The sequence below is a fragment of the Hyphobacterium lacteum genome (assembly GCF_036330345.1).
Taxonomy (GTDB): Bacteria; Pseudomonadota; Alphaproteobacteria; order Caulobacterales; family Maricaulaceae; genus Hyphobacterium; species Hyphobacterium lacteum.
Genome location: NZ_JAZDRP010000002.1, coordinates 281,676 through 397,018 on the forward strand (window position 1 = coordinate 281,676; position 115,343 = coordinate 397,018).

Below are 115,343 nucleotides of genomic sequence, written 5' to 3' on the forward strand. Positions count from 1 at the left end.
GGCCAAGGACGGCGGAATTCAGGATTCGGGCGCGGCGCATTCAAAGCCTCAATAACAGTGTGGTCTCTCTGATATAGGTCTCGCACAAAGCGGACGGAAGACCCACCCTCGCTGAAAGCGGTAAAGTACAGGAAATGAACACGAATTTCGGACGAAAAATTGATGCGCACCTCATTGCCAGCCTCAATCAGAGTGTCGACTGACGGTCTGTCGGGATCCGCAGCGGCAAAGCGCACCACCCATTCCGCCAGTTGGGGCGCGTCCTGCACACGCACACATCCTGACGAAAGGGCTCGCGGCATCTCGGCAAACCGGTGCCGCCCGGGCGTGTCGTGCAGGAAAGTGCTGTGCGGGTTGGGGAAGATGAACTTCACAACGCCCAGCGCATTCAGCGGACCCGGCCGCTGGCGCAACCGGTAGGGAAAGTTCCGCGCGCTGACCTCGGACCAGTTGATGGTCGAGGGATCCACCTCATTGCCTGACCGGTCGAGGATCTGGAAACCCAGCCGGTCAACGGCCCCCGGGTCGCGCCGGAACAGTGGCAGCTCGTCCCGCACGGCCAGTGATGGCGGGGTTTCCCACCAGGGATTGACGATCATGTAGGCCATGCGGGCGGTCAGCACCGGCGACGGACGGGATTCCCGCCCAACGATCACATTATGCCGCTGCACGATATGACCATTCTCGACCACCTGCAGGGTAAAATCGGGAACATTGACCGCGATATGCACCGGGCCGAGATCATCCGGCATCCAGCGCAGGCGTTCAAGATTGACCCGGAGCGTATCGATGCGGTCCGATGGTGTGCGGTTCAGCCAGGCCAGCGTCGCGGGACCGATCAGCCCGTCTGGCGTGAGGCGCGCAGAAGTCTGCATCCGCCGGATGGCGTCTTCCATATCCCTATCAAAGTCCGGCTCGGCCTCGAGACCTTCGAAGCTGGCCGGGGTTTCCGCTAATGGCACGACAGGACTGTCTGACGCCAGCCACCCCAGCCGCACCAGACGCGCCCGGACAGCCTGAACGACCGGGCCATTGTCTCCGGCTTCCAGCGGATCACCCTCATGCAATATGGGGAGCCAGTCACGATCATCCTGATGCCGCCACCGCGCCAGTTCCAGGCGAAGCATCAAATAGTCCGGCGAACGCGGGGCCAGCATTTCAAGAATGATATCACTCTCGCCGGTCTCCAGCGCCCACTCGACCAGACGGTCCATGTCCACGGCTTGCGGCGGGAAAGGCCAATGCTCGTCCAGCAGCAGGGGATCTAGCCGGCCATTCAGCAAATCTTCGCCGAAGGCCCGGAAGACCTGTTCGGCAAAAGCATCACTGGCCGGATCCGGAATCTCGGGATCAATGGCTTCCAGCTGGTCTACAAAATAATCCGCACTGTGGAGGCCATGACTTTCCGCCGCCTGCACTTCGGCCAGAAGGGATTCCAGCGCCCCGGACCGGTCAGGGCCCGTCCATGACGCAGATTGCGCGTGCACCAATGGCAAGGGCACCGATAACATCAGGAATATCAGCAGGAATCTGAACATGCCGGCAGACTAGCCCAGAATTGCACGAACTGCCTCGCGCAAATTGACGCTGCCGGAATTCAGCCCGTGGCGGATCTCAGAAACAGCGCGTGGGCATCCAGCGCTTCGATCAGGTCGAGATCACCGTTCTGATCGACCAGTATGTCGCGCCAATAGGCGGCAATGCGAGCCTGGGTCTCCAACCAGTCCCGCACCGCAATATTGGCGGCATTGGCAGCACTGTCGGTGGGTACACCCCCGATCCGGATTTCACGCGCCACGGTCTCCTCCTTGATCAAATATATTGCGATTAGTTCTTAATTGCAGAAAAGAGTCAACCGGTTTACCTGCCCTCCGGCCTGCTTCATATGTGAGGGCCGTTCCGTCCGGAGAGCCGATCATGAACCCGTCCACGCCACTGGCTTTCTGCCTCTCCCCGCTCGACCGGGCCGAGGATATCCGACGCAATGCGGATAGGCTGGCGGAACTGCAAACGGCAGAAGGAGCCACGGCCATCCCGTTCCGCCGGGCGGACCCCGTGATTGGCGATAATGGCCGGTTGGCTCGCTGGCCCATGGGCAAAGCCCTGACATTGAAGCAGGTCGATACGCCGATCCTGCTGGGGCTGGAAAATGGTGAACCGCTTTATGCTGTGGACGTTGACCCTGACGCCGAGGCCGAGGGCGCGGACTTCACCGACACACGGACCGCGGCCATGCAGCTGCCGATCGAGGAGACCGGCATTCTGGCGCAGGCCCGGTCGCTGATCGAATGGCGGCGGAAAAATCGCTTCTGTTCGAATTGCGGAACCCTGACCACCGAACTGGAAGCCGGCCGCAAACGGCTTTGCATGTCATGCGGAACCGAGCATTTCCCGCGCGTCGACCCGGTCGCCATCATGCTGGTGGTCAAGGATGACTGGTGCCTTCTGGGCCGCCAGTCGAGCTGGCCGCCGCGCATGTGGTCGGCGCTCGCGGGCTTCATGGAGCCGGGTGAAACCATTGCCCAGGCCGCCGCCCGTGAAGTCTGGGAAGAGGCTGGACTGCAATGCGATCCCGCATCCGCGGAACTGATCGCCGATCAACCCTGGCCCTTTGCGTCCTCCCTGATGCTCGCCGTGATCATTGAGGCCATTACGGTCGATATCAAGGTCGATACCCATGAGATCGAATCGGCCCGCTGGTTCTCCCGCGAAGAGATTCACGACATGTTGTCGGGTCAGCACCCGGAGGCGGACGTGCCACCCAGTATCGCCATTGCCCGCCGTCTGCTGGAAGTCTGGGTGTCCCGCTAAAGCAAATGGCCGCGCTGTGACAGCGCGGCCATCGGGCAAGCAGATCGGGTTCCGCTTTAGCGCGTCGCCCCAAATCGGCGGACATAGGAAATACCGAATACATCGGCATCCGCATCGTCCAGCTCATGACGGGTATAGTCGATGCGGACACCATTGCGTCCGTCAAAGAAGAACTCCCCGCCAACGCCATAGGCAAAACCGTCAGCATCATCCGTCAGGCCAAAGCCCGGCACAGACGCTTCGATATTGGCCGTCGTATAGCCAATGCGGGCAAATAGATTCGCATTTTCGGAAATCGGGGCGCGCGCTACGCCGAACAGGCTGGCTGCCATGTTCACATCGACATCGACCGGTGTGTTGTTGAACATCACCGTGTCGCCATCAACGCCGATGTCGAGCTGACCTTCAAAACCGAGAAAACGCGTGAATTCATAGCCGCCGCGGAGCGTGACGGCACTGACATCCACATCAAAACCGCCTTCTGAAACGCCGATCGTGGAGAGGCCGGCGCCGAGCGTGAAATCGCCATCATCGGCGAAGGATGCAGCGCTCGCCGCTGCTGCAAGAACAGTAGAAAGAACAAGTGTGCGCATCATTTTGGACCTTTCGTTGGGGGGACAAAGGTTATGGGACAGGCAGCGATCCGGCTGCCGGGACTGCGGGAAAGCACGAACAGGCAAGGCCAGACGCCGGTTTTCCCGGGTCCGAGATTTTTTCGGCAGCGATGAATGCTGGCTGAACAGGCCGGTGAATCGGCCTTTCATTGCCGCAATGTAACCCGCGACGATGCGCCACTTTACGACGCGGCATGTGATCGGTAAGTGACTGACAACATCAATGAGTTGCTTGGCGCGCGCCTGCGTGTCAAACACCGCTCAATTCAGACTCTCGGGGACAAGCATGGGCGATCTCTTCTGGAACAAGATTGGTGCCGTCATTATCGGTCTGGTGCTGATGGTCATGGTCATCGGCGTGGTCGGTGACATCGTCTTCTCGGAAGGCGGACATGACGACGAGCACGCATCCCTGTCCTATCCGATCGATGTCGAATCTGTTCTGGGCGGCAATGCCGGCTCCGACCCCGTCGAGGAAGTCAGGGTCGACCTCGGCACGCTGCTGGCAGCCGCCGATGCCGGTGCCGGCGAGCGGATCTTCCGCCGCTGCGTCTCCTGCCACAATGCCGAGCCCGGCGGCGCAAACCTGCAGGGACCGAATCTCTGGAATGTGGTTGGCCGTGCTGTCGCTTCCTATGACGGCTTTAACTATTCCGGCGCCATGAGCGACCATGGCGGCAACTGGACCTATGAAGAGCTCGACCATTTCATCGCCAATCCGCGCAGCTATATCAGCGGCACGGCCATGGCCTTCGCCGGTATCCGCGGCGATGAGGACCGCGCCAATTTGTTGGCCTATATGCAGACCCTGTCCGACAGCCCGGTGCCTTTTCCGGCCCCCGTTGTTGCGGAAACCGCCGACGCGGCTGACGGCATGGTTGAGGACGCGATGATGGACGCCGCAGGCGAAGTTGACGCTGCCACAACCGAAGCAGCCGAGAACCTGTCGGATCAGATGGATGCGATCGAGGATGCTGCCCAGGGTGGCGGCGCCGAGGACACTCCCGCTGAAGAAGGCGGCAACTAGGCCGCTACTCTCACGACCGATGTAACAGGCGAGCCGCTCTCAACGGCTCGCCTTTCTGTTTCTGCCACCGGTTCGATCACGGTTTCCATGAAGGTCGCATTGGCATGCACGATGTGATCGGCATCCGTCATGATGCCGACATGACCCGCCCAGAAGACGACATCCCCGCGCCGGCGAGCCGCAGTGTTCGGGATCACCGGATAGCGCGCGCCCAGATCGGCTTCCTGCATCCACGCATCCCGCAGCACGGGAATGCCGGCCGCCTCCAGCGCACATTGCAGCAGGCCGGAACAATCCAGACCCAGGCTTTCCTTGCCACCCCAGAAATAGGGCGAACCCACGAACCGCTCCGCCACGCTGACGAAATCCGGCTCGGCATGACCCAGCGGCACGACATGACCTTCAAAAATCCAGCCCCGTCCGCCTACATCGATGAACCGGCCTTCCTGTTGACCAGCTGCAATCTTTGCATTCATCGAAACCAGACAATTCGGAGCTGATTTCAGATCCGGTTCGGAGAAAAGATAGGTGCGCAACGCGCTGACCCGGTGCGTAGCCGGGCTTACCGGTTGCGACAGCGCCGTCATGTCGACCCAGCCGACATATCCGTCATATCGCGAAAAGCCCCAGGCCCAGCCATCACGTTCCTCCAACACGGCAAACACTTCACCGAACAGGGCCTGGGTATCCATGGCGCCGTCATCGCGCGGTTCACGCCGTATGGCTGTGCAGCCCGCCGTAACCTGCATCTCGACAGGCTCCACGAAGCGCTCGGCCTCAACCCGGCCCTTCAGATGTGCGGCAGCCAGGTCGGGTCGCGCCGGCAGCAGACGGGGGTGGTTGTCCAGATCAGCCATAGAGAACCTTCAGCGCTTCCCAGGCCGCACGGGACCCCAGCATTTCGCCCCCCATAGGCCGGCCCGGCCGGTCCTTCGGATTCCAGGCGAAGATATCGAAATGGCACCAGCGCCGGCCACCAGTGAAACGCCGCAGGAACAGCGCCGCCGTGACCGAGCCGGCAAAACCGCCATCACCGGTATTCTTCAGATCGGAAATCGTGCCTTCTAGCTGTTTGTCATAGCCGTCCCAGAGCGGCATCCGCCAGACCGGGTCACCCACCTTGGCCGCACCCTCGGCCAGCGCGTCGCCAAAGGCCTGGTCATCGGTGTAATAGGGCGCCAGATCCGGACCCAGCGCCACCCGGGCCGCCCCCGTCAGCGTCGCAAAATCGAGGATCAGCTCGGCATCATCCTCGACCGCTTTGGCCAGGGCATCGCCCAGAACCAGCCGGCCTTCGGCATCCGTATTGTCGATTTCCACCGTCAGGCCGAGCCGCGACGTCAGCACATCCCCGGGGCGGAACGCATTTCCATCGATCGCATTCTCGGCCGCCGCGATCAGCAAATGCAGCCGCACCGGCAGTTTTGCATCCATGATCAGCCGGGCCAGCGCCAGCGCATTGGCGGATCCACCCATATCCTTTTTCATCAGGCGCATGCCGGCCGCCGGCTTGATGTCGAGGCCACCGCTGTCAAACGTGATCCCCTTGCCGACAATGGCCAGGCGCGGATGCTTCGGATCACCCCACTCCAGCTCGATCAGGCGTGGCGGGCAGTGCGCCGCCCGGCCGACCGCGTGGATCATACCGTAGCGCTCCTTGACCAGATCATCGCCGATCGTGGCCTTTACCTTGGCACCGAATTCCTTGCCGACCGTCTCGACGGCCTTCTGCAGCGCAGCCGGGTCCATATCGCCGGCTGGAGTATTGACCAGATCCCGCGTCAGCCAGATCGACCGCACCACCCGCGTGGCCTCTTCCACATCTGCCCCGTCGACGGGCGCCAGCCGCGCCGGCTTGCGGGCCGGTTTCTTGTAGCGCGTGAACTGATAGGCCCCGGCTCCGAAAGCCACCATTGCCATGGTCGGGTCGATCTCGCCCAGATCACCTTCGAGCTGCCAATCGCCTTCAGGGAGAACTTTAGCCGCATCGCCTAACGCAAATGGATCCGTGGCATTGCCCAGCCCGACCAGCGCATCCGCCCCGCTGCCTTCCGGTAATAGAACAATCTGTCCTGCATCGCCGCCAAAGGAATTCGCCTTCGCCACTGCTCGCCCGGTATCCGTCAGCGTCTCGGGCAAGGTCTCGGCCAGGCTTGCCGGCACCGCCAGGATCAGACGGTTCTTGTCGGAAGGAGCGGCGAAAATATCGGTCACGTGGCGAGTCTCCGGAAAATATCGAATGTCCAAACAAACCGGGCGAAGAGATTAACGCATTCTTGACCGGCACAGCGAAGAGTAATGCGGGAATACTACCGGTAAAGGACCTGACCCATGCGTGTCGTGTCGAAACTCACCCTGATGGCCGCCGCCTTCGCGTTGACAGCGTGCGCAACCTCGCGGACGCCACAGGAACAGGCGTTGGCGGAAGACCTGACCCAGCGCGCCTCCATCGTCCCCGCCAGCCAGGCCGAGCGCCAGGCCATCCGAAGCCAGGACTTGCTCACCCAGGCTGCCTTCTGGGCAGAGGCCCACGAACTCAATCCGGCCGATCGCGAGGCCGCCGTTGAGCTGTCGCGCGTTTTACGCCGGATCGGCCAGACCCAGCGCGCGGCGACCGTCGCCCGCCAGGCGATGGCGCTTTACCCGGAAGATATCGATTTGCAGCTGGCCTATGGCGCAGCCCTGACCGAAGCCGGCCGCGGCGCCGTCGCGATCGAGCCGCTGGCCCGCGTGGCCGCCGCCCGCCCGACTGACTGGCAGGTTCTGAATATTCTCGGTGTGGCCTATGAGCAGGCCGGCCTGCGCGAACAATCGCGCGAGAAATACCGCGAGGCACTGGCCCTTTCGCCCGGCGAGGCCTCCATCTTGTCCAATCTCGCCCTGTCCTATGCCTTTGACGGCGACGCACCGCAGGCCGAACGCCTGTTGCGCGAAGCCATGGCACGCCCGAACGCCGACGCCACGGTCCGCCAGAATCTGGCGCTCGTGATTGCCCTCCAGGGGCGGTTCGATGAGGCAGAAGCCATGGCCCGGGTCGATGTCAGTCCACAAACAGCAGAAGCCAACATGGCCTATATCCGTGCCATGCTGACGACCGGCCGCCGCTGGGATGCCATTCGCGACGACAGCGGTGCCCGCTGATCAGGCCTCGGAAGATCCCATTCCGGCCGGAAAAGGCGGTGGCGGAATATCGTCCGCCTTTTGCTCGACCCGCTTGAGGGGAAAAAGCGCTTTCAGCGCCGGGTCAACCAGCGTCGTATCAAAACGGAAATCCTCGGCATGATCGCGCAGTGCAGCCGGCGCGCGCCCGTCCTTTGAATGTTCGATCGCGCGATAGAGCGCGAACAGGCGCAAATAGCCCTTGTCATCCTGAGTGAGGCCGGTGTCGTCGAGCCTCTGGAAGACTTTGATAAGAGTGTTGATGCCGTTCTTCCGCTTGCCGGCGGCCAAATCTGTCAGTGCATTGACCAGCGCTACTTTCCAGCCTGATTCCGCAAACTCGACGCGCCGCGGCACGACACTCAGCTCATCTCGTGCACGGGCAAAATCTTCACGCCCCAATGCGGCCAGTGCGGCCTCGGAGGCACGGCTGGCAATCGCGTTGGTCTCTTCACGCGTAACGCTGCGGCGGCGAGTAAGCATGCAGGGGTTTTAACCGGGCAATCCGCGCATGGCGAGAATAATCGCCAGAAAAGCGAGGACTTACATCGCCTGGTAGCGCATGATCGCCGGGCCCAGGATCACCACGAACAGCACCGGCAGGAAGAAGACGATCATCGGCACGGTCAGCTTTGCAGGCAGGGCTGCGGCTTTCTTTTCGGCATTGGCAAGACGCATATCGCGGTTTTCCTTGGCCATGACGCGCAATGCCTGACCCAGCGGCGTACCATAACGTTCCGCCTGGATAAGCGCGGTTGCCACGGCTTTCACCCCGGGGTGATTGGTCCGTTTGGCCAGGTTTTCATACGCCGAGCGCCGATCCTGCAGATAGGACAATTCGGCCGTCGTCAGCGACAATTCCTCGGCCAGCTCGATGGATTGGGCACCCACCTCACCTGAGACTTTCTGGAAGGCGGCCTCGATCGACATGCCGGCCTCGACGCAGATCAGCAACAGATCCAGCCCGTCCGGGAAGGCCTGCATGATCGATTGCTGGCGCTTGGCCGCCGCATTTTGCAGATAGAGGTTTGGCGCATAATAGCCGAGCATTCCGATGCCGGCCGCCGCACACCAGCGGGTAATGGTCGGCAGGCCGAAATCATTGATGAAGAAGACATAGAAGGCAGCGCCGCCGAACAGCAGAATGGGCGCTGTCAGCCGGAAGAAATAGAAGGTCATCACCGGACCATTGCCGCGGAAACCGGCCTGGGTCAGCTTGTCCTTCAGGCCCGGATCCTCGAACAGTTTCTGGAGGTTCAGGCTTTCAACCACCGTCTTGGCGAGGCCCTTGGTCTCCTTGCCGCGCAGGCTGCCCGAATGGGCCTCCTCCAGGGCTTCGCGGGATTTGCGGCGCAATTCTTCCTTGCGGTTCTGGACACCCTTGATGCGTTTATCCAGCTTGTTCTGACCCATCATCGGAGAGGTCAGGGTGACCACGGTCGCAAACACGGCAATGGCCGCGATGACAGACCAGATCACCTGCGGATTGGTGACGAGTTCGGCGATGTCCTGGAAGCTCATCCCCGTCCCCTAATGCTTGAAGTTGATCATGCCGCGCATCATCAGGATGCCGATACCCATCCATATGGCGCCACCCAGAAGCATCAGCTGGCCCTTGGGCTCCACGAACATGGCGGTCATGTAGGACGGCGTGGTGACATAGACGATAGCGAGAACGCCGGGCGGCAGCGCGCCAATGATCATCGCGGAGGCCTTGGCTTCCGAGGACAGCGCGCCGATCTTCTCACGCATCATCTTGCGGGCGCGCAGGACCGCCGACAGATTTCCCAGCGCCTCGGCGAGATTACCACCGGTTTTGGCCTGGATGGTCAGCACGGTCGAAAAGAAGTTCAGTTCCGGCAGGGGCATCCGCTCGACCATTTTCTTTGTGCCCTCTTCCAGGGACACGCCGACGGCCTGTGCCTCGACCAGCTTGGCAAATTCGGGACCGACCGGATCCGGGGATTCGCGGGCAATCACCTTGATACATTCATTCAGCGGCAGGCCCGACTTGATACCGCGAACGATAATATCAAGCGCATTGGCGAACTCTTCGGTAAACTTCTTCTGCCGTCCCGTGCGGCGCATGCCGAGGAACCAGCGTGGCAGGCCGAGACCAGCCGCCAGGGACAGCCCTGCCGAAACCAGGAGACTTTGACCGGTCAGCAGCGCCACTGCAAAGCCGGTAACGGCCATAACGCCAGAGGCGATCCAGAATGTCTTGACCGAGAAATTGAAGCCTGCCTGCTCGATCTGCGATTTCAGCGTCAGCGATTTCTTCTTGGCGCTCTTCTGCTTGTCTTCGATCTCTTTGAGCGAGTCTGCCACCTGTTTGCGGCGCTGTTGATTGGGATCAGCCTCGCGTGACCGTGGCTTGCGCGGCCGGGATGATGCGACGACGGCCTTGCGGCGAGCCGCTTTCTGTCCATCGCTCAGAGCGCCGGAAACCACCCAGCCGACACCGCCAACCGCAATAAAAGCGGCCACGGCGGCAAACAGGAGAGGCAATTGTCCATTCATCGCCTAGCCCTCCGCAGCATCGAGTGCGGCCGCGAGCTCGCGTTCCAGACCATAATAGCGCGCCCGGTCCCAGAAGCGCGGCCGGGCAATCCCGGTGGACTTGTGAGCGCCCTTGATACGGCCGGTCTCGTCTTCGCCGTCCATTTCATAAAGGAAAAGGTCCTGGGTAATGATGACATCACCTTCCATGCCCATCACTTCGGTGATGTGCGTGATCTTCCGTGAACCATCCCGCATGCGGGCGGCCTGAACGACGATGTCGATCGAGCCGGAAATCATTTCGCGAATGGTCTTCGAGGGCAGGTTATAGCCCCCCATCGTGATCATCGACTCAATCCGCGACAGGGCTTCACGCGGGCTGTTGGCGTGCAGCGTACCCATCGAACCGTCATGGCCGGTATTCATGGCCTGCAGGAGGTCGAAGGCTTCCGGGCCGCGAACCTCACCCACGATGATCCGCTCGGGACGCATCCGCAGGCAGTTCTTGACCAGATCACGCATGGTGACCTCGCCGGACCCTTCCAGGTTTTTCGGACGTGTTTCCAGACGGACCACATGTGGCTGCTGGAGCTGCAGTTCGGCCGCGTCTTCGCAGGTGATGACGCGCTCTTCCTCGCTGATGAAGCCGGTCATACAGTTGAGCAGCGTGGTCTTACCCGAACCGGTACCGCCGGAAATCAACACGTTACAGCGCGAAGCTCCGATGATTTCCAGAACCTTGGCGCCTTCCGGCGAGATCGACTCAAAGTCGACCAGGTTCTGCATACGCAGCTTGTCTTTCTTGAACTTCCGGATGGTCAGTGTCGGCCCGTCGAGCGCCAATGGCGGCGCGATCACATTGACACGGGATCCGTCGGCGAGACGCGCGTCACAGATCGGGCTGGCCTCATCAACCCGGCGGCCGACCTGGCTCACAATCCTCTGACAGATATTCATCAGCTGACCATTGTCGCGGAAACGGATATTGGTCTTTTCAACCCGCCCGCCGACTTCGATGAACACATCGCCAGCGCCATTGACCATGATGTCGGCAATATCGTCTCGTGCCAGCAGCGGCTCCAGCGGGCCATATCCCAGAACGTCGTTACAGATGTCCTGAAGCAGGCGCTCCTGCTCGGCAATCGACATGGCGACATTCTTGATCGAGATAATCTCGGTGACGATGTCGCGGATTTCCTCGGCCGCTGTCTCATTGTCGAGCTGGGCCAGCGCGCCCAGATCAATCGTGTCAATCAGCGCGTTGAAAATCGTCGTCTTGATGGCGTAGTAGGCGTCAGTGTGCTGGGTGTCGGCAGTCGAAACCACCGGCTTAACTTTCGGCGCAGGCTTGGGGCCCGGTGCGGCAGCCGGCTTGGCGGCCGTTTTCTCCGGTGGCCGGGGCGCCGGCTTCGGCTTGGCCGCAGGCGCAGCGGAAGCCGGCGCAGGGGCCGGCTTCGGATCAGGTCGTGTCGCGGTGGCGTCTCGCTTACCGAACATGGATCAGATCACTTTCCAAACAGGCCTCCGAAAAGACCTTTCTTGACCGGAACGGAAGTCCGTCCCGAAATCATCGAAGCCAGGTGGGCAAAGCCTTCAGCCGCTTTGGACTTGGGGTCGATCTCGGCAATCATCTGACCGTCATTGGCGGCCTTGCCGAACAATTGCGGCTCGAAAGGCAGAACCAGGGCCGGCTGAACGCCGAGTGCCTCGGCGAAATCCTTGACCGGAATCTCCGGGCGCTTGGCCACGCCGGCCATATTGATCACCACCTTGGGCGGTTCGTCATTAGGGCGCGAGGCGTGCACCAGGTCGAACAGGTTCTTGGCATTGCGCAGCGAAGCCAGTTCCGGCGTCACCGTCACGACAACCTGATCGGCGCTGAGAATTGTGTGCTTCACCCAGGGCGACCAGGTGTGCGGCAGATCCAGCGTGATGAAAGGTGCCTGGCGTTTGACCTGATCAAGGACGGTCTCATAGGCCTCCGGACCGAAATCCCAGTCCTTGTCCAGCGTAGCCGGAGCGGAAAACAGCGACAGTCGCTCGGTGCAGCGCACCAGAAGCCGGTCCAGCAAGGCCTCGTCGAGGCGTTCAGGGTCCGCCAGCGCATCGCCCAGCGTTTGGGCCGGGTCCTGATTGAAATCGAGGCCCGCCGTGCCGAACGACAGATCCATATCGACCAGCACGCAATCGGCTTGGGCATTTTCAGAAATACACCAGGCCGTATTGTGCGCGACCGTCGAGGCACCGACACCGCCCTTGGCGCCGATAAAGGCGACCGTCTTGCCGGCAAAGGGGGCTTCCGGGTCCAGATAAAGACCGGAGATCGTGCGGATCAGATGCAGCGGCGACATCGGCGGAACGAGATACTCGCTGACCCCGCGCTTCATCAGCTCGCGATAGAGCGAAATGTCGTTGGCCGCGCCGATAATGATAACCTTGGTATCCGGGTCACAAACGCCGGCCAGCTCTTCCAGCTGATCAAACAGGCCCTGGCCGCGCATACCGGTCTCGATGATCAGAAGGTCTGGCGTGGACTGCGTGATAAAGCGTTCCACAGCCGCTGACAGACCACCCAGCTCGACGTCCACATGTGCCTTGGCCAGCCGCCGGTCATTGGCAGCATTGTGGATCAGCGCACCACTTTCCGGGCGCTCACAGAAAGCATGAATGGTGATGCGCGGGATTGGCTGATCCGGGATATCATCATCAATCTCGCCGGCCATCGGGTCGACGAGATCAACCGAGAAACTGTCCAGATCAATGTCCGAGAAATCATCGGCAATGTGGTCTGGCTCTTCGGCGCTTTCCGGCTCGTCCTGTGCCGGTGCCGTGGCGCCCCGCGACCCGAAGGGACGCGGCTCGTCCTCCTCCGTGCTGGTAAACTCGCCAAAACCGTCGTCCTCGCCGAATTCCTCGAAGCCCTCGCCCGAATCGTCGAGCAAGCGGCGCTCCACCTCTGCCGGATCGAGGAGATCATCCTCGTCCAGGAATTCATCGTCATATGCCTGGGGTTCAGCCATTGTTTTCCAGCCTTAATCCACCGCGGTTGAAACTGCGCCGCTTTCGTCATCACGTCTTTGCGTGCTGGTCGGCTCGCCCTGGCGATAGGTGTCGAGCACAGTCTGACGGCGTTCGGAGTCGGGAGCATCGTGATCGGTCGGGCCGGCCAGATGGTAGGGATCGCCAATCATGGCCGCGCGGTTCTGCGCCATGAAACAGCCAAATCCCTCATAGCCATCATTCATCCGCTCGATCCGCAGATCGTCCCAGCGGCGATTGGTACATTCTGCCGGCATCTCGGTCTCGTAATGCATGTAGCTGACGATTACCGGCGCATTGCCCATGCCGCGCGCATCGTAGGGACCTTCCTCGGTGAAGCGGGCACCCACGCCCTGCGAATCGAGAAAGGCGCGCAGCTCGGACATGGCGCCCTGGGCAGCATCGTCTTCAGCGCTGCCATCAGGCCAGGAAAGAATGATGGGGCCGTGACCGTTCGACTTGTAGTGATCAACGAAGGCGTGGAATGCCCCCATCTGCGACCACAACAGGCCATTGGCATCGGTATCGACCACCAGATCCATGCGGGCCGTCGCTTGTACCGGACGGGCTTCGGGGAAGCCGATCGCATTGACGGTTCCGTTCGAGGTTGCACAGGCCGAAATCAGGAGAGCCGGCACAAAAACGAGGGCAAGTCTTGCAAGTCTCATCACGTCCTCTCCCTTAATCCAGCAGGAACCCGACCGGGCCGTTCCAGCTACGCCCGTCGGTACGGGCGCCCGGCACGGCATAGGCGCGGTTGATGTTGCCGAGGAACAGGGTTTCCAGCTCACTGGCGGGCTGGAAACCGTCGGCCGGCGTGGCCGCCTCGTTCTGGTTGATCGGGTCCACCAGGTAAGGCGTCACCAGAACCACCAGCTCGGTCTCCTGGTTTTCGAAATCACGGCTGCGGAACAGCGCACCCAGCACGGGCAGGTTCTGGACACCCGGAATGCCGTCCAGATTCTGGCGGGTCTCTTCCTGGATCAGGCCAGCCAGCACCAGGCTGCCACCCGAGGGTAGCTCCACAGTGGTCTCGGCCCGGTTCACATTCAGGCCCGGGATCTGGAGGCCGGGAACGGTTCCGATCACATTGCCCTGGTCATCCGTGACATCCTGGGAGCCCAGCTGCAGCGAGCCCTGATTGGTCAGCTCGGAAATCTCGGTCGAGATCCGCAGCGAGATGCGGCCTTCCGACAGCACGATCGGGGTAAAGCCAAGACCGACACCGAACTGCTTGTATTCAACAATGATATTGCCATCACGGTCGCGGCCCACAGGGACCGGGAATTCACCACCGGCGAGAAAATTCGCTGCCTCACCGGAAATCGCGGTGAGATTGGGCTCGGCAAGCGTACGGACCAGGCCGACGCGCTCCAATGCCTGGATCAGGGCTCCGGCGGTACTGATGTCGCCACCGCCCTGCGCCGTGTAGTTCAGGCTGGTGTTCAGGCCACTTAGCGCACGGCCAACCAGCGAGAATTCCTGCTCGGTTGCCACGTTGAAAGCGACATCGTCGATCTGGCCGGCCGCCGAGAGATTGATTCCCAGCTGACGCACGATTGTCCGCTGCATCTCGACGATGCGCACTGACAGCATCACCTGTTCGCGGCCTTCAATGGCCAGCATGGACAGGACGTTATCGGGATCATCCGTCCAGCGCTGCGCCAGGCGCAGGGCTGTGTCGGCCTCGGCGGCGCTGCGCACGGATCCGGACAGGACGATATGATCATTCATGGCTTCGGCGCTGACCCGGCGGTCCGGCAGGAAACGATCCAGCGCTTCCTGCAGGGCGCGCATATCGCGCTCGACGCGGATATCGAGATCAAGGATCAGATTGCCCTCGGCATCGAAGAAGAAGGCATTTGTCTGGCCGATCGCCTGCCCCAGCAGATAAGCGCGGGTAGGCGTGCGGATCACCGCATCGGCCACCTCCGGATTGGTCACCAGCACATCGGCGGCATCGACCGGAAGATGGATGATCGCCGCCTTGCTCAGCGGCAGGTCCAGCACCTCCGAAACCGGGCCATCACCGGTGCGGGTGATATAGACCTGCATCGTGGTATTGCCCGATGAGGTCTGCGCGAGGGCAGTGCCGGCCGGAAGGGCCAGCATCAGGGCAAGGAAAAGAGCGCGGATCATTTCAGGCCCTCCTAATCGTCCACCGAGACGACACGGCCCTGGCCATAACGGTAGACCACGACCTGTCCGTCATCATTGCGGAAGGGCATTACGGGTTCCTGATCATCGCGTGCCACGCGCGGATCGGATTGAGCCGAGACCAGGCGGGGACCGCCTTCCGTGTCGGCAAGGCTGCGCAGCGACAGCGAGATCTGGCCCCGCTCGGTCGCCAGCGCCAGCGCGCGGGCCTGTTCGGGCGTCACCTCCAGCGTCGCTGTCTCGCCGACCACCACGCTCTCGGAATCTTCCTCGCCACCGAAAACCTGGTCGATGGCCAGCACTCGGGCATTCTCCACCACGGTCTCGGAGACGTAATAGCGGCGGCGGTTATTGCCTTCTTCCTCGGCCTCATAGGCGACAATCACGTCAACGCGGTCACCCGGCAGGATAAAGCCACCGGCACCGGTCTCGGCCGTGATCGGCACAGCATGACCGCGCATGCCCGGGCCCAGCACGGCCGACATGAAACCGGCCTCGCCGACCTGCAGAAGGAAACGCGGCGAAATAGGCTCGCCCTCGGAAATCTCGTTACGGACTACAGAACCGGCAAATTCCTCGGCCGCATCAGGGCGGCGGTCACGGACAATCTGGGAGGGGCTGACGGCATCTTCCGGCCAGGCCTGCCAGTAGAGGTCGCTGGCCTGGATACGGGATCCGACCGGCAGATCGCGTCGCGCGGCCAGCACATCAACCGTCGCGGCCTGAACGACCTGCGGTTCGACAATCACCGGCTCCGGTGTGTTCGATGACGACCGGTAGACAAAGAAAGCCGCAGCGGCGGCTGCCAGTCCGGCGGCAAGCAGAACAATGATTCTGGCGGCATTCATGGGCGCGAATCCCCTCGGTTTACACGCCCATCTGACCCCCAATTTCCAAAAGGGGCGTTAAGATTCAAATGCGATTGCAACCGATTGGGAAGATTTCTTCACAAATCGGAAAATTATAACGCAGCGAGCAGGAAGATCTGGCTGTCCGGCAAGGTCCACAAGGCGCCTGCCGCAAGGGCAATTCCGTAAGGCGCCGGACCGCCTTCCGCCAGCAATGTCCCCGTCAGCCAGCTGCGCGGCAGACCGGTTGCGGGCGCCGCCCGGCGCAACATCATCAGGCCAACGGCCAGAAGACCGCCCATCAGCGCCGCCTTGGCCAGGAACATGGCCGCATCCGGCCAGCCAAACCACAGCGCCGCAGCGGCAAACAGTTTCGCATCGCCGCCACCGATCCAGCCCGGCGCAAACAGCGCAATACCGATCATGAGGGCAATGAGGCCCGTCAGGGCGTGCAGACCGAAATCCATCCAGCTCATGCCCAGAAACAGGGCGGCCATCGGAAAGGCCAGGGCCAGTACGCCACTCAGCCAGTTGGGAATGGTATAGCTCATGGCGTCCTTGGCGGCCGCCAGGACCATGAGAAAAGCAAAGACCAGAAGAAGAAGCTGACCCGCCATGACACCACTCCGCTTATCGTTGGAAATGTATCTAGCCGAACAGGCTTAATAATCGGTTGGCTTGAAGAGTATGGGCGAAAAGCAAAAGGGGCCGCCCTTTCGGGCAGCCCCTTGATAGCGTTTGCAAACTGCTGCGCGAATTAGATCGCGTCGGCAACCGTCTGCATGTTGTCACGAACGCCGGTGCCCAGAGCGGTCACAGCGCCGATAATGACAACGGCGATCAGAGCAGCGATCAGGCCATATTCAATAGCCGTAGCGCCAGATTCGTCTTTGAAGAAACGAGAAACAAATTGCATGGGTCTACTCCCGTGTTTGCTAGCCACACATCCACTTCAAGGAGGCTTTTTGTCCCGACCTCTCTTGTCGTGTGCCAGCATAAAAGCACAGGAGACTTTCGAATTGGTGAATACTCATACTTAATTATGTATGAATAAAAATTCCTGTGGATTATAGTTAACAGCGGTTAAACAAAAAAAGTGTAACTCAATCCTGATCTTCAACCCTGTCTGTTTAGAAAGTCTTCACGCGCCCGCGCTTGTATAAGAGCAATTGTGAGCTCGCGGAGTCCGCCATGCGTAAATCCCTGATCGCCCTCGCCGCCCTCGCCGCCCTGGCCGCTGTGCCGGCTGTGGCTGTCGCCGACCAGATGCTGGAAGTCGAGCACGCGGATGTCGTCCGCCTGCCCTCTTCCGCCTATACCGTTATTGTCGGCAATCCGGCGATCGCCGATGCCGTGATTCATGACCGGCGGACTCTGATCGTTACCGGCCGTCTGTTCGGCCGCACGAATATCATTGCGCTCGATCGGGCCGGGCGCGTTATCTATGCCGAGGACTTTGTCGTCGGCCCGTCCTCCGACGGCCAGCTTGTCTATCAGCGCGGCACCTCACGGGTCACCATGACCTGTACGCCAAATTGCGGTCCGTCGCCGACGGTCGGCGATGATCCTGAGACCTTCGATGCCCTGACCGGTCAGCAAAGCACACGCATCGGCATTGCCGGTGAAGCCGCGGCCATCAGCGAAGGCTCCCAGTCGGCCCGCAATCTGGAAGGCGGCCGCCAGTAGGCTTGCATTAACCCTGTTCCTTCACCCGGTTTTAAAGCGCTCGCGTGTATAGAGGCTTGTGAAAACGGGGTGTCCCATGCGCAAGCCGGGCTTTTTCAGATCTTTCCGCAAGAACCGCGATGGCGCGACCGCCGTCGAGTTTGCGCTTGTGGCCGGGCCTTTCTTGTTTTTTCTGATGGCGCTGATCGAGATCGCCGCCATGTTTTTCGCCGAGACCGTGATCGACAATGCCGTGCTGGAAAGCGCGCGCCTGATCCGTACCGGCCAGCTGCAAAACGGCGGCGGCGGTGCGACCGCCTTCCGCGAGGAAGTTTGCGACCGCATCGTGGTGATTGCCGATTGCGACCGCATGGCCTTCGAAGTCGCCGTGTTCCAGGACTTTGACACCGTCGCGCCGACCGATCCGCTCAATCAGGATGGTACGATGAATGAGGCCAATATGGGGTTTGATCCGGGGCGTTCGGGCGACATCGTCCTGGTCCGCGTCTATTACCGCTGGCAGGTGTTGATGCCGCAATTGTTCGGGGGACGCATGGGCAATATGGCCGACGGCCAGCGTCTGATCGTCTCCTCCACCGTCTTCCGCAATGAGCCCTATGATGATTAGAGCCCTGCGAAATATCCTGTGCCGCCTTGGCCGCGACAAATCCGGCGTTTCCGCCGTCGAGTTCGCGCTGATCGCGCCGGTCATGGTGGTGCTCTATCTGGGCATGGTCGAGATCTCTCTGGCCCTGTCAGCCGACCGCAAGGTCACTAATGCCGCCAGCGCTCTGGCCGATCTGATCGCGCAGGATGATGTCATAACAGATGCCGAGATGACGGACATTCTCAATGCCGGCGTGGCCATCATTCAGCCCTTTAGCGCCGATCAGTTCTCGGTCCGCATTTCCAGCGTCTCGATGAGCCTTCTGGGCGAGGTCGAGGTCGACTGGAGCGATGGCCGCGGCATGCTTCCGCGTGCGCCCGGCTCGCAGCCGACCGTGCCGGCGGGCGTACTGGCACCTGGGCGCTCTGTCGTCTGGGTGGAAGTGGCCTATGCCTATCAGGCTCCGTTCCGGGAGATCACCGGCGATTTCGACATCAATGAGGAATTCTTCCTGCGTCCGCGTCAGTCACTGAGCGTTTCCCGCCAGTAATTACAGCGCCGCGGCCAACAGGTCTTCCAGCACATCATGAGACACTGGCAGGACGCGGCCATCGATGGCCGCTACCGGTGTAACGCCCATGACGGCATTGCTGACAAAGGCGCATTCCGCACTCGCCAAGGCATCCGGATTGAACGCGGACTCCTTGACTTCAACGCCAGCCGCCTGCGCCCAATGCATGACACTCTGGCGCATCACACCATTGCGGATCGCGCACTGTGTGGATGGCGTGAACATTTCCCCGTCCCTGATCCAGAACAGATTGGCGCTGTCGCCCCCGGATACAAATCCGGCCTCGGTCAGCATCAGGGCCATGTCCGCGCCCTGTGCCACAGCCTCGCGTCTCGCCGCCAGATTATCGGCATAGCTCATCGTCTTGTAACGCGCGGCGAGGCTGGTGGTTGAGCGGCGGATGGACGAGATCGCCAGCCGCACCGAATCTGGTGCTTCCGGCAGCGGCGAAAATTGCAGATAAAGCGCTTCCTGCTGATCGCTCAGCGGCGCCAGCCCGCGCCCGCCCGGCCCGCGCGTGACCTGAAGTTTTCCGACACCGGAGCCGGGCATCAATTTCCGCACGCCGCTTTCAACGATCCGCCAGTCCTGCGGTGCCAGCGCCATGGCGTCGCAGGCCGCCTCCAGACTGGCGCGGTGCAACTGGCCATGGCGGATCGCACCATTATCGATGCGAAACGTCTCGAAAACGCCATCGCCAAGCTGGAAAGCCCGATCGCCCAGCGTGGTCGCTGTCGGTTCGGCCTCCACCCACTTTTGCTTGTCGCGCCAGTACATGCCTATCCCTCCAGCGCTGCGCGCAAAGCGCTCAGCTTGTGCAGGGTTTCATCATATTCTTCTGCCGGATCGGAATCGATGGTGATCGCCCCGCCCGAACGGGCCTTCACCTGCCAATCCGTATCCGTGCGGATCAGATCGAGCGTTCGGATCATGACGTTCAGATCCATCGACTGACCGCTGTAACCGATCCAGCCCAGCGCGCCGCAATAGGCCCCCCTTGCCTCGCCCTCGGCCTCACGGATCAATTCCATGGCGCGTATCTTCGGCGCACCGGTAATCGAACCCGCCGGAAAGCTGGCGAGGATCAGATCCAGCGCGTCGCGGCCTTCGGCCAGCTGCCCGGTCACCGTCGAAACCAGATGATGGACATTGGCATAGCTCTCGACCGTATTGAGTTGCGGCACCTTCACGCTGCCAGGCCGGCAGACGCGCGAAATGTCATTGCGAACGAGATCAACAATCATCAGGTTTTCCGCGCGATCCTTTTCGCTGGCGGCCAGCGCTTCGGCTTCCGCCCTGTCGGCGGCCGGGTCGGATTTTCGCGGGCGCGTCCCCTTGATGGGCCGGCTTTCGACAAATCCGCCTTTCAGCCGCAGGAAACGTTCGGGCGAATTGGTCATCACCACATGATCATCTGATGCGCGAAGCCAGGCCGCATGCGGCGCATCGCTGCGTTCCAGAAGGCGCAGGAAAACCGACCAGGGATCGCCGGTCAGATGTCCGGAAAAGCCCTGGCTGAGATTGGCCTGATAGATATCGCCCGCCCGAATGTGTTCGATCATGGTCCGGCAGGCTGCAAGATACGCCTCGCGCGACCAGCCCGGCTCCAGATCACCACGGGCCGGCTGCGGTAGAGGTTGGCCCTCTTCCAGACAGGCTCTCAGCCGTCTTCGTCCGTCATCAACGCCTTGCAGCGTGAGCGTGCGGCTCACCGGATCGAACACGGCCCAGGCGGGATACACGCCAAGCTGGACCAGTGGCCGGCCGGGAGGGGGCAGTCCGGTACGAGGCTCCAGTACATGTCCGAATTCATATGAAAACAGCCCGGCCAGCTGATGCCCGTCAGCCAGTGCACCCCGCGCTTTTTGAAGTAAGACGGACAAATCATCGCCCTGCCGGAAGGTCAGCGTGTCGACGGGAAGGGCATAAAGCCGTGAGGCTGACCGCTGGCCACCATGCAATAGCAGAGCGCCATCCTGTGTACGAAACGGTGCAAAGGCACGTTCCGGTTCGATCCAGTCGACTGTTTCGCTGAAAGCCTCGTTCACCGCGCGATCAAATTCTCTCGAACCGCGGCGATTTCGGCATCGCTCAGCCCGAGAACGCCGGAGACATAGGCTTCCGCCGAACCGATCTCGTCGAAGGCTTCGTGCAGATAATCCCCCTCGACGCCGAGGAATGTGCGCAAGGCCGGTTCCGGAATCATCCGGTCATAGGTCTCGTGCAGGCGTTTTTGCACAACCGGCACCAGCGCATCATAGTCGACCGCCTGGTTGGTCATCACATAGTCATCGACAATGACGTCAAACGGCACACCCGCCAGTGATAATGTGAGCGCGCAGAACAGGCCGGTCCTGTCCTTGCCGGCCGCACAATGCACGACAAAGCCCTCGTCCGCGCCATGCGTGGCGAGTTCACGCAGCCCGGCAGCGAAGACTTCCTGATTGCCCTGCTCATTGGGAAGGCGGCGATACGTCGAGCGCATCCAGCCTTGCACACCATCGAGACTGACATCACCCTCGCGGATGAAACGCAGATGCGGCGGCTCCTTGTGGCCGGCGATATCCGATTGCAGGACACGCAGCCCCTCGCCCCAGTTCGACGGTTCATTGTCGCGTTCGCGCGGACGGCGCAGATCGGCAACGACCGAAATGTTGAGCGCTTTCAGCTTCTGCTGATCGGCCGGCGTGGCGTTGTGAAAATGGCCGGAGCGGTAAAGCCCGGACCGGACTTTCGCGCCGTCACGGGCATCATATTCGCCGAAGTGACGAAAATTGCGAATACCCTCGAATTCCAGAACCCGGCTCATGCGGACCTGCTAGCGGACAGGGTCTGAAAGGGCAAGGCCTCAGGGCAAACAAACCCCTGAAAGAATGAATCATTCCCCTACCGGAAGGGCGGTTCATCGAAACTGCGCAGCTTGCGCGAATGCAGGGCTGTGGCCTCGTTGCGGCGAAGGATTTCCACCGTCTCGATCCCCGCCATCAAGTGCTCGGAGACCGATTTCTGATAGAAAAGATTGGCAGCCCCCGGCAGTTTCAGCTCGCCATGCAGCGGCTTGTCCGACACGCAGAGCAAGGTTCCATACGGCACCCGCAGCCGGAAGCCGTTCGCCGCGATCGTTGCAGATTCCATGTCCACGGCGATCGCCCGCGACTGGTTGATGCGGCGCGCCTCGGCATGATAGCGCAGCTCCCAGTTCCGGTCGGCATAAGTAGCGACCGTGCCGGTCCGCAGCCGGCGCTTGATATCCTCGCGGCTGTCACCGGACACCGTCTTCACGGCATCGGCCAGCGCAATCTGGATTTCCGCAATCGGCGGCACCGGGATTTCCAGCGGAAGATCGCGGTCCAGCACCCGGTCATAGCGCAGATAGGCGTGAGCCAGCACATAATCACCGAGCCGTTGGGAATGGCGCAGCCCGCCGCAATGACCGATCATCAGCCAGCATTGCGGGCGCAGAACCGCCAGATGGTCGGTGATGGTCTTCGCATTCGACGGGCCGACACCGATATTCACGAGGGTAATGCCCCGCCCGCCCGGCGCCTTCAGATGATAGGCCGGCATCTGGAAGCGCCGCCAGGGCGCGGCCTCCACAGCCGCGCGGGCATTCGGTGTTTTCGCATCCACCTCGACAAAGCCCGCCGCAGAGAAGCTCTCATATTCATTGTCTTCCTTCAGCTGACCGATCGCCCAGGCCACGAAGGCATCCACATAGCGGTGATAGTTGGTGAACAGAATAAACTGCTGGCAGTCTTCATAAGGACTGCCCGTGTAATGCTTCAGGCGCGACAGCGAGTAATCCACGCGAGGCGCATCGAACAGGGTCAGCGGTCGTGCCTCGCCAGGTTGCGGGCTGCGTTCGCCATTGGGCAGGGCATCGTCAATGCCGGCCAGATCCGCATACGGGAAATTCCGGACCAGATCGGCGACGGACGCCGCATCAAGATCCAGATCCTCGGCCCCGTCCAGCACGGTGGAGAAGGCGATCTCGGTCTCCGAAAGACCGGTCTCGATCGTGATGTCGTAATCGTCCTGTAGAAGGCTCAGCTGCTCGACCAGATAATCCCTGAACAGTTCCGGGTGGGTTATGGACTGGGCGTAAAGGCCGGGCTCGGAAAACTTGCCGAAGGCCCGGCTGATCGGGGGTGGGGACCCGTCAGGCTCGTACCGCACCCGGAGCTCGGGATAGGCAAAGGCCCCGGCCTTGCGCGCCTCGGCGTCTGGCATGATGCCGTCATCGAGATAGGCACGCAGCGCTTCTCTGAGGTTTTCAACTGACTTCCGGTGAAGTCCCACTAGCCGGTCAACAGCGATATCCGGCGTTTCAGCAATTTCAAATGTCTTCATGGCTGGCTAATGCCGGAAAGGATGGCCGGCGGCAAGTCCGAAATTACGCAATATCCAAGCCTATCCCGCTTTGATGAAAGCCGCACTGGCGATCCGTTTCAGCTCGTCCCGATAGGCTTCTACGGTCCAGCCGCAATCCATCACCCAGTGTTCGTAATTCCTGACCGACATCAACGTCCACAGGCTGTCGACGGCAGCGCGATTCGATAGCCCGGCCACCAGATGACCGTCTTTTTCCAGCGCATCAATCGCCGCCTGACAGCCATGACGCTGTGCCGCCATACGATCAGTCCAGGCGGCACCCGCCGAGGCATCCGTCTCCTTCATCGCGAGCAAGGCACGGGCCACGGGATATATTTGCGGCACCAGCTGTGCCCAGGCGTCGAGGTAGGCAAGAAGGCGTGAGACGCCGTCCGGCGCCCCACGGCTGGCCGACAGCAATTCATCGACATTCGCAGCCATATCAGCGTGCCGCGCCGTTGCGACCAGCAATTCGGCGCGGTTGGCGAAATGCAGATAGACCGCTTGCCGGCTGACCCCAGCGGCTTTCGCAATCTCGCCCATGCCAACGTCGGCACCTTGCTCTTCCAGCTTTCGCCGGCAGGCCTCGAGGATTTTCTCCCTGGTACCCCGAGCAACGCTTCCGGCCATCTGATTCTTCCTTTCCCGCAAAATCTGAAAATCACTTGACATGATGTCAAGGTAACGATACTTGACGCGCTGTAAAGTTTACACGCTGTCAAGAAAGAGGTTCGTCATGTCAAAACGTGTCTTCATCTGGGTGGGGCATCCCAATAAAAAATCCCTGTGTTCCGGATTGGCGGACGCCTATCAGGCCGGCGCCGAGAGCATCGGCGCAGAGGTGATCCGCATGGATCTGGCGGATATGAATTTGAAGCCGCTGGAGGATGATCCCTCGGGGGCGGATACCGGCACGCTTGAACCGGACATCGTGCAATGGCGGGCCAATCTGGCCTGGGCGGATCACGTGCTTTTCATTCACCCCTACTGGTGGGCGGGCATGCCGGCGAAGGCCAAGGCCGTACTCGATCGCGGACTTGCCTCGGGCTTTGCCTACAAATATCGCGGCCGCGGCGCGAGCTGGGACAAGCTGCTGGCGGGCCGCACGGCGGATGCCTTCATCACGTCCGACACGCCCCCGCTGATTGATCGCTTCATATATGGCCGCCCGGGACGTCGCGTGATCAAGAACCAGGTTCTGGAATTCTGCGGAATCAAGACCCGGAAAGTGATCCAGTTCGGTTCGGTGAAGCTCTCATCGGACGAAAAGAAACTCGGCTGGATCGCCCGGGCCGAGCAGCTCGGCGCCTCGTTGGCGGCCTGAACGGAAAGGAGAATCCCATGAAACGCATTCTGGCGACCATGTTCCTTGTCCTCTCAGGCGGAATTGCCGCGCTGGTTGGCACCTGGCTGATGCTCGACCCTAACGGATTTCTCGCACTGAGCGGTATTTCCGGCACCAGCGATGTGAACCGGCTTTCCGAAGCGCGGGCACCGGGCGGATTTCTGCTGGTAACAGCCGCGGTCATCCTGTTTACCGCCCTGCGGCCCGGCCGGCATCATATTGGCTATACGCTCAGCGCCCTCCTCTATCTGGGCTATGCGATGGGACGGATGACCGGACTGCTGATGGATGGCTGGCCGGATACCAGCCTGATCGGCGCACTCGGCCTCGAGCTGGTCTTCGGCCTGTCGGCTCTCGCCGCTCTGATGAACCGGCGTCGCTGCGCATGAAAAAGCCCCGGTGCCAAAGCGCCGGGGCTCTATCAATTCCGGTGGGACGAAAGTTATTCCGCCGGCAACTCATTGGCTGATTTCTGGCCCTGCAATTTGTCGAAATTCGACCAGACACCGTCATCGCCATGCCATTCGCCCTTCGTGGCGCCCTTGGAATATTCCGTCGCGCGGGCCTCGAAGAAATTGGCGTGCTCGACCCCGTTGAGGATCTCCGTCAGCCAGGGCAGCGGGTGCTTCTCGATACCGAAGACCGGCTCCAGCTTCAGTTGGCGCAGCCGCCAGTCGGCAATGTAGCGGATGTAGTTCTTGATATCCTGAGGAGTCATGCCTTCGACATCGCCCATCTCGAAAGCAAGGTCGATGAACTTGTCTTCCAGGCTGACGACATGCTTGCAGTTCTCGATGATGTCCGCCTTCACCTGATCCGTCAGCGCGCCCGTCTCCTCGGCGAACTCGTGGAACATGCGGATCATGCCCTCGCAATGCAGGGACTCATCGCGCACCGACCATGACACGATCTGGCCCATCCCCTTCATCTTGTTGAAGCGCGGGAAGTTCATCAGCATGGCGAAAGAGGCAAACAGCTGCAGGCCCTCGGTAAACGCCCCGAACATGGCCAGCGTGCGCAGAATATCCTCATTCGTTTCGACGCCGAATTCCTGCATGTAGTCATGCTTGTCCTTCATGGCCTCGTATTCCATGAAAGCCGAGAATTCCGTGTCCGGCATGCCGATGGTTTCCAACAGCAGCGCATAGGCTGCGATATGGATCGTCTCCATGTTGGAGAACGCCGACAGCATCATCTTCACCTCGGTGGGTTTGAAGACACGCGCATAGCGTTCCATGTAGTTGTCGTTCACTTCCACGTCCGACTGCGTGAAGAAACGGAAAATCTGGGTCAGCAAATTGCGTTCCTGGTCCGACAGCTTGGTCGCCCAGTCCTTGCAGTCTTCGCCCAGAGGCACCTCTTCCGGCATCCAGTGAACCTGCTGCTGTTTCTTCCAGAAATCATACGCCCACGGATATCGGAAAGGCTTGTAGGAGTGACTGGAGGTCAGAAGGCCTGGAACGGACATGGTATCGGACATGGATTTCCCCGGAATCTCTGCTGGAACGACTCGCCGCATTACGAGCCATTCATCACTACATATTGAGGTTAAAGTCGGCTGAACGTCCAGACCTTGTGGTTCACAATTCACAACGCTCCGCAGTCTTTTTCACCCCGGCAGCAGAAATAAACCGAGGAATGGGTCCCGGCACCATGCCCGCTCGGGAGATTGCTGGGGAAAAGAACGGTGCCAGAGGCTGGCGGGCACCCGTCAGCGTGTCCTGTTAATACCTCGGCGGTAATGGGAATTACTACCAGCGGCGGCTGAGCGAGAAGGCCGCGAAATCATCGGCGGCATCGTAATCATCAATCCCGATACGGGCATTCCGTTCGCGCCGGACATAGGCAAAGGACAGATCATTATCGCCGAGCCGCATCGCGATACCGGCCTGCGCATCACCGACAACCGCATAGGATTCCAGCGACATCGCCCCACGCATATTCCAGCCTTCGGCCGGATCGTACAGCAGGGCCCGCCGCTCGGCTCCGGCAAAGAAATACCAGCTTGGTCGCGCTGCATCTTCCTGCAGATACCGGCCAACCCGCACTTCAGCCCCCGCTCCCGCACCGGAACCCTCCGGACCGAAGCTGAAACCGGCCCGCGGCTCGATGGTCAGATCCAGCCCCTCCGCGCCACCGTGCGATTCAAAACGGGTGACATAGTCCACCGCCACCGAAGACCGGTAATCTCGATCGGGATGCACAATGGCGGAATCGATATCCGATTCCGGATCGAACATGCGGTCTGACCGGGTCAGAAGGGTTGGCTGGAAAATGCGGAGCTCGATCCACGACGAATCGTCGAAGGCATTGATAGCGGTCGACTCGCCGGAAAACGCGGCCAGCGAGGAATTGTCGTCACCGGTTTCTGCCAGCACGCTGGCAGCGACAAAACGGGCGCTGTGATCGGCTTCGATCTGGCGCGATTCTTCCGACGTCAGGAACGGCGCCAGAATGATCTGGTCCACGTCCAGAACAGCGGGAGTGTTCTCATAATCGTAGGATTGCGCCCAAGCGGACCCGCAAGCGGACAGGCCCGCTGCAAACAGAACCGACAATATCCGGTCGATACGCGTCACACGCGACTCCCGTGGCGAACTGAAACCCAAGTTATCATGTCCGCAAATTCTGTGGACCGAAAAACACCGGTTTCGGGCCTTCCATTGGCCTTATGGTTAAGAAAAACCGGCCTCTGTGACTCGAAACGCACATGATGCAGCGCAACAAAACAAGGGCGGCTCAATGGCCCCCCCCGTGTCTATCGATTCTGTTTTTATTACTGGCAGGCGAGGCATTCCTCGTAATCGGTCTTGGCGGCCGCGACCATGGAGGCCTCGGCATCACTCTTTGATTCCGAACCGGCATAGGAAGCCCGCTGCACCGACTTCGAGCGGCAGTAATAGAGCGACTTCACACCCTTCTCCCACGCCGTCCAGTGCAGCATGTGGAGATCCCACTTATCGACATCGCCCGGCAAGAAGATGTTCAGCGATTGGGACTGGCAGACATAGGGCGTGCGGTCTGCCGCATGCTCGATCACCCAGCGCTGATCAATCTCGAAGGCGGTCTTGAACAGATCCTTCTCATTCTGATCGAGGCAGTCGAGATGCTGGACCGAACCCTCATGCTCGAGAATGGAGGCCCAGACCTCGTCCGTGTCGGCGCCTTTTTCTTCCAGCACCTTCTTCAGTTGCGGGTTTTTCACCGAGAAGGAACCTGACAGCGTCTTGTGGACGTAGAAATTGGCCGGGATCGGCTCGATGCCTGCCGAGGTGCCGCCGCAGATGATCGAGATCGATGCGGTCGGCGCGATCGCCAGCTTGTGTGAGAAGCGGGCCTTCACACCGGCTTCCTCGGCATCCGGGCAGGCCCCGCGCTCTTCCGCCAGCCGGACCGACGCCTTGTCGGCTTCCTGGCGGATATGCTTGAACATTTTCATGTTCCAGGATTTTGCCATCGGCGATTCAAACGGTGCATTCATCTTCTGCAGGAAGGAATGGAAGCCCATCAGGCCGAGTCCGACGGACCGCTCGCGCTTGGCGGAGTAGACGGCGCGGGCCATCTCTTCAGGCGCACGGTCGATGAAATCCTCCAGAACATTGTCGAGGAAACGGTAGATATCCTCGATGAATTGCGGATCGTCTTTCCACTCCAGGAATTTCTCGGCATTGAGCGAAGACAGACAGCATACCGCCGTGCGGTCACGGCCATGCTTGTCGACGCCGGTAGGCAGCATGATCTCGGCGCACAGATTGGACTGGCGGACCTTGAGGCCCTGTTTCTTCTGATGCGCCGGCAGCGCATCATTCACCGTGTCGGAAAAGACGATATACGGCTCGCCGGTCTGCAGGCGCAGATCGAGAATTTTCTGCCAGATCTTGCGGGCAGACACAGAGCGGACAACCTCGCCGGAGCGTGGTGATTTCAGCTCGTACTCGCCGTCCGTCTTTACCGCTTCCATAAAGGCATCTGTGACATTGAGGCCGTGGTGAAGGTTGAGGCTCTTGCGGTTGAAGTCACCGGACGGCTTGCGGATTTCGAGAAACTCCTCGATTTCCGGGTGGTGGACATCCAGGTATACGGCCGCCGACCCGCGGCGCAGCGAGCCTTGAGAAATGGCAAGTGTCAGCGAATCCATGACACGGATGAAGGGAATGATGCCCGAGGTCTGGCCATTCTGGCCGACTTTCTCGCCGATCGAGCGGACTTCACCCCAATAGGTGCCGATGCCACCGCCATTGGAGGCCAGCCAGACATTCTCATTCCAGGTGTTGACGATGTCATTCAGGGAATCGCCGACCGTGTTCAGGAAGCAGGAAATCGGCAGTCCGCGCGAGGCGCCGCCATTCGACAGGACGGGCGTCGCCGGCATGAACCACAGATTCGACATGTAGTTATAGAGACGCTGAGCGTGCTCGGTATCATCGGCATAGGCCGTCGAAACGCGGGCAAACATGTCCTGATAGGACTCGCCCGGCAGCAGATAGCGATCGACCAGCGTCTTCTTGCCGAAATCTGTCAGCAGCGCGTCGCGGGACGGATCCGTCTCGACCTTTTTGACCAGCTTCAGGTCCGGCTTTGGCGCCCGCGGCTTACCGGGTCGCAGCTTTTCCTGGCTCGCGTCATCCCCGGCTTTCTTGGACATTGCGGCAGCGTCGTAAGGCGTCATTTTAAACTCGTCTCCCCCCGGAAATCAGAGCATAGCTGTGCTGTTGCGCGGAACGTACGCGTTCGCGCCGCTTCTCTGAAAATCCCATGATGGTGTGTCTGCGTTTCCAGCCGACCCAACATATAGTGCTTAAACACCGGGCCATGGTCAACGGGGGAAATGGTCCGAAAACGGATTTTTTGGTTAACGATCCGCTAATGCCGCATCGCCATTGGCAAATTCCGGTAATGCTTTTTGCAGTGGGGTTTTATCACCCCACGAAAGGTCAAAGACTTAGCAGTTCCGGATCGCCGCCCTGCGCCGAAATGTTAACGGTCACCGTGCGCTCCGTCGCAAACCTGGCGAGATAGTGAGGACCACCCGCCTTCGGTCCGGTGCCCGACAGACCTTCCCCGCCAAACGGCTGAACGCCGACTACCGCGCCCGTGATATTCCGGTTCACATAGACATTGCCGGCAGGCACTTCCGCCATGATTTCCTCATGGAATCGCGACAGGCGCGAGTGAATTCCCAGCGTCAGACCATAGCCCTTGGCCGCCAGCTCCCGCGCAATCTTGCCGACATCCTTCCGCTTGTAACGCAACACGTGAAGAATCGGCCCGAACACCTCGCGTTCCATCAGGTCCAGCGAGGGGATCTCGATCAGCGCCGGCGCAAAGAAGAAGCCATTGTCGGCCAGCGGACCGGGATCGGCCTGCTTGAGCACTTTCGCATTCACACGCATCCGGGTCATGTGCTGGTCGAGAATGCCCTTGGCTTCCTCGTCGATCACAGGGCCGACATCGGTGAAGGCCTCGGCCGGATCGCCAAGCGCCAGTGCATCCATGGCACCGATCAGCCCTTCAATGAAACCATCTGCAGTATCTTCCGGCAGGAAGAGGATACGCAGCGCCGAACACCGCTGACCGGCCGAACCGAAAGCCGACAATATGGCATCATCGATCACCTGCTCTTTCAGGGCGGAGGTATCGACGAACATGCCATTCAGCCCGCCGGTCTCGGCGATGAAGGGCACGATCGGACCGTCTTTTTCCGACAGCGCCTTGTTGATGATTCGCGCCACTTCGGTGGAGCCGGTGAAACACACACCGCCCGTGCGCAGATCATTGACCAGAGCGGCCCCGGCACGGCCATCTCCGGTGATGAGATGCAGCACGTCTTTGGGAAGCCCCGCCTCCTGGAACAATTTGACCGCTTCACAGGCGATCAGCGGGGTCTGCTCGGCGGGTTTGGCCAGCACGGTATTCCCGGCCGCCAGAGCCGCAGCCAGCTGACCGGTGAAGATGGCCAGCGGGAAATTCCACGGGCTGATGCAGACAAACACACCGCGGCCCCGCAATTCGAGATGATTGGTCTCTCCAGCCGGTCCGGGAAGACGGACCGGTCCGGCAAACTTGCGCTCGGCCTCGGCCGCGTAATAGCGGCAGAAATCCACCGCCTCACGGACTTCCGCAACGCCGTCGGGAAGATTCTTGCCGCCTTCGCGCGTCATGATCGCAATCAACCGGTCGGTTTCAGCTTCCAGCGCATCGCCCATGGCACGGAGAATCTCCGCACGCCGGGCTCCGCCCAGCTCGTCCCAGCCGCGCTGGGCCGCCCGGGCGGCCTCGAAGGCATCGTCGATATGATCATCCGTCGCATTGGAGATCAGCGAAACGACATTGTGCTGATTGACCGGGCTGGCATGCTTGTAAGGGTCTGACACCTGCATCTTGCCTCGCACGACCGGACCGGCCGGCAGTGGCAATTGGGCATCGAGCTTCGCCTGTTCCGCTGCCAGGCGTTCGCGAACGGACACCTGGCTCAGATCAACACCGGCAGAATTGGTGCGGCTGTCGCCGTAAAGGCGCAGCGGTGCGGCGATGAAGGGGTGCCGGTCAATCGTGCCCGCCACGTCGAACGGACCACTGGCGACATCGGCTGCCGGCACCGACTTGTCGAGGAAGGAGTGAACGAAAGACGTGTTCGCCCCGTTTTCCAGCAAGCGCCGCACGAGATAGGGCAACAGATCCTCGTGTTCGCCGACCGGGGCATAGATCCGGACCGGATGACCGCCAAAAGCGTCCTGTGCGGCTTTGTAGAGCGGCTCGCCCATGCCGTGCAGACGCTGGAATTCATACGATTCGACACCCGCCGCCTGCGCCAGGTGGCGCACAGCACACAGGGTGAAGGCGTTATGGGTGGCAAACTGGGAATAGACCGCATCCGGCGCCGTCAGCATCAGTCGCGCGCAGGCCAGATAATTGAGATCGGTTGCCGGCTTGGTCGACCAGACCGGGAAATCCGGCCATCCCATCTGCTGGGCAAATTTGATCTCGGTGTCCCAGTACGCGCCCTTCACCAGTCGGACGAGGAAGCGCCGCCCGGTTTCCCGGCCCAGCGCAATCAGGTTTTCTATCACCGCCTCACAGCGCTTCTGGTAGGCCTGGATCGCCAGCCCCAGACCATTCCATCCGGCCAGCGAGGGCTCCCGCGCGAGGCGCTCGAAAATCCTCAGCGAAATGACCAGCCGGTCGCTTTCCTCGGCATCCAGGCACAGTCCGATATTCGCCGCCTTGGCGGCTTCGGCCTGTTCCAGCACGAGAGGGTAGAGCTCTTCAAAAACGCTGGCTTCCTTCACCGCATGATAGCGCGGATGCAAGGCCGACAGTTTTACGGAAATCCCGTCAACTGTCTCGATCGCACCCTCGCCGCGATGAGATCCGACGGTAGCAATCGCTTCCAGATAGCGCTTGTGATAGCGCGCCGCATCAGCATGCGTACGGGCACCCTCGCCCAGCATGTCGAAGGAATGCAGCCGGCCTTCCGTCTTATGGCCGCGTTTGATCGCCGCCTTGATCGAGCGGCCCAGAACGAATTGCTCGCCGAGGATCTTCATGGCCTGCATGGTGGCGGCCCGGATCACCGGCTCGCCCATGCGATGGGTCAGGCGGCGCATATAGGTGCCGGGGTTCTTTTTGGCCTCGCGATCGACCTCGACCAGCGAGCCGGTCAGCATCAGACCCAGCGTCGAGGCATTGACCAGCCAGTGCTCGGATTTGCCGACATGGCCGCTCCACTCGCCCGAGCCGATCCGCTCGGCGATCAGCTTGTCGACCGTCTCCGCATCCGGCACCCGCAAAAGCGCCTCGGCCAGGCACATCAGGGCGAGACCTTCCTTGTTGGACAGGCCGAACTCCTGGAGGAAGCTTTCCATCAAGCCCGCGGTTTTGGTCGATTTACGGGCTCGCTCGACCAGATCGATGGCACCCTTGCGCACCGTATCGATATCGTCACCGCTAAAACCGATCCTGCGGGAGAGCGCGCGGGCGGCCTCCGTTTCATCGGCAAATTTGAGGGTGTCGATCTTGTCCCAGTCGATCCCGACAGTTGCAGTATCCGGCATGGCGCTCACTCTGCTAAAGCCAAATCCTATCATGGCGCTTTGATCATGCCCAAAACCGGCTGGCAAGAGCATGAAACGCCTCTTCGCCATGTGCGAATTATGGTTTATGGAGACGCGCATGATGGACAACCAAACCGATACGAACGACATCGAGGACGATGAGGATGATGATTTCGGCGGCAAGCCGAAGCGCATCATGCTGGTCACCGATGCCTGGGAGCCGCAGGTCAATGGCGTGGTTCGCACGCTGACCCGCACGGTCGAGGAATGCCGCGCCATGGGTCACGAGGTGGAGGTGATCCACCCCGGCCTCGGCTACAAGACCATGCCGCTGCCGACCTACCCGGAAATCCAGCTGGCCATGGGCGCGCGCAAGGATATCGAGCAGCGTTTCAAGGATTTCGAGCCGGAAGCCATCCACATTTCAACCGAGGGCCCGCTGGGCATGGCGGCACGCGCGGTCTGCCTGAAGTGGAAACTGCCTTTTACGACCAGCTATCACACCAAATTCCCGGAATATGTGAACGCCCGCTTCCCCTTCATTCCGTTGTCGGCAGGCTATTCCTTCATGCGCTGGTTCCACAATGCCGGTGGCCGCCTGATGGTGGCGACGCCGTCCATGCGCGATGATCTGGCCGCTCGCGGCTTCAAGAACATCACGCCCTGGGCGCGCGGTGTCGACACCGTCCTCTTCAACCCTGATAAAAGAGGCATTGATGGCGGCGTCTACCCGGATCTGGAAGGCCCGATCTGGGTCTATGTCGGCCGCGTTGCCGTGGAAAAGAATATCGAGGCCTTCCTCGATTGCGATCTGCCCGGCACCAAGGTGGTCATCGGCCCCGGCCCGCAGCTCGACGAATTGCGCAAGGAATATCCGGATATCCAGTTCCTCGGCCCCAAATATGGCGACGAGCTGGCGCAGTATTTCGCCGACGCCGATGTCTTCGTCTTCCCCAGCCTGACCGACACATTCGGTCTGGTGATCCTGGAATCCATGGCCTGCGGCACGCCGGTCGCGGCCTTCCCGGCGCCGGGCCCGAAGGATCTGATCCCGGGAACGGGCGCAGGCGCGGTGTCCGAGGATCTGCGCGAAGCCTGCCTGGAAGCACTGAAGATGAAGCGCGAGCGCTGCCGCGAATATGCGGAAGGCTTCTCGTGGAAGTCCTGCGCGGAAGAGTTCGTGAAGAACCTCAAGCCGCAACCCAAGCCGGAGGGCCGCAAGTTCTGGCGCCGCCTTCGCCGTCTGGGCCGGAAAGAGCGCAAGCCGCTGTTCTAGCCCTGAGGCCGCCCGCCGCATTGCCAATGCCGGCGCAGGCGTATCAACTGCACTCATGTCCCCGGCCCGCGCCTTTTCCCAACGCAGCATCGCGATTGCTCAGGCCTATCCCCTTTTCGTGGTGACCTGCGCTGGTTTGTCCGGGCTGATCGGCGTTTTTACCGGGAGCCTCGGGGTCGATGTTGCAGCCGCCCTGACCTATCTGTTGTCAACCGCGATTGCGGGCATCGCGATTTTCGTACCGGTGCTTTTGCTGATGAAGGGCCGTACGCGGCGCTTTTCGCTGATCTTCGGCCTGGCCGGGTTTCTCGCCGGCTTCCTGCCGACCTTCCTGATTTTCCTGATCCTTGCGGCAGCGGCATCGGACCCGGTCGGCGCCGTCCTCAACAGCGGTTTCTGGCTCGGCATGGTCAACGGTATACTGGGTGTCATTAGCGGTCTTCTGACCCGCTACTGGATCCGCAAGCGCCTGCGCCGGAACCTCGTAGATACGGACGATCTGGTCGAGATCTACGCATGAAAAAAAACGGCCGGGCACAAGCTCGGCCGTTCCCATTTCTCTGGTCCCGCCGGCGCGGGAATATCCGGACCTAATGACCTTCCGGGGCCTCGGTCATGGTGTCCATGTCGGCGACCCGTTGCGACATTTCCATGCGCATGGCTTCCGGCAGCGGGATCAGGCCGCGATCGGTCAGGTAACCGAAATCACCCCAGGCATCGTCCGAGGAGAACTCCTCAAGATATTCCTGGATGCCCGGCACCACGCCCACATGCTGGACCTTGGCATAGACGAACATGGAGCGCGAAATCGGGTATTCACCCGATGCAATCGCATCGAATTCCGGGGCCACACCGTCAACGCGGGCACCCTGGATACGGTCGCCATTCTGCGACAGGAAGGAATAGCCGAACACGCCATAGGCGGTCGGCGTGTTGACCAGCGTCTGAACGATCGCATTGTCATTCTCGCCGCTGTCGATCCAGGCACCATCCTCACGAATGCGGGCCATCGCCATATCAGGGATCTCACAGCCGGTCTCGGCGGCGATCTCCTCGGCACCGGCCTCCATCGCCAGTTCAACGAAGGCATCGCGGGTGCCCGAGGTCGGCGGCGGGCCGAACACTTCGATCCGCAGATCCGGCAGCGAGGAGTCAATTTCCGACCAGCGCGTATAGGGATTGTCGACCATGGTGCAGTCTTCCGCCGGCACCTGGGCCGCGAGAGCCTGCCAGATCTGGCCGCGGGAAATATCCAGTTCCGGACCCGTCGAAACATTCGAAATGACAATACCGTCAAAGCCGATCGGCAATTCCACGATCTCGCGAACGCCATTGGACTGGCAAAGCTCGTATTCGCTCGGCGTCATCCGGCGCGAAGCACCGGTGAGGTCCGGCGTGTCAACACCGACACCGCCGCAGAAGAGGCGCATGCCACCACCCGTACCGGTCGATTCGACAACCGGGGTCGGGAAGGAGGTGCGGGCACCAAAGCTTTCGGCCACTGCCGTGGAGAACGGGAAGACCGTCGAGGACCCGACGATGCGGATCACATTGCGCGTACCCGATTGCGCCGCGGTGGCAGCAGACGCGCTGCCGGTGGCCGCTGTCGTCGTCGCCGTGTTCGAGCTGGTTGCATCGGAGCAAGCCACGATGGCCAGGGCTCCGGCGCCCAGAATGGTCGAGAAAAACATCTTGTTCATGATTGGACCTGTTTGTTTGAGTTTGAGCTGGAAGTTACCAGTCGATCTGGGCGCGAGCCTGAACGGCGTTGAAGTCGCCTTCGCCCAGACGGGCACCGGTGCCTTCAACATCGCCGACCACGACGTTCAGCATGAATCGCACATAGGCTTCAGGATACCAGTTCACGCCGGCCGTGTAAGTCGTCAGCGAGCCGCCGCTGTCGGTATCGAGGTAATCGTAGCGGCCAGCCAGTTCCCAGGCACCGCCGCCACCACCGCTGACCGGTGCAGACGGAGAGGTGCGGCGGAAAGCACCGGAGGACGCGCGATAGGCGCGCTGCTCACCGGTCAGGAACCAGCCGAGATTGACGAAATAGCCCTGGAAGTCGTCGGCCGAGCCATCGGCATCTTCCGACATGTATTCGGCATGGGCGTGGAAAGGACCTGAAATCCAGGCCGCTTCGAGACCGAACAGGGTGGACTGGTCGGCACCGGTATTCACGTCAACCAGGCGCTCGGCCAAGTGAACATTCGGACGCGACCGCACGCGCACCGCCGTACCTGAATTGTCACCACGGTCATAATAGCGGCCGCTGACGCCCAGGTGCAGCACATTGTTGTCGGTGTTGATCGGTGTGAAGGTCAGGCGCGCTGCAACGGCCATCGATTCCGACATGGACGAGCCGGAATTGTCTTCATTGACGCTGCCACCGAAGAGACCGGCGCGGAAGGAATAGTTGTCACCGCCCGTGGCGATGGCGATGCCCAGCCGGCGGTCGAGGCGGAACGCGTCCGTAATCTGGCCCCGCTCCATAAAGGTGATGTAACGGCTTGAGGTCTGCTCTTCGAGCGAGTTCGGCGTTTTCTGGTGACCAATGATCACCGAAAAATCGCCGCCATCCCATTCGATGTAGACGTCCTTGGCATCAACCGAATTGTCGGCGAAGTCGAATTCCGCCTTGTACTCGAAATTGTACCAGCTGCCCTCGACGCCGAGGCGGCCGGTGCGCATTTCCGAAGCGGAATAGCTCTCATTACGACCGGTCGTGTCGACATTGCCGAAAGCAACGTCGAAATAGAGACGTCCGCGCAATTTGAAGGAATTGCCGGTTTCCGGGTCTTCCCATTCCGGTGCCGCATGGAATACGGGACCGTCTGCGAAGGCGCCGCATGCAAAAGCCAATGCGGCAACACCGCCTGCCAGAATGCTTTTCATCTTGATTGTCCTGTCTACGTGATTTCCAAGACCTGATTCCCCTCAGGTTGGCGGCACGCTTAAAGGCATCCGGCGACGGTTTCGTAACGCAAGAGAGACACTTCCGTTACGCTCGGAAAACCTTTTTTTGACAGGTCGAAGACGTATTCGTGACAGGCGTTTCCGTATACGGATTACATCAGGCGCTTGCGCAGGACTTGCGACAGCATGTCCACCAGCGTCACCGCAATGATGATGATTCCGATGATGACCGCAGTCTTCCCGTACTCGAACGAACGGATGTTCTCGATCAGCACCTGACCGATACCGCCCGCCCCGATCAGGCCGAGAATGGTAGCCGAACGGGTGTTGGATTCGAACCGGTAGAGCGCATAGGACGCCCATAGCGGGATGACCTGCGGAACCACAGCCCAGGTGACCTCGTTCATCGGGCCGGCCCCGGTGGCGCGCACGCCCTCGACCGGACCTTCATCGATGGATTCGACGGCCTCGGAGAACAGCTTGCCCAGCACGCCGGCCGTATGGAAGGCCAGCGCCAGAACACCGGCGAACGGGCCCAGGCCGACCGCGGCCACAAAAACCGCAGCCACGACCAGCTCGTTGATGGCGCGAAGCCCGTCCATGACGATCCGTACAGGCCGGCGGATCCAGAACGGCGCGATGTTCGAAGCCCCCAGAAGACCCAGCGGGATGGCCAGCACCACAGCAAAGAAAGTGCCCCAGAGCGCGATCTGGATAGTGACGATGATCTGCTCGAGATAATTCGACCATTCCGAGAAGTCCGGACGGGTAAAGCCTGCCAGATACTCGCCCATCCTGTCAGCATTGGCGCCCAGCAGCGGGAATTTGAACACTTCGGCCGACCAGAAACTCCAGATCAGCAGTCCGAAGAAACCGCCCCAGATCACCCCGTCGATCAGACGGTCGGACAACAGTCGCGCCGGCGCATGCTTTGGCGGCTGACTGACAAACATGATCAGGCCAAACACGCCCAGACCGACAATCAGCCCGACCAAAGCGCGGAACAGGGTGGGATCACCCTCATCCGCGCGGCCATGGGCAGCCTGCACGGTCTGTGGCGGCGGTGTGCCCTGGTCCTGCAGGAAGGTCTCGACCAGATCGGAGACCGCATCCCGGTTGGTGTCCGGATCCGCCAGCATGTTGGCGCGCGCGGCCTCGATCTGCAGCGAGACCTGCTGGGTCGCAATCGCGCGTTCCTGCTGGCCCACCTCGGCCAGCTCGGCATCAACAGCCGCCAATTCCTCGCGCAGATCGGCCAATTGCTCGTCGCGCAGCACATCGTTCAGTTCCGGATCGGCCTGCACGGTCGCGATCTGCGAACGCAGCCCGGCCTGGCGGTCGATGAGTTCCAGCCGGCGGATCGGCAGGAAGTGATCATTTGTGGCCGGCAGGAAGCCGCCCATTTCCAGCTCGCGCAGAATGCCTTGCTCATGGGCGCGCTGCTCCGCATCGCCGCGCCACCCATAGGTCAGGAAAAACTCCTGGATACGGGCACGGACATCTGCCGGCAGATCGGTCCGCCACATGATCGGATCGGTCTGGATCAGGGGCGAACGCCAGATAATTCGAACGTCTTCCAGCACATCCGGCCGGGTCCGTTCGAGCCGTTCGATATTCGTTGTGTTGTTGGTCGCCGCATCCAATTGCTCATTGGCCACCGTCAGAAGATTGGCTTCATGGCTGGCGCGTGTGACCTGGTTGAAACAGGTCTGCGGATCGATGCCGCGCGGCGAGAAGATATAGGCATTCGGCACCAGTGTACCGGAGGTCGACAACGGATCACCGAAGCCGAAATTGACGCTGCCATCGCAGACCAGCAGATCGTCCAGTGTCTGCAACGGGCTGTCCGCCGGGACAATGATGATCGAGCGATAGCCCAGCTGTCCGTCGGGATAGATAAATTTGGCGAAGACTTCCGCATTGGCCCGGCGCGCGGCTTCGAGGCCGGACCGGTTGGTCAGCCAGGCCAGCTGCACCTGATCGGCGCGCATCGCCTCGACGACGCCGGTGTAGTCCCCGGCAGACCGCAGGACGACTTCAAACCCGGTATCGCGGGCCATGTCCTCAACGAAGGGTTCCCACAGGGCCAGCACATTTTCCGATTGCTCTGTCGCGACAACACCGAAGACGATCGTGGTGTCCTCGGCTTCCTGCGCTTGCGCCACGGACGCCAGCCCCAAAAGGGCCAGGAGAGAGATCAGAAGGCGGGCCATCATGCCGGTTCCCCTTCCTCGTCCAGGACGCCGATATATTCGTCGCCATAGATCTCGATCAGCTTGTCGCGGGTCAGGCCACTGGTCGGACCGTCATAGATGATCTCACCGGCTTTCAGCGCCACAGCACGGCGGCAGTATTTCAACGCGTAATCCACCTGGTGGAGTGTCACCACGACCGTAATCCCGTCCTGTTCGTTGAGTTCGGCCAGAAGCCGCATCACATTCCGCGCAGAGACCGGGTCGAGCGAAGCGATCGGCTCGTCGGCGAAAATCGCCTGCGCACCCTGCACCATGGCGCGGGCAATGGCACCGCGCTGTTGCTGGCCGCCGGAAAGATTGGCGGCGCGGTTACCGGCATATTCGGCGATGCCGACACGTTCCAGCGAATCCATCGCCTTCTTGCGGTCCTCGGGAGAAAACCGGCCCATCACACCCTGCCAGCCGGGCATCCGTCCCAGCGCACCGATCAGGACATTCGAATACAGGCTGATCCGCTTGACCAGATTGAACTGCTGGAAAATGAAGCCGACCTTGGCCCGCGCCCGGCGCACACCCGGCGACAGCTTGCCTTTTTCCTGTACCCGGTCGCCGAAAATCCGTGACGCGCCCGATGTCGAATCCGCCAGTTGCAGGCCCGCAGAGACCCGCAGAAGGGTGGACTTGCCCGATCCGGAAGGGCCGATCAGGGCCACCATCTCGCCCTTGTCCACGCGCAGCGTCACATTCTTCAGCGCCTGTGTCGTGCCGAATGTCACATTGATGTTTTCGGCCAGTAGGGCCGGCTGGGTCTCGGTCATAAAGGCTGGGCCCCCGATAACTTCGCTCAACGCTCACTTGCCCGCCTTGCGTGACGGTTTTGTGAAACCTTCAGTTTTGGCGGCAGTTCAAATGCGCAGATGTTGAAAAAACACGGTGAACCACTAGGGTTTAAAGGGCAATCCGGCGATGAGCGATTTTTCGCTTTACAGCTTTTTCGTTTGGGCATACATCGCAAATCCCGGCGGAGGTAACGATGCCGGATTGGGTTAATAGCTGTCAGGGGGTTTCGTGCGTTGGACACGTTCAATACGCCCCTGGACCTGGTCCGAAATCGGCCCGTCGAGATTCCGAACGTTTGTACCCGGAAAGATCGGCTGACCGTCGCGGTTCACTGGTTCCAGGAACATTTCAGTGGCGAAGTGCTCTATGCCGTGAAGGCGAACCCTTCGCCGTGGGTGATCGACGGACTCTATGCTGCCGGCCATCGCTGGTTTGATGTCGCTTCTCTCAATGAGGTGAAGCTGATCGACGAGCGCTGCCCGGGCGCCACCATGGCTTTCCTGCATCCGGTCAAGAGCCGCCACGCCATCCGCACCGCCTACCATGAGTATGGCGTGCGCATCTTCGCGCTCGATTGCGAGGACGAGCTGAAGAAGATCATCGAGGAAACTGGCAACGCCAGTGACCTGACCCTGATTATCCGCCTCGGCGTGTCCAATGCCGGGTCTGTCTTGCCGCTGGCCGGCAAGTTCGGTGCCAGCACATTTGACGCTCCGGCGCTGATCGAGAAAGCGCGCCGGATCGCCGACGAGCTGGGCATCAGCTTCCATGTCGGCAGCCAGTGTATGGATCCGATGGCCTATCGTCAGGCCATGCTGGAAGCCAGCCGCCTGATCGCCCGTGCCGGCGTTACCGTCGATATCGTCGATGTCGGTGGCGGATTCCCGTCCATCTATCCGGGCCTGACGCCGCCGCCGCTGCAGCAGTATTTCGACGTGATCGAAGAGACGTTCGAGGAGATGATGGTTCTGGAGAACGCCGATCTCTGGTGCGAGCCGGGCCGTGCCCTGGTCGCCGAGGCCGCGTCCGTTCTCACCCGCGTGGAGCTGCGCAAGGGCGATGCGCTCTATCTGAACGATGGCTCGTACGGCATGCTGTTCGATGCCACACACGCCAAATGGCCTTTCCCGATGCGCGTCTTCCGCGAGACGGGAGAGCTGACCGGCGAGATGTCGCCCTTCCGCCTGTTCGGCCCGACCTGCGATTCAATCGACTCCATGCCGGGACCGTATGATCTGCCAGCCGATATCCGCGAAGGCGATGTCATCGAGATCGGCATGCTGGGCGCCTATGGTGAAGCCATGGCGACGCGTTTCAACGGTTTCGGCGAATACGAATTGGCCGCCATGCGTGATTTTCCCTGGCAGAGCCTGTATGTCTCCAATCCTCAGGAGCAGGAAACCGGCGGTGCGGAAATCGTCGCCTTCCCGCGCACCAAACGCCGCCGCGAGCGCATGCGCCGCCGATAGAATTCTAGCAAGAGTTTGAAATGACTGATATAACGAACAAGAAGGCGGAGCTTCTGTCTTCGCCGATCGAACATATCGACATCACGCAATTCGACGCCCGCCCGGTGATCGACGCCTGGGAGAAGATGTCCTTCACCTCGCGCGACGCCGCCCGCGCCGCGCGTATCCTGAACTCGGCCGTGTCCGACCCGGATTGCTCGGTGATCCTCACCCTGGCCGGCTCCACCTCGGCCGGCGGCTGCATGCATGTCTGGCGCGACATGGTCCGCAACAACATGGTCGATGCCATCGTCGCCACCGGTGCCTCCATCGTCGACATGGATTTCTTCGAGGCTCTCGGCTTCAAGCACTATCAGGCCAAGGACATTCCGGACGACCGCATCCTGCGTGATCTCTATATCGACCGGATCTACGATACCTATATCGACGAGGAAGAGCTGCAGGCCTGCGATCACACGATCGGCGAGATTGCCGATTCACTGCCCGCCAAGCCGATCTCCTCGCGCGCTTTCATCCACGCCATGGGCAAGTGGCTGGCCGAGGGCGGCGCCAAGAAGCAAGGCTCGCTGATCCAGGAATGCTATGAGCATGGCGTACCGATCTTCGTGCCAGCCTTTGCCGACTGCTCGGCCGGTTTCGGCCTGGTGAAGCACCAGGTCGAGCGCATGAAGGCGGGCGAAGCCTATCTGTCGATCGACGCGGTTGCCGACTTCCGAGAGTTGACCGACATCAAGATCAAGGCAGGTACGACCGGCCTGTTCATGATCGGTGGCGGTGTGCCGAAGAACTTCGCCCAGGACACTGTCGTTTGCGCGGAAATCCTCGGCCATGAAGTGCCGATGCATGCCTATGCCGTGCAGATCACCGTGGCCGATGTGCGCGACGGTGCCTGCTCGTCCTCGACGCTGAAAGAGGCCTGCTCCTGGGGCAAGGTCGATGTGGCGCTGGAACAGATGGTCTATGCCGAAGCCACCACTGTGGCCCCGATGATCGTCTCCGACGTCTATCACCGCGAAGCCTGGAAAAGCCGCAAGAAGCGCCGCTTCGCCGACATGTTCGAAGACTAGGCGGACGAATACCTACGCATTGGAAAAGGCGCTTCACGGTGACGGCGGAGCGCCTTTTTCTTTGCGGGTTACATGACCGCTTAAAGCTCGAAATCCGGCAGGCCGGCAATGGCTTCCTTGATGCCTTCCGCCCAGGCCGTCGACAGGGTCTGGAAATAGGCATCGTCGGCGGCGATCCGCCGCGTCTTGTCGACGCTGAAACTGCCCTCGGGATAGACCAGCAGATCGAACGGCATGCCAACTGACAGATTGGCCTTGAGCGTCGATTCAAACGATAGCAGCAGCAGTTTGGCGGCGTCGGCAAAGCTCATCGCCGGATCATAGCCGCGCAACAGGATCGGCCGGCCATACTTGGCCTCGCCAATCTGGAAGAACGGGTTCTCGTCCGAGGATTCGATGAAATTGCCTTCCGGATACACCAGGAAGAGCCGCGGATCCGAACCCGCAATCTGGCCGCCGACAATGATCGTCGCACCAAAGGTGGAATCCGCATCCGGACCCTGATCGGATTGCGACTGCACCACTTCTTTCAGCGTGTTGCCGACCAGTCGCGCGACCTGAAACATGGTCGGCGCTTCGAGGATGGACGGGTTGCGATCACCCGGCGCTTTCATGCGCTCGTTCAGCAGACTGACCACGGCTTGTGTCGTGGCCAGGTTTCCAGCCGTCTGCAACACGATGGCGCGCTCTCCGGGCAACGACCAGGTAAATAACTTGCGGAAGGTGAAGACATTGTCGACGCCGGCATTGGTCCGCGTGTCGGACATGAAGACCAGCCCCTTGTCGAGGCGCATGCCAACGCAATAGGTCATTTACCAGAGAATCCTTCGAGCCCGATGCCCGGGCTCTCCATTATTGCTGAACCTGCAGCGTGACAATCATTGATTCCTTGCCGCCGCCAAAGACAAAACCGCTGATCGGCGCGGCCTCACGATAGTCCAGCCCGCTGGCAATCCGGACATAGCGCTCATCCGGCGAAATACGGTTCGATACGTCAAACCCGACCCAGCCCAGTCCCTCGACATAAACTTCCGCCCAGGCATGGCTCGCATCCTGGTGGGTCCGGTCATCCATCATCAGATAGCCGCTGACATATCGCGCCGGCAGACCCATCGCACGGGCCATGCCGATCAGGATATGGGTATGGTCCTGGCAGACCCCCGTTCCGGCCAGGGCGGCGCTTTCTGCCGTGGTTTCCGAATGTGACGTATCGGTCTCATAAGCAATGGAATCGCCAATATGCGTGATGAGGCTGTGGAGCTTCGCGACGGGGTCATCCCCCGGCGGCCGCCACGCCTTCAGCAACTTCCCGACCGCCGGGCCCGGCCGGGTCAGATCGGTCTGCCGCTCGAAATACCAAAGCGGCGCTGCCCCATTATGCGCACCGATGACACCGGCCGTATCATGCGTGTCGACCTCGCCATGGCTGATAATCTCGACCACCCGCGTACCTTCACCGATGCTGACCAAACGCACCTCGTTGCCGATATGGTCGCGGAAAGCCGCCTGCTGCTCGGCCAGACCCAGATCGAGTGACCAGTTAACAACCGTCTGGGCCGGACCGGACACAGGAATCAGACGCAATTGCTGGAGGCCGTAAGGAACGTCCTGCCGGTATTCATATCGCGTCGTGTGGGTGATTTTCAGCCGCATGATATCAGGCCACGAATCTGTAATCGGCTTCGATCTGACTGGCGAGCGCATTGTTCGCCCGCAGGAATTCGGTCAGGAATTCATGCAGCCCGATCTCGAAAACCCGGTCAATGTCCTGATCATTCAGCTTCGAAAGCGTAGCGCGCGCCAAGTCTGCCGAGGGCTGTTTTTCGCCATAAACTGCGGCAAGGTCGTCCAGCGCCCGGACATTGTCGGAATAGCAGAAGATCAGCGAGCGCGGCATCTGCCGGTTGAACATCAGGAATTCCGCTATCTTTGCCGGCGTGGTCTCGCCACCATTCAACCAGTTGAAGGCCCGCGCCGCGGACGCTGAACGAAGGATCGATTCCCATTGTACATTGTCCAGTGAGGAGCCGATCGAGGCCGAGCTGGGCAACAGGACATAGTATTTCACATCGAGGATGCGCGCCGTGTTGTCTGCCCGTTCGATCCGTGTCCCGAGCCGGGCAAAACTGTAAATGTCATTGCGAAGCGCCGTGCCGTGCCAGGCCCCGCGGACCATGGCGCTACGCTGTCGGATGAAGTCCAGAAGATTGGGCAAATCGGCCTGACGGACAGGTTTGGCCAGCTTGTCGTTTAGCAACAGCCAGCTTTCATTTGTACTTTCCCAGACCTCTCTCGTCAGCGCGGTCCGGACCATTCGTGCATTGTTACGGGCCTGCCGGAACACGGAATACACGCTCGACGGATTATCGGGATCGCGCAGGAGAAAGTCGATCACGCGATCCGCCTCATAGGCGTCGTGCGCATCGCGATAACTGTCATCACAGCCGGCCGTTCGGACGATTGAAGCCCATTCGCCCTGCCCGGAGGCCTGGCGGGTCAGTGCCATCCGGAATCCGGCATCGATCAACCGCGCCGTGTTCTCGCTGCGCTCAAGCTGGCGGAACATCCAGTAAAGGCCACTGGCGGTTTTTCCCAACATAGCGGCTAGTCCTCCAATACCCAGGTATCTTTGGTTCCACCGCCCTGGCTGGAATTCACCACGAGGGAGCCTGCCTTCATCGCTACCCGGGTCAGGCCGCCCGGCGTGATATTGATGCCATCCGGCGAGACCAGCACGAAGGGGCGCAAATCCACATGCCTGGGTGCAAGTCCGGATCGCGATAGAATGGGCACGGTCGACAGCGCCAGTGTCGGCTGGGCGATATAGCCGCCGGGCTTGGCTTCAAGCTTCCTCCGGAAAGCGGCGATCTCCTTCTTGCTGGCCGCCGGCCCGACCAGCATTCCGTATCCGCCGGAGCCGTGGACTTCCTTGACCACCAGCTCGTCGAGATGGTCGAGAACATATGCCAGCGACTCAGGTTCCGAACATCGCCAGGTCGGCACATTCTCGAGAATTGAGGACGTGCCTGTATAGAATTCGACGATATCCGGCATATAGGAATAGAGCGCCTTGTCGTCCGAAATACCGGTGCCCGGGGCATTGGCAATCGTAATGCCGCCCGCCCGGTAGATGTCGAAAATGCCTGGCACGCCGAGCACAGATTCCGGATTGAAATTGAGCGGATCCAGAAAGTCATCATCGACGCGGCGGTAAAGCACATCAATGGTCTTGTAGCCTTGTGTGGTGCGCATGGCGACGCGTCCGTCGACCACCCTGAGATCATGGCCCTCCACCAGTTCGGCCCCCATCTGCTCGGCCAGGAAAGCATGTTCATAGTAGGCGGAATTGTGCAGACCCGGGGTTAGCACCGCAATCACCGGCCGGTCGGTACAGGCGGCCGGCGCGCATTTCTCTAGCGACCGGCGAAGGTCCAGAGGGTATTCGCTGACGGGTGCGACCGGGATTTTCGAGAACAGCTCGGGATACATGTGCAACATCGTTTCCCGGTTCTCCAGCATGTAGGAGACGCCGGAAGGAGTCCGCGCATTATCCTCGAGGACATAAAATTCATCCTTGCCGGTCCGGACAAGATCGACTCCGACAATGTGAGTATAGACCCCGCCCGGCGGGCTCATTCCCATCATTTGCGGCAGCAGCGCCTCATTGTCCGCGATCAGACTTTTGGGCAAACGTCCGGCTTTGATGATCTCCTGATCATGATAGATGTCGTGGAGGAATGCGTTGAGCGCCCGTACCCGCTGTTCTATTCCTTTCGACAGGCGGGCCCATTCCCGGGCCGATATGATCCGGGGAATCTGGTCGAACGGAATCAGCCGCTCATCCGCTTCGGCCTGGCTGTAGACATTGAATGTTATTCCCGTACGGCGGAAAAATGCGTCCGCCTCCTTGGCCTTGCGGCGAAGAAGTGCCGCATCATTGCCTTTCAGCCAGTCGCAATAGGCATCGTATGGCTCACGCGGCGTTCCCGCCTCGTCCTGCATTTCGTTAAAAAACAAACTATCCCCGTCTTCGTTCAGCGATCGCTTTCAATGGCGCTCCAATGCCGAACGGCACCGGAACCAACCCATGTTGCAATGCAGCGAAGCCTAACGGAGAAGGGGCGGCGTTGGCTAGGCCCCCCGAAATCTAGTCACGCTTGCGAGCCTCGAACGCCGCCATCTGTTCCGGCGTTGCCGGGGTCTGGAAGTTCGCCTTCCAGTCCTCATACGCCATGCCGTAGATCCGCTCGCGCGCCTCGGCGTCGGAGATATTCAGCCCCCGCTCCTCGGCAGCCGCGCGATACCATTTCGACAGACAGTTACGGCAGAAATCCGCCAGGATCATCAGATCGATATTCTGCACGTCCTTGCGGTCATCCAGATGCGCCAGCAGCCGGCGGAACGCCGCCGCGTCGAGTGCATTCTGATCCTGGCGGCTCAGATCGTCATGTTTCATGGCTTATCCTCAATGTCGTTTCTGGCCGGGTTGGAAATGGCTTGCCGCGAATGAGTTTACGCGCATAGTCGGCGCATGGGGAGCCATTACAACCGGTCCGGTCCCACCGACCCGATCCGGCCACTGGAGCAAGCGCGTGCACTCGACCCGTCCTTCTATCTGGGACGGGCCGCGCATGAGTTCGACCAGAATAACATCCTGGCCACAAACTGGCAGATTGTGGCGCCTGCCGCCCTGGTGGAAAATTCCGGTGACCATGTCGTGCGCGAGATTGGCGGCAAACCGATCCTGATCGTGCGCAATGCTCAGGGCCGCCTCAACGGTTTCTACAATGTCTGCCGGCACCGCGCCGGGCCGATTGCCCTGTGCGATGGCAAGGGCGCGAAACGCCTGCGTTGTGCCTATCATGGCTGGATCTATGATCTCGACGGTCAGCTGAAGATCACCCCGCAAATGGACGGGGCCGAGGGCTTCGACATTGCCGGCATCCGCCTCGCCCCGATCGAGGTGGCGGAATGGTGCGGCATGGTCTTCGCCCGCGCCGGAACAGCCGGTCCGTCCTTTGACGATTTCATCGCCGATATCGCGCCCTTCTGCGCGCCCGATCACATCAGACAAATGCGCTATTCGCATTCGCGCACCTATCCGGTCGCCGCGAACTGGAAGGTTTATGCCGACAATTATCTGGAGGGCTATCACGTCCCTGTCGTGCATGACGGCCTCAACGCACTGATTGATTATTCGAATTACACGATCGAATTGTCGCAATGGGCGTCGGTCCAGCGTTCGCCGATGAATGACGCGAAGATCTACGGTATGGGCGAGGCGCTCTACGTGCTGGCCTATCCCAATACCATGTTGAACATTTTGCCCGGGCGGATGCAGACCAACCGGATTATCGCCACCGGGCCGGACAGCTGCGAGGTCGAGTTCTCGTATTATTACCTGCCGGGCGAAGACGCCCGCGCGGATGAAGACGATGCCTTTTCCAGCGAAGTCCAGGACGAGGATGCGATGATTTGCGAGCGCGTCCAGAAGGGCCTCGCCTCCGGCGCCTATACGCCCGGCCGCCTGTCACCGGCGCAGGAATCCGCGCTCTGGCATTTCCACAATCTCCTCCGCAGCGCCTATGGCGCAGACAGGGAACCTCATGACCGCTGAAACCGAAGCCGGCCTGCCGCCGGTGCCCAATCCCGCCATGAAGCCACTCGGCTTCTGGGGCTGCTGGTCGCTCACCGTCGGGGTGATGATCGGTTCGGGGATCTTTCTCCTGCCCACCGTGCTCGCTCCCTACGGTCTGATGAGCTTTGGCGGCTGGCTGCTGACCGGAGGATCATCCATCCTGCTCGCCCTCGTGCTGGCGCGGCTGGCCGGGCGCACCACCCGCACCGGCGGACCTTATGCCTATGCCCATGATGCCTTCGGCGATCTGCCGGGCTTTCTGATCGCCTGGGGGTATTGGGCCTCGGTCTGGATCGCCACGCCCACCGTCGCCCTCGCCTTTGTCGGCTATCTCGGCGTCTTCTTCCCGGCGCTGAACGACAACCCCATGACCCAGCTGGCCATCGCGCTCGCCTTGCTCTGGGGGCTGACCCTGGTCTCGATCCGCGGCGTGCGCGAGGCGGGTTTTGTCCAGCTCTTGATGACCTTCCTGAAGCTGATACCGCTCATTCTCATCATCTTCGCCGGCCTGGCCTTCGGATCGGCGGAGAATTTGCCCGCTTTCAATCCGAGTGAAGGCAGCTTCATTTCCGTGCTCGCCACCACGGCGCTGCTCACCATGTGGGCCTTTGCCGGCATGGAGGCGGGTGTCATCCCGGCCGGCGAGGTCGAGAACCCGCAAAAGACCATGCCGCGCGCCATCATCACCGGTGTGATCACCGTGACCATTGTCTATATCGCCTCGACCGCCGCTGTGATGATGCTGGTCCCCGCCGATCAGCTGGCCGCATCCACCTCGCCCTTCTCCCAGGCTGCGCGCGTTTTGGGCACATGGGGACCGCCGCTGGTCGCCATTGGCGCGCTGATCTCGACGGCCGGTTCACTGAACGGGAACATCTTCACTTCCGGTCAGATGCCGCTGGCGGTGGCGCTCGACCGGCTGGCGCCGAAATTCCTCGCCATCCGCAACAAGGGCCATGCACCCTATTGGTCACTGATCCTGGCCTCGTCCTTTTCCAGCGTGCTTCTGCTGGCGAATTTCTCGCGCGGCCTCGTCGGGGCCTTCACCTTCCTGTTGATGATGAGCACGCTCACCACCCTCATTCCGATGCTGGTCAGCGCCATGGCCGAGTTCAAGCATTCCTGGCGTTCAGCGCGCGGATGGGCCGCCATTGCCGTGCTGGGCGCGCTTTATTCCATCTTCGCCATCCTCGGCTCGGGCCTTGTCGTCCTCGCCTGGGGCGCGGTGCTTCTGGCTGTCGGCGTGGTGGTGTTTTACGTGGGACGGCAGCGGGGGTGAGGGCGGTTTAGTCGAGCCGGACAGTCATGGTTGCCTGCTCACTGTGATAATTGCCATCCGCCGTATCGGGCAGATCAATCCAGACTGCGGACATCAGGATATCGCCGCTAGCCTCTCCAACCACCTCGAATACACCTTCTGAATCCGTCAGCGCCACGAAAGCTTCGCCATCACCCGTGTGGATCGTGACCTGGTGACCGGCCAGGCGTTCACCATCGTGCGCAAGCGCAAACTGCCTGTCCGCTGCGGACAGCATGACAAATTCCAGGGGCAACCCAACGGGTGTGGCGGCGGCGAGGGCGATATCCTCACACGTGGCGACACAGAAGATGATCTTCGTGTGCTTGGCATAGCTCCGCATCAAGGCCGGCTCGCCTTCAAGCACCCGGAACGCCGCTCGGACAGGCTCGTCGGCATTGATCTCGTCGAAATACAACTCGACGCTCGCGGGTGGAATCTCACCGGAGCGCGGATAGGTGCTCACCGCCAGCACGCCCAGGCCTGTTGCATCGGTTTCTAGGCGGATGTTCAGGGCGGTCTCTGTCTCGGTAAAACCGATATCCGAGACCTGCCGGCCGCCGATGGCCGCGGAAAGGAAGGCAATCCGGTCTTGTGCCAGACCCGTCTCGAGGTCGGGAAACTCCAGCGCGCTTGTCAGGGCGAATTCCGGTGCAGAGCCCTCGGCCCAGACAGCATATTCTGCACTCAGAAAGGTCTTGTGAGCGGCCGCTGACGAACTCAGCAACAGCATGGCCATCGCGCCGAACACGCCGGTCAGGACAGGATGATTCCGGCTGGTGAGATCGATCATGGAAGCACCTTTTTGCTCGCTTTGTCGGACAGTTGTGAGCCCGGCGACTATATCCGCGTTCTGCGCAGCCGCAACGAGTTGAGCACGACGGATATAGACGAGGCACTCATCGCGAACGCGGCGAACATCGGGCTGATGAGCATGCCGAAGACAGGGAACAATATCCCGGCCGCAATCGGCACACCAACAGCGTTGTAGACCAGGGCAAAGAACAGGTTCTCGCGAATATTCCGCATTGTCGCGCGAGCCAGCCGCCGGGCGCGGGCAATCCCGTCGAGATTGCCCTTGACCAGTGTGATCCCGGCGCTTTCGATCGCCACATCAGCGCCCGTACCCATGGCAATGCCGACATCGGCCTGCGCCAGAGCCGGTGCATCGTTGACGCCGTCACCGGCCATCGCCACGCGGCGTCCTTCTGCCTGAAGCTCGCGGACAATCGCGGCCTTGTCGGCCGGCAGGACATCGGCGCGGATCTCGTCAATGCCGAGGCGCGACCCGATAGCGCGCGCCGTGCGTTCATTGTCGCCGGTCGCCATGATGATCCGGAAGCCCAGCGCATGAAGGGCGTCCAGAGCAGCCGGTGTGGTTTCCTTGACCGGGTCGGCCACGCTGACCAGGCCCGCGATAGCCCCGTCCACAACCACGAACATCACGGTCTCGCCATTGTCGCGTCGTTCGTTTGCCTCGGATGCAAGCCGCTCGCTCTGCAGGCCCAGATCCGACAATAGCCGTGCATTGCCCAGAGCGATGTCACGGTTATCGACCCGCCCCGTTACCCCTTTGCCGGTGATGGCCTCGAAGGCTTCGCTGGTCGCCAGGGCCAGGCTGCGTTCTTCTGCTCCACGAACAATCGCTTCGGCCAAAGGGTGTTCAGATCCCCGCTCCAGCGAGGCCGCCAGGCGCAGTACACTGTCTTCATCGTGACCGGCCTCGGGCAGAACGGCGACCAGACGCGGCTTGCCCTCGGTCAACGTACCGGTCTTGTCGACAATCAGTGTATCAACGGTCTCGAACCGCTCCAGCGCCTCTGCATTGCGGATCAGAACACCGGCCTGCGCGCCTCTGCCGGTAGCGGTCATGATCGACATCGGCGTTGCCAGCCCCAGCGCACAGGGACAGGCGATGATCAGCACGGATACCGCAGATATCAGCGCATAGGACAAGGCGGGCTGCGGCCCCCAGACCGCCCAGGCCACAAACGACATGACCGCAATAGCAATAACGGCAGGCACGAAGAAACCGGAAACCTTGTCGGCATATTTCTGGATCGGCGCGCGCGATCTTTGCGCGCTCGCCACCATGTCGACAATCTGCGCCAACACGGTATCAGCGCCCACACGCGCCGCTTCCATTACCAGGCTGCCTGTGCCGTTGATTGTCGCCCCCGTGACCGGATCGCCTTGCGTTTTCTCCACCGGAACCGGCTCGCCCGTAATCATGCTTTCATCTATGGAAGAGCGGCCCTCGACGACAAATCCGTCAACCGGGACCTTGTCGCCGGGACGCACCCGCAGCCGGTCACCGGGCTGGACATGCTCCAGCGGAATCTCTTCTTCCGTGCCGTCAGGGCGCAGGATGCGGGCGGTTTTCGCTGACAGGTCCAACAGGGCACGGATGGCCTCGCCGGTCCCCTCGCGCGCCCGCAATTCCATGACCTGCCCAAGGAGAACCAGAACAACGATAACGGCCGCCGCCTCAAAATAGACCGCGACATGGCCGTGCGCGCCCCGGAACCCGTCTGGAAAGATGCCGGGCGCCAGCACCGCCACGACGCTGAACGTCCAGGCGGCCGTTACGCCCATGGCGATCAGCGAGAACATGTTGAGATTCAGGGTCCGGAAGGAGTGCCAGCCGCGCTCGAGAAACGGCCAGCCGGACCAGAAAACGACCGGCGTGGCCAGTGCGAGTTCGGCCCATAGGGACCCCCGCTCTCCAAACAGAGAACGCACGCCAGGCAGGCCGATCATCGGCCCCATGGCCAGGACAAGCAGGGGCAGTGTCAGAACAGCACCCAGCCAGAAACGCCGGGTGAAATCGATCAGTTCCGGATTGGGCCCGGCATCAGTGTGCCCGGCCGATTCCAGCTCCAGTCCCATGCCACAGATCGGGCAGGCTCCCGGCCCAGGCTTGCGAACCTCGGGATGCATCGGACAGGTATAGACGGGTCCGTCATAACCGGCAGGAACCCTGTCATAATTCTTGCCGTCATCAGCCGATTTCGCCGCGCATCCGGCATGATCGTGCGATCCATGGACATCGTGAGGGTGATGGGCCGCATCGCCATGGCCGTGACCGTGGCAGGGCTTGGCGGGAGTTTTCGGGTCGTTTTCCATTGTCTTGCGCTCCTGAACAGGTGATTGCACCACCTGTTCTCTTCAACCGATGAAGCGATCCTGCGCCTTCCAGCAACTGGAAGGTCAAGCGGTCTTCTGCAAGCCGCGGGATGGGCGCGTGCGATGTGTCACGCCTCGCCGGACAGGCTGTCCATGATCGGACAGTCCGGGCGATGGTCGCCCTCACAGGCCTCGACCAGTCCTGACAATACCTTGCGGATCTCCTTCAGCTCGCCCAGCTTGCGGTCAACATCCGCGATATGCTGGACCGCCAGCGCCCTGACATCGCGGCTACTGCGGTCGGCATCATCATAGAGCGACAGCAGCTGGCGACAGTCCTCGATCGAGAAACCCAGCGAGCGCGAACGCGCCAGGAATGTCAGCTTGTGCAGGTCGTTTTCCGAAAAGTGCCGGTAACCATTGGCCTGGCGTGCTGGCGAGACCAGTCCGATATCCTCATAGTATCGAATGGTCTTGGCAGGCAGGCCGGTCGCCCGCGATGCGCCCTGAACATTCATGGCAAGGCCTCCGTGCAGCGCAGCTATGACTTCAGCATCCATCCAATCGCCGACGTGGGCAAGGTCACCCGCAAACCGCCTATGCAAAAGCGGGTATCGCCAAGCCGCATGCCGCATGTTAGGGCCGGACCACATTCGAATTCCGGATCTGTGTCATGCTTGATATCGCCCTTCTCACCGCCAGCTTCGTCACCTTTTTTGTGGTCATCGACCCGATCGGCGTTGCGCCGATCTTCGCCGCGCTGACCGAGGGTTCCACGCCCGCCCACCGGCGCATGATGGCGATCAAGTCGGTGGCCATCGCGACCGGCGTTCTGATCATGTTCGCCTTTGGCGGTGAATGGCTGCTGGGCGCCCTGCATATCAGCCTTGATGCCTTCCGCGCCGCCGGCGGGGTGCTGCTCTTCCTGATCGCGCTGGAAATGATTTTCGAGCGCCGCACCGAGCGCCGCGAGGAACGCGCCGACAAGATGGCGCATGATGACGAGAGCATTCCCGGCACGCATGAAGACATTTCCGTCTTTCCGATGGCCATTCCCATGCTGGCCGGGCCGGGCGCCATTGCCTCCATCATGCTGTTCATGTCGGGTGATGGTGGCACGCTGACGGGTCAGCTGGCCATTTTCGGCGGCCTTCTGGCCAACCTCCTGATGTGCCTGGTGATCTTCCTGGCAGTCGGCCCGCTGATGAAGCTGATCGGCGATACGCTGGCGGCAATGATCACCCGGATCCTCGGCGTCATCCTGGCCGCGCTCGCCGCGCAATTCATCTTCGACGGGATTTCCGGCGCGCTGCTGGGCGGTTAGGGCAAGGAACTGCAAATTTCCTTCCGGCGCCCAAATCCCGCCGCAAGCGTTTTTTAAAGACTCTGCGATAGGATGCGTTCCGGATGGGAGAGATGGCGGCCATGATAAGGCTAACGGTATTCCTGACAGTTCTGGCTCTGGTACTGACCGGTGTAACGGCCAGCGCGGTTGCCTTTACGCATGGAAATATCGACGCCGGCATCGCCTTTCTCTGGCCCGCCCTTGCCATCGCAGTCGTGATGGGCATGGCCCTGCCGCGCCGTAGCGCCGCCTAGCGCTTGTTCCAGACAACACGATAGAGATCGAACCGCCGGTCGCTGAGATTGCGCACCGTGCCCGAATGCCGGGCCGAGGTCAGATCATCGAGGCGCACATCGGCGACCACGATCGTCTCCACATTTTCTGCCGCCACCGCCGCCAGACCATCGCGGGCGAACGGGAAATCGCATGGGGTGATAATGGCGCTCTCGGCATAGTTCACATCCATGTTCTCGACGCCGGGCAGATTGCCGACATTGCCGGCCGTGGCGACGAAAACCTGGTTCTCGATCGCCCGCGCATGGGCGCAATAGCGCACCCGCAAATGGCCGGTCCTGTCATCGGTTGCGTAAGGCACAAACAATATGCCCGCCCCCTCATCAGCCAGCTTGCGCGCCAGTTCCGGGAATTCGGCGTCATAACAGATCAGCACGCCGATCGGCCCGCAATCGGTATCGATGGTGCGGACCTCGTCACCGCCCTTGATGCCCCACCAGAACTTCTCGTTCGGCGTCGGGTGGATCTTCTCCTGGGCATGGACCGATCCATCGCGCAGGAAGACATAGGCAACATTCTGGATATCACCATCTTCGGTCTGGGTCGGATGAGAGCCGCCAATAATGTTGATATTGTAACCGACCGCCAGCCCGCGCATGAACTCGATAAAGCGCGGCGTATGCCGGCTCAGCGCGTTGATCGATTCCTCAGGTGACAGGCGCCGCTTTTCCAGCGCCAGCAGCGCGACCGTGAACATTTCCGGGAAGACGCAGAAATCCGCCCGGTAGTCCGAGCAGACATCGACGAAATATTCGACATTGCGTTCGAACTTCTCGAGGCTTTCTTCGGCGCGAGCCTGGAACTGCACAGAGGCCACGCGGATGGTCCGCGGCTCCGGCCGCACCGGTGCCTTTTCATCCTCTACCCAGGCCGGGTTCTGCCAGGACATCAGCACGGAATGCCCCAGCGATTCCCGGTCTTCGGGATAGTAATCCTTCATCAGCCGCACCGGCTCGAACCCCAGGCGTGACTGGAAAGCCAAGACCGGATCCTTGGCTTTCTTTTCCTGGATCGCCTCGAGATAGGCTTCGGCCGAACCGAATTCCTTGATCTTGCGCCGCAAGGACGGGATGCGCGCACCAAAGACAATCCCCTTGAGACCCCAATCCTCGCACAATCCGCGGCGTGCATCGTACAGGCGTTGCCCGATGCGGATCCGGCGCACGCCCGGATCAACCGCGACTTCCGCACCGTACAGCCAGTCCCCTTCCGGATTATGCAGCGAGCCGTAGCCATGGCCGGTAATACTGTCGAGCGTGTGATCGGCAAAGGCGATCGCCTCATCAACGATAAAGGTCGAGGCCCAGCCGGCCAGTTCGCCGTCCAGCTCGACAACAAACTGGCCTTCCGGGAAACGCTCCAGCCGCCCGCGGATCATACCGGGCGAGTCCGGCTCCATCTTCGGAAAGGCCCGCTTTTGCAGGGCAATGATATCGTCGATATCGCCGGCTTCGGCATTGCGGATGACAATGCGAGCGGATTTGGTTTGCGGATTATCGCCTGCGGACATGGTCCCTACTTGTAGAATTCCGGCCGGCGGTCACGGAAAAAACCCCATGCCGCCCGGTGCCGGTTGAGAAAATCGAGGTCGAATTCGGCCGTGATCATACCGGTCTCCTGCCGGTCCAGCTCGCTGACAATGGCGCCGGCATGATCGGCAATGAAGGACGTCCCGTAAAACACCTGCCCGTCCTCGTCCCCCACGCGGTTGGCAGCCACCACCGGCATCACATTGGACACGGCATGGCCTTGCATGGCGCGGCGCCAGCGGGCGGCCGTATCCAGGCTGTCATCATGCGGCTCTGACCCGATGGCGGTCGGGTACATCAGGATATCAGCACCCATCAGAGCCATCGCACGGGCCGCTTCCGGGAACCATTGATCCCAGCAGATCCCGACGCCGATCTTGCCGAAACGCGTCTGCCAGACCCTGAAGCCGGTATCACCCGGCCGGAAATAATACTTCTCCATATAGCCCGGCCCGTCGGGAATATGACTCTTGCGGTATACGCCCAGCGCTGATCCGTCGGCATCCAGCATAACCAGGGAATTGTAGTAACAGGGTCCGTCCTTCTCGAAGATGGACACCGGAATCGCCACACCCAGCTCGGCGGCCAGCGGCTGCATGGCTGTCACGCAGGGATGATCCATCGCCGGATAGGCGGTCTCGAACCAGTGCTCTTCCTGCGTCTTGCAGAAATAGGGACCCTGGAACAATTCCGGCGGCAGGATGATCTGCGCGCCCCGGCCCGCAGCCTCACGGACCAGATCCGTCACTGTCCTGATATTCACATCAAGGTCCGGGCCGAACGGCGCCTGCAGCGCCGCCACCTTCAGCCTGTTCTCGGCCATGAGAAATCCGTTCTATTCGTCGAGCTGGTCGATCCAGTCACCTGGCCCGTCACCCGTGCGCAAGTCCATCAGCGTCGGGAACAGCCACCAGGGCGCGTCTCCGTCCGCATTCCACAGCCCCACATACGCAAAACCGGTCGCGGGTTCCAGATAGATTTGCGCGCCATAGCCGGAAAGATAGCCCGAATGCGTCAGCAATTGCCGCCCGTTCCAGTCATAGGTCCGCCAGCCCAGACCGTATCCGGTCTCGCTGATCCGCTCCGACAGGCGGTAAAGCCGGCGCGTCTGCTCGGGCGTATCGCCCTGGCTGGTATGCACACGCTCCAGCACTTCGCGGGGCAAGCGGCCCGAAATTCCGAGATGCGCCTGTGCATAAGCGATCATATCGCGCAGCGAGACATTCACACCTGCTGCCGAAACCGTCGTATCATATGCGGATTCCGGATCCCCGGCGACCGGCAGGCCGCCGACCCGTTCGCGGCGGCGGTGTGGCCGGGCCCAGCTGGCTGCCTGACGGAGATCATCCACACCGACCGTGGCATCTGTCATCCCCAGGCGCTCGAACACCCAGGCCCGCATGGCCTGTTCGAAGGGCAAACCGGCGGCTTGCGATCCCAGGGTTTCAAGACTGGTATAGGTGACATTCTGATAGCTGTAGCAGGCGCCCGGGCGGCAAACGGCGCGCTGTGTGCGGAACCGATTGCGCAGATCATAAAGCTCGATGCCGCGTTCCATCTGGCGATCAAGAGCATGCGGAACCAGGCCCGTTCGCTGTGCCAGGACCTGCTCGACGGTCGCACTGCGGCCATTGGGCAAGGGCAGCAATTCCCGCGGCACGGATGTTTCCAGCGATAGCCGGCCTTCATGTTCCAGCAGCGCCATCAGCGTGCCGGTCATGCCCTTGGAAACCGAGGCAGCACGGAAAAGCGTGTGATCGGTGATCATCCGGCCAGAGCCGGCCTCTTCCTCGCCCGCCGTATAGACCATGACAAGCTCACCATCATCGATAACGGCCACGGCCAGTCCGGCCATGTAGTCACGCGCGGCAACGTCCTCCAGCCGGGCCCGGAAGGGCGTCAGATAGGACAGGCGCGTGTCGTAATTCGGCGGGTGCAGGACGAGTGTCGGTTCCATGGCCGCAATCACCGCCGGCGTGATCTGCGCATACAGTGCCGGGCTGGACGCCGCAGAAGGCGCCGTCCATCCGGTCAGCATCAACAAGATTACACCCAGGGCGCGCATGCCCCTCCCCCTCACTTCCGGCCGGAAATGTTCGTCAGGGCAGTAGGGGCAGATTGCACGTTACGCAGTGGAAAGCCCCGCCGCCCGACAGGATCGACCGTGCCGGACTGGTTAATATTGTCATGTCTGGAAGGGCGTCTTGCAAGGCCCGGGCCGCCGCTTTTCCATACTTTTCATCGTAAACCGGCATGACAATGCGGTTTTGCGCGCTGACCCAGTTCATGTGGGAAGCCGGGACAGCTTCGCCATCCTCGTCCGTTACACGGCCCGGCGAAGGAATCTCGACCACGCGGAAGGGCGTGCCATTCGGCGTTGTCATGGCTTTCAGCTGGTCCGCAATCGCAGTCAGGACATCGGCCTGCGGATCATCCGCGCCGCTGCCGCTCTGGCAGGCCACCACGCCCGGCGCCAGAAAGCGGGCAATATTGTCGACATGCCCGTCAGTATGGTCGAAATGCAGCCCGTCCTCGACCCAGTAGACGGTCTCGATGCCCAGGGCCTGCTTGAGAATGCTTTCGGCTTCACTTTCGGTGATACCGGGATTGCGGTTGGGGTTGAGCAAGCACTGGCGCGTCGTCAGAACACCGCCGGCCCCGTCAAACTCCAGCGCCCCGCCCTCGCAGATAAAATCGACCGCCTGTTCATTCACCCCGGCGGCGTGGGCAATGACCCCGCCAAGCGTTTCATCGCCCGGCAACTCGTACTTCCCGCCCCAGCCATTGAAGCGGAAGCAGACAGCTTCTGCCTTTCCGTCCCGGAAGCGGAAAACCGGTCCGGTATCGCGTGCCCAGACATCGCCATAGGCGGCGCGCAGGATTTCAGCCCTGTTGCCCATCAGATCACGAGCGGAAGCCTCGGCCTGATCCGTCGCCGCAAGAATGGTCAGGGCCTGCGCCGTTTCGCCGGAACCGGCCAGCAGGTTCAGAAAGGCGCCGAACTCGGCCTGGGCCGACTCCAGATTGTCTTCCCAGAGGTCGGCCGCCGCTGGCCAGCAGGTATAAATCCGCGCCTGCGGCGCAAATTCGTGCGGGATGGAGAAACGTGTCGTCATTCCCTCCCGCTAGCACGCTCTTCTGCTGCCTTCCAGCGGTCTTCGCGCAAAAGAAAAGGGGCGGCCCGAAGACCGCCCCTGTCCTTGTTCCGGTTGAACCGGCTACGAGTGACTAGAACTCGTAACGGACACCGAACTGGATCTGCCACAGCGAGCGGCGGGAGATCCGGAACTCGTTCGAGTGAGGAACACCACGCGCATCATCGTACGTGTAGGTGCCTGCAACCGGATCATATTGATACAGCTCGACAACCGGCTGGAAGTACTCATAGCCGATCAGGTCATAACGGCCCCAATCGTCGTTGAGCAGATTCCCGAAGTTCTCGATATCCATGTAGAAGATACCGCGAGCCGCTTGCGGGAAGAAGGCCGGAATTTCCTGGGTCAGGCGAAGGTCGAAAATGGTCGACCAATCCGTCTGGAAACCGTTTGCCGGGGCAATCTGGCCTGCATACCGGATCAGACCGGTCTGCTGCAGATAGCTGTTGAAGCCGGTGATGTCGAAGCCAGCCGTGTAGTTGATACGCGGGTCGGACGTCATCGTGACCTGGCCATTGGCGTCGGTCATCGGCACGTAGAACAGCGTACCTTCATCATCGGCAGCACGTTCATTGATGCCAAACGGCGAAATGCGGCGATAGATACGGCCCGGGCCTTCGCTGTAGCCATAGGTGTAGGAGAAGTTCCGGCCGGAACGGCGTTCCATGAACAGTTCCGCACGGGTCTCGTATTCACCGAAGAAGGCATGGCGCCAGCCGAGGCGAGCATTGATCTGATGCTCGATCTCATAGTTGGACGGACGAACCAGCGGGTTCTGACGGTCCGAAGTGGCATGGTCCGAATAGTTGGACGTTGCCGTCGAGGACGTACCCGGGTGCACTTCGTCAATGTCCTGGTTGGTGTAGTTCAGCCAGAACGACACGCCATTGTCGAACTCGTTCTCCAACGAGAAGGACAACGTCGTACCGCCACCACCGTCGACATTGCGGACAACGATGTCCTGACGGGCCGTCGAGCAATTGTAGATCGGGCGGCCGTCAACTTGCGACTGCGACACCGGCGTCACGCACGATGCGTCGAACCAGAACGGAGAGTCCTGACGATCATCGAACAGGGCGTCGAAGGTGAACAGGAAGCCCTCGACATCGCCGAGAGCGAATTCCACGTCAGCACCCAGCGAGCCACGCCAGACGTACGGGATTTCAAAGTCAGGCGACAGGGCGTTCACGCTGCCATCGCCAGCGGCCAGGCCGGTCGTGGCGGCCGTCGGCAGAGCCGTTGCGCTGACATTCGTGATCGGCCCCGGAATGAAGACCGAGTCGATGGTCACGCCGTCGTTCGAATAGCTGTTGGAGATCCAGACAGCCGGGCTGCCGCCCGAGAACGAGCCATAGCCACCGCGCAGGGTGATGCCGGTCGTTTGCAGGAGGCCAAATCCGAATTCCGGATCCCATGCATAGTTGAACGAGAAACGCGGCATCCAGATATCCAGACCATCGATCGTGGTGGTGTTGGTGTATCCGGTGCGTGCCAGGAATTGAGCGTTCGGCGTGATGTTGTTGGAGGCAGAATACTGCTCGTAACGCACACCGAAGATCAGGGTCAGGGCATCGCTCCAGGTCACTTCGTCCTGGAGGTAGAAGGAGTTGACCGCATATTCCCAGTTGGCAGCGCCATCGTCTTCATTGTTCGACACGGCATTCTGGTAGAACAGGGCCGAAGCGGTCTGGTTCTGCAGGTCCGTGATCGAGTCGAAGTCGTAGGAGCCTTCCGAACCCGGAACAAAGAGGTTGAAGGTCTGCTGGTCACGGCGTTCGAAACCGGCCGACAGCACATGATCACCGGCAACATATTCACCGCGGACCAGGAACTGGGTCAGTTCGTTTTCCAACTCGTTGGCGTGACGGAAGAAGTCCGGGCCAACAGAAACCGTACCGCCTGTCGGGGTGCGGATCTGGAAGTTCGCAATATCGGCGCCGTCATAGGAATTCTGGCCGGTTTGCTGCGTCGAGCGGGCAATCCGGACTTCCGTGGAGAAATTGTCCGTCCAGTCCGACAGAAGCTGCAGGGCGAAGGTTTCGGTCTGCTCGGCGCGGTTATACCAGGTCGACGGCGTACCGATGCTGGCACCGTCATTCCGCTCTTGCGTCGACGTACCATCATTGGAGTTATAGGTGAACTTGACGCGGTGATCTTCGTTGATGTTCCAGTCGAAGGTCACGAGGATTTTTTCGTCCTCATTCGCCAGATCGGCTTCGTTGAAGTTCGTCAGGTCCAGACCGTAGACATTCTGCATGATGCCCAGGATCTGATCGACCTCGGCCTGCGTGACGCGGGTCTCGGTGAACTGCGCAGCCGGGCCGCCGGCCGGTGCTTCGCCGAGCGGGTCGGTCCGCTCGAACAGCTCGTAGGACATGAAGAAGAACAGACGGTCTTCGATGATCGGTCCGCCGAAAGTTGCCGTCCAGGTCGACTCTTCGAAGTCGGCAGAGGTCAGGTTCACGCCTTCGGTACGGTCACCAACATAGCTGTCATTGGTCCAGAAATAGGCCAGCGAGCCGTGGAACTCATTGGTACCGGAACGCGTCACGGCGTTCAGCGTACCGCCGGTGAAACCGCTGAACTGAACGTCGTACGGAGCAACTTCCAGGGACAGGGATTCCAGCGCGTCAATCGACACCGGGCCGCGGTTCTCGGCCGGGAAGCCCGACGAGTTAAGACCGAACAGGTCATTCTGGGTCACACCGTCGACCGTGAACGAGTTGTAGCGGTTGTTGGAGCCGGCCACCGACAGGGCGTCGCCGTTTTCCGGATCCAGATTGGCAAAGCCGGAGATCCGGGCCAGGTCGCGGGGGTCGCGGCTGATCGACGGCAGGCCGTTGATGTCATCAATGTTGAAGGACTCGGACGGGCCGGTCGCCAGGCCACCGAGGTTCAGAGCCGAAGCGGTAACAACAATCACGTCCTGGGCTGCACCCGAAGACAGGGACACCGGAACGTCGACGAATTCACCCGCAGCAGCGAACAGACCTTCGACACGCTCTCCGTTATAGCCCGGCGCCGTCACGGTGACGGTGTAGGGACCACCCACGCGCAGGCCGGTTGCATTATAGCGGCCGGTCGCACCGGTAACCGTCGAGGAGGCGGTTCCGGTCGGCGTGTGAACGATTACGACACTGGCGCCTTGGATCGGCGCGCCGTCTTCTGTCGTGACCGAGCCACGAATGTTGGAGGTAATCTGCTGAGCGTGCACAGCGGCAGGTGCTGCCAACGCAAACAGGGCGGCTGCGGCCGCGCTGTAAGAAAGCTTGCGAGTAAGTGACATGGTTCTTCCAATCCCCACGAGTCGACGAAGAGGGGCAAACGCAGCAGCCCCCGGTGATACAAGGCGGCGGATTAAGCGACCTGCTAGAAGGTTCAATGACTCAATTGTAAAGCTTTTGTGACGCACCGCAGCGTCCGCGATGCTGCGGCGCACAATCTGACCGGGAAGAAAAACTATCCTTGGTGCCAAACCTATCAGAAGACAGCTATATTTTGTTTCCGGAGAGACGTTGCAACAATTCACAGATCGCCCATGATGGCGTAAGCGGCCCGCGTGGAAAACTGCGCATTTGAACGCAAGTGAGGCTTGTATGTTACACCTTGCTTTGGCAGGAAGCGCCGATGTCCGCGAACCGCGCTGAAACCGAGTCGTTTTCGCCCCTGCAATGGGGCTGGGTGGTGATCCTCGCCATCACGCTCCTCCGGCTGGCCGCGCTGGGACTGACGCAGCTGCAGCTCTATCCCGACGAGGCCCAGTACTGGGTCTGGTCGCAAACTTTCGACTGGGGCTATTTCTCGAAACCCCCGTTGATCGCCTGGGTCATTTCCCTGTCGACCGCGATATTCGGCGATACCGATTTCGCAATCCGGCTGCCCTCGGTGCTGTTCCACGCCATGGGAGCCGGCTTCCTGCTGATGATTGCGCATGACCTGAAGAAGGGATGGGCCGGCCTGTGGGCTGCCCTGATCTACCTGACCATGCCGGGCATCGCCATTTCGGCAGCCGTCATCTCGACCGACGCGCTGTTATTGCCGCTGACAGCGGGAGCGCTGTTCATGCTGATGCGGCTGCGGGCAGGCGGCGGCTGGTCCTTCGCGATCGGGCTCGGCATATTCACGGGATTAGCTTTTCTGGCCAAGTATGCGGCGATCTATTTCATTGTCGGCACGGGGCTTGCCGTACTGCTCGACCCCCAGACCCGCCGGGCCCTGCTGAGCCTGCGTGGCCTGCTCGCCGGAGCCATTCTGCTGGCTTTTCTGGGTCCGAACCTGGCCTGGAATGCCGCCAATGATTTCGCCACCGTCCAGCACACGGCGGCCAACGCCAACTGGCAGGGAAGCCTGTTCAATGTCAGCGAGTTCCTGGAATTCGTCGGCGGCCAGTTCGGCGTTTTCGGCTTTCTTCTGTTTCCGCTCCTGATCACGGCAGCCATCATCGCCTGGCGGCACTGGCGCGATCCGGAGTACCAGATTGAACGGATCCTCACTCTGTTCGGTATCCCGGCCCTGTTGGTTGTCGCCGGACAGGCCTTTATCAGCCGCGCCCACGCCAACTGGGCGGCATCGGCCTATGTCGCAGGAACGCTTCTGGTGTTGTTATTCCTGCTTAGGGGACCGGCCTGGCGGCGATATGTGATGGCCGCATCAATAGCCGCCGGCAGTCTGTTCTGGGCTCTGACCGCGATTGTGGGAATTCAGCCGTCCCTGGTCGCCGGAAACAATGTGGCGCGCGGCGTCCGCCATCTGCAATCCTGGCCGGAAACCGTCACCGCCATTCGCACAGCGGCTGAGTCCGGAGACTTTAACGCGATTGTCTTCGATGACCGGAATGTCTTTCACCAGATGCAACGCTATGGCGGCGACTGGCCGGTCGAGATCCGCATGTGGCAGCGCTATGCTGCGCCGCACAATCACGCCGAGGCCGTCTGGGGACTCGATGAAAACACGCACGGACCCTTCCTGATCGTTTCGGAACGCGCTTATGACCGCGCGCGCCTGGTCGCCGACTTCGGCGGCGTGGAACGCATCGGTGAAATCGCCATACCGACAGGTGGGCACGCCGACCGCCGTTTTACGCTTTATGAAGCCACAACGCATAATCGTGTGCCGAGAACGGCCGAATACGAGGCTCGTCAGGCCGAGGCAAACGCCGCTGACAACAGCAGCGAATGACATGAAACACTTTGCCAGTGGCGCGCGTCCCGGTTTAACTAGACACAATCAGGTTCAAAGGGTTGCGCGTATGGCAGGGACGAATTGGCTTCGCGGATGGGGCGTGGCGCTGCTGGCGGTCTTCATGACGGCTTGCGCGACCTCCATGCCGACACTGCCGGCAGGCGGGCCACTGTCCCGGCTTCCCGATACCAACCCGGCCACCAATACGGGTGAGATCCGCAATGCCGGCAGCCAGACAATTCAGGAAGCCGGCGACGAAAACCGCCTCGAGGAACAAATCATCTACGGCAGCGGCCAGCGCGTGCGCCCCGGCTCGCTCAGCGCCGATACGCTGCCGGGCGGTGCCTATACCGTCAATTTTGCCGATGCCCGCGTCGATGAAGCCGCCCGTACAATATTCGGCGATCTGCTGGATGAGCCCTATTCGATCGATCCGCGGGTCCAGGGCCGGGTTACGGTCAACACGCCGCGCCCGCTGTCGCGTGAAGGCTTGCTGGCCCTGTTTGAAGCCAGCCTGTCGGTCAACAATGCGGCGCTGGTACTCGCCGACGGGGTCTACCGCGTCATGCCGGCCGGTGAAGCCCAGACATCCGGACTGGCGCGCGTCGCCGGTGCCAACCAGCCGGGCTGGGGCGTAACCGCTGTGCCCTTGCAATTCGTGTCAGCCAACGAGTTGCGGACACTGATGGAATCCGTGGTGACGCGGCCGGGCGCCCTGCGCGCTGATGCGGCCCGCAACATGCTGCTGATTGTCGGTTCGGCGCCGGAGCGCCGTAATGCCGCTGCCGCTGCTCAGGCTTTCGATGTCGACTGGATGGCCGGCATGTCGGTCGCACTCATCCCCTTGTCGAACGCCAATGCGGAAGACGTGATCGAGGAAGTCCGCACGATCTATTCCGCCAGCTCGGATGGTGCGTCCGGCGCCCTGCGCTTGCAGGACGTCGAACGTCTCAATGCCATTCTGGCCATTGCGCCCAGCCGTGCGCTGCTCGATCAGGCCCGCCAGTGGGTAGCCCGCCTCGATACAGGCGGCGCTGATGGCTCCACACTGCGCACCTATTTCCTGGAAAACGGCGAAGCCGAGGAAACCGCCGCCCTGCTCAGCGAATTGCTGGGCGATGGCGCGATGGGCGGTGTGGCCCCGGATCTGGAGTCCGGCACCGCCTCGTCTTCCGGCAGCAGCGGACGCGGTGGTGGCGGTATCCGGGTCATCGCCGACACCATCAACAATGCCATTCTCGTGCTTGCCGACCCGGCCGGACAGGCTCTGGTCGAACGGGCGCTTGAGGCCATTGACCGTACGCCGTCCCAGGTCGTGATCGAGGCCGTCATTGCCGAAGTCACACTGAATGACACGCTGCGCTATGGCGTCCAGTTCTTCTTTGAAGGCGATGGCGTGGACGGGGTCGGTGATTCCGTGCGTGGCGGCTTCGGCGTTGACGGGTTCGACGCCGACGGCAATTTCCCGGGTTTCAATGTCCTGCTGGAGACCGGTGGCACGGCCCGCGTTGCGCTGGATGCCCTGTCCAGCGTGACCGATCTGACCGTGGTGTCCTCGCCCACTGTTCTGGTGCGCGATAATGCCACTGCCAATTTCCAGGTCGGCGATGAAGTGCCGATCGTGACCCGCCAGTCGAACTCGGTCGTCAATCCGGACTCGCCCGTCGTCAACTCGGTCGAGTTCCGCGATACCGGCGTTCTTCTCACCGTGACGCCACGGGTCTCGTCCACGGGCATGGTGACGCTCGAAATCGAGCAGGAAGTCTCCAATGTCGCCAGTGGCACCGCCAGCACGCTGACTCCGACGATTTCCACACGCTCCCTGTCCACCACGGTTTCCATCCGGTCGGGCCAGACAGTGATTCTGGGCGGGCTGATCGACGAAAGCCGCAATCAGGTGCGCGACGGCATTCCCGGCCTCGCCAGCGTTCCGGTGCTCGGCGATATTTTCAGCCAGACCTCGACGACCACCTCGCGAACGGAATTGTTGATCTTCCTGACACCGCGCGTGATCAATTCGGACGAGGAAGCGGCCGCCGTCACCAATGAAATCCGCCGCCGGATGGAATTGCTCGCACCGGAATCGAATTGATCGGCCCGTTCCTCGACGTCTTCCTGATCGCCGCCGGCCCGTTTATCGGTAGCTTCATCACCGCATCCTCCCGCGCCTGGCCGGACTGGCGGCAGATTGCGCTCGGCCGGTCTGCCTGCAGTGAATGCGGGCACCGTCTGCGGCCCTGGGAACTGATCCCGGTCGTCAGCTTTTTTCTGCAGAAAGGAAAATGCCGGAAATGCGGGGCGCCAATCTGGCCGCTGCACCCGGTCGGCGAGATCGTAGCGCTGATCATTCCCCTGATCGCCGTTTTGGCATTCGATGGCGGCTGGACGCTCGCTGCCAGCCTGTTTGGCTGGGTCCTCCTGTTCGGAGCGCTGGTGGATCTGCGGACTTTCCTTTTACCGGACGTGGTGACGCTGGGACTGGTGCCGCCTGGCCTCGCCCTGGCCTTTCTGTCAGGCGGCCCCGGCGGATTTCTCGAACACCTGCTGGCGGCCCTGCTGGGGTTTGCCACGCTTGCCGGCATCGCTTGGCTTTACCGGCGCCTGCGCGGACGCGAAGGCCTGGGCATGGGTGATGCCAAGCTGCTGGCCGCCGGAGGGGCCTGGGCCGGACCTTTTGCGCTGGCCTGGAGCGTCGCAATCGGCGCCGGCGTCACGCTTTTCATTGTCTCCATTGCGCAGCTTCTCGGCAGCAAGACAGAGGCCGAAACACCCGTCCCGCTGGGCCCGGGTCTCGCAGCCGGCTGTTATCTGGCCTATTGTTTGCCTTCATTGGTACAAACAACTGCGGGATAAAGACTTTTCGTGTTCAGACGCCACGCTCTCCAGCTCGGTCCCAGCCGGTCCCAGACCCGCAAGCCCGTCAGCATGTGGGCAGAGCCCTGGATGAAATGGCGCGAGAATGGCTGGCGGGAACTGATCTGCCCGGCCTGTCACGAACTGCACCTCATGCCCAAACGGCTGGATGCCAGCCCGCCCTTCGAACCGCGGGAACGTTATTCGCTCTATCAGTGCGAAGCCTGCGGGACGCTTCATTACCCGGATGCAGAGGTATTCGAGTATGAAAGCCGCAAGGATGCCGACCTCGCCCGGAAATTCTACCTGGAGGTCGGTGCCGGGCTCGACTCCATGATTGCGCCCCTGGCATGGGCCGGCATGGATGACATCGATTCCCTGCTGGAGGTCGGCGGCGGCTATGGCTTCTCGGTCGATTTTGCCAGCCGCGAGCTGGGCTGGTCGGCGGCCAATATCGACCCATCCTTTCTGGCCCGCACGGGCGCACGAGACCTCGGTCACACCCACGTCGCGGCCTATCTCAGTCCCGGACACAGACTGGCCGACCAGTCATTCGACCTCGTCCTGTCCTCGGAAGTGATCGAGCACGTCAAGGATCCCGATCCCTTCATCACATCCCTGACGGCCGCGCTGTCACCCGATGGTGTCCTGCTGCTGACGACACCGAACGCCGCGGTCGTGCATGAGGAGGCGAGCGAGGAAGACCTGCTGCCCGTGATTACGGCCGGCCACCATGTCGTCATCTTCTCGAAGCAAGGCCTGAAGTCCGTGCTGGCCCGCGCTGGCTACTCGCACATCGTGGTCGAGGAAAACGGGATGACACTTCTCGCGGCAGCCTCCAGGCGGCCGATCGACGTTGATTTCAATGCCCGGCCCGACCGGTCACGATTGCAGTCCTATCTGGCCGGCCGGATGGATGCGCTTGGCGCCGATCATTCGCTTTTTGCGGCCTTTGCCGTGCGCCTGATGAAGGAGTATGTGCATACCGGACAATGGGACAGGGCCGAGGAAATCTGCACCCGCATCAAGCAACGCTGGCTGGCAGATTACGGGTTCAGCCTGGACGTGCCGGGCAGCCTGAACCCGGCTTTCGTGCGGCACGGCAAGAATGAAAGACGGCGATTGAGAGAGTTCGCCGCACAGCAGCCCTTCTCGCTCACCAGCGCGCTTTATTTCTCCGCCTGTATCGACCGCGAAGCCGGTCGTACAAGGAAGGCTATCGAAGGCTTCGAGGCCGCCGCACGGGTCTCGGAGACGATGCAGAAAGTCTTCGCGTCCATGTATGCGTCCTGCCGCGAAACCGAGGATCTCGGCCTGCGCGGCCGCCTGAGCGCCGCCGAACTCGGCGCCTCACGGCGCCCCGGCCGTTCTGCCCGCATGATGCTGAAAGTACTGGGCATTATAACGCCTGCCTTGCGGGAAGAATGGTATCGCATCGCCTGCCATGTTTTTGCAGCAGGCGCCCTGACAGGACGAAATGACGAGGTTGCGGTTCTTCTTCCCTTTGTCCGGGGACATCTGGATGAACAGCTGGCGAGCGAACAGGATTTCTCCGCAGTGGAAGGCTATGCGGCGGCAGGCATCGCCGGCCTGTACGCGGAAGCCGGAAAGTCGCAAGACGCCGCCAAATGGTACACCCTGGCCGCCGGAGCCATGACGGACCCGGCCGAGAACGCCATTTTCGTTGGACGGGCGAATGCGATGGCAGCGCCTTCCGGCAATCCGGGACAACGTTTCATCGAGAGCCTCAATTCAGAGGATGTCGAGACCGCCCGGTCTCTTGTCGGCACGGTGAAGGCGGGGCCGGTAGAGACACCGTCCATTGCCTTTGCCCTGGGGATCTATCACCTCAATATCGAACCGGATGCGACCGAGGCGATGCGCTGGTTTGCTGCCGCGCGGGAATTCGCGTCCGGTGATGAACGCATCAATGCCGAGCTGCATCTGGCAATTGCCGCCGAGCGCCTGCCTGAAGCCCGGCGCCGAAACACGCTCCCGGCCTTGCTGGGTCAGCTGCAGAAAACGCACCCCTCCGATCCAGATTTGGGGTCGCGGATCAAGGATTTGGCGGCTAGGTATAACGCCGGAGCAGGCACGAAGGAGGCTCTATCGTGAGCTGGCGCCGCTATGTACGCTGGATCAAATGGCCGTGGCGCTGGGTTTTCGACCAGCGTGAGCGCAAGGATTACATTGCGCAGTTCACGTCCTGGACGATCGCCACGCTGATCGGGCCGCGCTCCATGGTCCGCCAGACCTGGGACGGCAAGGACAATCTTGCTTCGGCACGCGATGTCGCCATTCTTGTGACCTGGGACATGAAGGGCCGCGTCCACGACTTCCTCATCGAGCATATGAAGGCGCTGAAGAAGGCGGGCCGGACGGTCATTCTGGTTTCCAACAGCCCCGAATTTCCCGAGGACGAGGTGGCAAAAGCCCTGCCGCATTGCGGGCTGGTCGCATGGCGTCACAATCGCGGCTATGACTTCGGCGCCTATCGCGACGGCGTCCTTCTTGTCCCGGATTATGACCGTCTCGACTCGCTGATCCTGATCAATGACAGCATTTACGGCCCCTTCCAGCCGCTGGCACCGCTTCTGAAAAAGGCCAAAGCTGAAAAAGCCGATGTCTGGGGCATGACCGACAGCTGGGACACGCGCTGGCATTTGCAGAGCTATTTCCTGTTTTTCCACGCAGCGGCGCTGCGGAACAAATGGGTGAAGGCGCTCTGGCAGAACTGGACCCACGTCCAGTCCAAGTCCTGGATCATCAACAAGCTCGAAATCGGCCTCACCGGCCGCATTGAACAGCAGGGACTGAAATGCGCCGCTCTCTTCCCCTATCGCTCACAGGTCACAGCCTTTGCCAACACGGTGCGTGACAATGAAATGCTCGCCGATGAAAGCCTGCCCGAACCGCATCGCAGACTGCTGGAGCGGATGCTGGAACTGGCCGATGCCGGCGCACCGATGAATCCCTGTCACTTTTTCTGGGACCAACTGATCGTCCAGGGCTTCCCCTTCATGAAACGGGAAGTCCTGACCGCCAATCCTATCGGTATGCCGCGTCTGTATGAGTGGAGCGACGTCGTCGGCAATAACAGCAAATACGATCCCGACCTTGTTGTCCGGCATCTGCGCGCCATCGCCAAGAACCGGGTGGTGTGATGGACGCGGCCACGGACACCAGCTGGATCGAAACAATCGCCGGCCTGTCCGAGGCAGATATCAGCCGTGCCCGGCGGCTTGCAGCGGAAACCGGGGAGCGCTTGCCGCGAGCGTTGAAACGGCTGGGTGCTGCGTCAGATATTGCCATCGCCGATGCACTGGCCAATGCCACGGGCGTGCAGAAGATCGCTCCATCCGAGTTTCCCGGGCACAAGCTCGACGCCGGGAATATTTCTCCGCAATTCCTGCTTGATGCCTGTGCGCTGCCGGTTGCGGAAACCGAAGACTGCATCATCCTGGCCGTCGCCGATCCGACCGATCCGTCACCGGCTGAAGGCGTACGCCTCGCATCCGGCAAGCCGGTCGAGATCCGTGTGTCCGCCTTCGCGGATATCGAAGCCGCCCTGGGCCGGCTTTATGGCAAGGACAATGCGGCCACAGACAGTTTCGATGAGGATTTCGGCGATGGTGAGGATCTGAAAGATCTCGCCAGCGAGGCGCCTGTTGTCCGCCTGGTCAACGAGCTGTTCGCCGACGCGCTGAAATCACGGGCCTCGGACATTCATATCGAGCCTTTCCGCGACCGGCTGCGCATCCGCTTCCGCATTGATGGCGTCCTACATGACCGGCCCTCCCCGAAGCCCGGCCTCGCCCGGCTGATCACCAGCCGTGTGAAAATCCTCGCCAGTCTCGATATTGCCGAACGCCGCCGGCCGCAGGACGGTCGCGCCCGCGTCACGATTTCCGGCCGCGCACTGGACCTGCGGGTTGCGACCACACCGACCGCTCACGGTGAAAGCGTCACCATCCGTCTGCTCGAAGACCGGGATACACAGGTGAAGCTGGACGATCTGGGCCTCTCCGAAGCCCAGCGCACGGAACTGACTGCCCATCTCAATGCGCCCTTCGGGCTTGTGCTGGTGACCGGCCCGACCGGGTCTGGCAAAACCACGACACTGGCCGGCGCGCTGGATCAGCTGAACACGACCGAACGCAAGCTGATTTCGATCGAAGACCCGATCGAATATCAGATCGAGGGCGTCAACCAGATCGCGGTGAATGCCGGTATCGGCCTGACCTTTGCCAGCGTGCTGCGCTCGGTGCTGCGCCATGATCCGGATGTTATCGTTGTCGGCGAGCTGCGAGATGGCGAAACCGCCGAGATCGCCGTCAATGCGGCCCTGACGGGACACCTCGTCCTGGCCACCGTCCACACCAATACCGCCGCCGGTGCTGCGCCGCGCCTCATCGACATGGGCGTGGATCCGGCCCTGTTGCGCTCCACGCTCCGCCTCTCCGTCGCCCAGCGCCTTGTCCGGCGCCTGTGCGAGGACTGCAAGGAGCCCGACACGCCACCGGAAGACCTGAAATCCGCCTGGAAGGCCGTGGGATGCGAGAAATGCTCGGATACCGGTTATCGCGGCCGGATCGGCGTTTTCGAATTCATCGACATGCGCGGCGAGCTGTCGGATGCGCTGAAGCCCGGCGTGGCTGCCTCCGAGATCGAGAAACTGGCGCGCAAGAAGAAGATCGCCTCCATCCGCGAGGATGCCATGGCCAAGATCGAGGCCGGCCTGACCAGCGCGGCGGAAGTTGACCGCGTCCTCGGAGTGAACTGATGGCCAGTTTCGCGGTCCGCGCGATCCGGCCTGATGGCGGCGAAGAAACCATCCGCATCGAGGCCGCTGACAAGACCGCCGCCGCCGCGGCCGTTTCGGCGCGAGGTATGACCCCCATTCGCGTGCAACCGGCCGCCCAATCGGCCACCCGCCGAGCATCCGGCCGTTCCCGGAAGCTGGCGACACGCATTGTCCGGGAATTGTCGGTGCTGATCGCTGCCGGGCTCAGCATCGAACCGGCCCTGGCGGCCCTGTCGCGTCACGCCGCTGACAAACGCCTGAAGAATATTGCCGACACGCTGCTGGCAGACGTTCGCGGCGGCGCGTCACTGTCTGAAGCCTTCGCCAAACGGTCCGATGTCTTCCCTGCGCCTTTCCCCGAAATTGCCGAGGCCGGTGAAGCCGGCGGCGCTCTGGGCAAGGCATTGGGCGATCTGGCGGACAATCTGGAACAAAGGCAGGCGGTCGAAGCCTCCATCCAGGGTGCGCTGGCCTATCCCGGCTTCCTGATGGCCATGGCAATTGTCGCCATGGCCGGCCTGGTCAGTTTCGTCATCCCGCGTTTCCGGGGCCTGTTCGAGCAGATCGGCCGCGAGGTGCCGGAACCCGCAGCGACCATTTTCGGGATTTCGGAAACCATCGCCGCCGTATCGCCCTACGTGTTCGCAGTGCTGCTCGTCGGCTTCATTACGCTGCGTCTCACCCTGACGCGCCCGGCTTTTCACGAGGCCTTCGACCGCTGGCTGCTGGGTCTGCCGGCGATCGGCAAGGCGATGCGGGTGATCATCGCCGCGCGCTTTTGCCGGGTGCTATCCCTTCTGTTGAAGAACGGGCTGTCGGCAGCCCCCGCCCTGCGCCTTTCCGCTAATGCCGCGGGCAATCGCTGGGCCGTCCGCCGCCTCGGCGATGCCCTGGCCGAGGTACGCACCGGGCGCGGCTTTGCCGACCGGATCGAGGCCACCAACGTCCTGCCGCCCATGGCCGCCGAGCTGATGTCCGTCGGGGAGGAAACCGGCGATCTGGGCGAGGCTTCCCGCCGGTTGGCGGATTTCTACGAGACGCAATTCGAGCAGAATGCTAAGCTGACGGCACGGATCATCGAACCGATCGTGATTGTGTTGACGGGTCTTGTCATAGGCATCGTCATCATATCGATTCTGCTGGCTATGGTCAGCATCAACGATATCGGACTCTAGAGGCCCGCCATGAAGAACGCTCAAAGCCGGACAGTCGATCGCCGCAAGGGTTTTTCCCTGACCGAATTGCTGGTGGCGCTCTTTATTCTGGCGCTGGTCGCAACGCTGGTGGCGCCGCAATTCTTCCGCTTCATCGGTCAGGCCAATAGCCAGACCGCCACATCCCAGATCGAGAGCATTGCCACCCAGCTGAATTTCTATCGTCTGGAAAACGGTGATTATCCTTCGGGCGGGGAGGGCCTGTCGGTTCTGGTCATGGATGGCGGCCGCGGCGTGCCCGATGACCCCTGGGGCCAGCCCTATATCTATGAATATCTGGGCGCGGGTCAGGCCCGGGTCGGCACCTATGGTGCTGACGGCGAGGAAGGCGGCGAGGGCGAGGATGCGGACATTTTCCGCAATATCCAGTAACCGCAAGGGTTACACGCTCACCGAGCTGCTGGTTGTTCTGGTCGTTCTGGGATTGGCCGTTGCGCTGGTCGCCCCGGCATTGTTCCGGTCTTCACCGCAAAGCCGTCTGAACAATTCCCTCGCCCAGCTCGAACAGGCCGCCCGTTTGGCACAAACTCAGGCCCGGCTGACCGGACAGGACACGCTTTTACAGGTCGATCTGGATGATCGGACGCTGACGCTTTTTCCTGGCGAGGAGAGCTTCCAGCTGGACCGGGCCGTCGAGATACGCGCCACTGTCGCTGAACATGAGCTCGACGGAAACCTCGCCAGCATACGTTTCTTCCCCGAAGGCGTGACGACCGGCGGTACATTCCTTCTGACCCTGGATAACCGGCAGGAAGCGCTGCGGATCAGCTGGATTACCGGCCGCATCGAGGAGGTCGACCCCGATGAGTTCGAATAAGCGCGGCTTCACCCTGATCGAGGCAGTCATTGCCATGGCCCTCGCCAGTGCCGGCCTCGCCTCGGTCTATCAGGTCTATGCCTCGGCTGCGCGCGCCGAACGCGCCTCCGCGGAAACCGAAACCGCTATCCGCCTCGCTGAAATGCTGTTCGCTTCAGGTGAACCCGGCACGGGCGAGGCCGAAGGATTTGCCTGGACGGTCTCGGTCGCACCAACGCCCGGCTTCGACGGGCTGGAGCAGGTGACCCTCACCCTAACCACACAAGCCGGGCGGACGATCGAATTGCAACGCGACCGGCCGGTGCGATCGGAGGGAGCGCAATGAAGCGCGGCTTTACCCTCGCCGAGCTTCTGGTCGCGCTGGCGCTGACCGCGCTGGCCATCGGCGTCATGTCCGAGGGCGTGCGCCGCACGATCGACTTCCAGCAAAGGCTGGAAACCGCCCGCATGGACCGGGAAAGCCAGACTGCCACGCTGAATGCCATCCGCAGCCGCCTGGAGCGCCTTGTGCCGGCAAGCCTGCCCGCCGCCGCCGAGGGAGAGCAGAGTACGATCCTGTTCGAAGGCAGCGCAGCCCGTCTGGCCTTTGTCGCGGCAGATCCCGGCTATCCATCACGCCCCGGTCTTTACGAGTACCGGCTGGAGATCCTCTCGCCGGACAACACGGACGGCGCTCCGGATTCGCCGGCGATCCTTCTGTCCCGGCGCGGGCTGTCGGCACTCGACGAATTCGGCACCGCCGAAGGACCGCCCTTCCAGAGCTGGGAGCTCGAACTGACGGAGCCTCTCACCTTCAGCTATGGCAACGATGCCAGAAGCCTGCAGTCCAGCTGGCAAGAAAGACAATCCTTTCCGGCCTATCTCGCATTCCTGACCGAAGACGGCGGTTTGCCAGCCATCCTTGTGACCCTGCCGCGTGCCGCACCATCACCCGATCCCGAAGCGGCGGGAGAAGCGGCACCATGAATGATCGCCGTGGCCTTTCCCTCCTTATCGTCATTGCCCTTTTGGGCACACTGGCCGTAACAGCCGGAATGGCAGCGCTAGCGGCCCGCATCTCCACCTCCTATGCCTTTGCCGGCATGGAGCGTCTGCAGCTCGACAATGCCATCGACAGCGCTGTCGCCAGGACAGCCGTGCGCCTGTCGAACGAAGATGATCGCTGGATCGCCGATGGCCGCCTCTACGAGATGCAGATCAACGGGCTCGGCCTGCGCATCCGGGCCCAGGCCGAGCCAGGCCGGTTTGATCTCAACCACGGGTCGGCCGAGACGCTCACAGCCCTGCTTGAAGACCTCGATGTCTCATCGCTGACGGCCCGTCGGATTGCCGGTGCCATGATCGACTGGCGCGATGAGGATGACACGGTTGGCGAAAACGGGGCCGAAGCCACGGCCTATCGGGCGGCGGGGCAGATGCCACCCGGCAACCGGGCTTTCCTGGCGGTCGAGGAATTCCGCAATGTTCTCGGCGTCGACGACGGTATTTACCAACGGGCAGCGCCGTACCTGACCATTCATGGCGGCGAAGCCGTAGCGGCCCGCTACGCGCCGCCCGCTCTGATCGAAGCCGCCGGTGTGTCGGCTGGTGATGCGCGCCGCATCGTATCGGCCCGCCGCGGCAATCGCCCACCACCGGAATCCGATGGCGCCGCTCGGTTCGATCCCGCACAACCGGCCATCTATGCCCTGTTTGTCGAGGCTGAAGCCGCCAGCGGCGCCCGGCTGGCGCGGGAAGTAATTGTCAGCCTTCCGGGCGAGCAAAGCTTGTATGATACGCTGTCCCGTCATAGCCATGTGTTCGGATATGCGGACTTTCTCGACCCGGAGCCGGATCATTGACGTCAGTGACAGACACCATGCGGCGCGGCCTGTCGACCTGGCGGGAATGGGTTGATACCGCCGCGGCTGAATTGCCGGGAATTGGCGGCCTGTTCGCCCGCAAGTGGCGCGTACTGCGCTATGACGGCTCCGGCTTGCGATATACGAACAGCGAAGGCGAAAGCATCGAGATCACTGCCCACGAGAATGGTCCGGCCGCCCAGGCCGAGATCGCCCGGCTGGGCAGGAAAGGCCCCCTTGTGCTGAGAATTGCCGGCCCGATGGGCTTTCGCCGGAATGCCAGCTTTCCCTCAGCTGCCAGAAAACACCTCGACGAGGCCATCGAGCTCGCTCTTCCGCGCCTGTCGCCGCTGCCACCGGAAGACATTCTCTTTGCTGCCGACCGCTCGGCGATGGAAGAAAGCGACGACCGGATCAGCCTGCCGGTCTCGATTGTCCGCCGCTCTGCGCTGGAAACTGCCCTTGCGCGATCAGAGGAGCTGGGCCTGCAACCCGCTGCCGTTGATCTCGAAAACGGGGACGGGTCCGGCGCGCCGGTCATCGATCTGCGCGAAGGCCGCTCTGCACCGTCCGCCGGGCGTTCGGCCTTCCGGCTTCTGGGGGTAATCAGCCTCGTGCTGGTTGTCGCGGCCTCCGGTTTCATGATGGACCGGACAATGCGCCTCGATCCGCAATATGCCGCTGCCCGCCGCCCGGCCAGTCTCGAAGCAAGGCTCCAGGCGGCGATCGAGCACGCCGAGGCCAAATCGCGGGCGGGGTCCGCTGTGGCCGCCCTTGCAGATCTCAGCCGCCGGCTGCCGGACGGCGCCTATATTACCGGTTTCAACTATGAGAATGGTGTCATCACGATTACCGGCCTGGCCTGGGATGCCGCGGCCTCGCTGCGGGCGCTCGACAGCGCTGCCGAGTTCGTGGACGTCGCATTTGACGGCGCAACGCTGCGCGACGAGGAAACCGGCCGGGAACGCTTCCAGCTGACGGCCCGCCATCGCATTGCCGAAGACGGGGGCGGTTCATGACCCCTGAATTGCGCCGCATGATTGCCCTGTGTACCGCGTTGGCCATTCCCCTCGTTTTGTCAGCCTGGCTGGTCGTATCGGTTCTGGGCTGGCTGCAGGTACAGACCGACATCGAACAGGCCGAAGCGCAGCGCGCATTGCCGCCCGCAGCCGACCCGGCCCGCTATCTGACGCCCGGCGAGAATTTTGCGATCGCCAGTTCCAATCTGCAGAGCCGGCTGACGGCCGCTGCCCGGGAGGCCGGCGTGACGGCCAGCAGCGTCCAGATCGCAGCGGAAGACGATAATGACCGCCTTCGCATGACACTGGATTTCCAGGCTGAGGGTGAGATGGAAAACCTGGCGGAATTGCTGCATGCACTTGAAGCCGGATTGCCGGCCCTGATTGTCGAGGATGTCCGCCTGACGCCGATCCGGCGCAGCACGAACCTGCAACTGACCGCGACGGTCCGGGCCCGCCGCGAACCCGGAGGCGGCACATGACGACCCGCCTCAAAATCATGCTGGGAATTGCCGCCATTCTGGCCGTTCTGACTGTAATGCGAAACCTTGTCTGGACGGGTGATGCTGGCGTCATCCCGCCATCAGCGCCACCGCAAAACGTTGAAATCAGGCAGGAAACCGGGGAGTTTTTGCCACCCTTCGATGCCTTTGAAGCCATTGTTGACCGGCCGCTTTTCCGCCCCGACCGCCGGCCCGCACCGGTCGAGATCGCCGAGACCGCGATAACACCCGAAATCCTGCCGTCACAGGCAGGGGAACCCGATTTCCTTGTCATCGGCGTTGTCACCGGTCCTGACGGCGGTGTCGCCACTCTGCGGAGCGATACGGAAACGGTCCGCGCCTATGTTGGCGATACGATCGAGGGCTGGCGAATTGATGAGATCGACAGCAATGGTATCGAGGTCTCGCGGGGCGGGAACCGCTACAGGCTGCGGATCGGCGAAGACGACGACTGAACCGGCGATCGCCCGCACTTTCGCCGACATGGAAACAACACCCCAAACGCGGTGCCGAAGCGTTGCAGGCGTAGGGATTCTCGCTATGCTTCCGGCAACTTGGAAAGCGGCCGCCGCGACCGGCGGACATCGAGGAGTGTGAGTATGTTGAAGTTCATCATCGCAGCTGCAGGCCTGTCGATGTCCGCGGCGAGTATTGCCAATGCTGATGATATGTTCCAAGGCACTGAAGTTCTTGCCTATTCTGACGGCCCGTCGAACGAAATCCGCTTCTCCAACCTGTCGCCGGATGTCATGGAGATGGCGCCCGGTGACCGCATCGATCTGAATTTCGGCCCGGGATATTCCGCCGAGCTGGACCGTATTGATTACCAGGCCATGGGCGCGCGCACCTGGATTGGCCGCATCGAGGGCGGCGATCTGGGCGACCGCGTCATCATTTCCGAACTGAACGGGATTGCCTTTGGCCGCATTGCCACCGCCGAGGGTGTCTGGGAAATCCTTCCGGGTGCGAATGGCGGTCACCGGATCATTCGTCATCCGGACAATGCGGTGATGGAAGACTGGGGCGATGATGCTGTCGTGCCGACCGTGTCCGAGATCGTGTCCTACGCCAGCACGGCCGAAGCGGGCGGGGAAACCATCGCCAATGCCGTCCCGGTCGGATCAAATGGCACGATCGACATCGCAGTCGTCTATTCCCAAAGCATGATGGATACCTGGGGCATCGCTCTGGGAGGCCGTATCCAGTACCTGGTTGCCCTGCTGGACCAGGCCCTGATCGACAGCGATACCGGACTGCGTGCCCGGCTCGTGCATGTCAGCGCCGTGTCCGCCAGCGAAACCGCCAGCAATAGCGACACGCTGTACGATCTTCAGGATGGCGCCGGTTCCGGAATCGCGTCCGACAACAATCCGGGCGGGGCCGGACAGGATTTCAGTGCGCTACTGGCGATCCGCGACGCTGTCGGCGCCGACCTCGTAGCGTTGATCCGCCGCCATTACAGCGGCTCTGGCACCGTCAGCCGGTCGGGAAGCGGCTGCGGCCTGGCTTTCATCAATGGCAGCTCGTCGGATACGATCACGCCGGCCAGCGCTCCGAATGGCGTTTCCGTCATCAGTGATTTTATCAATGGCAATGACACCAATCTTGGCGACGGCTATGCCTTCTGCTCGCCGCTGACGCTCGCCCACGAGATCGGTCACAATCTCGGCTTCGCCCATAATCTGGAAGACACGACGGCGGGCAATGGTGTCCGGGACTTTGCCCATGGTCACCGCGTCGATTGCGAATTCCGCACGATCATGTCCTATGGCTCTGACAGCCAGGTGAGCTGTCCGGGTTCGGGCCCGAACGAAGCTGAAGTCACCTACTTCTCGAACCCCGACATCACGTCTTGCCCGGATGGGGCGGCTTGCGGCATCGCTGCCCCGTCGCCGGACCTGTCCGCGCCGGCGGCCGATAACCAGGATCCCGCAGACAATGCCCGCGCAGCCCGCGAGGAAGGCCTGAATGTCGCCAACTTCCGCGCCGAAGCGCCGCAGGTCCACTCGTCCGTGCTCCCGATCATGCGATCGGTCCAGAACGGAGAGCCGGCAACGGCGTTTGCCACGATCATCAATCCGGCCGGTTCCGGCGGCACGGCAACCGGCTGCGGATTGCGCCTTGCCGGGTCCGACGCCTCGACGTTCACGTTCCAGACGACAACGCCCGCAAATGCGCTCGACGGCACGGCCAACACGCCGGTGGATATCGCAGAGGGCCAGGCCCAGAATTTCCTTTTCGCGGTAACCTCGGCAACATCCTTTAACGACAATACCAATTCGGTTGGCTCGGCTGTGCCCTCCGAAAACGACGAACGCGATTTGTTCATCGAGGCCTTCTGTGCCAACCGGCGGTCGGATCAGTTCGTGCTTGGCCTCAACACGCTGACCTTCGCGTCGGCCGCGGTCGAGACGGCGGATATCATCGCCCTCGCTGCAACGGTGAACAGTGATGGCTGGGTCAATGTTCCGACAGACGGGAACATGACCGGCATCGCGGCTGTCGCCATTACCAATGTTGGCCAGGGTGCGGTCATTACCGCCTCGGCGGACACGGGTGGCCGGACGCAGGAAATCGAGTCCATCCTGCTTTGCGGAACTGACGCTGCAGGTGCCTGCGTGACCTCATTGTCCAGCCAGGTGAATGCCATCCTCAATACGGACGGTGTCGCGACTTTTGCGGTCTTCGTTCGCGGCAATGGCAATACAATTCCCGAAGACCCGGCCAACAACCGCATCTTCATCCGTTTTAACGAGGGATCGATTCCGCGCGGAGCCACCAGCGTTGCCGTCCGGACCCAATAGGGAGAGACCCAATGAGACGACACCTTTCGCTGATCAGCATAACTGCCGCGATTCTTGCGGCCGCACCGTCCGCCATGGCCGAGATAACGGTTAGCGAGGACAATGGTGTCTGGGGTGTCGCAGCGGAAGGTGAAGCTCTCTCGGAAGTGCTTGAGGTGCTTCGCGATGAAGCGGGCTTCCGTCTCGTCGGTGCCGACCGTCTCGTTGATGACGGCCCGGTTACTGTAGACCTGTCCGGTTCGCTCGGTGATGTACTCGCCCGTTTGCTGGCCGGATTCGACTATGCACTCGTCTACGGCGAAACACCGGAAACCGAAGGCCGGCTGCAAAGACTGGTCTTGCTGTCTGGCAGAAGCGGCGATGCGCCGGATGAAAGCCAGAGGCTGCGCGTCGAGCGTATTCCCACGGAATTGTCCGAGGAAGACGGAGAGCGCGTCAGCGATCTTCTGCAGCGCCAGGTCCAGCCACTCATTGACGCCGAAAACGGCTCTGATGGCAGTGCCACAACGGAAACGGCTGTAGCATCCGCCTCGCCCTCCTCGGCATCGCCAACGCAAAACGCGGGCAGTAGCGATTACGAGCTCGACCCGGAGACCCAGGCGGCACTGGCAGAGGCCACGCGGCGGGCGCAACAGGATCTGCAGGCATTGGTGAATGCCTTGCAGGCAGCGGAAAACAACAACGACAATTAGGGTCCGTCCGGGCCAGGCGGTCTTGCTGCGGCTGACGGCCAGAGCTTAATTGTATTCGGGAAGGCCCAGCGCCAGAGTCAGATTCTGTAGCGCCTGAACTGCCGCACCCTTCTGCAGATTGTCGAGCACCGAGACCACGGTCAGGTGCCGGCCATCGCCGGACAGGCCAAACCCGCCGATCATGGCGCCGGACCGGCCGGCAATCATGGCGGGCTCGGGAATCTCCTCCACCACCTCGATCAACGGTTCATTCTCGTAATAGGCCCGATAAGCATCCTGGCAGCCGCCGGCCGTCGACATGCCGATGATCGGAATATGCACCGTTGTCATCAACCCGCTGAAGAAGGGTGCCACATGGGGTGTGAAATGAATGTCGACGCCCAGATGAGCCGCCATTTCACGTTCATGTATATGGCCGGTCAGCGCATAGGGCATCAGATTGTCCGCCAGCGCGGCGAGATCATTCTTCCGCGACGGGGTTGTGCCGGCGCCGGAATAACCTGACACGCCGAAGACATGCGCCGGACCCGCGGCCATTTCGCGGATTGGCGCAACAGCCAGCTGCCCGCTCGTCGCATAACAGCCCGGATTGGCAATGCGCTTCGCACCGCGAATGACTTCACGGCCATAGATTTCCGGCAGGCCGTAAATCCAGTCATCGCTGAAACGCCCATCGGCAGAGAGATCAACGATGACGGTAGCGTCCGGTGTTGCCGCCACAAAAGGAGCACCGGCGCCATTGGGCAGGGCCAGAACAACACCGTCCAGATTGAATGAGGCGATATCGCCCGGCTCGACATGCTCGAAGCAGAGATCAGTTTCCAGCTCCGGCGCCGTCTCGCAGATTTTCTGACCGGCGAGCTCCCGCGAGCTGGCCACAACCAGCTCCAGATCATCGCGCTGCGATAAGTGCCGCAGGATTTCGCGGCCGGTATAGCCCCGCCCGCCGATCAGCCCGATCCGCGCCCTCATCCCTTGCGCTCCAGCGTTTCCGGCAAGCCATGGATTTTCTCGACCATACCAGGCACGATCGAAAGGTCGCTTTCGCCTTTCCAGAACACCGTCCAGTCACCCTTGCGGATGGCACCACCGCATTCCTGGAAATAGAAGCTGTTGACCGGATTGGCCGAGCGCGAACGCCAGTAGATGCGCGGCGCATAATCGATCATTTCCTGCCAGACGGCGCGCGCCAGACCTTCGCCGCGGGCTTCCTCGAGGACCGCAAACTTGTCGAGATAGGCAACATCCCCGAGCCGTGAAACCAGCGCGGCGGCCCGGTAATTCTCGGTCACGAAAAGGCGTTCGAATTTCAGTTGGTCCCAATAACCGGCGATCGGCTTGCGCCCGAATGCCTCGGCGATCAGGGCTTCCAGCCGCGGCCAGTCGACATCGGCCCTGTTCTCGAACGTCAGCAATTTCTCGCCGCGCCGGATCAGCGTGCCCGCACCGGCATGCGTGAACAATTCCTGGGTCAGGGCGGCGGGTGAAGTAATCGAGACCGAACTGGTCAATGGCAAATCGTCGAGCAGGGCCTGTATCTGGTCGATTTTCACACGCATGCCGCCTGTGATCCAGTCGGCCGCAAAAAGGCGCTCGCGATCGCTGGCAAGGTTGAGCGTCGAGATCACCTGGCCTTCATCGTCCAGCAAACCACCGGTTTCGGTCAGGAAAATAATCTTGTAGGGCTGCAGCACTTTCACCAGTGCCGCCACCGCGTGATCGGCGTTGATATTCACCAGCTTGCCGTCTTCCGTCTCGCCGAGACAGGCCAGCACCGGGATCTCGCCGCCGCGGACTGCCGCATCGATCAGATCCAGCTGCACGCCGGACGGTTCTCCGACACGGCCGTAAACCGCCTCGTCCAGCAAATTGGCATCGAACACGCCGGTCGGGACACTGGCCGCGCGGCCACCGCATTCCCGGATCGCGTCGACGATCGCAATATTGGCGGCGCTCAACGCCTTGCGGATAACCGGGATCGCCGCTTCCGGCGTCACCCGCAGGCCATTGACGCGTTCGGACGCAATGCCGCTCGCGGAAAGCGCTTCATCCAGTTGGGGTCCACCCCCATGAACAATGATCGGAGACAGGCCGACCGTCTGCAGAAAGGTCAGGGCCGCCGCCAGCCCGTCGAGATCATCGCGGATTACCGCGCCGCCAATCTTCACGACCGCGAAGCGCGACTGATCGATCTGGGAAAACCGGTTGAGATAATCGCGCACTTCCTTGCCGTCGCGCATGTGCGACAGCAATTGCACGATCGTGGCACGCGTGGCGTGGCCGGTCATGATGCCGGGTCCATGTCGCGGGCCAGAGCCTCCAGCATGGCCTTCTGAACATGCAGGCGGTTTTCAGCCTCCTCGATGCCGAGGAAGGCCGGTGAATCGACCACGCTGTCGGCGATCTTCACATTCCGCCGCATCGGCAGACAATGGCTTACGACGGCATTATTGGTCAGCGCCATCTTGGCGTCGTCAATCATGAAACCGGCACCCTTGGCACGATAAGGCGCCTCGGCATCCCAATTTCCGTAAAAGGGCAAAGCACCCCAGCTCTTGGCATAGACGGCATCAACGCCGGAATAGGCCGCCTCGACATCGGTCATGACCTCGAAGCGGGTGCCGTGCGCCGCGCAATTGTCCTCCGCAGCGGACATGTAGCGATCGTCCAGCCGGTAGACATCATCCGGGATCAGCATTCGCAGATTCATTCCGAATTTCGACGCGATGAGGACGGCAGAATTGGCCACCGCCGTATTCAGCGGACGCGGATGCGGAACCCAGGTCAGAAGGAATGTCTTGTTCTCGACCCGGCCGAGCTTTTCCTGAAGCGCCATCATCAGCGCCAGTTCCTGACAGGGGTGGACGATGGTTTCCATGTTCACGACCGGAACGCTGGCATGTTTCGCAAACGCCATGATCAGCGGGTCTTCCCGCTCGCTGGTCCAGTCCTGGAAATTCGGAAAGCATCGGATCGCGATCATGTCGACATAGCGCGACAGCACTTTCGCGGCTTCAATGACATGCTCCTCGGCCTCGCCATCCATAACCGCGCCCTCGACCATTTCCATCGGCCAGGTTCCGGCGCGGGCATCCAGCACCACGGCATGACCGCCCAGCTGGACGATACCGATATCAAACGAACTTCTGGTCCGCAGCGAGGGATTGAAGAAAACCAGCGCCACGGATTTTCCCGCCAACGCAGAACTCGACGCACCCGCCTTCAGCGCCCTGGCACGGTCAAGCACATGTTGAAGCTCTTCCTGGCTCCAGTCCTGGGTCGATAAGAAATGGCGCATGGCGATCATCCCGATAAAAAAAGCCCGGCTCGACGAGCCGGGCTTTCTTAGCATCAGCCTGCCGTGTTGAAAGCAGGCGATATCACTTTGGGGTCCGCTTACTGCGGGCTTTCCTGATAGCCTGACGTCTGGCGGGAACCGACAGAGTCGCGGCCAGCCTCACGGATGGCTTCCCACTGCGCAGCCGTGCGGCAGATCCGCTGGCGGCGGAGCTGGCCGGTCACGCGTTCGGTCCGGCAGATCTCGCGGTTCGGGTCAGGCTCGTTCTCGGCAGACCGTGCCGGCGTTGCCGGTTCTTCAGCGGCCATTTGCGTTGCAGCGGGTGCAGCCGGTTCCATCGCATCATTGGAGGCCATATCGCCATCCTCGGATGTCGTGGCACAAGACACCAGGGCGAGCCCGGCAATGGCAATCAGAAATACTCTCACGCTAAATCCCCTCTGGAAAATCAAAACTCAATGGTCCGCACCGGACCGGTACTGGCCGGGGAAACTGCAATTTCAGGTCCTGTGTGTCAAAATACGATTCTGTAAGGTCGCAGATCCCTGAATTATTTCAGCCTCAATACCGCTGATAGCCGGTCGCCTGGCGGTGACGAAGCCTGTCCTGCCCGGCCTCCTGGATCGCATCCCATTCTGCCTGGGTCCGGCAGATACGCTCGCGCATCCGGGTGCCTGTCGGCGATTCATACCGGCAGACCAGATCGTCGGGATCGGGACGGCCAACCTCACCCTGGTCTACATAGCGGGGTCCTGCGGCATCTGGCATTTCGTCCGACGCCATATCCGGCTCGGCGGTTGTGGCACACGCTGAAAGCAGTCCCGCAGCCATAATCAAGACCATAAATCGCATAGCCCTCGCCCTTTCCTTGCAGCCCGGGAAAGAACCAAGCGCTTTAATGACCGCAGCTCAACTCAAATTCCGGTGAGAATTTGCTGAATTAAATGTCCCTCAGGCACTAATAGGTCGATGCGGAGCCAGTCTGGCGGTGTTCCAGCAAGCGCTGGCCTTCCCGCTGCATCTCTTCCCACTCGGCATAAGTCCGGCAGACCGGCTGGCGAATGCGGGTTCCCGTCGGCGAGTCGACGCGACAGACGATCTCCTCATCGCCGATTTCGCCAGCGGTACCCTGGTCGATATAACGCGGCGCGGCATACTCGGCGGCCATGACCTGAGCCGGCATGGCGTTTTCGCTCGTGGTCGCGCAAGCAGCCGCAGCCAGGGCAGCGATTGAAACAAGAAGAAGTCTCATGATTTTCCGTCTTTCCCGGTTTTCGGCGTCAATGGGATACCGGCTCTGACTGTGCATCAAATCAACAATAGTTGATACAGGCGATCGAATGCCGCAAAACCGCACAAGACAAACCAACGGATTCCCATGACCGTTCTTGCTGTAATCCCTGCCCGATATGGATCGACGCGCTTTCCCGGCAAGCCGCTTGTGCAGATCGCAGGGCGGGCCATGATCGAGCGTGTCTGGCGTCACACATCGGCGGCAGACGGCATTGACCGTGTGGTCGTCGCGACCGACGACCAGCGCATTGCTGACGCCGTCCAAAGCTTTGGCGGCGAAGCTGTGATAACGCCTGAAACCTGCCGCAACGGAACCGAGCGGGCACTGGCCGCACTCGATGCGCTCGGTGGCGATGCGGAAATCATCATCAATGTCCAGGGCGATGCCGTACTGACCCCGCCCTGGGTGATTGGCGCCGTCCCGGTGGCCATGCGCGCCGACGCGTCCATCCAGATGGCTACACCGGCCGTGCGAATGCCGCCGGACACCGAAGCCAAATTCCGCGCTGCCAAGGCCGCCGGTGAAGTCGGCGGAACCACAGTTGTCTTCGATAAAGCCATGAACGCGCTTTATTTTTCCAAGACGGTGATCCCTTTCCAACGCAATCCCGAAGCCGGCACACCGACATGGCAGCATATCGGGCTCTATGGCTATCGCGCCGACACGCTCCGCAAGATCGTTTCGCTCGAGCCCAGCCCGCTGGAACTCGCCGAAAGTCTCGAACAACTCCGCGCGCTGGAAAACGGGATCCCGATCCGCATCGTCGAAGTGGATTATCGCGGCCGCTCGGCCTGGTCGGTCGATGCGCCTTCCGACGCGGTCGAGGTTGAAGCCATCATTGCCCGCGAAGGCGAGCTGGTTCCGTGACGCTGCTTCTGCTCGCCCGCCATGGCAATACGTTCGGCCCCGGTGACCGCATCGTCTGGGTCGGCGCGCGCGAGGATCTGCCACTGGTCAAGTCCGGCGAAGCCCAGGCCGCCGCGCTGGGAGAGAAGCTGCGCGAGTTCGACCTGGCCCCCGCCAGCATCGTTTCCGGCCCGCTGAAGCGCACGCGCCGCGCCAGCGAGATCATCAAGGCTATCACCGCGTCCGATGCACCGATCGACATCGATACGCGTCTGACCGAGATCGATTATGGCAGCTGGGGCGGCAAGACGGATGAGGAGATCGACGCCGAGTTCGGCCCCGACGCCATTCCGGACTGGCGCGAGCACCACAGGCGTCCTGCCAATGCCGGCTGGTCGCCCGACGATGCCGCGCTTGAGGCCAATGCGTTGGGCGTTCTGGCGGATCATCAGAGCGCCCGCAGCCCGGCGCTGGTCATCACGTCCAACGGCATATTGCGCTATTTCCATGCCGCGCTCGGCTTTGATGGCGATGCCAAGGTGAAGACCGGCCATGTCTGCGCAGCGCGCCATGACGGACGCCAGTGGCGCCCTATCTTCTGGAACATCAAGCCTGAAGACATGCCGGAGGTATCATGAGTGGTCCGCTGGACGGAATTAGGGTGGTCGAGCTGGCCGGTATCGGCCCGGGCCCGCTGGCCGGGCAGTTGCTGGCGGATCTGGGCGCGGATGTGATCTCCATCGACCGCAAGGCGGAGAGCATTCTTCCTGACCGCCCCAAGGATGCCAATCGCCGTAACAAGCGCTCGATCAGCATTAATCTGAAAGCCGACGGCGCAGCTGACATCGTTTTGAAACTCTGCGCGGATGCAGACATTTTCTTTGAAGGCTTCCGCCCCGGCGTCGCCGAGCGGCTGGGCCTGGGCCCGGAAGCTGTCCATGCCGTCAATCCGGCCATGGTCTATGGCCGCCTGACTGGCTGGGGACAGACCGGACCGCTGTCCGACCGGGCGGGTCATGATATCAATTATATTGCGATTTCGGGCGCCCTGGCGGCGATCGGGCCGAAAGATCATCCCGTTCCGCCCCTCAATCTCGTCGGTGATTATGCAGGCGGGTCCCTGATGCTGGTCTACGGGCTGATGGCAGCGCTGGTGTCGGCGAAAACAACCGGCAAGGGCCAGATCGTCGACACCGCGATGACAGATGGCAGTGCCGCGATCATGAGCATGATCCATTCCATCCTCGATGCCGGCCTTTGGCAGAACCGGCGTGAAGCCAACTATATCGACGGCGGCGCGCCCTTCTATCGCTGCTACGAGACGGCGGACGGCAAATTCATGGCCGTCGGCGCGCTGGAGCCGCAATTCTTCGCTCTGCTGCTCGAAGGTCTGGGGGCCGATGCGGACTGGAGCCAGCGCCAGCATGACCGCAATGCCTGGCCGGAAATGGAAGCCGAGTTCGCCCGGCGCTTCCGGACGAAAACCCGTGATGAATGGGCGGCGGTCTTCGAACCCGTCGATGCCTGCGTGTCGCCGGTTCTCGACATGATCGAGGCCCGCTCGCATCCGCACAATGTGGCGCGCCAGACCTTTGTCGCGGCCGATGGCTATACCCAGCCCGCGCCCGCGCCACGCTTTTCCGGTCACGATCTGATCACAAGACGCGGCGCCTTCTTCCAGGGTGAGGATACATCCGCCATCCTGACCGAAGCGGGCTACAGTGAGGATGAAATCGGCCGGATGATCGACAGCGGAAAGGTAGAGCAAGCCCGGTGAGTGATCAGATTATCATTATCGGTGCCGGTCAGGCCGGCGCCCAGCTGGCCGACAGCCTCCGCCGCGAAGGCCATGACGGCCCGGTCACCCTTGTGGGAGCGGAAAATGAACCGCCCTATCAGCGCCCGCCCCTGTCGAAAGCCTATCTGCTGGGCGAAATGGACGAGGCGCGCCTGCCGCTTCGGCCCTACAGTTTTTACGAGCAGCGCAACATCATTCCGCGTTTTGGCGTTTCGGCGATCGCTATCGACCCGGCTGCCAGAACCGTCACGCTCGATACCGGCGAAACATTGTCCTACGGCAAGCTGGCGCTCTGCCTTGGAACCGCCGTGCGCATTCCGCCCATTCGCGGTGTGGACCGGCCGCATGTGCTGACCCTGCGCACCCTGGAAGACAGTCAGCGGCTGAAGGCCGCCATCGATAAGGCCCGCAGCGTTGCCGTGATCGGCGGCGGCTTTATCGGGCTGGAAGTGGCCGCAACCGCCCGCAAGCTGGGCAAGACGGTGACGATCCTTGAGGCGCTTGACCGGGTGATGAAACGCGCGGTCAGCGAGCCTGTCTCCCGCTTCTTCGAAAACCTGCACCGGGACAAAGGCAGCCAGCTCATTCTCGATGCGCGGATAGCGGAAATCCTGCCGGACACGATCGCCATGACCGACAGTACGGAAATCCCCGCCGAGCTGGTGGTGCTGGGCACCGGAGTGTCACCGGTCGATGATCTGGCACAGGCCGCCGGGCTGGAGTGCGACAATGGCATCATCGTCGATGAATACTGCCGCACCTCTGATCCGGATATCGTGGCGGCCGGCGATTGCGCCAACCATCCCAATTTCCTGACCGGGGAACGTCTGCGCCTGGAATCGGTTCAGAATGCGATCGACGAAGCCAAGATCGCCGCGAAGACGCTGACCGGATCGCTGGACATCTACAAGGCTGTGCCCTGGTTCTGGTCAGACCAGTTCGACATCAAGCTGCAGATGGCCGGCCTGTCCGGTGGATGCGACGAAGCCGTGACCCGCGGCGATCCTGCCAGCCGGTCCTTCTCGATCTTCTATTTCAGGGACGGGCTGATGATGGCCGCCGATTCCATCAATGCACCGGCCGATCACATGGCGGCGCGGCGCATTCTTGCCAATGAGGCACGCGCGATCACGCCGCAACAGGCAGCTGACCCTGCCTACGACCTCAAACAGGCCTTCTGATCAGACCGGCTATCGATTGGCCGGGTCGGTTTCCGACTGCCAGGCCAGACGGGCCAGGAAGCCAGTTGCGCCCAGAGCAACAATCAGCGCAGCGGCAAACAGCGGATAGCTGAACAATGGCGCCAGATGCATCTGGCTCGTCACCGCCCAGACCAGGGCGAATGAGGTAAACAGGGTCTCCGAACCGACGATCAGCGCGATCGCCACAACCGACAGGATTGCGGTGATGTCGATGATGCGCTTGCGGTTGTTCGGATCGCTCAGCTGCGCGGACAATTCTGGAAGTGTCATCTTGAATACGACCTTCTTGGAGGCATCCCATCCGGATGCCCCCTGGAAATGAGAAGGACCAGCGCGTTGCGCAAGAGGTTGTGTCAGACTTTTCCTGTCACCGGCACCAGTGCGCCGGTCACGGCGCGGGCGTCATCGGACGCCAGGAACAGCATGACGGCGGCCAGATCCGCCGGTTTCACCCAAATATCCGGGTCGGTATCCGGCATGTCGGCACGGTTCTGCGGCGTATCGATGATCGACGGCAGTACTGCATTCACCGTCACATTCGTCGATTTCAATTCTTCTGCCAGTGCCTCGGTCAGGCGCATCACACCGGATTTTGACGCCGTATAGGCCCCCATGCCCATGCCGGCCTTCAATGCGGCAGCTGCGCCGACATTGACGATCCGGCCCGCCGGTGCCGCTTTCAGATAGGGCAGTGCCATCTTGCAGGCCGTCGCCGCGGTCTTGACGTTGATCGTGTAGAGGAAGTCCCAGCTGTCGATGCTGCCATCCTCCAACGTTTCCCAGCGGAACCCGCCGGCAATATTCAACAGCGCATCCAGGCGGCCATGTTTCTTGACGATGGCATTGAACAGATCCGCCGCGGCTTCGGCCTGGGTCAGATCGACACCGCCCATGGCATGCGCCCCATCGGGGAAGCTCTCCCGCGGCGCATCCGCGCGATCGATGGCCACAACCGTCCAGCCGGCCTCCAGTGCTGCCTGGCTGGCTGCCTCACCCAGAATCCCGAAACCGCCGGTGATGGCGATGACCTTGCCGCTCATCCTGATCTCCCTTTTTCTGTGCCGGACACTAGCGTGGACACCGCCATGAGCAAGCCATCCGGCATCGAATGACCCGGATTGCGCCAGAAGAATGTCACAAATCAGGGGGATGAAGTTTGCGGCCACTCGTGGAATGATGAGGGCTCGGGGAAGGGACAGGGAGATTTCAATGATCCAGCGGACGATCCGTTTCGGCGCTCTGGCGGTAACGCTGGGGCTGGTGATGGCAGCCTGCTCGCAAGGCGACGGGCCTTCCGGACAGATAGACCGTGAGGGCATAGAGCTGAGGGACCGCTCGGCAACAGCGCCCCGGCCGGAGCCGGAATATCCCGACCGCTTCGAATTTCTCCGCTATCGCATTGATGTCTCGGCCGCCCAACCAGCGGCCTGTTTTGTATTTTCCGAGGCCCTTGATCCGGATGTCGACTACGCTCCCTTCGTCGAGCTCAGCCCGGCGGCCAGCGTTGCGGTCCAGGTAGATGGATCCTCGCTTTGCCTCGGCGGTTTGACCTTTGGCCAAACCCCGGATGTCACCCTGCTTCAGGGCCTGCCTTCAGCCGATGGCGATACCCTGTCTGCTTCCGAAACCACAACGGTCGAGTTTGGCGACCGCCCGGCCTATGTCGGTTTTTCCGGCGATGGCGTAATCCTGCCGCGCATTGATGCGGACGGTATTCCGATCGAAACCGTCAATGTTGACGAAGTGGAGATCGAAATTCTCCGCATCACCGACCGCGCGCTCGCCTTCCGCCAGATCACACAGGGCTTTACTGCCGCGGAAAATGACTGGGGCTATCTCTATGGCGAGGAAAGCCCGTCCGGCGTCGGCCGTCAGATCTGGGAAGGCACGATGGATACATCCGGCGAACCGAATGCGCCGGTCATTACCGTCATGCCGCTGGCCGAAACGATCGGCGTGCTGGAACCCGGCGCCTATTTCGTCCGCGTTCGCGACAACACGGTCGATGACGCTGAAAACGAGCCCGCCCGTTCCGAGCGCTGGTTCATCATCACCGACCTCGCTTTGACATCCTATGTCGGTCAGGACGGCATGGATGTGACGGTTCGTTCGCTGCAGACGGGCCGCGCTGTCGATGGCGTCACCGTGCAGCTGATCGCCGATTCCAATGAAATCCTGGCCAGCGCGGACAGCGATGGCGATGGACGCATCCGCTTTGATGACCCGCTGACCAATGGCACCGGCGCCAATGCACCGCGCCTCTTGCTGGCCTATGGCCCCAGCGGCGATTTCGCCGTGCTCGATTTCGACCGCTCGCCAGTCGACCTGTCAGAGCACGACATTGGCGGACGCAACACGCCGGATGGCGCGGATGCCTATGTCTATCTCGACCGCGGCATCTACCGTCCCGGTGAGACCGTGCGCGCGACGGCCCTGATCCGCGACCGCGAATCCAATGCAATCGATGATCGCGCAGGCAGCTTCATCCTCTATGCTCCCAATGGCATCGAGGCGCATCGCTATCGCTTTGATGAAGCCGAAGATGCTGGCGGCCTGCAGCGTGATTTCGAGATTTCCCGTTTTGCCGCGCGCGGCATCTGGCGCCTGGCGCTGGATCTGGACGGAATCGGTGTCATCGGCCGGGCCAGTTTCTCGGTCGAGGACTTCGTGCCCCAGCGCATCGAGCTGACGGTCGATGCCGATACGGAAACGCCACTCCGCGCCAATGAGACCCGCAGCATCGAGGCCAATGTCCGCTTCCTCTATGGCGCGCCGGGCGCCGGACTGCCGGTCGAGGGCGAAGTCCGGATCCAGGTCGATCCGTCCCCGTTCGAGGACTATGCCGGCTACCAGTTCGGCCTGCACGACGCCTCCTTCCAGCAGATCGCCTATGACCTCAACGACGTCACCACGGATGGCGGCGGCACGGCCCTGCTTGGCCTGAACGCCGGAACGCGCGGCGCCGATGCGACCCAGCCCTTGCGGGCGCGCGTCGTCGTCTCCGCTATCGAACCGGGTGGCCGCCCGGTCAGCGATGATGTCCGCGTGCCCTATCGGCCGCGCGATCTCTATGTCGGTATTGCGCCCGATTTCGATGGCCGGGCCGAACGTGAAACCTCGAATACATTCAATGTCGTTGCGCTCGATACCGGTGGCGATGCGGTCGATAGCCGCCTCGAATGGCAGCTGACACGACGCGATTACCGCTATGACTGGTATCGCGAGAGCGGCGGCCGCTGGCGCTGGCGCCGGACCAGCTTCACCGTTCCGATCGAATCCGGCGTGGTGAACACAGGAGGCGAAGCTGCCGAAATCGTCACCCCGCCACTCGATTGGGGCAATTACCGGCTTGAGGTGAACGGCGCCAATGGGGCCGCCGCCAGCTATGGCTTCTGGGTCGGCTGGGGCAATGTCGCCCAGGATGGTGTGGACGCGCCCGACCGTATTCGCATCGCCACACCCGACGAGGCGCCCGCGATCGGCGAAACCGCCCAGATCAGCCTGCAGGCGCCCTATGCGGGTGAGGCCGAGATCGTGGTGGCTACCGATCGCGTGATTGCCAGCTATTCCATCAGCCTGCCCGAAGGCGGCACCGGCTTTACCCTCCCGGTTACGGAAGACTGGGGCACCGGCGCCTATGTGATGACCACCGTCTACACGCCGCGCGATGCCGTCGAACAACCGCGACCGCGCCGGGCCGTGGGTGTCGCCTACATTCCGGTGAATACCGACGACCGGACGATCGATCTCTCCTTCGATATGCCCGACCTCGTCCGGCCGCGTCAGACTGTCAGCGTCCAGCTCGAGGCCTCGCAGAATACCGGGGAAGCCTATGTCACGCTGGCTGCGGTCGATGAAGGCATATTGCTGCTGACGCGCTTTGCCTCGCCGGATCCGATGGACTGGTTCTTCGGACAGCGGGCGCTGGAAGTCTCGCTCTATGACGATTATGGCCGTCTGCTCGATCCCAATCAGGGTGCCGCCGCGCCGGTTCGCTCGGGCGGTGACCAGATCGGTGGAGCCGGTCTGACCGTGGTTCCGACACAGACCGTGGCCCTGTTTTCGGGACCGGTCCGCTTCGACCGCAATGGCAATGCCACGCTGGATATCGAGGTGCCGGACTTCAATGGCGAATTGCGCCTGATGGCCGTCGCCTGGTCGGACACGGCTCTGGGTGCTGCCTCGCAGCCCCTGACCGTGCGCGACCCGGTTCCGGCGGAACTCATCCTGCCGCGCTTCCTGTCGCCGGGCGATTCCGCACAGGCGACGCTGACCATCGACAATGTCGAGGGTGGGCCGGGCGATTATGTCGCCATGTTCTCCAGCGAAGGCCCGGTCACATTTGATGTCCCCAGCAATGGCGCAGCCATGGAAACCGGAGAACGCCGGGATGCCAGTGTCGGTATTTCCGCTTCGGATATCGGCATTGCCCGGCTGACCATGGATGTTCTGGCCCCGGATCTGGAGCTGGGCTCCAGCTATCCGATCCAGGTACGCTCGGCCTTCATGCCGCAGGCCCGCTATTCGCGGGTGGCCTTGGCGCCAGGCGAGAACTGGTCGCCGGATCCGGCCCTGCTGGCCGATTTCAATCCGGGGGATGCCGAGCTGCAGATCAGCTTCTCCGCCATCCCGATGGATGCCGCGGCCATCTATGAAAATCTCTCGCGCTATCCGTTCGGTTGCACCGAGCAACAGACCTCGCGGGCCATGCCACTGCTCTATGCGGGGCAAATGGCAGCGCTGGCCGGTCTGGATGCCGACAGCGAGATCCATCAGCGCATTCGCGAGGCCGTGGAAGTCCTCCTGAACCGGCAGGGTTCGGACGGGGCGATCGGCCAGTGGCGCATGGGCGATCGCTATGCCGATGGCTGGCTGGGCGCCTATGCCGTCGACTTCCTCGCTCGCGCCGATGCCGCCGGATATGACGTGCCGGAAGCCGCCCTGGAACGGGCCTATACGGTGCTCGGTCATATCGCCCGCGGCGATTTCTATCGCGCTGGCGGCTATGACACGGATCTTCGCCGCGGCCCCTGGCAACGCGACACCCAGCAGCGTCTGAATGATCGCAGCCAGGCTTATGCCTTCTACGTGCTGGCCCGCGCCGGCCGTGTCGATGTCGGCCGCCTGCGCTATTTCCACGATAACCGCATCGAACAGATCGACAGCCCGCTGGCGCGCGCTCATGTCGGTGCGGCTCTGGCCATGGTTGGCGACCGGTCGCGCAGCCAGAACGCCTTCGATCTCGCGGAACGGGCCCTCGGCTATAACAATCCGGGTGACTACTACCAGACACCACGCCGGGATCTGGCCGGTCTTCTCGCGCTCGCCGCCGAAGCCGGTGATCGCGACCGGGTCCAGCGCCTTGGCGATCGTGTGGCCACGGAACTGCCGGCGATTGATGACTTGACCACGCAGGAAATGGCCTTCCTGCTATTGGCTGCCAACGCCCTGACAGAAGCCGGCGAAACCGTGGATGTGGCAGCAGACGGAGCTGTCAGCGTCCGCACTGCAGGCCGCAGCTTCGATATGTCTCCGGCCGATCTCGCCAGTGGCGCGGCCTTCACCAATGCAGCAACCAACCCGGTCTGGCTGACCAGCGTCGCCCGCGGCACACCCTCCAGCCCGCCACAGGCCGAAACCAGCGGCCTCTTTGTCCGCAAGACGGTCTGGAACACGGATGGCACACCAGCCGACCTGACCAGCGTCAGCCAGGGCGACCGGCTGATCGTCGCGATCGAAATCAGCAATCCGGAACAACGCCGGGCCCCGCTGATTGTCGCTGACTTGCTGCCGGCGGGCTTCGAGATCGAGGCGATTGTCCAGCCCAGTGAAGCCGGAGACAATGGCGTCTACAGCTGGCTCGGCCGGATCGACACGGCGCGCCTGCAGGAAGCCCGCGATGACCGCTATGTCGCGGCCGTCGAGGTCTATGGCCAGCGCACCGAGCGTTATGCCTATACAGTACGCGCGGTGACGCCCGGCAGCTTCACTATTCCCGGTGTCGAGGTCGAGGACATGTATCGTACCGATGTCGTCGCGCGGACAGCCGCCGGCCGTGTCGAGATCAGCGAACGCTGATGCAGCGGATACGGACAGCCTGGCTCTGGAGTGGCGCAGCGGCCCTGGCCGCTGCCCTTTCAGTGCTGCTGCTGGACCGGATCTTTCCGCCGCCGGAACTGGCTGCTCGCTCCATCGTCGTTACCGATGCCCGGGGTCAGATGTTCCGGGCCTTTCCCGTCGAGGACGGACGATGGCGGCTCGGCGCGGATCTCGAGGAGATCGATCCGGCCTTTATCGAGGCTCTGATCGCCATCGAGGATGAGCGTTTCTACCGGCATCACGGGGTTGATCCGGTGGCCATCATGCGGGCCAGCGTGAACGCCCTGCGCGCTGGAGAGATTGTCTCGGGTGCATCCACGCTGACCATGCAGACAGCCCGCTTGCTGGAGCCGCGCCCGGAGCGCAATCTCGGCTCCAAGCTGATGGAAGCCTGGCGCGCCCTGCAACTCGAAGCCCGCCATTCCAAGGCCGAGATCCTCGAAACCTATCTCACCCTCACCCCCTATGGCGGCAATCTGGAAGGGATCACTTCGGCCAGCTGGGCCTGGTTCGGCCATGCGCCCGACCGGCTAACCCCGGCACAGATCGCACTGTTGATCTCTCTGCCACAGGCACCGGAAGCCCGGCGGCCAGACCTTCGACCGGACAATGCCCGCGCCGGACGCGCCCGCATTCTGGACCGGCTGGCGCGCTACGGGCTGATCGCGGACGATATCGCGGCGGAATCGGCTGATGAAATGATCCCCTCGCGCCATGATTTTCCGTCCCTTGCCTGGCATGCCAGCGACTTCCTGCGTCAGGGAACGCCGGGCGAAACACGCATCGTCTCGACGCTGGATTACAATCTTCAGACCGAGGCCGAACGCCTCGCCGCAGAAGCCGCAGCCTCCGTGGAGCCGGATGTCCAGATCGCCATCCTGATTGTGGAAAATGAGAGCCTGGCTGTCCGCGCCGCCGTGGGGTCAGCCAGCCGCGCCAGGGCCGGAGGCTGGATCGACCTGACGACACGGCCACGCTCTCCGGGATCAACGCTGAAGCCCTTCATTTACGGCATGGCTTTCGATGACGGCATCGCTACGCCGCATACCCGCATCACTGACGCACCGCGCAGGTTCGACAGCTACATGCCGGAGAATTTCGACCGTGTTTTCCGCGGTGATGTCACCGTCGCCGAGGCCCTGCAGCATTCGCTGAACGTCCCGGCGGTCGAGACCCTTGATGCTGTCGGGGCCAGCCGCTTTGCCGCCGGTTTGCGCTTTGCCGGTACCGCCCCCGCGATCGCGGATCGTGCCGAGACGGAAACCGGCCTCGCCATCGCTCTGGGCGGTGCCGGGCTCAGCGTCCGGGACCTCGCCACGCTCTATGCGGGCCTCGCCAATGGCGGGGAGGTAAGACCCCTTGTCTGGACACAGGACGACACCGCCGGAGAAGCGCCGGGCATGCAGATCCTGTCAGAAGAATCGGCCGGGGAAATCCTGACGATTCTGCGCGGCGCGCCGCAACCTGCCGGGCGCGCGCCGGCCAGTCTGACCAGCGAGGCGCCCGCCATCGCCTTCAAGACCGGAACCAGTTGGGGGTATCGCGATGCCTGGGCCGCTGGCGTCGGCGCCGGCCACACGGTCATCGTCTGGGTCGGCCGGGCCGATGCTCGCCCCCGGACCGGCCAGACCGGCCGCGAAGCCGCGTTGCCCATCCTGTTTGATGTGTTCGATCTTCTGCCGCGCCAGGAGACGCCGCGTGAGGAAAGAGAACCCTGGCGCCTGGCGCAGGAGACGCCCGCGCCGCTGGAGCATTACCGCCGCGATCCGGCACCGGAAATCCTGTTTCCGCCGGACGAGGCCGAGGTGTGGATGGATCACGACACGCGTGGCTATATCCTCGCCGGGCGCGGAGAGACGGCTCTGACCTGGTATGTCGACGGCCAGCCCGTGCCGCTGAACCCGGCGGGTGAGCCTGTCTGGACGCCGGAGGGACCGGGTTTCTACGCGGTCCGCGCGGTTGACGAGTACGGGCGGTCCAGCCGGTCACGGGTTCGCATCATTACCTCTCAGGGCTGAGCCAGCGCAAAGAAAACGCCCCGCCCGGAATTCCGGACGGGGCGCTGTTCCCGATGACCGGGCTTTGGCCCGGATCAGACAGTCTTACTGACGACCAAGAATGCGGCTTTCCGCAGCGCCGTTGTAGGAATTGTCCTGCGTGTCGAAATCGACGCCATTCGAGTGGTCCTGATAGGACATCGGCGTGCGCGAACGCTCGACAGTCGGTGCGTCGAAGTGCGGCAGCTCGATTTCCTCACAGTCCATCATGCGCCACTCATAGCGCTCGGACTGGACCAGGCGGTAACGCGTGATCGTTTCGGTCCGGCCCTGGACGGTACGGCTTTCAACCGTGGCCGGCTGGGACAGAACCTCGACAACATAGGTGTCGTACTCGGCCGGGATCGGAATTTCCTCGACACGGCCCGGCTCGACCATCACATCGCGCGAGATCGAGGCATATTCAGCCGGCGTCTCGACTTCGTCGATCGTCGCAGGCTGGACAACGACATTGCGGGTCACCGTGCGATACTCGCCCGGCTCCTCGACCAGACACCAGACTTCGCCGGTTTCCGGATCATAACGGGTGATCTGGGCACCCGGGACACGGCCCCGCTGCCAGACCATGCGCGGCTCGCGAACCAGGACCTGCTCGGTCACGGTCTCATGAACAGCCGGACGTACGACATATTCGGTATAGGCCGGACGAACCAGAATGGTCTCGGTGATGGTCTCATAGACCGGCTGGTGAACCACATAGCGGACACCGGCTTCACGAGACACATACTCCTCGACACGCTCCTCCAGGCGCGGCGGAGCCACGTCATAGGTTTCATAAGCGTCCGAGGACGTAATGGTTTCGGTGTAAGGCTCGTAGACCGGCTCGATGCGGACACGGGCATAACACTCACCCGGCGTAGCGCCGGTCGGCGGTTCCGACGGGAACCAGGACATGTCGTCAGCAGCGGCCACACCCGCAACCGAAGTGACCATGAGGACGGCAGAGCCGCCAAGAAGAATACGACGAAGCATCAGTTGAGATCCCCCCAAAAAGAACAAGACGCGATGGATAACTGTAACCGCGGAACGGTCCGGCGTTAAGGTTAAATTAACGATTTCAACAAAATTGACGAAGACTTCGCCAGCATTTCCCCTCTCAGGAGAATTTATGCTGCGCCAGCCAGTCCGAAATCGCGTTAAAGGCGATTTCCTCCGTCAGCAGGGGCGTGTGTCCCGTTCGCGGCACTTCGACATAACCGAGATTCGGCTTCCGTGTCCGCATTTTTCCGGCAATTTCCGCCGTCACCAGTTCCGACAGTTCTCCGCGCACCAGCAAAGTGGGGATATCCTGCAACAGGTCGAAGGCTTTCCAGCGATCTCTGGCGGGCAAACCCTTCCCCATCGTCGCCAGAATGGCCGGATCATAGTCTGATCTGAACGTATCATCCCCGGTCTTCCGGTGCGTGCGCCGGGCGAAGGTCATCCAGAATTCGTCATCGGTCTCGTCGGGATGGACATGACCGTTCACAACCCGGCAGCGCTCCGCAGCCTCCTCCCAGGACCGGATCGGCCCGCCCTTACCCGCGATCTTCCGGATATTCTCGACCCCGCGCGGATCGATCTCCGGCGCAATATCATTGAGCACGATGCCGGAGACCCGTTCCGGGGCAACCGCCCCTGCAGCGATCGAGATCCCGCCGCCCATGGAAGAGCCGATCCAGATTGCCCTGTCGGCACCAAGATGATCCAGCCAGGCGAGACAGTCGGCGACATAGGTCTGGACGTTATAGTGCGCGGGGTCCTTCGCCGCCTCGCTTTCGCCCCGCCCTCTCATGTCGAGCGCCACAACGCGGTAGCCCTGCGACGCCAGACGCGGCGCAAAGTCCTCGAAATCGCGGGAATTGCGGGCCAGACCATGCAGGCACAGGCAAAGCGGACCGCCGGCCCCGTAATCGCGGCCGGCGAGTTCTATCCCGTCAATCGAGGTCAGCCGGAGCGGCTTGTGATCCGTCATGGATCAGAATTTATTCGGCATGCCCCACGGCAGCAACATTGCCTTCCTGACCGGCCTTGGCGACAGCCTCGACATAGGCCCGGCGGGCATCGAATTCCTTGGCTTTCGCCTCGTCATCCTTTTGCAGCTCTTCCGGATCGAGATCGGCATAGCCCATCACGCCCATTTCATCGAAGGTCTTCTGGATGCCTTTGCCGAACAGGCCGATATCCTTGACGATCGGCACGATGCGCTGGAACAGCATCTGGCGGTAGAGCTGAACGATTTCGGAGTTTTCCGAATATTCGACGCATTCCTCTTCCGGCAGATCCAGCGCCCGGTAGACTTCACGGGCATCCGTCATCCGGCCCCGCATCAGCCAGCAGGCCTCGGTCAGGAATTCCTCGCGCTCATTGCGCTCGGCCTGGGTCAGCTGGGGATAATAATCACGCAGGGAGATACGGCCGAACGCGACATGGCGGGCCTCGTCTTCCATGACATAGGCATTGACCATTTTCGCGAGTGGGTTCTGGGCCATATCGCGGATCGAGCCGAACGCTGCCAGCGCCAGGCCTTCAATGACCACCTGCATCGCCAGATAGGTCATGTCCCAGCGGCTGTCGCGCAGGGCCTGGTCGACCAGCTCCTGCAGCGGCGTGGTCATCGGATAGGCGATCTCGAACTTCTTCAGCAGCAACCGGTAGGCCTCGACATGGCGGGCCTCGTCCATCACCTGGGTGGCGGCATAGAATTTGGCGTCCAGATCCGGCACCTGCTGGACAATCTTGGCGGCGCACAGAAGCGCGGCCTGCTCGCCCTGCAGGAATTGCGAGATGTTCCAGGACTGCGAATGGCGGACCAGCTCGATCCGTTCCTTTTCGCTCATTTTTTCCCAGATCGGGGAACCGTAGAGACCACCGATCTCGACGGGTAATTCCATCGGATTTTCAGGGTCGAGATCGAGCGACCAGTCGATGCGATTCACCGCATCCCACTGCATGTCCTTGCCCTTCTGATAGAGGTGCATGAGGGTCTGACGTCCCTCATCGAACTCCCAGTCGAAAATGGCTTCGAATTCCTGTGGGACGGTCCACTTCGGATCAATATCCGGCAGCGGATAAAGTTCGCGCAGGCTCATCAATCTCTCCCCGGTGTCTTATGCGTTTCACAAAAGTAAACGCTGTTCACTCACCGGCAGAGTGAGGGAAATTTACGTGAAAGGCAAGGGGGTGACGCTATTCCGCAGGCGTTGATGCCGGGCGCGCTTCCTCCATCGAGCGGACCGGCTTTTCGACACCCGCCTGTTTCTTGATCGCTTTTGTCGTCAGGCGCGAACCGTCCGGCGACCATCCCGGTGGCGCGAAGACATAGGCCAGCGCATGTCGGATGGAGCGCGCCGAGGCAACATCCTTCACAATCCCCCACCATTCATGGATGGCGATGCGCAGCGGGTTGTAAGTGCCCAGATTGCGGATGATGCCATAGCGGCAGGGCTCTTCGTCGAGCTCGGCCTGGAAAGTGCCGAACATCCGGTCCCAGATGATGAAAACGCCGGCATAATTGCGGTCGAGATAAACGGCGTTGGTGGCATGATGCACACGGTGATGAGACGGCGTATTCATCACCGCTTCGATGGGCGCCGGGAATTTGCGGATCACCTCGGTGTGGATCCAGAACTGGTAGATGAGGTTCAACGCGCCGCAGAAGGCGACCATGGCTGGCGGGAAGCCCAGAAGGATCATCCAGGATCCGAACCAGATGAATTTCAGGGTGAAGATGTTGAACCAGGGCTGCCGCAGCGCGGTGGTCAGATTGTAGTGCTGGGAAGAGTGATGAGTAACGTGGTCAGCCCAGAACCAGCGGATCGTGTGCGCAAACCGGTGCGACCAGTAATAGACGAAATCATCCAGCACGAAGCAGGCAATCCAGACATACCAGGCCCAGCCGAAATCGAAGAGCGCATACTGCCCGATAAAGCCGTACCAGGCCGCCCCGACCCCGGCAAACACCACGCCGGCAACCACATTTCCCAGCCCCATGGCAAGGCTGGCGCCACTATCCCGCGGTTCGAAACTCGCCTTGCCGGTCGCCCTTGCATAGGCCAGCTCGGCAATGATGAGCAGGACAAAGAACGGAATCGCGAACTGGATCGGATCAAACAAATCCATGTCAGTGTGCCCCCTGTAACCGCGCCGCCCACCGGGCTGCCTCGGCATCGTCAGCCAGCTCGATACGTGTCGACGGGAAGGTAAAATCGCGGAAGCGGATCATCAGGCTGGCACCGTCAGGACGGGCCTCCGCCACATCTTCCGGCGCCACCAGCCGGCTGACCAATATGTCCCCCTGAGCGATCACCATGCCCGTGCTGGCACTATTCGCATCGGCAATCAGCACCGCTTTGCCATCAGAGGAGAGCACGGAGCCCGCCGGGGCGATATCGAGATAATCCCGGCGGAACCGCTCCAGCGCGGCGTCGAGGGAGTCAATACGTGACGGCGTCCATCCGCCGAGCCAGGCATTGAGGCCGATCAGGGCAAGGATGGCCAGTCCGGAGCCGGCAAGGATGAGGAGTGTGATCATGGTCCGATTTTTGGCCACGAAAAAGGGCGGAGGCAAGACCTCCGCCCTGATCCGTTTGTCGCAGGCCTGACGGTTAGCGGCGGGCGCGAACCGTGATGCCCCAGGTGCGCGGGTCACCCGGATAGCCGTTGATATTGCCCGGCAGGGTCGAGTTGAACGCACCCTGCAGGTATTCTTCATTGCCGAGGTTGCGACCCCAGACCTGAACTTCCCAGCTGCCGTCCTGCGCGGCCAGGCCGATGGAGCCATTCAGGAGGTTATAGCCTTCCTGGGTGAGCAGCGGGTCGAGGTCGACCGACAGGGCCCGGTCCGTGATGAAGTAGACTTCGCCGCGGACGAAGGCTTCCATCGAGCTGGTGATCGGACGCGTATAGAGCGCGGTGAAGTTACCGGTCAGCTCGGCGGCACCCGTGTCACGTCCCGACAGATCCTGCACCGGAACCAGCGCCGGCGAGGTGGCCGACGGACGGAAGGTACAATTGGACGTGTCCGAAACCGGGCAAGGACCGTTGGCGAAGCTGACATACTTGCTTTCCCACAGCCAGGTCACACCACCGGTGAAGGTGAGGTTTTCCGTCGGCTGGAACAGCGCTTCGATCTCGATACCACCGACCTGGATTTCGCCGGCATTGTCCGGAACGAAGGACGAGCCGGTGAACACGTTGGTCTGGAAGTCCTCGATGTTCTGGCGGAAGATCGCTGTGTTCAGGATCAGCTCATTGGTCTGAACCTTGATGCCGGCTTCCCAGGCCGTGACGGTTTCCGGATCAAACGAGAAGCTGCCTACGCGAGCCGCAGCCGAGTCGAGCGCATAACCGCCACCCTTGAAGCCCCGCGTGTACGAACCGTAGATGTTGACGTTGTCGTTGACATCATAGGCAACGATCAGCGCACCCGTCGTGGCCGAATCCGACCGCGAGTCGGTGAAATTCGGTGCCGGCGGGAAGAATTGCAGCGCGCCGAGACCCAGCAGCGAGTTGACATTCGGGTCAGCCGCAGCTGCCTGCGCCCCAGCAACAATGGCCGCAAAACCGGTCGGGTTAAGGGTCTGGACCAAAGCCACATTGCCCGGCGTGTATGGCAACCCCGTCGCCTGAGTGAAGGCAGCCGGGAAGATCAGTGCGTTGAAGCCGATTTGGACGAAATCGAGCGCCGCGAACGGGTCATCAATCAGGATGTCGCTGCGGGCGTCCTTCTCGTCATTGGTGTAGCGCAGACCACCGGTGATGGTCAGGCGGTCATTCACATGCCAGTCCAACTGACCGAACAGAGCGAACGTGTCGTTGTTCTGGTAGAAGGACGAGGACTGACCGGAACCGGCCGCCAGATACTGACCCGGCACACAGCCGCCGATGAAGGGGCCTTGCGGACCATTACACAGGGCCTCAACCAGGCCGACAGCGCTGCCCGGCGTGAACGGATTGCCATCCAGATCCGAGAACAGATCGGCGAACGGACGCAGCAGCGGACCCTGGCGGGTGATGTTCGTCGTGTTCAAATTCTGGTGGAAGAAATACGCACCGAACAGATAGTCGACCGTGCGGTCGCCCGTCGACGTCAGGCGGAATTCCTGGGTCGTCGTCTGGTAATCCTGGTCGAGGAAACGGCGCTGGTTGAACGGCTGGTCAACCCAGTCCGGGTCGATGTCCTGCTCTTCGTCATAAGCGCGATAGGCAGTGATGGACGTGAAGGTCGCACCATCAAACTCCCAGTTCATTTCGGCCGACAGGCCACCCGTGTCGACGATCGAGCGGACGCTGCCATCGATGGCGATCTGACCGGAGAACGGGTTCACCGGCAGCTGGGTCACACCCAGAATGGCGAAGGCCCCGGCATTGGTTGGCGACACGCGCGTAAACGGCGCGGCGCAGCAATTTTCGTCGATGAAGCCCTGGTCAGCAATCAGGCGCAGGGAGAAACGGTCACCCGGCTCCCAAAGCAGCTGACCACGCCAACCCCAGCGGTCACGCTCGTTCACATCCCGGCCGTCGGTCACATTGGTGATGAAGCCGTCACGCGAATTGTAGTTCAGATCGAGGCGGCCGGAGACCGTATCGCCCAGAGGGCCGGTGATCATGCCGCGAACGGTTTGCTGGTTGAACCGGCCAACCGTGAATTCCACTTCCGAACCCCACTCGTCAGCAGGTTGTTCGGTGATGAAGCTGATCACACCGGCAGAGGTGTTCTTGCCGAACAGGGTCGACTGCGGACCGCGCAGGACCTCGACGCGCTGAACGCCCAGGAAGTCGTTGATCGAGGCGCCGTTCCGCGAGCGGTACACACCATCGACGAAGACACCGACCGAAGGCTCGATACCCCAGTTGAAGGTCGAGGACCCGATCGAGCGGATCGCAAAGGACGTGTTCGACGAGGAGGCGTCCGTGTTCACCCGGAGCGACGGTACCAGCGTCTGCAAATCGCGCACATCGCGCAGCTGCGACTGTTCCAGCACATCACCCTGGACCGCGGTCACGGCGACCGGCGTATCCTGCAGCGTCGCTTCACGGCGCTGGGCAGTAACGGTGATGGTGTCTACCTGAGAATAAACCGGCGCTGCGGCGATCACGGCAAAGGCCAGGGCGGACGAACCCATGGCAAGTTTACGGAACGACTTCTGCATTTTAATCCCCCTGGATCACCGCGTTTGACTTGCGGCGTGAGCTATTATTGCGCCTACTAGACCAAACTTCGGCTCTCTTGTCAGTAGCGAACAAGCAACAGGCGAGCACCGGAATGATAAAACGCGCCCCGGTCGTATTCACGATTTGGGTTAACAGGGGGGAAATCCGGCACCATGTTCCTGAGAATTCTGGGCGGCTTCTTGCTGCTGATCGTCACGCTCGCCCTCATCGCGGCGGGCTGGTTCTACCGCCCCTGGTCGGATTATTCGCCCGCCCGCGTGGCCGAGGCCTTCAACCCGGCCAATATCTTCAGTGTGTCGCTGGGCATGTCGGATTACTTCCCTTACGCCGATGTCGAAACCTCCAACCCGCAACCCCTCCCGCGCGAACTGGCGCCTCTGTCAGTCAGCTATGAATACAATGGCGAGACCCGCACGCTGGAACAATATCTGGAGGAATCGAACGCGCTGGGCCTCGTCGTCATCCATAACGGCGTGGTGGTCCACGAGCGCTATTCGAACGGCGCCGACGAAACCAGCCGGCCGACCTCCTGGTCGGTGGCCAAGAGCTTTGTCGCCACCCTGATTGCCATGGCCCTGCATGAAGGCCGCATCGACAACCTCGATCAGCTCGCCCAGGAATTCGCCCCGCAATATGAAGGCTCGGCTTTCGGCGAAACCTCGCTGCGCCACCTTCTGATGATGTCGACCGGGATCGATTTCGTCGAGGATTACAGCGACCCGGACTCCGATGTCGGCGTTCTGTTTGCCGATCCCTTCATCTGGGGCAGCGATATCGACCATTCCCTTTTGCAGTTCGAGCGCACCCTCGAGGCCGGAACCGAGCTTGCTTACATCTCCTCGGCAACCCATGTGCTCTCGGCCGTGTTGCGCGGTGTTTATGACCAGCCGCTGCACGAGATTGTCGAAGAGCATATCTGGCAGCCCCTGGGCATGGAAAGCGATGCCTATTGGAACCAGAATGTGCCCGGCGAAGACGGCATGGCGCTGGGTTATTGCTGCCTGAATGCACGCACCGTCGATTTTGCCCGCCTCGGCCTGCTCTATCTGGCCGATGGCGAGTGGAATGGCGAACGCCTGCTGCCGGAAGGCTGGGTCGATATGGCGACGCACGCCAATGCGCCCTTCCAGGAGCCCGGCCTGGTCTATTCGCTGCGCGGCTATGGCCTGCACTTCTGGTTCCCGGAAACCGATCGCGACGAGTTTTTCGCCGCCGGCATTTACGGCCAGTATGTCTGGGTGGACCCGTCCCGGAACCTTGTCATCGCGCGCAATGCAGCCGACCCTGAATGGGGACCAAGAACCGGTGAAAGCTTTGCTGTCTTCCGTGCAATCGCTGCCGAAGTGGCCGGAGAGTGACCATGGCCGATTTCGCGACCGAATACGATTACATCATTGTCGGCGCCGGCTCTGCCGGCTGTGTTGTCGCCGAACAGCTGACCCGCGACCGCGACGTCACCGTCTGCATTCTCGAGGCCGGCAAGAGTGACAATCACCCGAATATCCGCACGCCCATGCTGCTGAAGGAAGTCGTCTCCGGCGGGCCCTTCAACTGGTCGTATGAAACCGAACCGCAGGCGCGCCTCAACAACCGCCGCATGTTCTGGCCCCGCGGCAAGACGCTGGGCGGCTCCTCCTCGATCAACGCCATGCACTATATGCGCGGCGCGAAGGAGAATTTCGACGAATGGGGCGAGATCGCCGGTGACAGGAGCTGGTCCTGGGCCGATGCGCTGGACCGCTTCAGGCGCCAGGAAAACAATAACCGCTTCGACGGCGCCCTGCATGGCACGGACGGGCCACTGCACGTCCAGTCCATCCCCAAGCTGAACCCGTTGACCAAACTTTTCCTGCAGGCCGGCAGCGAGCTGCAATATCCCGAAAACGATGATTTCAACGGCGAGAAACAATACGGCTTTGGTCCCTACCAGGTGACCATGAACGGACCCCGCCGCTGGAGCGCGGCCGATGCTTTCCTGCGTCCGGCCATGGAACGCGGCAATCTGACGGTCATCACCGAGGCGCTGGGCCACAAGGTCCGGCTGGAAAGCGGCAAAGCCACAGGCGTGGTCGCGGCCATCAAGGGCGAGATCACCGAACTGACCGCCCGCAAGGAAGTCATTCTCTCGGGCGGGGCGATCAATTCGCCGCAATTGCTGCAACTCTCGGGCATTGGCGATCCGGACTGGCTGAAAGCCGCCGGAGTCACGCCGCAGATTGACCTGCCGGGTGTCGGCCGCAATCTCATGGACCATCTCGATGTCGCCGCCGTGGCCACCGTCAACACGACGGAAGCCATCGGCATGTCGCTGCAGCGCTTCCCGAAGAACATGTATGACGTCTTGCGCTGGATGATCCGCGGGGATGGTGATTTCACCATCAACCCGGTGCAGGGCGGCGCCTTCATTTCCTCGTCCGTGGCAGGGGATATTCCCGACCTGCAACTGGTCTTCATCCCCGGCTATTCGATCAATCACGGCAAGGACACCAAGATGGGCCATGGCATGACACTTCATGTCTGCCATCTCTATCCGGAAAGCCGCGGCGAGATCCGGATCAGGAGCAATGATCCGGCGGAATATCCGGCCATCGACCCGAATTATCTGGCCAGCGATTTCGATCTCACCGCCCTGACCGACGGTTATGAGAAAGTGATCGAAATCCTGCGCGCACCGGCCTTCCGCGACGAGTTCGTGGAATGGGTCTATCCCGAGAAATCCGGCAGCCGCGCTGACCTGGTCGAGGATATCCGCCAACGCGCAGAAACGCTTTACCACCCGACCTCGACCTGCATCATGGCCGAGGGTGAGCTGGGTGTGGTCGATCCGCAATGCCGCGTGCGCGGTGTCAGCGGGCTGCGCGTGGTCGACGCCTCGGCCATGCCGCGCCTTGTTGGCGGCAATACCAATGCGCCCACCATGATGCTGGCCGATAAGGCCGGCGAGATGATCCGCGAAAGCGCCTGAGGGAGACTGATATGAGCGATCTTGATTCCAAGCAGATCGAACGGATGAGTGCCGTATTTCAGGCCCAGAAAGCGGCCTTCGAGGGCGAACGGCACCGCGCCTACAAGGACAGGATCCGCGACATTGATGCGATTGCCGCGCTCACCGTCAAACATGCCGAAGCCATCAAGGACGCCGCGGCATCGGATTTCGGCGTCCGCTCGCGCTGCGAGACCCAGTTGTCGGAGATCGCCTACATGGCCTCGGCGGCAAAGCATACGCGCCGCCATCTCAACAGCTGGATGCAGAAAAAAAAGGTCGCCGTGCCCGGCAATCTGAAACCCGGCAATGCCTATATCCGCCGCGAACCCAAGGGCGTTGTCGGTATCATCTCACCCTGGAATTACCCCTTCCAGCTGGCCTTTTCGCCCATCCTGGCCGCACTGGCCGCTGGGTGCCGCGTCATGCTGAAACCGTCCGAATTCACGCCGGCCATGTCGGATCTGATGAAGTCCATGCTGGCCGAGGAGTTCGACGAAAACCACGTCGCCGTCATTCTCGGTGGCCCGGCCGTTGGCGAGGCCTTCACCAAGCTGCCCTATGACCATCTTTTCTATACCGGCTCGACCCATGTTGGCCGGATCGTTTCAAAAGCTGCAGCCGAAAACCTGACGCCCGTCACACTGGAACTGGGCGGAAAGTCCCCGGTCATCATGGCCGATGATTTCCCCGCCGAGAAAGCCGGCGAGACGCTGGCCTTCGGCAAATTCCTGAATGCCGGTCAGACCTGCATCGCCCCGGACTATGTGCTGACCCCGAAGGGCAAGTCGCGCACCGTTGCCGAGAGCACCATCGCCCGCGTCCAGAAAGCCTATCCGGACTGGGCCACCGACGAGGACTACACCGCGGTCGTGTCCGACAAGCATTATGAGCGTCTCAATTCCATGATCGAGGAAGCCCGCTCGGCCGGCGCCGAAATCCTGCAAGCCGAGGGCAGCGATCCCGGCAATGCCCGCAAGATCGCCCCGACCGTCGTGCTCAATCCGCCGGAGGATTCCCGCCTGATGCAGGAAGAGATCTTCGGCCCGGTCCTGCCCATCCTCGAGCATGACGGGCTGGACGACGCCATGAAGCGGGTGAACGCCAAGGACCGGCCGCTGGCGCTCTATGTCTATGCCAAGAGCAAGAAGACGGCGCGCTCCGTGCTGGAAGGCACGATCTCCGGCGGCGCCGTGGTGAACAACACCATGCTGCACTATTCGGTCGAGGATCTGCCCTTTGGGGGTGTCGGCGCATCCGGCAGCGGTGCCTATCACGGAGAATACGGTTTCGAGACCTTCACCCATGCCCGCAGCGTGTTCGAAACTCCCGTCTGGCACCCCTCTCGCCTGATCCAGCCGCCCTATGGCAAGATTTTCGACATGATCACGAAGACCTAGGCCATGCTCGAAGGAAAAACCGTACTGGTCACCGGCGCCTCGCGCGGCGTCGGCAAGGAAACCGCCCGCGCCTGTGCGAAAGCCGGAGCGAAGGTCATCATCCATTTCAACGTCAATCAGGACGAGGCAATCGCCCTGGCCAAGGATATCGGCGCTCTCGGCTGTGCAGCCGCCGACCTGTCAAAGCCGGGCGCGGCTGACCGGCTGTGGCTGCAGGCCAAGACAATGGCGGATGGAAAGATCGACGCGCTGGTCAACAATGCCGGCATTTATCGCGCCACGCCGCTGCATGACGCGCAGGCCTGGAAGCAGGGATGGGCCGACCAGTTCCAGGTCAATGTGCTGGCCCCGTGCGAGCTGATGCGCAATGCCATCAATGACTGGGGCGCATCTGGCGGATCGATCGTCAATATCGCCTCGCGCGCCGCCTATCGCGGCGATGGACCCGACCATGCCGGCTATGCCGCCTCCAAGGGCGCGCTGGTGGCAGCAGCGAAGACTTTCGCCCGCGCCAACGCCCACAGGAATGTCCTGATCTACACGCTGACGCCCGGCTGGATCGAGACCGACATGGCACCCGCTCGCGTCGAAGCGCGCGCCGCTGCCGTCGCCGAAATCCCGCTGGGCCGTGTCGCCCAGCCGCAGGAAATCGCCGCCATGGCCACCTTCCTCCTGTCCGGACAGTGCGGATCAGCCACCGGTTCTGTGATCGACATCAATGGCGCCAGCTACGTGCGCTAGTCTTCTGCCTGGTCTGCGTCCGCCGGCTCTTCGCCGGGGGTCTCCGTAATCGTGCATTGCCCGTAACGGATTTCCAGCCAGCTGCCCGTCCCTTCACGGATGGGCTCAATCAGATAGGCGTGACCGGTCAGCCCGTCGGACAAGAGCTGATAGCTCTCCTGCTCCCAGGGCTCGTGGAACACGAATGTGTGGTGCTCGATCTCCATCGGTGAGTTCTGCACATATTCATCCGTGATCGGGTCTCCATAGGTGTGTCCGGACGACACGGTGTGAGACAGCAGAAAGCCTTCGAACGGAAACACGTTGACCCGCGCCGCCAAATCCTCGGCCTGTTCACGGGTCACACCCCGTTCCATCAGCCATTCCACGCGTTCCGGGCGCAGATGCGGGGGCCGCTGGCGATGTTCTTCCCAGCGCGCTTCCATGGAGACGGTGTTCAGCACCAGGTTCCGGATCGGCACCCGCTCATCCGGGAGCTCATTTTCACAGCCCTGAACGATCTCGGTATCGATAACCTCGTGAAGGACGTGCGAACAGGTCGAGATCAGGCCGGTCTCCGCCTCGGTTTCCGCCTGACCAAACTCGCATTCCCAGATATCCGCCAGTGCCGGAGCACTTATCAGGGCGGCCATCGAAGCCGCGAAAAGTGTTCTTGAGATCACGTCGCTCTCCCATCCTGCCTGTGAAGACTATTCCCGACTCCCCATCTCCGCAAAGCCTGCTAGTTTTGCGGTGAACCGTGTTCACTGGTTTGCGTTCAAGGGGGAGATGTCATGGGCTGGGTGATCCGCGGTCTGGCCGCGATTCTGGGTTTGGTGATCCTGTTGGTCGCCGGTGCGACAGGCTTTGTCTATTACCGGTTTTCATCCTCCATGCCGCGCACCGAGGGGACAGTCGAGGTCGCCGGACTATCGGCCGACGTCCAGATCATCCGCGATGAATACGGCGTGCCGCACATATTCGGCGAGACCGACGAGGACATCTATTTCGGCATTGGTTACGCCCATGCGCAGGACCGTCTCTTCCAGATGGATCTGATGCGCCGCTATGTGCATGGCGAGCTCGCCGACCTTCTCGGCCATCTCAATCCGGCCACCGCCCGCGCCGATGCGCGCTCCCGCAATCGCGGCTATCATCTCGTGGCTGACGCTGCCGTCGAGAATGCCGGCCCGGAAATCCGCCGCGCCATGGAAGCCTATGCGCGCGGCGTGAATGCGCGGATGGCAGAGGGTCATTATCCGCCAGAATATCTCTTCCTTCAGACCAGTCCCGAACCCTGGGAGCTGGAAGACAGCGCCGCCGTTGTCGTCTACATGGCCGACAGCCTCGCCGCCGGTGAATATGCAGAAGTGGCCAACCGCGAGCTGGCCAACCTCCTCTCGCCGGAGCAATACGCGCAATTCCTGCCGGGCTATCCGGACTGGGCACCGACCATGCTGCAGGAAGAGGATTTCCCGCCGCTGGAAGAGCCGGCACCGCCCACCACCGAAGCCCAGCCGGACTATGACGATGGATCGAACGCCTGGGTCCTGTCGGGCGAGCACACCGCCTCAGGCCAACCTCTGCTGGCCAATGATCCGCACCTGGCGCTCGGCGCACCGGGCATCTGGTATTTTGCCCGCCTGCATTTGCCGCAGGGCGCAGTTGTCGGAGCCACCATTGCCGGCTCTCCGCTGGTGGTTCTGGGCCGCAACCAGGTTTCCGCCTGGGGCTTTACCAATACCGGTTTTGACGTGATCGACATGGTGCCCTATTCGCCCGGAACCATGGCCACAGTCGAGCGCACGGAGACCATCGAGGTGCGCGGTGGTGACGATCTGGTACTGACCTTCCGGGACGCCGAGGACGGGCCCGTTCTTGATCCCGACTATTTCGATCTGGATGTGTTTGGCGAGCAGGATGTCGTGCTGGTCTCGACCGCGCTCAATCGCCAGAACCGCGTCGCCGATGTCTCTCTGCGCCTGATGCTGTCACAGAATTTCGAGGAATTCGTCGAGGCCGGACGCGGCTTCACCGCGCCGATGCAGAACATGCATTATGCCAATGTCGACGGCACGATCGGCTATACCACGCCGGGCCTTCTGCCGATCCGCGACGAATACGGCAACTGGACAGGCTTTGTGCCTTACGAGGAATTGCCGCGGGTCGAAAACCCGGTCTCCGGCCGGATCGCCTCGGGCAATAACCGGATCACGCCGGACAATTACCCCTATGACACGCCGGGCACCTATGCCGCCTACCGCGCCGAGCGGATCGACCAGCGCCTCAACGCGCTCGACGTCCACACACCGGAAAGCTTCCACGACATCCAGATGGATCACGTCTCGGCGCTGATCACCCGTATCCTTCCGGCCTTGCAGGCCGCAGAGCCGCAGACCGATCTGGGCCGGCGCGCCCTTGTCCTGATCCAGAACTGGGATGGCGATATGGACGCGCTGCGCGCCGAACCTCTGATCTATGCGCTCTGGTATCGCGACATTGCCGAAGCCATCTATGGCGATGATCTGGGTGATGAGTTCGAACGTCATCTCTCCGACCGCCGCGTTTTCACCGAGAATGTCCTGATCGGCGGCAAAGACGATTGGTGCGATGACATCAATACGGACACGGTGGAAACCTGCCCACAGCAGCTGGGCAGCGCGCTGGATGCGGCCATGATCCGCGGCGTTGAGCGCTTCGGTCCGGACATCGACAACTGGACCTGGGGCTCGGCCCACCAGGCCGTCTTTGATCATCCGGTCTTCACCGGCTCCGGCCTGCCTCTGCTGGATGACTGGTATACGGTCCGCCAGCCGATTGGCGGCGATGGCTCGACGGTCAATGTAGCGGTCTATTCGGTCCGCGCCGGCAGTTTCGATGTCTTCCACGGCCCGTCGCTGCGCGCCGTCTATGACCTCGCGGATCTGGAAAGCTCGCGCTTCATGCATGCACCGGGACAATCCGGCCATCCCTGGTCGGACCATTATCGCGACCTCGCGCCCCTATGGGCCGCAGGCGAGAGCTTCGAGATGCGCACGGATTGGGGCCCGGAGGATGCACCGGAAGGCGTCCGTGTCCTGACCCTCACACCGGCCAATTAGGAGAGACGCTCCATGGCGATGAAGATCACACGCCGCGGCGCCCTGTTTGGTGCGTCCGGTCTCGCCTTTGCAGCCGCCGCCTGTTCCAGCGGCCCCCGTCGTCCGGAACCGGAACCGCAGACCGGCCCCTTCCGGCATGGCGTGGCATCAGGCGAACCGGACCAGACCAGTGTTGTTCTGTGGACGGCCATTACCGATGATTCCGGCGGCGAATACGTCTTCCAGGTCGCCGAGGATGAAGCGTTTGAACGGATCGTGTTCGAGGAACGCGAGACCCGCAATTACGTCACCACCAATGCCATCTCCACCTTCAAGACCATCGCCACCGGGCTTCAGCCGGGCACGCGCTATTTCTACCGCATGGTGTTCAACGGCATTGCCTCGCCCGTCGGGCGGACCGGCACCCTGCCCGCCGGCCCGGTCGAGCGGTTCAACATGGCGGTGTGTTCCTGTTCGAACTATCCCGCCGGCTATTTCAATGCCTATCGCGAACTGGCCAATACGCCGGATCTCGATCTCGTCCTGCACCTCGGTGATTACATCTATGAATACCCGGCCGACGGCTATGCCTCCGAGGACGCCGAGCGTCTCGGGCGGGTTGTCGATCCGGTCACCGAACTTCTGACCTATGGCGATTATGCGCGCCGCCATGCGCTCTATAAAACGGATCAGGATCTGCAGGCCGCCCACGCCGCCGCGCCCTGGTTTATCGCCCGTGACGACCATGAGGTCGCAAACGATGCCTGGGCCACCGGCGCGGAGAACCATAATGAGGGCGAAGGCGAATGGAGCGACCGGGTCAGCGATGCGCTGCGGGCATTCCATGACTGGAACCCGACGCGCGAACCCGACGATCTGATTGGCGGGCTGCGCGTTGTCGAGATCGGTGATCTGGCGACGCTGGCGCTCACGGAAAGCCGCTTGCTCGCTCGCGATGAGCCGCTGGATTTCTCGACCTTCCCAGTGGATGGCGATGCTGATCCGGACGATCCCGCCAATCGCGAGGCGGTGGCGGAATGGCTACGCACCGAAGTCGGCGCCGAAGACCGGCAGCTGCTCGGCGCAGACCAGATCGCGGAGATCGCCAGCGCCTTTGCCGCTTCGGACAAGCCCTGGCAATTGCTGGGCGGTCAGGTCGTGATGGGCAAGGTTATCGCCCCGGACATGATCGAGGCTCTGCCCGGCTGGCTGAAATTCATCGTCGAGCGCCGCGATGCGCTGGCCTGGGGCTATCTCCAGCGCTCGCAATACGAAATTCCCTACAATCTCGACGCCTGGGACGGCTATAACGCGGAACGCGAGCGCCTCTACGCTGCTGTTCGCGCCACCGGCCAACAGATGATCACCTTCGCCGGGGACAGTCACAATTTCTGGGCCAACCAGCTCATTGATGATGACGGCCGCCGGGTCGGCTTCGAGTTCGGCACAACCTCGATTTCCTCGCCCTCGCCCTTCGAACGCATTCCGGCGCCCGGCATTTCCTTCTCGCGCATCCTCGAAGAGGCCAATGAGGGCGTCATCCGCCACAATGACCGCGACAAGGGCTTTACCCGGATCACCCTGACGCCCGATGCCATGGATGTGGACTTCGTCACCGTCTCCACCATCAAGCAGCGCGGCTACACCGCCGGTTCCGACAGCCGCTGGCGGGTCACCAGAGGCGAAAACGGGCTGGAAATCGATACCGCCTGACCCCGGAAAGCCTGAATCGATTCAAGCGCCTGAATCGATTCAGAATTTTCGATTCGGAATGAGATTCCGATTCCGGTTTCCGGCGGCTGCACGCTTGGCACTGGCCGCCCTTAAATCGTCATGATAGGCAGGCATTGAGCTTCTCGGGCCATGGGACAGGAAGGATTTCGGCATGCCGACACGTTTCGAGGAAACCGGCGGAGACATTCCCACCGTCCGCTTTACCGGTCCGGGCCGCTACCTGTTCTGGATGACGGTTTTCCTGGCCGCCGTGTTCGCCATCGCCATCCTGCTGGTCGTCCCCCTCGAAACCGCCTTCATGGCCAATGTCGCGATTAATGGCCTGATCATTGGCGTGCTGTTTGTCGGCATCCTCTACACCTATCTGCAGGCGCTTTCGATCGGTCCGGCCGCCCGCTGGCTGATCCGCTTCCGCACCAGCGAGGATCCATCCGGCCTGCCCTCACCGCCCAGCATGATCGCGCCCATGGCCTCGATGATCGGTGATGCCGGCATGCGCGCGCGGATTTCGACGGGCTCTGTCCGCACCGTTCTGGATTCGGTCGGCGCCCGCATGGCGGAATCCGGCGCCTTTACCCGGTACTTCGGCAGGTTATTGATTTTCTTGGGACTTCTGGGAACTTTCTGGGGTCTGCTGCAGGTCGTTTCCGAGGTCGGCGAAGCCGTACGCGCCGTCACCGCAAGCTCGAGCGGCGGCGAAGCTGATGTCTTGCGCCTCATGGCCGCCATCGAAAACCCGATCCAGGGCATGGGAACCGCCTTTGCCTCCTCGCTCTTCGGTCTCGCCGGATCACTGGTGATCGGCTTCCTCGATCTGCAGGCCAGTCGCGCCCAGAACCGCTTCTACAACGAGATCGAGGAATGGCTGTCCTCCATCTCCCGCGTGGCCGCAGCCGGCCCGTCCACCACGGCCGATGGCGATATGTCACCGGCCTATGTCGGCGCGCTGCTGGAACAGACGGCGGAAACCCTCGACCGCTTGTCACACACGCTGGAAAAACACACGCGCGATCTCGATTCGACGCTGCGCCGTGT

102 protein-coding genes (2 of these 102 cut by a window edge) are annotated in these 115,343 nt (G+C 61.7%); 46 read left to right on the forward strand and 56 right to left on the reverse strand.

Features of this window, described 5'->3' with window-relative positions; translation table 11 throughout:
* Positions 1-1,538: the 5' portion of a L,D-transpeptidase family protein gene (locus V0U79_RS03910; RefSeq protein WP_330198160.1), read on the reverse strand. It extends 64 nt beyond the left edge of the window; the window shows 1,538 of its 1,602 coding nt (coding positions 1-1,538); the start codon lies at positions 1,536-1,538; its stop codon lies off the left edge, out of view.
* 59 nt (positions 1,539-1,597) lie between these two features.
* The gene (locus V0U79_RS03915; protein WP_330198161.1) at positions 1,598-1,798 is read right to left on the reverse strand and encodes a hypothetical protein; all 201 of its coding nucleotides are present in this window, start codon (positions 1,796-1,798) and stop codon (positions 1,598-1,600) included.
* Positions 1,799-1,917: 119 nt separating this feature from the next.
* Here V0U79_RS03915 and nudC point away from each other — a divergent pair, with 119 nt between their 5' ends.
* Complete coding sequence (gene nudC, locus V0U79_RS03920) at positions 1,918-2,811, forward strand: NAD(+) diphosphatase (protein WP_330198162.1); 894 nt, start codon at positions 1,918-1,920, stop codon at positions 2,809-2,811.
* Positions 2,812-2,867: 56 nt separating this feature from the next.
* On the opposite strand, the gene V0U79_RS03925 is transcribed toward nudC, so the two are convergent.
* Positions 2,868-3,407, reverse strand: coding sequence for a porin family protein (locus V0U79_RS03925; protein ID WP_330198163.1), 540 nt, complete (start codon positions 3,405-3,407; stop codon positions 2,868-2,870).
* A 304-nt stretch (positions 3,408-3,711) separates the two neighbouring features.
* On the opposite strand from V0U79_RS03925, the gene V0U79_RS03930 reads away from it, so the two are divergent.
* Positions 3,712-4,452 carry a c-type cytochrome gene (locus V0U79_RS03930; protein ID WP_330198164.1) on the forward strand — a complete coding sequence of 247 codons (741 nt, stop codon included), beginning with the start codon at positions 3,712-3,714 and terminating at the stop codon, positions 4,450-4,452.
* On the opposite strand, the gene V0U79_RS03935 is transcribed toward V0U79_RS03930, so the two are convergent.
* Together V0U79_RS03935 and V0U79_RS03940 are read right to left on the reverse strand one after the other, a co-directional pair.
* The gene (locus tag V0U79_RS03935; RefSeq protein WP_330198165.1) at positions 4,449-5,309 is read right to left on the reverse strand and encodes a C40 family peptidase; all 861 of its coding nucleotides are present in this window, start codon (positions 5,307-5,309) and stop codon (positions 4,449-4,451) included. The genes V0U79_RS03930 and V0U79_RS03935 overlap by 4 nt on opposite strands.
* Positions 5,302-6,666, reverse strand: coding sequence for a leucyl aminopeptidase family protein (locus V0U79_RS03940; RefSeq protein ID WP_330198166.1), 1,365 nt, complete (start codon positions 6,664-6,666; stop codon positions 5,302-5,304). The genes V0U79_RS03935 and V0U79_RS03940 overlap by 8 nt, the downstream gene beginning before the upstream one ends.
* Before the next feature lie 117 nt (positions 6,667-6,783).
* Here V0U79_RS03940 and V0U79_RS03945 point away from each other — a divergent pair, with 117 nt between their 5' ends.
* The gene (locus V0U79_RS03945; protein WP_330198167.1) at positions 6,784-7,593 is read left to right on the forward strand and encodes a tetratricopeptide repeat protein; all 810 of its coding nucleotides are present in this window, start codon (positions 6,784-6,786) and stop codon (positions 7,591-7,593) included.
* Here the strand turns inward: V0U79_RS03945 and V0U79_RS03950 are convergent, their stop codons facing one another.
* The 10 genes from V0U79_RS03950 to V0U79_RS03995 form a co-directional block, all read right to left on the reverse strand.
* On the reverse strand, positions 7,594-8,094 hold the full coding sequence (locus tag V0U79_RS03950) for a hypothetical protein (RefSeq protein WP_330198168.1): 501 nt from the start codon (positions 8,092-8,094) through the stop codon (positions 7,594-7,596). It abuts the gene before it with no gap.
* A 60-nt stretch (positions 8,095-8,154) separates the two neighbouring features.
* A complete protein-coding gene (locus V0U79_RS03955; protein ID WP_330198169.1) occupies positions 8,155-9,132 on the reverse strand; it encodes a type II secretion system F family protein in 978 nt (325 codons plus the stop codon).
* 9 nt (positions 9,133-9,141) lie between these two features.
* Positions 9,142-10,131: a type II secretion system F family protein gene (locus V0U79_RS03960; protein WP_330198170.1), complete on the reverse strand. Its 990-nt coding sequence runs from the start codon at positions 10,129-10,131 to the stop codon at positions 9,142-9,144.
* 3 nt (positions 10,132-10,134) lie between these two features.
* Positions 10,135-11,607: a TadA family conjugal transfer-associated ATPase gene (locus tag V0U79_RS03965; RefSeq protein WP_330198171.1), complete on the reverse strand. Its 1,473-nt coding sequence runs from the start codon at positions 11,605-11,607 to the stop codon at positions 10,135-10,137.
* An 8-nt stretch (positions 11,608-11,615) separates the two neighbouring features.
* Complete coding sequence (locus V0U79_RS03970; protein ID WP_330198172.1) at positions 11,616-13,130, reverse strand: AAA family ATPase; 1,515 nt, start codon at positions 13,128-13,130, stop codon at positions 11,616-11,618.
* A 12-nt stretch (positions 13,131-13,142) separates the two neighbouring features.
* Positions 13,143-13,817 (reverse strand): CpaD family pilus assembly lipoprotein, encoded by a 675-nt coding sequence (locus tag V0U79_RS03975; protein WP_330198173.1) that lies wholly within the window; start codon positions 13,815-13,817, stop codon positions 13,143-13,145.
* A gap of 13 nt (positions 13,818-13,830) precedes the next feature.
* On the reverse strand, positions 13,831-15,288 hold the full coding sequence (locus V0U79_RS03980; RefSeq protein WP_330198174.1) for a type II and III secretion system protein family protein: 1,458 nt from the start codon (positions 15,286-15,288) through the stop codon (positions 13,831-13,833).
* Between the two features lie 11 nt (positions 15,289-15,299).
* Positions 15,300-16,154 carry a Flp pilus assembly protein CpaB gene (gene cpaB / locus V0U79_RS03985; RefSeq protein WP_330198175.1) on the reverse strand — a complete coding sequence of 285 codons (855 nt, stop codon included), beginning with the start codon at positions 16,152-16,154 and terminating at the stop codon, positions 15,300-15,302.
* 113 nt (positions 16,155-16,267) lie between these two features.
* Complete coding sequence (locus V0U79_RS03990; RefSeq protein WP_330198176.1) at positions 16,268-16,771, reverse strand: A24 family peptidase; 504 nt, start codon at positions 16,769-16,771, stop codon at positions 16,268-16,270.
* A gap of 140 nt (positions 16,772-16,911) precedes the next feature.
* The gene (locus V0U79_RS03995) at positions 16,912-17,070 is read right to left on the reverse strand and encodes a Flp family type IVb pilin (protein ID WP_330198177.1); all 159 of its coding nucleotides are present in this window, start codon (positions 17,068-17,070) and stop codon (positions 16,912-16,914) included.
* 275 nt (positions 17,071-17,345) lie between these two features.
* Between V0U79_RS03995 and V0U79_RS04000 the strand changes: the two genes are divergently transcribed.
* The 3 genes from V0U79_RS04000 to V0U79_RS04010 all read left to right on the forward strand — a co-directional run bounded on the left by V0U79_RS04000 (position 17,346) and on the right by V0U79_RS04010 (position 18,976).
* Positions 17,346-17,840, forward strand: a complete 495-nt coding sequence (locus V0U79_RS04000; protein WP_330198178.1) for a pilus assembly protein N-terminal domain-containing protein — start codon at positions 17,346-17,348, stop codon at positions 17,838-17,840.
* Between the two features lie 76 nt (positions 17,841-17,916).
* Positions 17,917-18,447, forward strand: a complete 531-nt coding sequence (locus V0U79_RS04005; RefSeq protein WP_330198179.1) for a TadE/TadG family type IV pilus assembly protein — start codon at positions 17,917-17,919, stop codon at positions 18,445-18,447.
* Positions 18,440-18,976: a TadE/TadG family type IV pilus assembly protein gene (locus V0U79_RS04010; RefSeq protein ID WP_330198180.1), complete on the forward strand. Its 537-nt coding sequence runs from the start codon at positions 18,440-18,442 to the stop codon at positions 18,974-18,976. The genes V0U79_RS04005 and V0U79_RS04010 overlap by 8 nt, the downstream gene beginning before the upstream one ends.
* On the opposite strand, the gene V0U79_RS04015 is transcribed toward V0U79_RS04010, so the two are convergent.
* The 5 genes from V0U79_RS04015 to V0U79_RS04035 all read right to left on the reverse strand — a co-directional run bounded on the left by V0U79_RS04015 (position 18,977) and on the right by V0U79_RS04035 (position 23,998).
* Entirely contained in the window at positions 18,977-19,774 is a 798-nt protein-coding gene (locus V0U79_RS04015) for an aminotransferase class IV (RefSeq protein WP_330198181.1), read from the reverse strand.
* Positions 19,775-19,776: 2 nt separating this feature from the next.
* Positions 19,777-21,045 carry an aminodeoxychorismate synthase component I gene (gene pabB, locus V0U79_RS04020; RefSeq protein WP_330198182.1) on the reverse strand — a complete coding sequence of 423 codons (1,269 nt, stop codon included), beginning with the start codon at positions 21,043-21,045 and terminating at the stop codon, positions 19,777-19,779.
* Positions 21,042-21,806, reverse strand: coding sequence for a tyrosine-protein phosphatase (locus tag V0U79_RS04025; RefSeq protein ID WP_330198183.1), 765 nt, complete (start codon positions 21,804-21,806; stop codon positions 21,042-21,044). The genes pabB and V0U79_RS04025 overlap by 4 nt, the downstream gene beginning before the upstream one ends.
* Before the next feature lie 77 nt (positions 21,807-21,883).
* Positions 21,884-23,347, reverse strand: coding sequence for an AMP nucleosidase (locus V0U79_RS04030; protein ID WP_330198184.1), 1,464 nt, complete (start codon positions 23,345-23,347; stop codon positions 21,884-21,886).
* Between the two features lie 60 nt (positions 23,348-23,407).
* Complete coding sequence (locus tag V0U79_RS04035; protein ID WP_330198185.1) at positions 23,408-23,998, reverse strand: TetR/AcrR family transcriptional regulator; 591 nt, start codon at positions 23,996-23,998, stop codon at positions 23,408-23,410.
* A 106-nt stretch (positions 23,999-24,104) separates the two neighbouring features.
* On the opposite strand from V0U79_RS04035, the gene V0U79_RS04040 reads away from it, so the two are divergent.
* Complete coding sequence (locus V0U79_RS04040) at positions 24,105-24,692, forward strand: NAD(P)H-dependent oxidoreductase (RefSeq protein ID WP_330198186.1); 588 nt, start codon at positions 24,105-24,107, stop codon at positions 24,690-24,692.
* Positions 24,693-24,709: 17 nt separating this feature from the next.
* The gene (locus tag V0U79_RS04045) at positions 24,710-25,102 is read left to right on the forward strand and encodes a DUF4345 domain-containing protein (protein ID WP_330198187.1); all 393 of its coding nucleotides are present in this window, start codon (positions 24,710-24,712) and stop codon (positions 25,100-25,102) included.
* A 53-nt stretch (positions 25,103-25,155) separates the two neighbouring features.
* On the opposite strand, the gene V0U79_RS04050 is transcribed toward V0U79_RS04045, so the two are convergent.
* The 4 genes from V0U79_RS04050 to putA all read right to left on the reverse strand — a co-directional run bounded on the left by V0U79_RS04050 (position 25,156) and on the right by putA (position 32,767).
* Positions 25,156-26,232: a ribonucleotide-diphosphate reductase subunit beta gene (locus V0U79_RS04050; protein WP_373696428.1), complete on the reverse strand. Its 1,077-nt coding sequence runs from the start codon at positions 26,230-26,232 to the stop codon at positions 25,156-25,158.
* Positions 26,233-26,464: 232 nt separating this feature from the next.
* On the reverse strand, positions 26,465-27,292 hold the full coding sequence (locus V0U79_RS04055; protein ID WP_330198189.1) for a lipid A-modifier LpxR family protein: 828 nt from the start codon (positions 27,290-27,292) through the stop codon (positions 26,465-26,467).
* Positions 27,293-27,489: 197 nt separating this feature from the next.
* A complete protein-coding gene (locus tag V0U79_RS04060; protein WP_330198190.1) occupies positions 27,490-29,382 on the reverse strand; it encodes a ribonucleoside-diphosphate reductase subunit alpha in 1,893 nt (630 codons plus the stop codon).
* A gap of 265 nt (positions 29,383-29,647) precedes the next feature.
* Complete coding sequence (putA, locus tag V0U79_RS04065; protein WP_330198191.1) at positions 29,648-32,767, reverse strand: bifunctional proline dehydrogenase/L-glutamate gamma-semialdehyde dehydrogenase PutA; 3,120 nt, start codon at positions 32,765-32,767, stop codon at positions 29,648-29,650.
* A gap of 196 nt (positions 32,768-32,963) precedes the next feature.
* Here putA and V0U79_RS04070 point away from each other — a divergent pair, with 196 nt between their 5' ends.
* Together V0U79_RS04070 and V0U79_RS04075 are read left to right on the forward strand one after the other, a co-directional pair.
* Complete coding sequence (locus tag V0U79_RS04070; RefSeq protein ID WP_373696437.1) at positions 32,964-34,043, forward strand: glycosyltransferase family 4 protein; 1,080 nt, start codon at positions 32,964-32,966, stop codon at positions 34,041-34,043.
* A 55-nt stretch (positions 34,044-34,098) separates the two neighbouring features.
* Complete coding sequence (locus V0U79_RS04075; RefSeq protein ID WP_330198193.1) at positions 34,099-34,563, forward strand: DUF1129 domain-containing protein; 465 nt, start codon at positions 34,099-34,101, stop codon at positions 34,561-34,563.
* Positions 34,564-34,633: 70 nt separating this feature from the next.
* Here the strand turns inward: V0U79_RS04075 and V0U79_RS04080 are convergent, their stop codons facing one another.
* The 4 genes from V0U79_RS04080 to phnC all read right to left on the reverse strand — a co-directional run bounded on the left by V0U79_RS04080 (position 34,634) and on the right by phnC (position 39,972).
* Complete coding sequence (locus tag V0U79_RS04080) at positions 34,634-35,743, reverse strand: substrate-binding domain-containing protein (RefSeq protein WP_330198194.1); 1,110 nt, start codon at positions 35,741-35,743, stop codon at positions 34,634-34,636.
* A gap of 34 nt (positions 35,744-35,777) precedes the next feature.
* Entirely contained in the window at positions 35,778-36,938 is a 1,161-nt protein-coding gene (locus V0U79_RS04085) for an OprO/OprP family phosphate-selective porin (protein WP_330198195.1), read from the reverse strand.
* A 173-nt stretch (positions 36,939-37,111) separates the two neighbouring features.
* A complete protein-coding gene (gene phnE, locus V0U79_RS04090) occupies positions 37,112-39,175 on the reverse strand; it encodes a phosphonate ABC transporter, permease protein PhnE (protein ID WP_330198196.1) in 2,064 nt (687 codons plus the stop codon).
* Positions 39,172-39,972 (reverse strand): phosphonate ABC transporter ATP-binding protein, encoded by an 801-nt coding sequence (phnC, locus tag V0U79_RS04095; RefSeq protein WP_330198197.1) that lies wholly within the window; start codon positions 39,970-39,972, stop codon positions 39,172-39,174. The genes phnE and phnC overlap by 4 nt, the downstream gene beginning before the upstream one ends.
* Before the next feature lie 255 nt (positions 39,973-40,227).
* On the opposite strand from phnC, the gene V0U79_RS04100 reads away from it, so the two are divergent.
* Both V0U79_RS04100 and V0U79_RS04105 read left to right on the forward strand, forming a co-directional pair.
* Positions 40,228-41,463 (forward strand): type III PLP-dependent enzyme, encoded by a 1,236-nt coding sequence (locus V0U79_RS04100; RefSeq protein ID WP_330198198.1) that lies wholly within the window; start codon positions 40,228-40,230, stop codon positions 41,461-41,463.
* A gap of 20 nt (positions 41,464-41,483) precedes the next feature.
* Complete coding sequence (locus tag V0U79_RS04105) at positions 41,484-42,530, forward strand: 1,9-bis(guanidino)-5-aza-nonane synthase (RefSeq protein WP_330198199.1); 1,047 nt, start codon at positions 41,484-41,486, stop codon at positions 42,528-42,530.
* Between the two features lie 80 nt (positions 42,531-42,610).
* Here V0U79_RS04105 and V0U79_RS04110 read toward each other — a convergent pair whose 3' ends face one another.
* The 5 genes from V0U79_RS04110 to V0U79_RS04130 form a co-directional block, all read right to left on the reverse strand.
* Positions 42,611-43,342 (reverse strand): proteasome-type protease, encoded by a 732-nt coding sequence (locus V0U79_RS04110; RefSeq protein WP_330198200.1) that lies wholly within the window; start codon positions 43,340-43,342, stop codon positions 42,611-42,613.
* A gap of 40 nt (positions 43,343-43,382) precedes the next feature.
* Entirely contained in the window at positions 43,383-44,183 is an 801-nt protein-coding gene (locus V0U79_RS04115; protein ID WP_330198201.1) for a transglutaminase family protein, read from the reverse strand.
* Between the two features lie 4 nt (positions 44,184-44,187).
* The gene (locus V0U79_RS04120; protein ID WP_330198202.1) at positions 44,188-45,129 is read right to left on the reverse strand and encodes an alpha-E domain-containing protein; all 942 of its coding nucleotides are present in this window, start codon (positions 45,127-45,129) and stop codon (positions 44,188-44,190) included.
* Positions 45,130-45,134: 5 nt separating this feature from the next.
* Positions 45,135-46,532: a circularly permuted type 2 ATP-grasp protein gene (locus tag V0U79_RS04125; protein ID WP_373696438.1), complete on the reverse strand. Its 1,398-nt coding sequence runs from the start codon at positions 46,530-46,532 to the stop codon at positions 45,135-45,137.
* Between the two features lie 145 nt (positions 46,533-46,677).
* Entirely contained in the window at positions 46,678-46,986 is a 309-nt protein-coding gene (locus V0U79_RS04130; protein ID WP_330198204.1) for a DUF1244 domain-containing protein, read from the reverse strand.
* Positions 46,987-47,061: 75 nt separating this feature from the next.
* On the opposite strand from V0U79_RS04130, the gene V0U79_RS04135 reads away from it, so the two are divergent.
* On the forward strand, positions 47,062-48,147 hold the full coding sequence (locus V0U79_RS04135; RefSeq protein ID WP_330198205.1) for an aromatic ring-hydroxylating oxygenase subunit alpha: 1,086 nt from the start codon (positions 47,062-47,064) through the stop codon (positions 48,145-48,147).
* The gene (locus V0U79_RS04140; RefSeq protein ID WP_330198206.1) at positions 48,137-49,447 is read left to right on the forward strand and encodes an APC family permease; all 1,311 of its coding nucleotides are present in this window, start codon (positions 48,137-48,139) and stop codon (positions 49,445-49,447) included. Before V0U79_RS04135 ends, V0U79_RS04140 begins: the two co-directional genes overlap by 11 nt.
* Positions 49,448-49,454: 7 nt before the next feature.
* On the opposite strand, the gene V0U79_RS04145 is transcribed toward V0U79_RS04140, so the two are convergent.
* From V0U79_RS04145 to cueR, 3 genes are all read right to left on the reverse strand, one after another.
* The gene (locus V0U79_RS04145) at positions 49,455-50,258 is read right to left on the reverse strand and encodes a hypothetical protein (RefSeq protein WP_330198207.1); all 804 of its coding nucleotides are present in this window, start codon (positions 50,256-50,258) and stop codon (positions 49,455-49,457) included.
* A 47-nt stretch (positions 50,259-50,305) separates the two neighbouring features.
* Positions 50,306-52,591, reverse strand: a complete 2,286-nt coding sequence (locus tag V0U79_RS04150; RefSeq protein WP_373696439.1) for a copper-transporting P-type ATPase — start codon at positions 52,589-52,591, stop codon at positions 50,306-50,308.
* Positions 52,592-52,719: 128 nt separating this feature from the next.
* Positions 52,720-53,109: a Cu(I)-responsive transcriptional regulator gene (cueR, locus tag V0U79_RS04155; RefSeq protein WP_373696440.1), complete on the reverse strand. Its 390-nt coding sequence runs from the start codon at positions 53,107-53,109 to the stop codon at positions 52,720-52,722.
* A 155-nt stretch (positions 53,110-53,264) separates the two neighbouring features.
* On the opposite strand from cueR, the gene V0U79_RS04160 reads away from it, so the two are divergent.
* A complete protein-coding gene (locus V0U79_RS04160) occupies positions 53,265-53,915 on the forward strand; it encodes a MarC family protein (RefSeq protein ID WP_330198210.1) in 651 nt (216 codons plus the stop codon).
* A gap of 92 nt (positions 53,916-54,007) precedes the next feature.
* Positions 54,008-54,190, forward strand: coding sequence for a hypothetical protein (locus V0U79_RS04165; protein WP_330198211.1), 183 nt, complete (start codon positions 54,008-54,010; stop codon positions 54,188-54,190).
* Here the strand turns inward: V0U79_RS04165 and V0U79_RS04170 are convergent.
* The 5 genes from V0U79_RS04170 to V0U79_RS04190 all read right to left on the reverse strand — a co-directional run bounded on the left by V0U79_RS04170 (position 54,187) and on the right by V0U79_RS04190 (position 62,200).
* Complete coding sequence (locus tag V0U79_RS04170) at positions 54,187-55,740, reverse strand: GNAT family N-acetyltransferase (protein ID WP_330198212.1); 1,554 nt, start codon at positions 55,738-55,740, stop codon at positions 54,187-54,189. The genes V0U79_RS04165 and V0U79_RS04170 overlap by 4 nt on opposite strands.
* A 5-nt stretch (positions 55,741-55,745) precedes the next feature.
* A complete protein-coding gene (gene aguB / locus V0U79_RS04175) occupies positions 55,746-56,582 on the reverse strand; it encodes an N-carbamoylputrescine amidase (protein WP_330198213.1) in 837 nt (278 codons plus the stop codon).
* Positions 56,583-56,594: 12 nt separating this feature from the next.
* Complete coding sequence (locus tag V0U79_RS04180; RefSeq protein WP_330198214.1) at positions 56,595-57,824, reverse strand: serine hydrolase domain-containing protein; 1,230 nt, start codon at positions 57,822-57,824, stop codon at positions 56,595-56,597.
* 34 nt (positions 57,825-57,858) lie between these two features.
* The gene (locus tag V0U79_RS04185) at positions 57,859-58,875 is read right to left on the reverse strand and encodes an agmatine deiminase family protein (RefSeq protein ID WP_330198215.1); all 1,017 of its coding nucleotides are present in this window, start codon (positions 58,873-58,875) and stop codon (positions 57,859-57,861) included.
* Between the two features lie 112 nt (positions 58,876-58,987).
* The gene (locus V0U79_RS04190; protein ID WP_330198216.1) at positions 58,988-62,200 is read right to left on the reverse strand and encodes a TonB-dependent receptor; all 3,213 of its coding nucleotides are present in this window, start codon (positions 62,198-62,200) and stop codon (positions 58,988-58,990) included.
* Positions 62,201-62,541: 341 nt separating this feature from the next.
* On the opposite strand from V0U79_RS04190, the gene V0U79_RS04195 reads away from it, so the two are divergent.
* From V0U79_RS04195 to V0U79_RS04275, 17 genes are all read left to right on the forward strand, one after another.
* Positions 62,542-64,092: an ArnT family glycosyltransferase gene (locus tag V0U79_RS04195; protein WP_330198217.1), complete on the forward strand. Its 1,551-nt coding sequence runs from the start codon at positions 62,542-62,544 to the stop codon at positions 64,090-64,092.
* Between the two features lie 70 nt (positions 64,093-64,162).
* A complete protein-coding gene (gene gspD / locus V0U79_RS04200; RefSeq protein WP_330198218.1) occupies positions 64,163-66,187 on the forward strand; it encodes a type II secretion system secretin GspD in 2,025 nt (674 codons plus the stop codon).
* Positions 66,184-66,948 (forward strand): prepilin peptidase, encoded by a 765-nt coding sequence (locus V0U79_RS04205; RefSeq protein WP_330198219.1) that lies wholly within the window; start codon positions 66,184-66,186, stop codon positions 66,946-66,948. The genes gspD and V0U79_RS04205 overlap by 4 nt, the downstream gene beginning before the upstream one ends.
* A 9-nt stretch (positions 66,949-66,957) precedes the next feature.
* On the forward strand, positions 66,958-69,063 hold the full coding sequence (locus V0U79_RS04210) for a class I SAM-dependent methyltransferase (protein ID WP_330198220.1): 2,106 nt from the start codon (positions 66,958-66,960) through the stop codon (positions 69,061-69,063).
* Positions 69,060-70,112: a rhamnan synthesis F family protein gene (locus tag V0U79_RS04215; protein WP_330198221.1), complete on the forward strand. Its 1,053-nt coding sequence runs from the start codon at positions 69,060-69,062 to the stop codon at positions 70,110-70,112. The genes V0U79_RS04210 and V0U79_RS04215 overlap by 4 nt, the downstream gene beginning before the upstream one ends.
* Positions 70,112-71,731 (forward strand): GspE/PulE family protein, encoded by a 1,620-nt coding sequence (locus V0U79_RS04220; protein WP_330198222.1) that lies wholly within the window; start codon positions 70,112-70,114, stop codon positions 71,729-71,731. Before V0U79_RS04215 ends, V0U79_RS04220 begins: the two co-directional genes overlap by 1 nt.
* Positions 71,731-72,927: a type II secretion system F family protein gene (locus V0U79_RS04225; protein WP_330198223.1), complete on the forward strand. Its 1,197-nt coding sequence runs from the start codon at positions 71,731-71,733 to the stop codon at positions 72,925-72,927. The genes V0U79_RS04220 and V0U79_RS04225 overlap by 1 nt, the downstream gene beginning before the upstream one ends.
* 9 nt (positions 72,928-72,936) lie before the next feature.
* Positions 72,937-73,338, forward strand: a complete 402-nt coding sequence (gene gspG / locus V0U79_RS04230) for a type II secretion system major pseudopilin GspG (RefSeq protein WP_330198224.1) — start codon at positions 72,937-72,939, stop codon at positions 73,336-73,338.
* Entirely contained in the window at positions 73,310-73,783 is a 474-nt protein-coding gene (locus tag V0U79_RS04235; RefSeq protein WP_330198225.1) for a GspH/FimT family protein, read from the forward strand. Before gspG ends, V0U79_RS04235 begins: the two co-directional genes overlap by 29 nt.
* Positions 73,770-74,108, forward strand: coding sequence for a type IV pilus modification PilV family protein (locus V0U79_RS04240; RefSeq protein ID WP_330198226.1), 339 nt, complete (start codon positions 73,770-73,772; stop codon positions 74,106-74,108). The genes V0U79_RS04235 and V0U79_RS04240 overlap by 14 nt, the downstream gene beginning before the upstream one ends.
* A complete protein-coding gene (locus V0U79_RS04245; RefSeq protein ID WP_330198227.1) occupies positions 74,105-74,749 on the forward strand; it encodes a prepilin-type N-terminal cleavage/methylation domain-containing protein in 645 nt (214 codons plus the stop codon). The genes V0U79_RS04240 and V0U79_RS04245 overlap by 4 nt, the downstream gene beginning before the upstream one ends.
* Entirely contained in the window at positions 74,746-75,624 is an 879-nt protein-coding gene (locus V0U79_RS04250) for a type II secretion system minor pseudopilin (RefSeq protein WP_330198228.1), read from the forward strand. Before V0U79_RS04245 ends, V0U79_RS04250 begins: the two co-directional genes overlap by 4 nt.
* A gap of 5 nt (positions 75,625-75,629) precedes the next feature.
* A complete protein-coding gene (locus V0U79_RS04255) occupies positions 75,630-76,643 on the forward strand; it encodes a PilN domain-containing protein (RefSeq protein WP_330198344.1) in 1,014 nt (337 codons plus the stop codon).
* Entirely contained in the window at positions 76,640-77,125 is a 486-nt protein-coding gene (gene gspM, locus V0U79_RS04260; protein WP_330198229.1) for a type II secretion system protein GspM, read from the forward strand. Before V0U79_RS04255 ends, gspM begins: the two co-directional genes overlap by 4 nt.
* Positions 77,122-77,601: a hypothetical protein gene (locus V0U79_RS04265; RefSeq protein WP_330198230.1), complete on the forward strand. Its 480-nt coding sequence runs from the start codon at positions 77,122-77,124 to the stop codon at positions 77,599-77,601. The genes gspM and V0U79_RS04265 overlap by 4 nt, the downstream gene beginning before the upstream one ends.
* A 144-nt stretch (positions 77,602-77,745) precedes the next feature.
* Positions 77,746-79,950, forward strand: a complete 2,205-nt coding sequence (locus V0U79_RS04270; protein ID WP_330198231.1) for a reprolysin-like metallopeptidase — start codon at positions 77,746-77,748, stop codon at positions 79,948-79,950.
* An 11-nt stretch (positions 79,951-79,961) separates the two neighbouring features.
* Complete coding sequence (locus tag V0U79_RS04275) at positions 79,962-80,642, forward strand: hypothetical protein (protein WP_330198232.1); 681 nt, start codon at positions 79,962-79,964, stop codon at positions 80,640-80,642.
* A 45-nt stretch (positions 80,643-80,687) separates the two neighbouring features.
* On the opposite strand, the gene argC is transcribed toward V0U79_RS04275, so the two are convergent.
* The 6 genes from argC to V0U79_RS04305 all read right to left on the reverse strand — a co-directional run bounded on the left by argC (position 80,688) and on the right by V0U79_RS04305 (position 85,192).
* Entirely contained in the window at positions 80,688-81,614 is a 927-nt protein-coding gene (gene argC, locus V0U79_RS04280; RefSeq protein WP_330198233.1) for an N-acetyl-gamma-glutamyl-phosphate reductase, read from the reverse strand.
* Entirely contained in the window at positions 81,611-82,930 is a 1,320-nt protein-coding gene (locus V0U79_RS04285) for an acetylglutamate kinase (protein ID WP_330198234.1), read from the reverse strand. Before V0U79_RS04285 ends, argC begins: the two co-directional genes overlap by 4 nt.
* On the reverse strand, positions 82,927-83,940 hold the full coding sequence (locus V0U79_RS04290) for an N-acetylornithine carbamoyltransferase (protein ID WP_330198235.1): 1,014 nt from the start codon (positions 83,938-83,940) through the stop codon (positions 82,927-82,929). Before V0U79_RS04290 ends, V0U79_RS04285 begins: the two co-directional genes overlap by 4 nt.
* A 98-nt stretch (positions 83,941-84,038) precedes the next feature.
* Positions 84,039-84,368: a hypothetical protein gene (locus V0U79_RS04295; RefSeq protein ID WP_330198236.1), complete on the reverse strand. Its 330-nt coding sequence runs from the start codon at positions 84,366-84,368 to the stop codon at positions 84,039-84,041.
* Positions 84,369-84,501: 133 nt separating this feature from the next.
* On the reverse strand, positions 84,502-84,771 hold the full coding sequence (locus V0U79_RS04300) for a hypothetical protein (RefSeq protein WP_330198237.1): 270 nt from the start codon (positions 84,769-84,771) through the stop codon (positions 84,502-84,504).
* A gap of 127 nt (positions 84,772-84,898) precedes the next feature.
* Positions 84,899-85,192 carry a hypothetical protein gene (locus V0U79_RS04305; RefSeq protein WP_330198238.1) on the reverse strand — a complete coding sequence of 98 codons (294 nt, stop codon included), beginning with the start codon at positions 85,190-85,192 and terminating at the stop codon, positions 84,899-84,901.
* 126 nt (positions 85,193-85,318) lie between these two features.
* Here V0U79_RS04305 and kdsB point away from each other — a divergent pair, with 126 nt between their 5' ends.
* Genes kdsB through V0U79_RS04325 form a run of 4 tightly spaced genes read left to right on the forward strand, consistent with a single transcriptional unit; the run spans position 85,319 to position 89,059 of the window.
* Positions 85,319-86,101, forward strand: coding sequence for a 3-deoxy-manno-octulosonate cytidylyltransferase (kdsB, locus tag V0U79_RS04310; RefSeq protein WP_330198239.1), 783 nt, complete (start codon positions 85,319-85,321; stop codon positions 86,099-86,101).
* Positions 86,098-86,718, forward strand: a complete 621-nt coding sequence (locus tag V0U79_RS04315; RefSeq protein ID WP_330198240.1) for a histidine phosphatase family protein — start codon at positions 86,098-86,100, stop codon at positions 86,716-86,718. The genes kdsB and V0U79_RS04315 overlap by 4 nt, the downstream gene beginning before the upstream one ends.
* Positions 86,715-87,857: a CaiB/BaiF CoA transferase family protein gene (locus tag V0U79_RS04320; RefSeq protein ID WP_330198241.1), complete on the forward strand. Its 1,143-nt coding sequence runs from the start codon at positions 86,715-86,717 to the stop codon at positions 87,855-87,857. Before V0U79_RS04315 ends, V0U79_RS04320 begins: the two co-directional genes overlap by 4 nt.
* On the forward strand, positions 87,854-89,059 hold the full coding sequence (locus V0U79_RS04325) for an NAD(P)/FAD-dependent oxidoreductase (protein ID WP_330198242.1): 1,206 nt from the start codon (positions 87,854-87,856) through the stop codon (positions 89,057-89,059). Before V0U79_RS04320 ends, V0U79_RS04325 begins: the two co-directional genes overlap by 4 nt.
* Positions 89,060-89,068: 9 nt before the next feature.
* Here V0U79_RS04325 and V0U79_RS04330 read toward each other — a convergent pair whose 3' ends face one another.
* Together V0U79_RS04330 and V0U79_RS04335 are read right to left on the reverse strand one after the other, a co-directional pair.
* On the reverse strand, positions 89,069-89,350 hold the full coding sequence (locus tag V0U79_RS04330; protein ID WP_330198243.1) for a hypothetical protein: 282 nt from the start codon (positions 89,348-89,350) through the stop codon (positions 89,069-89,071).
* A gap of 83 nt (positions 89,351-89,433) precedes the next feature.
* Entirely contained in the window at positions 89,434-90,120 is a 687-nt protein-coding gene (locus V0U79_RS04335) for an SDR family NAD(P)-dependent oxidoreductase (protein WP_330198244.1), read from the reverse strand.
* 169 nt (positions 90,121-90,289) lie between these two features.
* Between V0U79_RS04335 and V0U79_RS04340 the strand changes: the two genes are divergently transcribed.
* Together V0U79_RS04340 and pbpC are read left to right on the forward strand one after the other, a co-directional pair.
* Positions 90,290-95,158, forward strand: coding sequence for an alpha-2-macroglobulin family protein (locus tag V0U79_RS04340; RefSeq protein ID WP_330198245.1), 4,869 nt, complete (start codon positions 90,290-90,292; stop codon positions 95,156-95,158).
* Positions 95,158-97,197: a penicillin-binding protein 1C gene (pbpC, locus tag V0U79_RS04345; RefSeq protein ID WP_330198246.1), complete on the forward strand. Its 2,040-nt coding sequence runs from the start codon at positions 95,158-95,160 to the stop codon at positions 97,195-97,197. Before V0U79_RS04340 ends, pbpC begins: the two co-directional genes overlap by 1 nt.
* A gap of 84 nt (positions 97,198-97,281) precedes the next feature.
* On the opposite strand, the gene V0U79_RS04350 is transcribed toward pbpC, so the two are convergent.
* The 6 genes from V0U79_RS04350 to V0U79_RS04375 form a co-directional block, all read right to left on the reverse strand.
* Positions 97,282-98,208, reverse strand: coding sequence for a hypothetical protein (locus V0U79_RS04350; protein WP_330198247.1), 927 nt, complete (start codon positions 98,206-98,208; stop codon positions 97,282-97,284).
* A 124-nt stretch (positions 98,209-98,332) separates the two neighbouring features.
* Entirely contained in the window at positions 98,333-99,190 is an 858-nt protein-coding gene (locus tag V0U79_RS04355) for an alpha/beta fold hydrolase (protein ID WP_330198248.1), read from the reverse strand.
* Positions 99,191-99,200: 10 nt separating this feature from the next.
* On the reverse strand, positions 99,201-100,307 hold the full coding sequence (locus V0U79_RS04360) for a ferritin-like domain-containing protein (RefSeq protein ID WP_330198249.1): 1,107 nt from the start codon (positions 100,305-100,307) through the stop codon (positions 99,201-99,203).
* 97 nt (positions 100,308-100,404) lie between these two features.
* The gene (locus tag V0U79_RS04365; RefSeq protein WP_330198250.1) at positions 100,405-101,337 is read right to left on the reverse strand and encodes a sterol desaturase family protein; all 933 of its coding nucleotides are present in this window, start codon (positions 101,335-101,337) and stop codon (positions 100,405-100,407) included.
* 1 nt (position 101,338) lies between these two features.
* A complete protein-coding gene (locus tag V0U79_RS04370) occupies positions 101,339-101,749 on the reverse strand; it encodes a hypothetical protein (RefSeq protein WP_330198251.1) in 411 nt (136 codons plus the stop codon).
* A 73-nt stretch (positions 101,750-101,822) separates the two neighbouring features.
* The gene (locus tag V0U79_RS04375; protein WP_330198252.1) at positions 101,823-104,369 is read right to left on the reverse strand and encodes a TonB-dependent receptor; all 2,547 of its coding nucleotides are present in this window, start codon (positions 104,367-104,369) and stop codon (positions 101,823-101,825) included.
* A gap of 174 nt (positions 104,370-104,543) precedes the next feature.
* Between V0U79_RS04375 and V0U79_RS04380 the strand changes: the two genes are divergently transcribed.
* From V0U79_RS04380 to V0U79_RS04395, 4 genes are read left to right on the forward strand one after another with little or no spacing between them, the layout of a single operon-like run.
* Complete coding sequence (locus tag V0U79_RS04380) at positions 104,544-105,749, forward strand: serine hydrolase domain-containing protein (RefSeq protein WP_330198253.1); 1,206 nt, start codon at positions 104,544-104,546, stop codon at positions 105,747-105,749.
* A gap of 2 nt (positions 105,750-105,751) precedes the next feature.
* Complete coding sequence (locus V0U79_RS04385; protein ID WP_330198254.1) at positions 105,752-107,356, forward strand: GMC family oxidoreductase; 1,605 nt, start codon at positions 105,752-105,754, stop codon at positions 107,354-107,356.
* Between the two features lie 11 nt (positions 107,357-107,367).
* Entirely contained in the window at positions 107,368-108,774 is a 1,407-nt protein-coding gene (locus V0U79_RS04390) for an aldehyde dehydrogenase family protein (protein WP_330198255.1), read from the forward strand.
* A gap of 3 nt (positions 108,775-108,777) precedes the next feature.
* Positions 108,778-109,515 (forward strand): SDR family NAD(P)-dependent oxidoreductase, encoded by a 738-nt coding sequence (locus tag V0U79_RS04395; RefSeq protein WP_330198256.1) that lies wholly within the window; start codon positions 108,778-108,780, stop codon positions 109,513-109,515.
* Here V0U79_RS04395 and V0U79_RS04400 read toward each other — a convergent pair.
* Positions 109,512-110,177, reverse strand: coding sequence for a hypothetical protein (locus V0U79_RS04400; protein WP_330198257.1), 666 nt, complete (start codon positions 110,175-110,177; stop codon positions 109,512-109,514). The two genes, V0U79_RS04395 and V0U79_RS04400, sit on opposite strands and share 4 nt — an antisense overlap.
* A 111-nt stretch (positions 110,178-110,288) precedes the next feature.
* Here V0U79_RS04400 and V0U79_RS04405 point away from each other — a divergent pair, with 111 nt between their 5' ends.
* The 3 genes from V0U79_RS04405 to V0U79_RS04415 all read left to right on the forward strand — a co-directional run.
* Complete coding sequence (locus V0U79_RS04405) at positions 110,289-112,595, forward strand: penicillin acylase family protein (RefSeq protein ID WP_330198258.1); 2,307 nt, start codon at positions 110,289-110,291, stop codon at positions 112,593-112,595.
* Positions 112,596-112,607: 12 nt separating this feature from the next.
* On the forward strand, positions 112,608-114,287 hold the full coding sequence (locus tag V0U79_RS04410; protein ID WP_330198259.1) for an alkaline phosphatase D family protein: 1,680 nt from the start codon (positions 112,608-112,610) through the stop codon (positions 114,285-114,287).
* A 172-nt stretch (positions 114,288-114,459) separates the two neighbouring features.
* Positions 114,460-115,343, forward strand: the 5' portion of a protein-coding gene (locus V0U79_RS04415) for a hypothetical protein (RefSeq protein ID WP_330198260.1). The gene runs 109 nt beyond the window's last position; the window shows 884 of its 993 coding nt (coding positions 1-884); the start codon lies at positions 114,460-114,462; the stop codon falls past the right edge of the window.

Excerpts from the sequence above, each read along its gene's own strand:
- nudC (WP_330198162.1), top strand. The coding sequence starts at position 1,918 with ATGAACCCGTCCACGCCACTGGCTTTCTGCCTCTCCCCGCTCGACCGG.
- V0U79_RS03925 (WP_330198163.1), bottom strand. The coding sequence starts at position 3,407 with ATGATGCGCACACTTGTTCTTTCTACTGTTCTTGCAGCAGCGGCGAGC.
- V0U79_RS03930 (WP_330198164.1), top strand. The coding sequence starts at position 3,712 with ATGGGCGATCTCTTCTGGAACAAGATTGGTGCCGTCATTATCGGTCTG.
- V0U79_RS03935 (WP_330198165.1), bottom strand. The coding sequence starts at position 5,309 with ATGGCTGATCTGGACAACCACCCCCGTCTGCTGCCGGCGCGACCCGAC.
- V0U79_RS03945 (WP_330198167.1), top strand. The coding sequence starts at position 6,784 with ATGCGTGTCGTGTCGAAACTCACCCTGATGGCCGCCGCCTTCGCGTTG.
- V0U79_RS03950 (WP_330198168.1), bottom strand. The coding sequence starts at position 8,094 with ATGCTTACTCGCCGCCGCAGCGTTACGCGTGAAGAGACCAACGCGATT.
- V0U79_RS03955 (WP_330198169.1), bottom strand. The coding sequence starts at position 9,132 with ATGAGCTTCCAGGACATCGCCGAACTCGTCACCAATCCGCAGGTGATC.
- V0U79_RS03960 (WP_330198170.1), bottom strand. The coding sequence starts at position 10,131 with ATGAATGGACAATTGCCTCTCCTGTTTGCCGCCGTGGCCGCTTTTATT.
- V0U79_RS03965 (WP_330198171.1), bottom strand. The coding sequence starts at position 11,607 with ATGTTCGGTAAGCGAGACGCCACCGCGACACGACCTGATCCGAAGCCG.
- V0U79_RS03970 (WP_330198172.1), bottom strand. The coding sequence starts at position 13,130 with ATGGCTGAACCCCAGGCATATGACGATGAATTCCTGGACGAGGATGAT.
- V0U79_RS03975 (WP_330198173.1), bottom strand. The coding sequence starts at position 13,817 with ATGAGACTTGCAAGACTTGCCCTCGTTTTTGTGCCGGCTCTCCTGATT.
- V0U79_RS03980 (WP_330198174.1), bottom strand. The coding sequence starts at position 15,288 with ATGATCCGCGCTCTTTTCCTTGCCCTGATGCTGGCCCTTCCGGCCGGC.
- cpaB (WP_330198175.1), bottom strand. The coding sequence starts at position 16,154 with ATGAATGCCGCCAGAATCATTGTTCTGCTTGCCGCCGGACTGGCAGCC.
- V0U79_RS03990 (WP_330198176.1), bottom strand. The coding sequence starts at position 16,771 with ATGGCGGGTCAGCTTCTTCTTCTGGTCTTTGCTTTTCTCATGGTCCTG.
- V0U79_RS03995 (WP_330198177.1), bottom strand. The coding sequence starts at position 17,070 with ATGCAATTTGTTTCTCGTTTCTTCAAAGACGAATCTGGCGCTACGGCT.
- V0U79_RS04000 (WP_330198178.1), top strand. The coding sequence starts at position 17,346 with ATGCGTAAATCCCTGATCGCCCTCGCCGCCCTCGCCGCCCTGGCCGCT.
- V0U79_RS04005 (WP_330198179.1), top strand. The coding sequence starts at position 17,917 with ATGCGCAAGCCGGGCTTTTTCAGATCTTTCCGCAAGAACCGCGATGGC.
- V0U79_RS04010 (WP_330198180.1), top strand. The coding sequence starts at position 18,440 with ATGATTAGAGCCCTGCGAAATATCCTGTGCCGCCTTGGCCGCGACAAA.
- V0U79_RS04015 (WP_330198181.1), bottom strand. The coding sequence starts at position 19,774 with ATGTACTGGCGCGACAAGCAAAAGTGGGTGGAGGCCGAACCGACAGCG.
- V0U79_RS04025 (WP_330198183.1), bottom strand. The coding sequence starts at position 21,806 with ATGAGCCGGGTTCTGGAATTCGAGGGTATTCGCAATTTTCGTCACTTC.
- V0U79_RS04030 (WP_330198184.1), bottom strand. The coding sequence starts at position 23,347 with ATGAAGACATTTGAAATTGCTGAAACGCCGGATATCGCTGTTGACCGG.
- V0U79_RS04035 (WP_330198185.1), bottom strand. The coding sequence starts at position 23,998 with ATGGCCGGAAGCGTTGCTCGGGGTACCAGGGAGAAAATCCTCGAGGCC.
- V0U79_RS04040 (WP_330198186.1), top strand. The coding sequence starts at position 24,105 with ATGTCAAAACGTGTCTTCATCTGGGTGGGGCATCCCAATAAAAAATCC.
- V0U79_RS04045 (WP_330198187.1), top strand. The coding sequence starts at position 24,710 with ATGAAACGCATTCTGGCGACCATGTTCCTTGTCCTCTCAGGCGGAATT.
- V0U79_RS04050 (WP_373696428.1), bottom strand. The coding sequence starts at position 26,232 with ATGCGGCGAGTCGTTCCAGCAGAGATTCCGGGGAAATCCATGTCCGAT.
- V0U79_RS04060 (WP_330198190.1), bottom strand. The coding sequence starts at position 29,382 with ATGACGCCTTACGACGCTGCCGCAATGTCCAAGAAAGCCGGGGATGAC.
- putA (WP_330198191.1), bottom strand. The coding sequence starts at position 32,767 with ATGCCGGATACTGCAACTGTCGGGATCGACTGGGACAAGATCGACACC.
- V0U79_RS04070 (WP_373696437.1), top strand. The coding sequence starts at position 32,964 with ATGCTGGTCACCGATGCCTGGGAGCCGCAGGTCAATGGCGTGGTTCGC.
- V0U79_RS04075 (WP_330198193.1), top strand. The coding sequence starts at position 34,099 with ATGTCCCCGGCCCGCGCCTTTTCCCAACGCAGCATCGCGATTGCTCAG.
- V0U79_RS04080 (WP_330198194.1), bottom strand. The coding sequence starts at position 35,743 with ATGAACAAGATGTTTTTCTCGACCATTCTGGGCGCCGGAGCCCTGGCC.
- V0U79_RS04085 (WP_330198195.1), bottom strand. The coding sequence starts at position 36,938 with ATGAAAAGCATTCTGGCAGGCGGTGTTGCCGCATTGGCTTTTGCATGC.
- phnE (WP_330198196.1), bottom strand. The coding sequence starts at position 39,175 with ATGATGGCCCGCCTTCTGATCTCTCTCCTGGCCCTTTTGGGGCTGGCG.
- phnC (WP_330198197.1), bottom strand. The coding sequence starts at position 39,972 with ATGACCGAGACCCAGCCGGCCCTACTGGCCGAAAACATCAATGTGACA.
- V0U79_RS04105 (WP_330198199.1), top strand. The coding sequence starts at position 41,484 with ATGACTGATATAACGAACAAGAAGGCGGAGCTTCTGTCTTCGCCGATC.
- V0U79_RS04110 (WP_330198200.1), bottom strand. The coding sequence starts at position 43,342 with ATGACCTATTGCGTTGGCATGCGCCTCGACAAGGGGCTGGTCTTCATG.
- V0U79_RS04115 (WP_330198201.1), bottom strand. The coding sequence starts at position 44,183 with ATGCGGCTGAAAATCACCCACACGACGCGATATGAATACCGGCAGGAC.
- V0U79_RS04120 (WP_330198202.1), bottom strand. The coding sequence starts at position 45,129 with ATGTTGGGAAAAACCGCCAGTGGCCTTTACTGGATGTTCCGCCAGCTT.
- V0U79_RS04125 (WP_373696438.1), bottom strand. The coding sequence starts at position 46,532 with ATGCAGGACGAGGCGGGAACGCCGCGTGAGCCATACGATGCCTATTGC.
- V0U79_RS04130 (WP_330198204.1), bottom strand. The coding sequence starts at position 46,986 with ATGAAACATGACGATCTGAGCCGCCAGGATCAGAATGCACTCGACGCG.
- V0U79_RS04135 (WP_330198205.1), top strand. The coding sequence starts at position 47,062 with ATGGGGAGCCATTACAACCGGTCCGGTCCCACCGACCCGATCCGGCCA.
- V0U79_RS04140 (WP_330198206.1), top strand. The coding sequence starts at position 48,137 with ATGACCGCTGAAACCGAAGCCGGCCTGCCGCCGGTGCCCAATCCCGCC.
- V0U79_RS04145 (WP_330198207.1), bottom strand. The coding sequence starts at position 50,258 with ATGATCGATCTCACCAGCCGGAATCATCCTGTCCTGACCGGCGTGTTC.
- V0U79_RS04150 (WP_373696439.1), bottom strand. The coding sequence starts at position 52,591 with ATGGAAAACGACCCGAAAACTCCCGCCAAGCCCTGCCACGGTCACGGC.
- cueR (WP_373696440.1), bottom strand. The coding sequence starts at position 53,109 with ATGAATGTTCAGGGCGCATCGCGGGCGACCGGCCTGCCTGCCAAGACC.
- V0U79_RS04160 (WP_330198210.1), top strand. The coding sequence starts at position 53,265 with ATGCTTGATATCGCCCTTCTCACCGCCAGCTTCGTCACCTTTTTTGTG.
- V0U79_RS04165 (WP_330198211.1), top strand. The coding sequence starts at position 54,008 with ATGGCGGCCATGATAAGGCTAACGGTATTCCTGACAGTTCTGGCTCTG.
- V0U79_RS04170 (WP_330198212.1), bottom strand. The coding sequence starts at position 55,740 with ATGTCCGCAGGCGATAATCCGCAAACCAAATCCGCTCGCATTGTCATC.
- aguB (WP_330198213.1), bottom strand. The coding sequence starts at position 56,582 with ATGGCCGAGAACAGGCTGAAGGTGGCGGCGCTGCAGGCGCCGTTCGGC.
- V0U79_RS04180 (WP_330198214.1), bottom strand. The coding sequence starts at position 57,824 with ATGCGCGCCCTGGGTGTAATCTTGTTGATGCTGACCGGATGGACGGCG.
- V0U79_RS04185 (WP_330198215.1), bottom strand. The coding sequence starts at position 58,875 with ATGACGACACGTTTCTCCATCCCGCACGAATTTGCGCCGCAGGCGCGG.
- V0U79_RS04190 (WP_330198216.1), bottom strand. The coding sequence starts at position 62,200 with ATGTCACTTACTCGCAAGCTTTCTTACAGCGCGGCCGCAGCCGCCCTG.
- V0U79_RS04195 (WP_330198217.1), top strand. The coding sequence starts at position 62,542 with ATGTCCGCGAACCGCGCTGAAACCGAGTCGTTTTCGCCCCTGCAATGG.
- gspD (WP_330198218.1), top strand. The coding sequence starts at position 64,163 with ATGGCAGGGACGAATTGGCTTCGCGGATGGGGCGTGGCGCTGCTGGCG.
- V0U79_RS04220 (WP_330198222.1), top strand. The coding sequence starts at position 70,112 with ATGGACGCGGCCACGGACACCAGCTGGATCGAAACAATCGCCGGCCTG.
- V0U79_RS04225 (WP_330198223.1), top strand. The coding sequence starts at position 71,731 with ATGGCCAGTTTCGCGGTCCGCGCGATCCGGCCTGATGGCGGCGAAGAA.
- gspG (WP_330198224.1), top strand. The coding sequence starts at position 72,937 with ATGAAGAACGCTCAAAGCCGGACAGTCGATCGCCGCAAGGGTTTTTCC.
- V0U79_RS04235 (WP_330198225.1), top strand. The coding sequence starts at position 73,310 with ATGCGGACATTTTCCGCAATATCCAGTAACCGCAAGGGTTACACGCTC.
- V0U79_RS04240 (WP_330198226.1), top strand. The coding sequence starts at position 73,770 with ATGAGTTCGAATAAGCGCGGCTTCACCCTGATCGAGGCAGTCATTGCC.
- V0U79_RS04245 (WP_330198227.1), top strand. The coding sequence starts at position 74,105 with ATGAAGCGCGGCTTTACCCTCGCCGAGCTTCTGGTCGCGCTGGCGCTG.
- V0U79_RS04250 (WP_330198228.1), top strand. The coding sequence starts at position 74,746 with ATGAATGATCGCCGTGGCCTTTCCCTCCTTATCGTCATTGCCCTTTTG.
- gspM (WP_330198229.1), top strand. The coding sequence starts at position 76,640 with ATGACCCCTGAATTGCGCCGCATGATTGCCCTGTGTACCGCGTTGGCC.
- V0U79_RS04265 (WP_330198230.1), top strand. The coding sequence starts at position 77,122 with ATGACGACCCGCCTCAAAATCATGCTGGGAATTGCCGCCATTCTGGCC.
- V0U79_RS04270 (WP_330198231.1), top strand. The coding sequence starts at position 77,746 with ATGTTGAAGTTCATCATCGCAGCTGCAGGCCTGTCGATGTCCGCGGCG.
- V0U79_RS04275 (WP_330198232.1), top strand. The coding sequence starts at position 79,962 with ATGAGACGACACCTTTCGCTGATCAGCATAACTGCCGCGATTCTTGCG.
- argC (WP_330198233.1), bottom strand. The coding sequence starts at position 81,614 with ATGAGGGCGCGGATCGGGCTGATCGGCGGGCGGGGCTATACCGGCCGC.
- V0U79_RS04285 (WP_330198234.1), bottom strand. The coding sequence starts at position 82,930 with ATGACCGGCCACGCCACGCGTGCCACGATCGTGCAATTGCTGTCGCAC.
- V0U79_RS04290 (WP_330198235.1), bottom strand. The coding sequence starts at position 83,940 with ATGCGCCATTTCTTATCGACCCAGGACTGGAGCCAGGAAGAGCTTCAA.
- V0U79_RS04300 (WP_330198237.1), bottom strand. The coding sequence starts at position 84,771 with ATGGCTGCGGGACTGCTTTCAGCGTGTGCCACAACCGCCGAGCCGGAT.
- V0U79_RS04305 (WP_330198238.1), bottom strand. The coding sequence starts at position 85,192 with ATGAGACTTCTTCTTGTTTCAATCGCTGCCCTGGCTGCGGCTGCTTGC.
- kdsB (WP_330198239.1), top strand. The coding sequence starts at position 85,319 with ATGACCGTTCTTGCTGTAATCCCTGCCCGATATGGATCGACGCGCTTT.
- V0U79_RS04320 (WP_330198241.1), top strand. The coding sequence starts at position 86,715 with ATGAGTGGTCCGCTGGACGGAATTAGGGTGGTCGAGCTGGCCGGTATC.
- V0U79_RS04330 (WP_330198243.1), bottom strand. The coding sequence starts at position 89,350 with ATGACACTTCCAGAATTGTCCGCGCAGCTGAGCGATCCGAACAACCGC.
- V0U79_RS04335 (WP_330198244.1), bottom strand. The coding sequence starts at position 90,120 with ATGAGCGGCAAGGTCATCGCCATCACCGGCGGTTTCGGGATTCTGGGT.
- V0U79_RS04340 (WP_330198245.1), top strand. The coding sequence starts at position 90,290 with ATGATCCAGCGGACGATCCGTTTCGGCGCTCTGGCGGTAACGCTGGGG.
- pbpC (WP_330198246.1), top strand. The coding sequence starts at position 95,158 with ATGCAGCGGATACGGACAGCCTGGCTCTGGAGTGGCGCAGCGGCCCTG.
- V0U79_RS04350 (WP_330198247.1), bottom strand. The coding sequence starts at position 98,208 with ATGCTTCGTCGTATTCTTCTTGGCGGCTCTGCCGTCCTCATGGTCACT.
- V0U79_RS04355 (WP_330198248.1), bottom strand. The coding sequence starts at position 99,190 with ATGACGGATCACAAGCCGCTCCGGCTGACCTCGATTGACGGGATAGAA.
- V0U79_RS04360 (WP_330198249.1), bottom strand. The coding sequence starts at position 100,307 with ATGAGCCTGCGCGAACTTTATCCGCTGCCGGATATTGATCCGAAGTGG.
- V0U79_RS04365 (WP_330198250.1), bottom strand. The coding sequence starts at position 101,337 with ATGGATTTGTTTGATCCGATCCAGTTCGCGATTCCGTTCTTTGTCCTG.
- V0U79_RS04370 (WP_330198251.1), bottom strand. The coding sequence starts at position 101,749 with ATGATCACACTCCTCATCCTTGCCGGCTCCGGACTGGCCATCCTTGCC.
- V0U79_RS04375 (WP_330198252.1), bottom strand. The coding sequence starts at position 104,369 with ATGCAGAAGTCGTTCCGTAAACTTGCCATGGGTTCGTCCGCCCTGGCC.
- V0U79_RS04380 (WP_330198253.1), top strand. The coding sequence starts at position 104,544 with ATGTTCCTGAGAATTCTGGGCGGCTTCTTGCTGCTGATCGTCACGCTC.
- V0U79_RS04385 (WP_330198254.1), top strand. The coding sequence starts at position 105,752 with ATGGCCGATTTCGCGACCGAATACGATTACATCATTGTCGGCGCCGGC.
- V0U79_RS04390 (WP_330198255.1), top strand. The coding sequence starts at position 107,368 with ATGAGCGATCTTGATTCCAAGCAGATCGAACGGATGAGTGCCGTATTT.
- V0U79_RS04395 (WP_330198256.1), top strand. The coding sequence starts at position 108,778 with ATGCTCGAAGGAAAAACCGTACTGGTCACCGGCGCCTCGCGCGGCGTC.
- V0U79_RS04405 (WP_330198258.1), top strand. The coding sequence starts at position 110,289 with ATGGGCTGGGTGATCCGCGGTCTGGCCGCGATTCTGGGTTTGGTGATC.
- V0U79_RS04410 (WP_330198259.1), top strand. The coding sequence starts at position 112,608 with ATGGCGATGAAGATCACACGCCGCGGCGCCCTGTTTGGTGCGTCCGGT.